General features: G+C 33.0%; 98 protein-coding genes and 1 riboswitch (2 of these 99 cut by a window edge). Of the genes, 89 read left to right on the top strand and 9 right to left on the bottom strand.

Annotated features, from left to right (window positions below; all coding sequences use genetic code 11):
* From carB to AB1J10_RS07845, 7 genes are all read left to right on the top strand, one after another.
* A protein-coding gene (gene carB / locus AB1J10_RS07875) for a carbamoyl-phosphate synthase large subunit (RefSeq protein WP_369003083.1) crosses the window boundary here: on the top strand, positions 1-3,005 show its 3' portion. 169 nt of this gene lie to the left of the window's left edge; only the last 3,005 of its 3,174 coding nucleotides appear in the window; the start codon falls outside the window, past its left edge; the stop codon is at positions 3,003-3,005.
* 208 nt (positions 3,006-3,213) lie between these two features.
* Complete coding sequence (gene pyrF, locus AB1J10_RS07870) at positions 3,214-3,918, top strand: orotidine-5'-phosphate decarboxylase (protein WP_070037935.1); 705 nt, start codon at positions 3,214-3,216, stop codon at positions 3,916-3,918.
* Positions 3,911-4,522 carry an orotate phosphoribosyltransferase gene (pyrE, locus tag AB1J10_RS07865; protein ID WP_070037932.1) on the top strand — a complete coding sequence of 204 codons (612 nt, stop codon included), beginning with the start codon at positions 3,911-3,913 and terminating at the stop codon, positions 4,520-4,522. Before pyrF ends, pyrE begins: the two co-directional genes overlap by 8 nt.
* A 22-nt stretch (positions 4,523-4,544) precedes the next feature.
* Entirely contained in the window at positions 4,545-4,730 is a 186-nt protein-coding gene (locus AB1J10_RS07860) for a hypothetical protein (protein WP_046208688.1), read from the top strand.
* 217 nt (positions 4,731-4,947) lie between these two features.
* Entirely contained in the window at positions 4,948-6,501 is a 1,554-nt protein-coding gene (locus AB1J10_RS07855; protein ID WP_070037929.1) for an MFS transporter, read from the top strand.
* A 627-nt stretch (positions 6,502-7,128) separates the two neighbouring features.
* Positions 7,129-7,983, top strand: coding sequence for a YitT family protein (locus AB1J10_RS07850; protein WP_046208686.1), 855 nt, complete (start codon positions 7,129-7,131; stop codon positions 7,981-7,983).
* A gap of 118 nt (positions 7,984-8,101) precedes the next feature.
* Positions 8,102-8,509, top strand: coding sequence for a VOC family protein (locus AB1J10_RS07845; protein WP_046208685.1), 408 nt, complete (start codon positions 8,102-8,104; stop codon positions 8,507-8,509).
* Between the two features lie 115 nt (positions 8,510-8,624).
* Here the strand turns inward: AB1J10_RS07845 and AB1J10_RS07840 are convergent, their stop codons facing one another.
* The gene (locus AB1J10_RS07840) at positions 8,625-10,322 is read right to left on the bottom strand and encodes an Rqc2 family fibronectin-binding protein (RefSeq protein WP_064209059.1); all 1,698 of its coding nucleotides are present in this window, start codon (positions 10,320-10,322) and stop codon (positions 8,625-8,627) included.
* A 159-nt stretch (positions 10,323-10,481) separates the two neighbouring features.
* Between AB1J10_RS07840 and gmk the strand changes: the two genes are divergently transcribed.
* From gmk to AB1J10_RS07765, 15 genes are all read left to right on the top strand, one after another.
* Positions 10,482-11,105: a guanylate kinase gene (gmk, locus tag AB1J10_RS07835; RefSeq protein WP_046208683.1), complete on the top strand. Its 624-nt coding sequence runs from the start codon at positions 10,482-10,484 to the stop codon at positions 11,103-11,105.
* Positions 11,105-11,305, top strand: coding sequence for a DNA-directed RNA polymerase subunit omega (gene rpoZ, locus AB1J10_RS07830; RefSeq protein ID WP_046208682.1), 201 nt, complete (start codon positions 11,105-11,107; stop codon positions 11,303-11,305). Before gmk ends, rpoZ begins: the two co-directional genes overlap by 1 nt.
* 369 nt (positions 11,306-11,674) lie before the next feature.
* Positions 11,675-12,877 carry a bifunctional phosphopantothenoylcysteine decarboxylase/phosphopantothenate--cysteine ligase CoaBC gene (gene coaBC / locus AB1J10_RS07825; protein ID WP_070037925.1) on the top strand — a complete coding sequence of 401 codons (1,203 nt, stop codon included), beginning with the start codon at positions 11,675-11,677 and terminating at the stop codon, positions 12,875-12,877.
* A gap of 1 nt (position 12,878) precedes the next feature.
* Positions 12,879-15,287, top strand: a complete 2,409-nt coding sequence (gene priA / locus AB1J10_RS07820; protein WP_070037916.1) for a primosomal protein N' — start codon at positions 12,879-12,881, stop codon at positions 15,285-15,287.
* Positions 15,288-15,456: 169 nt separating this feature from the next.
* On the top strand, positions 15,457-15,924 hold the full coding sequence (locus AB1J10_RS07815; RefSeq protein WP_046208679.1) for a GNAT family N-acetyltransferase: 468 nt from the start codon (positions 15,457-15,459) through the stop codon (positions 15,922-15,924).
* Between the two features lie 438 nt (positions 15,925-16,362).
* A complete protein-coding gene (locus AB1J10_RS07810) occupies positions 16,363-17,052 on the top strand; it encodes a GNAT family N-acetyltransferase (RefSeq protein ID WP_070037915.1) in 690 nt (229 codons plus the stop codon).
* Between the two features lie 200 nt (positions 17,053-17,252).
* A complete protein-coding gene (locus tag AB1J10_RS07805) occupies positions 17,253-17,741 on the top strand; it encodes a peptide deformylase (RefSeq protein ID WP_064209054.1) in 489 nt (162 codons plus the stop codon).
* A complete protein-coding gene (fmt, locus tag AB1J10_RS07800) occupies positions 17,734-18,666 on the top strand; it encodes a methionyl-tRNA formyltransferase (protein WP_369003095.1) in 933 nt (310 codons plus the stop codon). Before AB1J10_RS07805 ends, fmt begins: the two co-directional genes overlap by 8 nt.
* 2 nt (positions 18,667-18,668) lie before the next feature.
* Positions 18,669-19,976 carry a 16S rRNA (cytosine(967)-C(5))-methyltransferase RsmB gene (gene rsmB / locus AB1J10_RS07795; protein WP_239991595.1) on the top strand — a complete coding sequence of 436 codons (1,308 nt, stop codon included), beginning with the start codon at positions 18,669-18,671 and terminating at the stop codon, positions 19,974-19,976.
* A 3-nt stretch (positions 19,977-19,979) separates the two neighbouring features.
* Positions 19,980-21,074, top strand: coding sequence for a 23S rRNA (adenine(2503)-C(2))-methyltransferase RlmN (rlmN, locus tag AB1J10_RS07790; RefSeq protein WP_064209053.1), 1,095 nt, complete (start codon positions 19,980-19,982; stop codon positions 21,072-21,074).
* 4 nt (positions 21,075-21,078) lie between these two features.
* Entirely contained in the window at positions 21,079-21,822 is a 744-nt protein-coding gene (locus AB1J10_RS07785; RefSeq protein ID WP_046208674.1) for a Stp1/IreP family PP2C-type Ser/Thr phosphatase, read from the top strand.
* A complete protein-coding gene (gene pknB, locus AB1J10_RS07780; protein ID WP_070037913.1) occupies positions 21,819-23,864 on the top strand; it encodes a Stk1 family PASTA domain-containing Ser/Thr kinase in 2,046 nt (681 codons plus the stop codon). Before AB1J10_RS07785 ends, pknB begins: the two co-directional genes overlap by 4 nt.
* A gap of 229 nt (positions 23,865-24,093) precedes the next feature.
* On the top strand, positions 24,094-24,969 hold the full coding sequence (rsgA, locus tag AB1J10_RS07775; protein WP_064209051.1) for a ribosome small subunit-dependent GTPase A: 876 nt from the start codon (positions 24,094-24,096) through the stop codon (positions 24,967-24,969).
* Positions 24,970-25,614, top strand: a complete 645-nt coding sequence (gene rpe / locus AB1J10_RS07770) for a ribulose-phosphate 3-epimerase (RefSeq protein WP_046208671.1) — start codon at positions 24,970-24,972, stop codon at positions 25,612-25,614.
* 5 nt (positions 25,615-25,619) lie between these two features.
* Positions 25,620-26,255 (top strand): thiamine diphosphokinase, encoded by a 636-nt coding sequence (locus tag AB1J10_RS07765; protein ID WP_064209050.1) that lies wholly within the window; start codon positions 25,620-25,622, stop codon positions 26,253-26,255.
* An 81-nt stretch (positions 26,256-26,336) separates the two neighbouring features.
* Here the strand turns inward: AB1J10_RS07765 and rpmB are convergent, their stop codons facing one another.
* The gene (gene rpmB / locus AB1J10_RS07760) at positions 26,337-26,525 is read right to left on the bottom strand and encodes a 50S ribosomal protein L28 (protein WP_002483503.1); all 189 of its coding nucleotides are present in this window, start codon (positions 26,523-26,525) and stop codon (positions 26,337-26,339) included.
* Positions 26,526-26,765: 240 nt separating this feature from the next.
* On the opposite strand from rpmB, the gene AB1J10_RS07755 reads away from it, so the two are divergent.
* The 5 genes from AB1J10_RS07755 (at position 26,766) to recG (ending at position 32,768) form a co-directional block, all read left to right on the top strand.
* Positions 26,766-27,137, top strand: a complete 372-nt coding sequence (locus tag AB1J10_RS07755) for an Asp23/Gls24 family envelope stress response protein (protein ID WP_019467949.1) — start codon at positions 26,766-26,768, stop codon at positions 27,135-27,137.
* A gap of 14 nt (positions 27,138-27,151) precedes the next feature.
* Positions 27,152-28,813, top strand: a complete 1,662-nt coding sequence (gene fakA, locus AB1J10_RS07750) for a fatty acid kinase catalytic subunit FakA (RefSeq protein ID WP_070037910.1) — start codon at positions 27,152-27,154, stop codon at positions 28,811-28,813.
* 359 nt (positions 28,814-29,172) lie between these two features.
* Positions 29,173-29,838, top strand: a complete 666-nt coding sequence (sdaAB, locus tag AB1J10_RS07745; RefSeq protein ID WP_046208668.1) for an L-serine ammonia-lyase, iron-sulfur-dependent subunit beta — start codon at positions 29,173-29,175, stop codon at positions 29,836-29,838.
* 13 nt (positions 29,839-29,851) lie between these two features.
* Entirely contained in the window at positions 29,852-30,721 is an 870-nt protein-coding gene (sdaAA, locus tag AB1J10_RS07740; RefSeq protein ID WP_046208667.1) for an L-serine ammonia-lyase, iron-sulfur-dependent, subunit alpha, read from the top strand.
* 1 nt (position 30,722) lies between these two features.
* Entirely contained in the window at positions 30,723-32,768 is a 2,046-nt protein-coding gene (gene recG, locus AB1J10_RS07735; protein ID WP_070037905.1) for an ATP-dependent DNA helicase RecG, read from the top strand.
* A gap of 50 nt (positions 32,769-32,818) precedes the next feature.
* On the opposite strand, the gene AB1J10_RS07730 is transcribed toward recG, so the two are convergent.
* A complete protein-coding gene (locus AB1J10_RS07730) occupies positions 32,819-34,378 on the bottom strand; it encodes a M4 family metallopeptidase (RefSeq protein ID WP_070037902.1) in 1,560 nt (519 codons plus the stop codon).
* Positions 34,379-34,668: 290 nt separating this feature from the next.
* Between AB1J10_RS07730 and fapR the strand changes: the two genes are divergently transcribed.
* The 10 genes from fapR (at position 34,669) to ffh (ending at position 45,992) form a co-directional block, all read left to right on the top strand.
* Entirely contained in the window at positions 34,669-35,238 is a 570-nt protein-coding gene (fapR, locus tag AB1J10_RS07725) for a transcription factor FapR (RefSeq protein WP_046208664.1), read from the top strand.
* Positions 35,231-36,217: a phosphate acyltransferase PlsX gene (gene plsX, locus AB1J10_RS07720; RefSeq protein ID WP_046208663.1), complete on the top strand. Its 987-nt coding sequence runs from the start codon at positions 35,231-35,233 to the stop codon at positions 36,215-36,217. Before fapR ends, plsX begins: the two co-directional genes overlap by 8 nt.
* Entirely contained in the window at positions 36,210-37,136 is a 927-nt protein-coding gene (gene fabD, locus AB1J10_RS07715; protein ID WP_046208662.1) for an ACP S-malonyltransferase, read from the top strand. Before plsX ends, fabD begins: the two co-directional genes overlap by 8 nt.
* Positions 37,129-37,866 carry a 3-oxoacyl-[acyl-carrier-protein] reductase gene (gene fabG / locus AB1J10_RS07710; protein ID WP_070037898.1) on the top strand — a complete coding sequence of 246 codons (738 nt, stop codon included), beginning with the start codon at positions 37,129-37,131 and terminating at the stop codon, positions 37,864-37,866. Before fabD ends, fabG begins: the two co-directional genes overlap by 8 nt.
* 162 nt (positions 37,867-38,028) lie before the next feature.
* Positions 38,029-38,262 carry an acyl carrier protein gene (locus tag AB1J10_RS07705; RefSeq protein ID WP_019467939.1) on the top strand — a complete coding sequence of 78 codons (234 nt, stop codon included), beginning with the start codon at positions 38,029-38,031 and terminating at the stop codon, positions 38,260-38,262.
* Between the two features lie 249 nt (positions 38,263-38,511).
* Entirely contained in the window at positions 38,512-39,222 is a 711-nt protein-coding gene (rnc, locus tag AB1J10_RS07700) for a ribonuclease III (protein WP_371090939.1), read from the top strand.
* A gap of 255 nt (positions 39,223-39,477) precedes the next feature.
* Positions 39,478-43,047, top strand: a complete 3,570-nt coding sequence (gene smc / locus AB1J10_RS07695; RefSeq protein WP_070037897.1) for a chromosome segregation protein SMC — start codon at positions 39,478-39,480, stop codon at positions 43,045-43,047.
* On the top strand, positions 43,044-44,279 hold the full coding sequence (gene ftsY, locus AB1J10_RS07690; protein WP_070037893.1) for a signal recognition particle-docking protein FtsY: 1,236 nt from the start codon (positions 43,044-43,046) through the stop codon (positions 44,277-44,279). Before smc ends, ftsY begins: the two co-directional genes overlap by 4 nt.
* The gene (locus AB1J10_RS07685) at positions 44,266-44,598 is read left to right on the top strand and encodes a putative DNA-binding protein (RefSeq protein WP_046208657.1); all 333 of its coding nucleotides are present in this window, start codon (positions 44,266-44,268) and stop codon (positions 44,596-44,598) included. Before ftsY ends, AB1J10_RS07685 begins: the two co-directional genes overlap by 14 nt.
* Positions 44,599-44,624: 26 nt before the next feature.
* Positions 44,625-45,992 (top strand): signal recognition particle protein, encoded by a 1,368-nt coding sequence (gene ffh, locus AB1J10_RS07680; RefSeq protein ID WP_046208656.1) that lies wholly within the window; start codon positions 44,625-44,627, stop codon positions 45,990-45,992.
* A 254-nt stretch (positions 45,993-46,246) separates the two neighbouring features.
* Here the strand turns inward: ffh and AB1J10_RS07675 are convergent, their stop codons facing one another.
* Both AB1J10_RS07675 and AB1J10_RS07670 read right to left on the bottom strand, forming a co-directional pair.
* The gene (locus tag AB1J10_RS07675; RefSeq protein WP_070037891.1) at positions 46,247-47,557 is read right to left on the bottom strand and encodes an LLM class flavin-dependent oxidoreductase; all 1,311 of its coding nucleotides are present in this window, start codon (positions 47,555-47,557) and stop codon (positions 46,247-46,249) included.
* 19 nt (positions 47,558-47,576) lie between these two features.
* Positions 47,577-48,329, bottom strand: a complete 753-nt coding sequence (locus tag AB1J10_RS07670) for a 3-oxoacyl-ACP reductase (protein ID WP_046208654.1) — start codon at positions 48,327-48,329, stop codon at positions 47,577-47,579.
* 107 nt (positions 48,330-48,436) lie between these two features.
* A riboswitch (TPP riboswitch) is annotated at positions 48,437-48,536 on the bottom strand.
* A gap of 197 nt (positions 48,537-48,733) precedes the next feature.
* Between AB1J10_RS07670 and rpsP the strand changes: the two genes are divergently transcribed.
* From rpsP to rplS, 4 genes are all read left to right on the top strand, one after another.
* Positions 48,734-49,000, top strand: a complete 267-nt coding sequence (rpsP, locus tag AB1J10_RS07665; protein ID WP_019468468.1) for a 30S ribosomal protein S16 — start codon at positions 48,734-48,736, stop codon at positions 48,998-49,000.
* Between the two features lie 403 nt (positions 49,001-49,403).
* Positions 49,404-49,910 (top strand): ribosome maturation factor RimM, encoded by a 507-nt coding sequence (rimM, locus tag AB1J10_RS07660; protein WP_070037889.1) that lies wholly within the window; start codon positions 49,404-49,406, stop codon positions 49,908-49,910.
* Entirely contained in the window at positions 49,910-50,647 is a 738-nt protein-coding gene (trmD, locus tag AB1J10_RS07655) for a tRNA (guanosine(37)-N1)-methyltransferase TrmD (protein ID WP_070037885.1), read from the top strand. The genes rimM and trmD overlap by 1 nt, the downstream gene beginning before the upstream one ends.
* A gap of 105 nt (positions 50,648-50,752) precedes the next feature.
* Positions 50,753-51,103, top strand: a complete 351-nt coding sequence (gene rplS, locus AB1J10_RS07650; protein WP_019468465.1) for a 50S ribosomal protein L19 — start codon at positions 50,753-50,755, stop codon at positions 51,101-51,103.
* Positions 51,104-51,189: 86 nt separating this feature from the next.
* Here rplS and AB1J10_RS07645 read toward each other — a convergent pair whose 3' ends face one another.
* A complete protein-coding gene (locus AB1J10_RS07645; protein ID WP_081338772.1) occupies positions 51,190-53,808 on the bottom strand; it encodes a YfhO family protein in 2,619 nt (872 codons plus the stop codon).
* Positions 53,809-53,836: 28 nt separating this feature from the next.
* A complete protein-coding gene (locus AB1J10_RS07640) occupies positions 53,837-56,413 on the bottom strand; it encodes a YfhO family protein (protein ID WP_070037879.1) in 2,577 nt (858 codons plus the stop codon).
* A gap of 339 nt (positions 56,414-56,752) precedes the next feature.
* On the opposite strand from AB1J10_RS07640, the gene ylqF reads away from it, so the two are divergent.
* The 27 genes from ylqF (at position 56,753) to AB1J10_RS07505 (ending at position 88,574) form a co-directional block, all read left to right on the top strand.
* On the top strand, positions 56,753-57,613 hold the full coding sequence (gene ylqF, locus AB1J10_RS07635; protein WP_046208649.1) for a ribosome biogenesis GTPase YlqF: 861 nt from the start codon (positions 56,753-56,755) through the stop codon (positions 57,611-57,613).
* A gap of 9 nt (positions 57,614-57,622) precedes the next feature.
* Positions 57,623-58,393, top strand: coding sequence for a ribonuclease HII (locus tag AB1J10_RS07630; protein WP_064209036.1), 771 nt, complete (start codon positions 57,623-57,625; stop codon positions 58,391-58,393).
* A gap of 107 nt (positions 58,394-58,500) precedes the next feature.
* Entirely contained in the window at positions 58,501-59,667 is a 1,167-nt protein-coding gene (gene sucC / locus AB1J10_RS07625) for an ADP-forming succinate--CoA ligase subunit beta (RefSeq protein ID WP_046208647.1), read from the top strand.
* Between the two features lie 21 nt (positions 59,668-59,688).
* A complete protein-coding gene (gene sucD, locus AB1J10_RS07620) occupies positions 59,689-60,594 on the top strand; it encodes a succinate--CoA ligase subunit alpha (RefSeq protein ID WP_046208646.1) in 906 nt (301 codons plus the stop codon).
* A 226-nt stretch (positions 60,595-60,820) separates the two neighbouring features.
* Positions 60,821-61,693 carry a DNA-processing protein DprA gene (gene dprA / locus AB1J10_RS07615; protein ID WP_369003079.1) on the top strand — a complete coding sequence of 291 codons (873 nt, stop codon included), beginning with the start codon at positions 60,821-60,823 and terminating at the stop codon, positions 61,691-61,693.
* A 192-nt stretch (positions 61,694-61,885) separates the two neighbouring features.
* The gene (topA, locus tag AB1J10_RS07610) at positions 61,886-63,952 is read left to right on the top strand and encodes a type I DNA topoisomerase (protein WP_070037876.1); all 2,067 of its coding nucleotides are present in this window, start codon (positions 61,886-61,888) and stop codon (positions 63,950-63,952) included.
* A gap of 150 nt (positions 63,953-64,102) precedes the next feature.
* Positions 64,103-65,410, top strand: a complete 1,308-nt coding sequence (gene trmFO / locus AB1J10_RS07605; RefSeq protein ID WP_046208643.1) for an FADH(2)-oxidizing methylenetetrahydrofolate--tRNA-(uracil(54)-C(5))-methyltransferase TrmFO — start codon at positions 64,103-64,105, stop codon at positions 65,408-65,410.
* 119 nt (positions 65,411-65,529) lie between these two features.
* Entirely contained in the window at positions 65,530-66,420 is an 891-nt protein-coding gene (gene xerC / locus AB1J10_RS07600; RefSeq protein ID WP_046208642.1) for a tyrosine recombinase XerC, read from the top strand.
* Positions 66,421-66,423: 3 nt separating this feature from the next.
* Complete coding sequence (hslV, locus tag AB1J10_RS07595) at positions 66,424-66,966, top strand: ATP-dependent protease subunit HslV (RefSeq protein WP_046208641.1); 543 nt, start codon at positions 66,424-66,426, stop codon at positions 66,964-66,966.
* A gap of 112 nt (positions 66,967-67,078) precedes the next feature.
* A complete protein-coding gene (gene hslU / locus AB1J10_RS07590) occupies positions 67,079-68,491 on the top strand; it encodes an ATP-dependent protease ATPase subunit HslU (RefSeq protein WP_369003078.1) in 1,413 nt (470 codons plus the stop codon).
* Positions 68,492-68,514: 23 nt separating this feature from the next.
* Positions 68,515-69,288 carry a GTP-sensing pleiotropic transcriptional regulator CodY gene (gene codY, locus AB1J10_RS07585; protein WP_046208639.1) on the top strand — a complete coding sequence of 258 codons (774 nt, stop codon included), beginning with the start codon at positions 68,515-68,517 and terminating at the stop codon, positions 69,286-69,288.
* Positions 69,289-69,657: 369 nt separating this feature from the next.
* Positions 69,658-70,449 (top strand): 30S ribosomal protein S2, encoded by a 792-nt coding sequence (gene rpsB / locus AB1J10_RS07580; protein ID WP_040030607.1) that lies wholly within the window; start codon positions 69,658-69,660, stop codon positions 70,447-70,449.
* A gap of 93 nt (positions 70,450-70,542) precedes the next feature.
* A complete protein-coding gene (gene tsf, locus AB1J10_RS07575) occupies positions 70,543-71,421 on the top strand; it encodes a translation elongation factor Ts (RefSeq protein ID WP_046208638.1) in 879 nt (292 codons plus the stop codon).
* 134 nt (positions 71,422-71,555) lie between these two features.
* Positions 71,556-72,278 carry a UMP kinase gene (gene pyrH / locus AB1J10_RS07570; protein ID WP_019468449.1) on the top strand — a complete coding sequence of 241 codons (723 nt, stop codon included), beginning with the start codon at positions 71,556-71,558 and terminating at the stop codon, positions 72,276-72,278.
* Between the two features lie 16 nt (positions 72,279-72,294).
* Positions 72,295-72,849, top strand: coding sequence for a ribosome recycling factor (gene frr / locus AB1J10_RS07565; RefSeq protein WP_046208636.1), 555 nt, complete (start codon positions 72,295-72,297; stop codon positions 72,847-72,849).
* Between the two features lie 226 nt (positions 72,850-73,075).
* Positions 73,076-73,837 carry an isoprenyl transferase gene (locus AB1J10_RS07560; RefSeq protein ID WP_046208635.1) on the top strand — a complete coding sequence of 254 codons (762 nt, stop codon included), beginning with the start codon at positions 73,076-73,078 and terminating at the stop codon, positions 73,835-73,837.
* A gap of 17 nt (positions 73,838-73,854) precedes the next feature.
* Positions 73,855-74,631 carry a phosphatidate cytidylyltransferase gene (locus AB1J10_RS07555; RefSeq protein WP_064209034.1) on the top strand — a complete coding sequence of 259 codons (777 nt, stop codon included), beginning with the start codon at positions 73,855-73,857 and terminating at the stop codon, positions 74,629-74,631.
* Between the two features lie 310 nt (positions 74,632-74,941).
* Complete coding sequence (gene rseP / locus AB1J10_RS07550) at positions 74,942-76,228, top strand: RIP metalloprotease RseP (RefSeq protein WP_046208633.1); 1,287 nt, start codon at positions 74,942-74,944, stop codon at positions 76,226-76,228.
* A 15-nt stretch (positions 76,229-76,243) separates the two neighbouring features.
* On the top strand, positions 76,244-77,944 hold the full coding sequence (locus AB1J10_RS07545) for a proline--tRNA ligase (RefSeq protein WP_107365311.1): 1,701 nt from the start codon (positions 76,244-76,246) through the stop codon (positions 77,942-77,944).
* Positions 77,945-78,329: 385 nt separating this feature from the next.
* Entirely contained in the window at positions 78,330-82,646 is a 4,317-nt protein-coding gene (locus tag AB1J10_RS07540) for a PolC-type DNA polymerase III (RefSeq protein WP_369003077.1), read from the top strand.
* Positions 82,647-82,853: 207 nt separating this feature from the next.
* The gene (rimP, locus tag AB1J10_RS07535) at positions 82,854-83,321 is read left to right on the top strand and encodes a ribosome maturation factor RimP (RefSeq protein ID WP_046208630.1); all 468 of its coding nucleotides are present in this window, start codon (positions 82,854-82,856) and stop codon (positions 83,319-83,321) included.
* A 23-nt stretch (positions 83,322-83,344) separates the two neighbouring features.
* Positions 83,345-84,541 carry a transcription termination factor NusA gene (gene nusA, locus AB1J10_RS07530; protein WP_070037864.1) on the top strand — a complete coding sequence of 399 codons (1,197 nt, stop codon included), beginning with the start codon at positions 83,345-83,347 and terminating at the stop codon, positions 84,539-84,541.
* A gap of 16 nt (positions 84,542-84,557) precedes the next feature.
* Positions 84,558-84,842 (top strand): RNase P modulator RnpM, encoded by a 285-nt coding sequence (rnpM, locus tag AB1J10_RS07525; RefSeq protein WP_046208628.1) that lies wholly within the window; start codon positions 84,558-84,560, stop codon positions 84,840-84,842.
* Positions 84,839-85,156 carry a L7Ae/L30e/S12e/Gadd45 family ribosomal protein gene (locus AB1J10_RS07520; protein ID WP_046208627.1) on the top strand — a complete coding sequence of 106 codons (318 nt, stop codon included), beginning with the start codon at positions 84,839-84,841 and terminating at the stop codon, positions 85,154-85,156. The genes rnpM and AB1J10_RS07520 overlap by 4 nt, the downstream gene beginning before the upstream one ends.
* A 4-nt stretch (positions 85,157-85,160) precedes the next feature.
* Positions 85,161-87,263, top strand: a complete 2,103-nt coding sequence (gene infB, locus AB1J10_RS07515; protein WP_070037862.1) for a translation initiation factor IF-2 — start codon at positions 85,161-85,163, stop codon at positions 87,261-87,263.
* 316 nt (positions 87,264-87,579) lie between these two features.
* Entirely contained in the window at positions 87,580-87,936 is a 357-nt protein-coding gene (locus AB1J10_RS07510) for a hypothetical protein (protein ID WP_198645797.1), read from the top strand.
* Positions 87,937-88,136: 200 nt separating this feature from the next.
* Positions 88,137-88,574, top strand: a complete 438-nt coding sequence (locus AB1J10_RS07505; protein WP_261659920.1) for a hypothetical protein — start codon at positions 88,137-88,139, stop codon at positions 88,572-88,574.
* 67 nt (positions 88,575-88,641) lie between these two features.
* Here AB1J10_RS07505 and AB1J10_RS07500 read toward each other — a convergent pair whose 3' ends face one another.
* Entirely contained in the window at positions 88,642-89,514 is an 873-nt protein-coding gene (locus AB1J10_RS07500) for an HTH domain-containing protein (protein ID WP_064209030.1), read from the bottom strand.
* Between the two features lie 423 nt (positions 89,515-89,937).
* Between AB1J10_RS07500 and rbfA the strand changes: the two genes are divergently transcribed.
* The 17 genes from rbfA (at position 89,938) to rny (ending at position 110,271) form a co-directional block, all read left to right on the top strand.
* Positions 89,938-90,282: a 30S ribosome-binding factor RbfA gene (gene rbfA, locus AB1J10_RS07495; protein ID WP_019468695.1), complete on the top strand. Its 345-nt coding sequence runs from the start codon at positions 89,938-89,940 to the stop codon at positions 90,280-90,282.
* Between the two features lie 126 nt (positions 90,283-90,408).
* A complete protein-coding gene (gene truB, locus AB1J10_RS07490) occupies positions 90,409-91,326 on the top strand; it encodes a tRNA pseudouridine(55) synthase TruB (protein ID WP_070037860.1) in 918 nt (305 codons plus the stop codon).
* Positions 91,327-91,339: 13 nt separating this feature from the next.
* Entirely contained in the window at positions 91,340-92,311 is a 972-nt protein-coding gene (locus AB1J10_RS07485; RefSeq protein ID WP_046208622.1) for a bifunctional riboflavin kinase/FAD synthetase, read from the top strand.
* A gap of 107 nt (positions 92,312-92,418) precedes the next feature.
* The gene (rpsO, locus tag AB1J10_RS07480) at positions 92,419-92,688 is read left to right on the top strand and encodes a 30S ribosomal protein S15 (protein WP_019468698.1); all 270 of its coding nucleotides are present in this window, start codon (positions 92,419-92,421) and stop codon (positions 92,686-92,688) included.
* Positions 92,689-92,843: 155 nt separating this feature from the next.
* Positions 92,844-94,952 (top strand): polyribonucleotide nucleotidyltransferase, encoded by a 2,109-nt coding sequence (pnp, locus tag AB1J10_RS07475; RefSeq protein ID WP_070037856.1) that lies wholly within the window; start codon positions 92,844-92,846, stop codon positions 94,950-94,952.
* Positions 94,953-95,304: 352 nt separating this feature from the next.
* Positions 95,305-96,978, top strand: coding sequence for a ribonuclease J2 (gene rnjB, locus AB1J10_RS07470; protein ID WP_046208620.1), 1,674 nt, complete (start codon positions 95,305-95,307; stop codon positions 96,976-96,978).
* A gap of 280 nt (positions 96,979-97,258) precedes the next feature.
* Positions 97,259-99,691 (top strand): FtsK/SpoIIIE family DNA translocase, encoded by a 2,433-nt coding sequence (locus tag AB1J10_RS07465; protein WP_070038275.1) that lies wholly within the window; start codon positions 97,259-97,261, stop codon positions 99,689-99,691.
* A 2-nt stretch (positions 99,692-99,693) separates the two neighbouring features.
* Positions 99,694-100,407 carry a GntR family transcriptional regulator gene (locus AB1J10_RS07460; RefSeq protein ID WP_046208619.1) on the top strand — a complete coding sequence of 238 codons (714 nt, stop codon included), beginning with the start codon at positions 99,694-99,696 and terminating at the stop codon, positions 100,405-100,407.
* Positions 100,408-100,417: 10 nt separating this feature from the next.
* On the top strand, positions 100,418-101,707 hold the full coding sequence (gene yfmF, locus AB1J10_RS07455; RefSeq protein WP_070037853.1) for an EF-P 5-aminopentanol modification-associated protein YfmF: 1,290 nt from the start codon (positions 100,418-100,420) through the stop codon (positions 101,705-101,707).
* Entirely contained in the window at positions 101,707-102,993 is a 1,287-nt protein-coding gene (yfmH, locus tag AB1J10_RS07450) for an EF-P 5-aminopentanol modification-associated protein YfmH (protein WP_070037850.1), read from the top strand. The genes yfmF and yfmH overlap by 1 nt, the downstream gene beginning before the upstream one ends.
* A gap of 3 nt (positions 102,994-102,996) precedes the next feature.
* Complete coding sequence (ymfI, locus tag AB1J10_RS07445; protein WP_046208616.1) at positions 102,997-103,701, top strand: elongation factor P 5-aminopentanone reductase; 705 nt, start codon at positions 102,997-102,999, stop codon at positions 103,699-103,701.
* A 191-nt stretch (positions 103,702-103,892) separates the two neighbouring features.
* Positions 103,893-104,723: a DUF3388 domain-containing protein gene (locus AB1J10_RS07440; protein WP_046208615.1), complete on the top strand. Its 831-nt coding sequence runs from the start codon at positions 103,893-103,895 to the stop codon at positions 104,721-104,723.
* Between the two features lie 31 nt (positions 104,724-104,754).
* Positions 104,755-105,147 (top strand): helix-turn-helix domain-containing protein, encoded by a 393-nt coding sequence (locus AB1J10_RS07435; protein ID WP_080937823.1) that lies wholly within the window; start codon positions 104,755-104,757, stop codon positions 105,145-105,147.
* Positions 105,148-105,201: 54 nt separating this feature from the next.
* Positions 105,202-105,780 (top strand): CDP-diacylglycerol--glycerol-3-phosphate 3-phosphatidyltransferase, encoded by a 579-nt coding sequence (gene pgsA / locus AB1J10_RS07430; RefSeq protein ID WP_046208613.1) that lies wholly within the window; start codon positions 105,202-105,204, stop codon positions 105,778-105,780.
* A gap of 226 nt (positions 105,781-106,006) precedes the next feature.
* Positions 106,007-107,158: a CinA family nicotinamide mononucleotide deamidase-related protein gene (locus AB1J10_RS07425; RefSeq protein WP_070037847.1), complete on the top strand. Its 1,152-nt coding sequence runs from the start codon at positions 106,007-106,009 to the stop codon at positions 107,156-107,158.
* A gap of 166 nt (positions 107,159-107,324) precedes the next feature.
* The gene (recA, locus tag AB1J10_RS07420; RefSeq protein WP_070037844.1) at positions 107,325-108,380 is read left to right on the top strand and encodes a recombinase RecA; all 1,056 of its coding nucleotides are present in this window, start codon (positions 107,325-107,327) and stop codon (positions 108,378-108,380) included.
* Between the two features lie 331 nt (positions 108,381-108,711).
* Positions 108,712-110,271 (top strand): ribonuclease Y, encoded by a 1,560-nt coding sequence (gene rny, locus AB1J10_RS07415; RefSeq protein WP_070037839.1) that lies wholly within the window; start codon positions 108,712-108,714, stop codon positions 110,269-110,271.
* Between the two features lie 418 nt (positions 110,272-110,689).
* Here rny and AB1J10_RS07410 read toward each other — a convergent pair whose 3' ends face one another.
* Complete coding sequence (locus tag AB1J10_RS07410) at positions 110,690-110,905, bottom strand: hypothetical protein (RefSeq protein WP_046208610.1); 216 nt, start codon at positions 110,903-110,905, stop codon at positions 110,690-110,692.
* A 166-nt stretch (positions 110,906-111,071) separates the two neighbouring features.
* Here AB1J10_RS07410 and AB1J10_RS07405 point away from each other — a divergent pair, with 166 nt between their 5' ends.
* The 4 genes from AB1J10_RS07405 to AB1J10_RS07390 all read left to right on the top strand — a co-directional run.
* Positions 111,072-111,863: a TIGR00282 family metallophosphoesterase gene (locus AB1J10_RS07405; RefSeq protein ID WP_046208609.1), complete on the top strand. Its 792-nt coding sequence runs from the start codon at positions 111,072-111,074 to the stop codon at positions 111,861-111,863.
* A 110-nt stretch (positions 111,864-111,973) separates the two neighbouring features.
* The gene (locus tag AB1J10_RS07400) at positions 111,974-113,734 is read left to right on the top strand and encodes a 2-oxoacid:acceptor oxidoreductase subunit alpha (protein WP_369003076.1); all 1,761 of its coding nucleotides are present in this window, start codon (positions 111,974-111,976) and stop codon (positions 113,732-113,734) included.
* The gene (locus AB1J10_RS07395) at positions 113,735-114,601 is read left to right on the top strand and encodes a 2-oxoacid:ferredoxin oxidoreductase subunit beta (protein WP_070037836.1); all 867 of its coding nucleotides are present in this window, start codon (positions 113,735-113,737) and stop codon (positions 114,599-114,601) included.
* A gap of 144 nt (positions 114,602-114,745) precedes the next feature.
* Positions 114,746-115,343, top strand: partial view of a poly-gamma-glutamate hydrolase family protein gene (locus tag AB1J10_RS07390; protein WP_070037832.1) — the 5' portion only. 23 nt of this gene lie beyond the right edge of the window; only the first 598 of its 621 coding nucleotides appear in the window; it begins with the start codon at positions 114,746-114,748; the stop codon falls past the right edge of the window.

Here is a 115,343-nt window from a genome sequence, read left to right as displayed (position 1 = left end):
ATAATGAAATTGCTGACAAAGTCTACATTGAACCTTTAACGCATGACTTTATTGCACGTATTATTCGTAAAGAACAACCTGATGCGTTGTTACCAACATTAGGTGGTCAAACAGGGCTTAATATGGCGATTCAATTACATGATAGCGGTGTATTAGAAGCGAACAACGTACAATTACTAGGTACTAAATTGGCTTCTATTCAACAAGCGGAAGATAGAGAATTATTTAGAGACTTAATGAATGAGCTAGATGTTCCAGTTCCAGAAAGCGATATCGTCAATACTCTAGAACAGGCGTTTGAATTTAAAGAAGCGGTAGGGTATCCATTAATTGTGAGACCGGCTTTCACGATGGGCGGTACTGGTGGTGGTATTTGCCATAATGATGAAGAGTTTAAACAAGTAGTAACGAATGGCTTACATTACAGTCCGGCAACACAATGCTTAATTGAAAAATCAATCGCAGGTTTTAAAGAGATTGAATATGAAGTGATGCGAGATAAAAATGATAATGCCATCGTTGTATGTAACATGGAAAATATAGACCCAGTCGGCATACATACTGGCGATTCAATTGTAGTAGCACCTAGTCAAACTTTATCAGATGTTGAATATCAAATGTTACGTGATGTGTCGTTAAAAGTTATTCGTGCTTTAGGCATTGAAGGTGGTTGTAATGTACAACTGGCATTAGACCCACACTCAATGAAATATTATATAATTGAAGTGAACCCACGTGTGTCACGTTCATCAGCTTTAGCTTCTAAGGTTACAGGCTATCCGATTGCAAAATTAGCTGCAAAAATAGCGATAGGTTTATCATTAGATGAAATGTTGAATCCAATCACTAAAACCTCTTATGCTGCATTTGAACCGACGTTGGACTATGTTATTTCAAAAATCCCACGTTTTCCTTTCGATAAATTTGAAAAGGGTGAACGTGTGCTCGGTACACAAATGAAAGCAACTGGTGAGGTAATGGCGATTGGCCGAACATATGAAGAGTCTTTATTAAAAGCAATTCGCTCACTCGAATATGGCGTGCATCATTTGGGATTACCAAATGGTGAAATATACGATTTAGATTATATAAAAGCGCGTATACAAGACCAAGATGATGAGCGCTTATTCTTTATAGGAGAAGCGATAAGAAGAGGTACATCTTTAGAAGAAATACACGAAATGACTAAGATTGATTACTTCTTCTTAAATAAATTCTTGCACATCATTGATATAGAACATGACTTAAAAGTACACAAAGGAGATATAGATTATTTAAAATTTGCTAAGAGTTATGGGTTTAGTGATCGCGTTATTGCACATCGTTTTGATATGTCAGAATCAGAAGTTTATAACTTAAGAAAACAACATAATATTTCACCAGTATATAAAATGGTAGATACATGCGCAGCAGAATTTGAATCAGCTACACCATATTACTATGGTACGTATGAACAAGAAAATGAATCCATTATCACTGAAAAAGAAAAAATATTAGTCTTGGGATCAGGGCCAATAAGAATCGGTCAAGGTGTCGAATTTGATTATGCAACTGTGCATGCTGTGTGGGCTATTCAACAAGCTGGTTATGAAGCTATTATCGTCAATAATAACCCTGAAACAGTATCTACAGACTTTTCAATTTCAGACAAATTATATTTTGAGCCATTAACAGAAGAAGATGTCATGAATATTATAAATATTGAACAGCCAAAAGGTGTAGTAGTACAGTTTGGTGGTCAAACTGCGATTAATTTAGCAGATAAAATTGAAAAGTATGGTGTGAAAATTTTAGGAACGTCACTCGAAGATTTGAATCGTGCGGAAGATCGTAAAGAATTTGAGGCACTGTTACATAAAATTGATGTGCCTCAACCTAAAGGTAAGACAGCAACGTCAACTGATGAAGCGCTCAATAATGCACGTGCAATCGGTTATCCTGTAGTAGTTAGACCTTCGTATGTATTAGGTGGACGTGCAATGGAAATCGTGTATAACGATGAAGAGTTAACCAATTATATGAATCAAGCAGTGAAAGCGAGTCCGGATCATCCTGTATTAGTTGATAGATATCTCACAGGTAAAGAAATTGAAGTCGATGCTATTTCTGATGGTGAAACGGTAATTATTCCAGGGATTATGGAACATATTGAACGCGCTGGTGTCCATTCAGGTGATTCGATTGCGGTATATCCTCCACAATCTTTGACACCAAATGAACTTAAAACATTAGAAGATTATACAATTCGCTTAGCGAAAGGGCTAAATATCATAGGTCTAATCAATATACAATTTGTCATTGCACATGATGGTGTTTATGTTTTAGAAGTGAATCCTCGTGCGAGTCGTACGGTTCCTTTCTTAAGTAAAATTACGCATATTCAAATGGCACAGTTGGCCATGCGCGCTATTGTAGGTGAGAAACTTAAGGATTTAGGTTATAACGAGGGCGTTCAACCATATAGTGAAGGTGTCTTTGTTAAAGCTCCGGTATTTAGCTTTAACAAATTGAAAAATGTAGATATTACCTTAGGACCTGAAATGAAATCAACTGGGGAAGTCATGGGGAAAGATTTAACCATGGAAAAAGCATTATATAAAGGTTTGACAGCAAGTGGTATGGAAGTAAAAGATTATGGTACGGTATTGATGACCGTAAGTGATAAAGACAAAGATGAAATTGTGAATATCGCGGCTCGCTTAAATGAAGTCGGCTATAAAATATTAGCTACGGAAGGTACTGCTAAAAAATTAGAAAGTAACCATATCACTGCAGAAACTGTAGGTAAAATTGGTGGAGAAAACGATTTATTATCACGTATACAAACGAATGATGTTCAAATTGTGATCAATACGATGACAAAAGGGAAAGAAGTTGAACGTGATGGTTTTCAAATTAGACGTGCCTCTGTTGAAAATGGCGTACCATGTCTAACTTCATTAGATACTGCAGAAGCATTAACATCCGTTATAGAAAGCATGACTTTCACGATGAAAAATATGTAAAATATAATTAAAAAACTGAAATAATTTTTATGCTTTAATGCAAAGAAATGCTATTGGCAATAGACGGCTAGGATAAAAATATTTTTATGAAATTTTTCTCTTAGTCGTCCTTGTCAGTATGAAAAAAATTCCAAAATATTATTGCTGTCATATGTCCATACACGCTTGGCAAATATAATAAAATAGCTATAGATGAGAGGCGATATATATGCAAAATAATCTACCTATCATTGCTTTAGATTTTGAATCAGCAGAAGCGGTTACACAATTTTTAAATCAATTTGATGAACCTTTATTTGTCAAAGTTGGAATGGAACTTTTTTATCAAACTGGGCCTTCATTAATCACTGATATTAAGAAACGTGGTCATAGCATATTTTTAGATTTAAAATTGCATGATATTCCTAACACTGTTGGTAAAGCAATGGAAGGCTTAAGCAAATTAGATGTCGATTTAGTAAATGTACACGCAGCTGGTGGTTCAGAAATGATGAAACGTGCTGTAGAAGGTATTAGAAAATATAACAGTAATATTAAAATTATTGCGGTTACACAATTAACGTCGACTACAGAAACAATGTTGCGTGATGAACAAAATATCCAAAGTACAATGGATGAAGCAGTGTTGAATTATGCTCGTCTAGCTCAATTATCAGGATTAGATGGCGTTGTATGTTCACCACTTGAAGCAAATTTAGTAAAACAGGAATTAGGTGAATCTTTCTTGAAAGTGACACCAGGCATCAGACCAGAAAACACTTCTTCAGATGATCAACAACGTATTACGACACCAGAAAAAGCAAGTGTTTTAGGCGCTACAAACATTGTTGTAGGACGACCGATTACACAAAGTGAAAATCCGGTAACGAGTTATCAAAAAATTAAAGAAAGTTGGTTGAAATCACATGACTAAATCAATTGCACAAGCATTGTTAGATATAAAAGCTGTATCATTATCTCCCAATGATCCGTTTACTTGGAGTTCAGGTATTAAATCGCCAATATACTGTGATAATCGCATCACACTAGGTTTTCCTGATGTACGTACTCATATTAGAGATGGCCTGCAAGCATTGATTGAAACACATTTTAAAGATATTGAAGTTATATCAGGAACTGCAACAGCCGGGATTCCACATGCAGCATATGTCTCAGAAGTGATGAACTTACCGATGAATTACGTTAGATCAAAAAGCAAAAGTCATGGTAAACAGAATCAAATTGAAGGCGCATCAAGTGAAGGTAAAAATGTAGTAGTTATAGAAGATTTAATATCTACAGGTGGCTCTTCAATAACTGCAGTAGATGCACTAAAAGCTGCAGGTGCAAATGTATTAGGTGTAGTAGCAATCTTTACTTATGGTTTGAAAAAAGCAGATGACCAATTTACACGAGCTGATATACCCTTCTATACATTAAGCAATTATAATGAACTAATTGAGGTTGCTAGAGAAAATGGAGAAATTTCTGAAAATGATATTACTACATTAGTTGATTGGAGAGATAACTTGTCATAAAATGTTAGATGGAGGGGATGTTATGACAAAAGACTCAAATGTAGCTTATAATCATTTTGCTCATTTAAATAAATTCCTCAAAAAATCAGAAGACTATAGAGCACAAACAACTTCAGAAGATGAAAATAAATGGTTGTTTAACGCTACAGAATCAAATATTTATAAAAAATCAAAATTAAATCTAAAGCAAAAAGGACATATTAAATAAACGATATATGTAAATATATTATGTGAATTTGAGACAACATTAAAAATTTATTTAATTAAATTGGTTAAAAAATGCTTAAAAGACTTTTATATATTGATAAAAGGTCTTTTAGGCATTTTTTAATATATAAATATATTTTGTTCATATTTAGTTCACAAAATAGGTTTTAAATAATGAGTATCATATGAAATTCCAAGATAGAAAGGAATGAATGAACTTGAATCAAAAAAAATTTGATATTGTTGCACTATTTTTACTCATTGGTGTGTTTATGGCAGCTTTAGACAACGGCATTATTAGTGCAGCGTTAACCACAATAAATCAATCTTTTGAAATTTCAGCACAAATGGGATCATGGGGCATAACGATTTACACATTAGGTATGGCTGTAACTACACCTATAGCGGGTAAACTTGCTGATATGTATGGTCGTAAAAAAATATTTGTTATTGAAGTCATTTTATTTGGTTTAGGATCATTGTTAGTTGCTTTAAGTCCAAATTATACAATATTTATTATTGCACGATTAATTCAATCATTTGGTGGAGGCGGTTTATTTGTAATCGCTAGTTCACATATTATAGCTACTTACACCAAGGAAAAACAAGGTAGCATGCTTGGTGGGTTAGGTGCAATGAATGGTATTGCTTCGGTATTAGGTCCAAATATAGGAAGTTTATTAATTAACTTAAGTGGAACATGGCATTGGCTATTCCTAATCAATGTGCCAGTGGCAGTAATGATTGTTATTTTTATGATTCTTAAAATGCCAGAAACACAAGAAAAAGTTAAAACTAAAATTGATAAGTACGCCATCATTATATTTTCATTTTCAACGTTGCTGATGATGTTTGCGATTAATAATATACAAACGAATAACATTGCTAATAGTATACTTAGCTTTTCAGTGATTGGTTTATTTATATTGGCAATCATTGGTTATGGTATTTTGATTTTAGTAGAATATAAAAACGAAGCAACTGATATAGATGCATTCTTACCTTTCTATTTATTAAAAAAACCAGCTTTTTCAGTAGTATTGATTATGGGCGTTTTATCAGGGATGTTAATTGGTTCCATTATTTTCATTCCTTCCTTTGTTGAAAATGTATTGCATGTTAAAGCTGAGAACAGTGGCTATTGGATGACACCTTTAGCGTTAGCTTCAGGTATTGGCGCGTCAATGGGCGGGAAGATTGTTGATAAAAAAGGCCCGATATTTGCATTAGTGATTGCGAGTATCATTAGCATGATTGGGTATGGAGGCTTAGCCTTTTTAACTTATTCAAGTACGCCATTTTTAATATTTTCAATTATCGCAGGTTTAGGTTTTGGTTTTACTATTGGTGCACCAATGACTGTATTAGCAACTAGATCAGCACATTCAGATAAAAATAATAGTACTGTAATTGGAACATTATCCGTTTCTAGACAAGTCGGCATAACAATTGCACCGACTATGTTTACGACATTCATTCAATTCGGATATAGCCAAATGGGTAGTAAAATTAAAGAAAGTATAAATTCAGCCCATTTTGGTTTCAAAGATATACCCGTTTCGTTAATGAAAACGATGGAACATAATTCAGGCAATCTTACTAAAATATTAGAACAAGTGAATCAAATTTCTAATGATACATTAAGACATGCAATTACAAATGGCATTGAGGATGCTACACACCTTGCGTATATGCCTATATTTTTAACTGCAGTTATTGCAGCTTTTATTATTTTGCTACTTGTAACGCTCTTTAGTAAAGAATTTAAATAAAAATTTGATAAACTGGTGAAATCGTAAAGAAAGATTAAAAAAAGATTAATTGTAGAAAGTAACGTAAAAAACAGCAACGCAGTATGGTAGACAAGGTTTTAATGTCTACTTTACTGCGTGTTTTGTTTAATATAATACAAAAATGATTGAAATGATTAATGTTATTAAAATGATTAAAAAGTATCGTTATAAAGTTATGATATAAAATGGATTAACGAATCATAATTTTAATGATGATAAAGCCAATGAGTATCACTAAAGCGGCAATCAGTAATGGAATAATGTAATAAAACATGAAATACCTCCAATTATATTTGTATTTATTTTAACTATAAATATTTAAAAGTAAAGTGATTTTATGGTTTTAAGCCGTCAAAGCTTTCAATATTACACACTTTACAAATTAATGTTGCAAACTACATGAAGTGGTATATTGAAATGGGTTGTGTTACATTTGCAATTATACTATGTAACTGTAACAAATGTTATATTTTCATTTATTTTGGTTTTAAATAGATTTGTGAGTATAAAAAACAAATTTGTAAAATTAAAATGAGGCATGATTTGAATACACTTTTTTAGCTTACCTTATTTAATTTTATATTATCAAATGTAAGGGGATATGATATGAAACGTATGAAGCAACTTTTAAAAAACCATACTAAAAATATTATTGTATGCTTAATTGGCGCATTTGTAAGTGCGATTGCAGTAAATTCATTTATATTAGAGTCTAATTTAGGTGATGGGGGTACTGTGGGTATGTCATTAGCATTAAAATATGCCTTTGGTTTTTCACCAGCGATATCCTCGTTAATTATTAACACATTGGTCATTATTGTAGGCTGGCGTTTTTTAAGTACCAGAACAGCAGTATATACGTTTATTGCTAATACAGCGATTTCAATCTTTTTAGATTTAACTGAAAATTTTAAGACAGGTATTGATAATTTTGTAATAAATGCTTCGTTTGGTGGCGTTTTAGTAGGTGTAGGTATTGGATTAGTAATTGCTTCTGGTGGTGTGATAGGTGGGACATCAGTCATTGCTAAGATGCTAAATAAATACTTTGACATCAAAACATCGCAAGGCATTTTTGTTTTAGATGGATTAGTTGTCTTGTCTTTTTTATTTGTCTTACCTTTAGAAAACGTCTTATTTACTGTAATTATGATATTTATAACTGAACGTGCTACTGCATTCATTATAGAAGGGTTCCATCCTAAAAAAGCGGTGACTGTGATATCAAGTAGAAATGAGATTATAAGTGATGAAATCAATAGCTTTACAGGTAGAGGTTCAACACTTTTAAAGGGTAAAGGTGGTTATGGTAAACATGAAACAAGCATGTTGTATGTTGTAGTTCCACAATCACAAGTAACTAGAGTTAAAAAGCTTGTAAATGAGGTAGATGAAAATGCCTTTTTAGTCATTCATGATGTGAGAGATGTATTAGGTAATGGATTTATAAATTTATCTTAATGATAGATTGGCAAAGGAGCACTTCATGTGACGTGTTGTTAATTGCAAATTTTATTCGTTCGATTTTTTTAAGCATTTGTTTTATTCTAGAATTAAGATGTTTTAAGGAGGCAGTTAAATGGCAATTCCCAAAATAACGACATTTCTAATGTTCAATGGACAAGCAGAAGAAGCAATCAATTTATATGTAGATGCATTTGAAGATGCAGAAATATTAGCGATGGTCAAATATGAAGAAGATGATAAAGAACCCACTGGTGCCGTACAACATGCTATCTTTCGCTTAAAAGATCAAGTTTTTATGGCGATTGATAATATGAATGGTGTCGATGTAGACATGAATCCAGCAATGTCTTTATATGTCACTGTAGATAGTCCGTTAGAAATGGAAAGATTATTCAGTAAATTGAAAAGTGGTGGAGCAATTTTAATGCCTAAAACGGAAATGCCACCATTCAGAGAATTTACATGGATTGTAGATAGATTTGGCGTTAATTTTCAGCTTGCATTACCAGATAAAAAATAAATATTAAAAAGGCTAAGATAAAGTATCATGCACGTGTTACATGTGCTGCTTACTCATAATCTTAGCCTTTTTTAGATTGAAATATGTTACTAATGCTTTAAAGTATTTGGTGTTATCATGTCACCTTCATTTTTTGAATGTGATCGTAATCAGGTGTAGCATAGAGTGTTTTTTGGTGATCATATGTTACAAATCCTGGTTTTGCGCCAGAAGGTTTGTGAACGTGTCTAATTTCAGTGTAATCAACTGGTATTTGACCAGAATTACCAGCTTTTGAAAAATAACCGGCTAGCATAGCCGCTTCTTTAATAGTATTTTCACTTGGCGCATCATTTAAGATAACCACATGAGACCCTGGGATCTCTTTCGTATGAAACCAAAGATGCTGTTTGCTTGCTTTTTTATTCGTTAAATAATCATTTTGCTTATTATTTTTTCCTACAAGTATGGTATCTCCATCAGTTGAAACATACGATTGCAATTGAATGGTCGGTTTCTTTTTCTTATTTTTTTGCTTCCGCTGTTTCATATAACCTTGTTCAGCAAGCTCTTCTCTAATATCATCAATGTCATCCACAGATATGTGTGCGAGTTGTTGTTCTATATTTTCAAAATATGTGATGTTTTCTTTTGTTAAATCGATTTGTCGCGTTAATTCATGTGCACGTGTTTTCAATTTATTATATTTTTTATAATACATTTGAGCGTTTGTAGCTGGTGACTTTGTTGTATCTAAGGGAATGGTTACTTCCTGACCATCATAATAATTGGTAGTCGTCAGATACTTATCACCTTGTTTAATTCTATAAATATTTGCAGTGATTAATTCACCGTATAATTGTTGTATTTCTTTATCCTTAGTACCTTCTTGTTCGTCGATTAATTTACTGAGTTTATTTTGATATTTATGCAGTTGTTGCTGTACAAATTTGACTAAATCATTTGCACGTTGTTTAACGCGTTCTCTTTCTCCTCTAGCATCGTAATATCTATCTAATAAATCATGTAGAGAATCATATTCAACCATATCATCGTAAAATTGATTTAAGTGCATAAAATAGAAATCTTCTTTTCCTGTTTCATGATTCTTATGAAATACAGGAGTAGGTAATTCCATTGTCTCATTCATAACTGAATTAAATGCCTCTGGTAACGTGTCGGTCGTCATAAATTGTTTACGATTGACAATTTCATTCGTAATTAAAGGACTAAAGCCTTCAAATTGATTTAGCAGTTGCCTAGCGATTTTTCCACTATTGAAATCGATGAATTTTAAAACTTCTGTACCCGTAATACTATATGGATTAGTTTTATTTTGGGTAGGGGGCGCTTCATATTGAAACCCAGGCATAACTGTACGATATTGATTTGTATTTGGAGTTAAATGTTTAAAACCTTCAATAATCTTGCGTTGATCATCTACTAACATTAAATTACTGTGTTTACCCATTATTTCTAAAATAACTGTGCGGTATGTGGTATCACCGATTTCATCTTTACTGTGAATATCTATTTCTACACGTCTATCGTTTCCGATTTGTCTTATAGCTTTAATGAAACCACCCTCTAAATGTTTACGGAATACTCTTGCAAACATTGGTGGTTCAAATGGATTATCATATTTTTTATTCGTTAAATGCATTCTAGCAAAACTAGGATGGATCGAGAGTAGAAGTTGATGGTTTTTACGATTTTGACGTATTACCATGATGATTGTATCGTTTTCAGGTTGATTGATTTTATGAATCCTACCATCAACGAGAAATTGTAAAGATTCTACCATTTTTCGTGTAAATAAACCATCGTATGCCATTACTATCAGCCACCTTATTTTTAGTCATTCATCACATTGTAACATGGTGAAAAGATTTGGTCATGAGCAAAGTTTGTTTGAACGTATGCTATACAACCAAACGCTCATTATGGTATCATAGTTTAATAATAGAAGAATAGCTTAGAGAGGTAGTAAGGCATGGATAATGAGAAAGGTTTGTTGATTGTACTTTCTGGACCATCTGGTGTAGGAAAAGGTACAGTTAGAAAAAAAATATTTGATGACCCAACCACATCTTATAAATATTCTATCTCGATGACGACACGTAATATGCGTGAAGGTGAAGTCGATGGTGTAGATTATTTCTTCAAAACAAAGGCAGAGTTTGAAGCGCTAATTAAACAAGATCAATTTATAGAATATGCAGAATATGTGGGAAATTATTACGGTACACCAGTGCAATACGTAAAAGATACTATGGACCAAGGACATGATGTATTTTTAGAAATTGAAGTTGAAGGTGCCAAACAGGTTCGAAAGAAATTCCCTGATGCATTATTTATTTTTCTAGCTCCACCAAGTTTAGATCATTTACGTGAGCGCTTAGTAGGGCGTGGTACTGAGTCAGACGAAAAAATTCAAAGCAGAGTACTTGAAGCTCGTAAAGAAGTTGAAATGATGAATTTATACGATTATGTTGTCGTTAACGATGAAGTAGAATTAGCTAAGCAACGTATTCAATCCATTGTTGAAGCTGAGCATTTGAAAAGGGAAAGAATTGAAGCAAAATATAGAAAAATGATATTGGAGGCAAAAAAATAATGTTATATCCACCATTAAATGATTTAACATCTAAAATCACATCAAAATATTTAATCGCTACAACTGCAGCTAAACGTGCACGTGAGTTGGACGAGCATCCAAATAGTACACTATTAAACAAATATAATTCAGAAAAAGCAGTGGGAAAAGCTTTGGAAGAAATAGCTGGCGGCGAAGTTTATCCTGAAACTACAAAATAACACTTTCTAAGCGAATATTAAATCATATAATTTTATATTTTTGAAAAGTACACCAGGTTAATGATGTGCACTTCAAAAGTCAGACGCATGTGATGACTTTGAGGTTTCATCGCCAAGGTGTGCTTTTTTAATTTGGGCAATAATTTGTGTATAATAAGCAGTAATCATATTTATATTTAAAGTAATGAAGCTAAAATAAGATATTGCATAAAATAATTCATTGGCTGAGTAACATAAAATACATTGTGTAGTTATTTGTACGACCTTGATACAGAATTAAAACATTTGTTTATATTTAAAATTTCAAAATATAAACTACAAAGTTAAACAATTAATAGAAAGATATTAACGATTTGGAGGAAAACTACGATGAAAAATATTTTACTTGCTGTCACTGGTGGTATCGCTGCGTATAAAGCAATAGATTTAACGAGTAAACTCACACAGGCTGATTATAACGTGAGAGTGATGTTAACAGATCATGCACAAGAGTTTGTAACTCCTTTAGCTTTTCAGGCCATTGGTAGAAATCCCGTTTATACGAGTACTTTTAAAGAACACAATCCAGAAGAAATTCAACATGTTGCTTTAGGAGATTGGGCAGATGCGATTGTTGTAGCACCGGCAACTGCAAATACCATCGCTAAACTAGCAAATGGTATTGCTGATGACATGGTTACATCAACATTATTAGCTACAGAAACACCCAAATTTATCGCTCCTGCAATGAATGTACATATGTATGAGAACAAAAGAACGCAACATAACTTAGCAACATTAAGTTCGGACGGTTATTATTTCTTAGAACCTGGTGAAGGATTCCTAGCTTGTGGTTATGTAGCAAAAGGAAGAATGGAAGAGCCTTTACAAATTGTAGAAAGATTAAATCAGTATTTTAAAAACAACACGTCAACGACAAAAAATAGTAGATTTAACGGTATACAAGCATTGGTGACAGCGGGGCCAACCATAGAAGAGCTAGACCCTGTTCGTTATTTATCCAACCGCTCATCAGGTAAAATGGGATATGCACTCGCAGAATCTTTAGCTCAAAGAGGGGCGACCGTGACACTTATATCTGGTCCAACTCATCTAACACCACCTAAGAATGTAGAAGTCATTCAAGTAGAAAGTGCACAACAGATGTTTGAAGCGGTTAAAACGCGATTCGATAAGATGGATATTGTCTTTAAATCTGCAGCGGTATCAGATTATGCTCCAACTGAATTATTAGAACATAAACTTAAAAAACGACAAGGTGATTTGACTGTTACTTTTAAACGCACACCCGATATTTTAAAATACTTGGGTGAGCATAAAGATAAACAATTTTTAGTTGGTTTTGCAGCAGAAACACAAAATATTGAATCATATGCTCAAAAAAAACTAAAAAGTAAAAACGCAGATGTCATCATAGCGAATAATGTTGGCGATCGTACCATTGGGTTTAGCTCTGATGATAATGCATATACTATGTACTATAAAAACGGTGAAACAATATCATTAGGGAAACATAAAAAAGTCATATTAGCGGAGCATATATTAGACAGTTTAGAAACAAGGTGGAAATAAAATGATAGCAAAAGTAATCGTAGATATACCATCTAAAAGTGTTGACTTTACGTTTGATTATTTAATTCCACAAAAATTTCAAGCGATGGTTGAAGTTGGTATGCGCGTGATTGTACCTTTTGGACCGAGAACGATTCAAGGTTATGTTATGGACATCACTCAGCAAACCGACACTAGTATGGACATATCAAAATTAAAAGCAATAAAAGAAATACAAGATATTAAACCTGAATTAACGAAAGAATTAATACAACTTGCAGATTGGTATCATACGTATTTTGTTACAAAACGAATTTCTATGTTAGAGGTTATGCTTCCAAGCGCAATCAAAGCCAAATATACTAAAGTATTTGCAGTTAAAGATACTGAAGCCATACCAGAAAAATTGTTGAAACGATTTGATTCGGAAGGACATTATGCATACAAAGTAGCACAAAAAAATGAAGACTTAACGCTCATTGCACCATTTTTAAAGCAAGGTGCAATTCTTGAAGATACGATTTTGTCTCAAAGTTTAAAGAAAAAGAAACAACGCGCAGTGCGCATTGTCGAAGGCTTTAATGATGATACAGTATTAGAATCTTTGGAAAAATCAAAAAAGCAATATGAATTATATGCTTATTTAATTGATGAAAATCATCACGTAGTTTTTTTAAAACAGTTGGAAGAAATGGGTTTTTCAAAATCTAGCATTGAGACGTTAGTCCGTAAAGGCTTTATTGAGAAATATGATACAACTGTAGAGCGAGATCCTTTTGCAACACGGGTATTTGAACAAGATCAAAAGCAACAACTTACGCAAGAACAACAAGATGCATATGATGCGATACTCGAGACGATTAATAAAGGTGAACAACGTACATTTTTATTACATGGCGTAACGGGTTCTGGTAAGACGGAAGTTTACTTGCAAACTATAGAAAATGTACTCAATCAAGGTAAACAAGCGATGATGTTAGTGCCAGAAATTGCACTCACTCCTCAAATGGTATTAAGATTTAAACGAAGATTTGGAGACGAAGTAGCAGTTTTACACTCAGGATTATCTAAAGGGGAACGTTATGATGAATGGCAAAAAATTAGAGATGGAAAAGCGAGTGTGAGTGTAGGAGCTCGCTCAAGTGTATTTGCACCTTTCAAAGATTTAGGTATGATCATTATTGATGAAGAACATGAGTCTTCCTATAAACAAGAGGATTATCCTAGATACCATGCTAGAGATATTGCACAATGGCGCAGTCAATATCATCATTGCCCTTTAGTATTAGGCAGTGCTACACCAAGTTTAGAGACATATGCACGTGCAACTAAAGGTGTTTATGAACTATTATCATTACCTCATAGAGTGAATCAGCAAGCTTTGCCAGACGTGAATATCGTAGATATGCGTGCTGAACTTGCTTCTGGCAATCGTTCTATGTTTTCAGAAGATTTGCGTAGTGCGATTCAAGAGCGTTTAGATAAAAAAGAACAAGTTGTTTTATTTTTAAATAGACGTGGATATGCGTCATTTATGTTGTGTCGAGATTGTGGCCATGTCCCTCAATGTCCTAACTGTGATATTTCTCTCACATATCATAAGTCTACGGATCAATTGAAATGCCATTATTGTGGTCATCAAGAAGTACCACCTAATAAGTGTCCCAACTGTGAAAGTGAACATATCAGACAGGTAGGCACAGGTACACAAAGAGTTGAAGAACTATTACAAGAAAATTTTCAGGAAGCAAAAATTATTCGTATGGATGTTGATACCACTTCTCGAAAAGGTGCACACGAACAATTATTAGATGACTTTGGTTCAGGTAAAGGGGATATTTTACTGGGGACACAGATGATAGCGAAAGGTTTGGACTTTCCAAATATTACTTTGGTTGGGGTATTAAATGCTGATACGATGTTAAACTTGCCTGACTTTAGAGCTAGTGAGCGTACATATCAATTGTTGACGCAAGTTTCAGGACGTGCAGGCCGTCATGAAAAAGAGGGACAGGTGATTATACAAACTTATAATCCTGATCATTATGCTATTAAAGATGTTCAAGATAATGACTATCATTCCTTTTTCGAAAAAGAAATGAATTATAGAAAGTTAGGTAAATATCCACCATATTTCTTTTTAATTAATTTTACGATTGCGCATAATAATATGAAAAAAGTAATGGAAGCTTCTAAACATATACACAAAATATTGTTACAGCATTTATCAGATAAGGCATTAGTTCTAGGCCCTTCTCCAGCAGCTTTATCACGAATTAATAATGAATATCGCTTCCAAATATTAATAAAATATAAAAGCGAACCTTCATTGCACGAAGCATTAAAGTATTTAGATGATTTTTATCATGATCAGTATTTAAAAGACAAATTATCACTGAAGATAGACATTAATCCACAAATGATGATGTAGGTTGTTGTTGTAAATGGATTAATTGCAGTGTATAAAAGGGGAGTCTTAAAATCAGTATTTTATTGGTTTTAAGGCTCTCTTTTTATTGAATATTAAATATTAATGGTTGAATATGATTGATAGATATAGTAAATTTATTTGCTCATATTTTTTTAAAGGAGTACTAGATATGGAGATGAGAATTGCAAATAAAAATGATATTGAAACAATTATAAAATTAAGAAAAGAACAATTACTTGATCAAGGCATGCATGGTACTGAAGATATTGATGATAATATGAGAGCATATTTTAAAGATGTTTTCGATAAAGGAAACATCTACCAAGTATTTATGATAGATAATCATCAAGTTGTAGCAACAGGAGCTGTTGTCTTCCAACAGATACCACCTGCATATGATAATCATTATGGTGTAGAAGGTTATATTACTAATGTTTATACAACTAAATTATATAGAGGATTAGGTTTGAGTAAACAAATTCTAGAAGAGCTTTTATTAAAGTGTAAAACAGAACAGGTGAATATCGTTAATTTAAAAGCTTCTACTCAAGCAGAGCCATTATATTCTAAAATTGGTTTTATAAAAAATGTATCATCCATGACCATTGAGTTAGCAAATAGTGAAGCGAAACAGTAATAGATATAAAGCTAATTATTATTATATCGTTTATTTAGTTTAACGTTTTGTATGTTTCTAAATAAACTAAATTTTAATATAAGGTATAAATTTAAGGTTTATTTTATTGAAGAAATAATAAAGTAATGTCTTGCTATAGTTAAAATAAATATAAATATAAAATGAAAAAGTAGAAGTAAGAAGAATATCATTCAGCTAGTATTTATTTCTTTTTACTTCTACTTTTTAATTAATTCATATTATAAAATATTAAAAAGAATATAAACTGATTAATAAAAATGCTTTCGCATTATAAGTTACAATGATAACATAATATTAATTTATAAAAATTGGTATAGATGTATTATACGCAATTGCTAAACATTTTAATGATTAATATTTAGCGTGATAAATTATGCGATAAAGTTCTCTAGTCATTGATTAAAAGGGGGGATATAAATGGAATATAATCAGTTTGAACAACCTATCGGTAAGTCATTAATCGATTTCTCTCAACCCAAAACACCAACGGCTGATGTGTTAGAAGGGAAGTATTGTAGATTAGAAAAATTAGCTTCAAAACATATTAACCCTTTATTCACTCATTTTAAGGAGCAAGAAGATGCACCTAATTGGACGTATTTACCAGACGCGCAGCCTAAAAGTTATGATGATTTTGCAACCTATATAAAAAATAAAGTACAAACAAAGGATCCATATTTTTTTGCTATAATAGATCAATTTGATAATGATGTAGTAGGTATTTTATCATTACTTAGAATAAATGAACCAAATGCAACAATTGAAGTTGGTCATATTCATTATGCTAATAAAATGAAACGAACACGTATTGCTACAGAAACACACTACTTATTAGCAAAATATATCTTTGACACTTTGGGATATAGAAGGTATGAATGGAAATGTGATGCATTCAATGAGCCTTCTATAAAAGCAGCCAAACGACTTGGCTTTAAATATGAAGGTTTGTTTAAAAATCATACTATTTATAAACAAAGAAGTAGAGATACATACTGGCTCGCTATGTTAGATGATGAGTGGTCAGTATATAAAACTAAGTTTGAGAATTGGTTGAACGAATATAATTTTGATGAATCTGGCAATCAAATAAATAAGTTATCACTATGATATTACAACATTAACTGGATAATAAATATTTTGTAAACCGTAAGCTTGTATAGGGGGCTTACGGTTATATTTGTGATGACGGAATAAAATTAAAGTGAAAATATATGTGATTTCAGTTCGTGTATTTCATCAAAGCTTGGTGCAAATTTAACTAAAATAAGTTATAATGATGTGATGAATTTTTATGAGGAGTAATTTGTATGACAATAAAGCAACTTGTTACAGCAGAAAATCCAATTTTGCAAAAGCACGTGCCGGATGTATCACGATTTGACGAAAACTTAGCTCAATTATTGCTCGATTTAGAAGACACAATGTATGAAGTTGAGGCTTCTGCCATATGTGCCCCGCAAATTGGCATTTTACAAAAGGTAGCTATTATAGATATGGAAATAGATGGATTGTTACAACTTATTAATCCAAAAATCATTCGAGAATCTGACCAAAAAGTAACTGAGTTAGAGGGCTCTATTTCATTACCTGACATTTATGGTGAAGTTGAAAGAAGTAAAATGATTGTTGTTAAAAGTAACGATAAAAATGGAAACGAAGTAGAAATGACTGCATATGATGATATTGCACGCATGATATTGCATATGATTGATCATTTTGAAGGTAAAATTTTTACAGAACGTGCAGATAAAATTTTGACTGAAGCAGAAGTGGAGGCGTATTTTGAAAATGAGTAAAATTATTTTTATGGGGACACCAGATTTTTCAACAAAAGTGTTAGAAATGTTAATTGCAGAACATAACGTGATCGCAGTCGTTACTCAACCTGATCGACCAGTTGGCAGAAAACGAAAATTAACACCACCACCAGTGAAACAAGTTGCAATAGAACATGCGATTCCTGTATATCAGCCTGAAAAACTGTCAAAATCTGAAGAATTAGAGATGTTGATTGATTTAAACGCGGATTTAATTGTTACTGCGGCATTTGGCCAATTATTACCACAACGTTTATTGGATTCACCAAAGTTAGGTGCTATCAATGTACATGCATCATTATTACCTAAATATAGAGGTGGAGCCCCGATACATCAAGCGATTATAGATGGAGAAACACAAACTGGTATTTCTATCATGTATATGGCTAAGAAATTGGATGCTGGAAATATTATAGCTCAAAAAGCAATCGATATTGAACCACAAGATGACGTTGGTGTAATGCATGATAAATTAAGCTTTTTAGGTGCTGAATTATTAAAAGAAACGCTTCCTTCTATCATTAATGGTACGAATGAAAGCATTGTTCAAAATGAAGACGAAGCAACATTTGCATCTAACATTCGTCGAGAAGATGAAAAAATTGATTGGTCAGAACCTGCTGAAGTAGTTTATAACCATGTTAGAGGTCTATCTCCATGGCCGGTTGCCTACACAATTATGGATGGAGAAAACTTAAAAGTCTATGCTTCACGCATTGAAAAAGATAAAGACGGTGAGCCAGGTACAATAATAGAGACAACTAAGAAAACAATTATTGTGGCTACAGGTTCTAGTGATGCGATTGCATTAACAGAAATTCAAGTTGCTGGTAAAAAGAGAATGCCTACAGCTAATTACTTAAGTGGTGTACAATCAACACTCGTTGGGAAGGTATTAAAATGACAATTGAAACTAATGTAAGGTTATTAGCTTTTGAAACACTACAAGATATTATTAATGATAAAGCTTATAGTAATATTATTATTAATGAGGTATTAACAAATAATGAGTTAAATCGAGCTGATAAGAATTTATTAACCGAATTAGTATATGGTACGTTAAAAAGAAAATATACACTAGATTATTATTTGAAACCATTTGTACAAACTAAACTTAAAGGTTGGGTCAGACAGTTACTATGGATGAGTATCTATCAGTATATGTATTTGGATAAAGTTCCTGAACATGCGATTATTAATGAAGCTGTTAATATAGCAAAATATAAAGGCGGCCCATATAACGGTAATGTGGTTAATGGAATCTTGAGAACCCTTATGCGCAGTGAGTTACCAAATTTCAATGAAATTTCGGACGATAAGAAGCGAATTGCTATTCAGTATAGTTTGCCTAAATGGCTTGTTGATCACTGGGTGACACACTTTGGAATAGAAGAAACTGAAGCAATTGCACAATCATTTTTAACAAAAGTGACAACAACTGTAAGGGTTAATTTGACAAGAATTTCAGTTGAACATGTGATGCAACGTTTAGAAGAAGAAGGTTACACTGTAACGCAAGATAATGACATTACAATTTGTTTACATATTAGTGGTAAACCGATTATAGAGTCACGCGTATTTAAAGATGGTTTAGTATCTATCCAAGATAAAAGTTCTATGTTTGTAGCTGACGTGATGAATCTTCAAGATGGCGACCTTGTATTAGATGCTTGTAGTGCACCTGGCGGAAAAGCATGTCATATAGCAGAAAGGCTACATGGTACTGGACATGTAGATGCGACAGACATCCATGAACATAAAATTGATTTGATTGATTTTAACATTCGAAAATTACGATTATCTAACATTTCCGCTTTTAGTCACGATGCGACGGAAAATTATGATAAAGTGTATGATAAGATTTTAGTAGATGCACCTTGTAGTGGCTTAGGTGTACTTAGACATAAGCCAGAAATCAAATACGAACAAAGTCAGCAAAGTATTCAATCTTTAGTGAATATTCAACTAGAAATTTTAAATAATGTGAAACATCATTTACGTCCAGGAGGCACTTTAGTTTATTCAACTTGTACAATAGAACAGTTAGAAAATGAAAATGTAATATATACATTTTTAAAAGAAAATAAAGATTTTGAATTTGATTTATTTGAACATCCAATCAGTGGAGAAAAGGTAAAAACTTTACAAGTGTTACCTCAGCATTTTAATTCTGATGGCTTTTTCATTACTAGGATAAAAAGAAAGGACCAATAAATAATGATAACTGCAGAAAAGAAGAAAAAGAATAAATTTCTTCCCAATTTTGAAAAGCAATCTATATACTCTTTAAGATATGATGAAATGGAAAATTGGTTAAAGGATAATGGGCAACAAAAATTCAGAGCGAAACAAATCTTTGAATGGTTATATGAAAAACGAGTAGACAGCATTGATGAAATGACAAATTTGTCTAAAGAGTTAAGAGCACTATTGAAAGATCATTTTGCAATGACAGTGATGACGACAGTAGTTAAACAAGAAAGCAAAGATGGTACAATCAAATTCTTATTTGAATTACAAGATGGGTACACAATCGAAACAGTATTAATGAGACATGAATATGGTAATTCCGTATGTGTTACTACTCAAGTTGGTTGCCGTATAGGTTGTACATTCTGTGCATCTACACTAGGTGGCTTAAAGCGTAATTTAGAAGCGGGAGAAATTGTATCTCAAGTGCTTACTGTCCAAAAAGCATTAGATGAAACCGAAGAACGTGTATCTCAAATCGTCATCATGGGTATTGGTGAGCCATTTGAAAACTATGATGAAATGATGGACTTTTTGAAGATTGTTAATCATGACAATGGTTTAAATATAGGTGCGCGTCATATTACTGTTTCTACTTCTGGTATTATACCTAGAATTTATGATTTTGCTGACGAAGATATTCAAATCAATTTTGCAGTAAGCTTACATGGGGCTAATGACGAAATTCGTTCTCGATTAATGCCTATTAACCGAGCGTATAATGTTGAAAAATTAATGGAAGCCATTAAATATTATCAAGAAACAACAAATAGACGTGTTACATTTGAATATGGTCTATTTGGAGGCGTCAACGACCAAGTTGAGCATGCGAGAGAGTTAGCACATTTAATTCAAAAATTAAACTGTCATGTAAATTTAATACCTGTGAACCATGTACCAGAAAGAAATTACGTCAAGACGCCTAAAGAAGATATCTTTAAATTTGAAAAAGAATTAAAGAGACTAGGTATTAATGCAACTATAAGAAGAGAACAAGGTGCTGATATAGATGCAGCATGTGGGCAATTAAGAGCTAAGGAACGAAAAGTAGAAACGAGGTAATAGTATGCTAAAAGCACAATTTTTTACTGACACAGGTCAATATCGTGATAAGAACGAAGATGCAGGTGGTGTGTTCTATAATAAAACAGAACAACAATTACTTGTACTCTGTGATGGTATGGGTGGACATTTAGCAGGAGAAGTAGCAAGTCAATTTGTAACAGATGAATTGCAACGTCGTTTTGAAGAAGAAAATTTAATTGAACCTAACCAAGCCGAGGATTGGCTGAGAACTACACTAAAAGCGATTAATCGTGAATTATATCAACTCTCTGTTGATAATACAGACTATTATGGCATGGGAACAACTTGTGTTTGTGCGTTAGTATTTGATGATTATGTAGTGGTCGCAAATATTGGTGATTCAAGAGGATATTTGGTTAATAGTAGAGAGATTGAACAAATTACAAACGATCATTCTTTCGTTAATCATTTAGTGATGATTGGTCAAATTAGTGCTGAAGAAGCATTCAATCATCCGCAAAAAAATATTATTACAAAAGTTATGGGTACGGATAAGGTAGTAACACCAGATATTTTTGTAAAAAGAACTAATTTTTATGATTTTCTATTACTTAACTCGGATGGATTAACAGATTTTGCGAGAAATCATATGATTCAAGAAGAATTAATGCAAGAAAATGATTTAGAAACACACGGCCGGAATCTTATTGAATTAGCAATATCTCAAGAAACGAATGATAATGTGAGTATTGTTTTAGCAGAAATTGAAGGAGATAAGGTATGATTGGAAAATTAATAAGCGAACGTTATAAAGTGATAAAAAAGCTTGGCGGCGGTGGCATGAGCACGGTATATTTGGCTGATGACACAATTTTAAATCGCAATGTAGCAATTAAAGCTATTAGGATACCTTCTGGTGAAAAAGAAGAAACAATTAAGCGTTTTGAACGTGAAGTCCACAATTTAACACAACTTTCACATAAAAATATCGTTAATGTTTTTGATGTCACTGAAAATGATGAAAATTTCTTTTTAGTGATGGAGTACATAGAAGGTCCCACTTTATCAGAATATATTCAACAACATCGACCTCTAGACATCAAAACCGTAATCAAATTTACTGAACAAATTATTGAAGGAATAAAGCATGCACATGATACAAAGATTGTTCATCGTGATGTAAAACCTCAAAATATTTTGGTGAATCGTGATCAAACACTAAAAATATTAGATTTTGGTATTGCAAAAGCATTAAGCGAAACGACGATGACCCAAACAAATCATGTTTTAGGGACGGTTCAATACCTTTCTCCTGAACAAGCGCGCGGTGATGTAACAGATAACGGCACTGATATATATTCTATTGGTGTTGTACTGTATGAAATGTTAGTAGGACAACCTCCTTTTTCCGGTGAAACAGCAGTAAGCATCGCTATAAAACATATCCAAGATCCGATGCCTAATGTTTCTAACAAACGTTCTGAAGTACCACAATCATTGAGCAACGTCGTGCTTAAAGCGACTGAAAAAGATAAGAAAGATCGCTATCAATCGGTTCAGGAAATGCAAGATGACTTGTCTACTGTGCTGACAAAAGAACGTGAAAATGAATCACCATATCATTCTGTTGACGCTGACACTAAAACAGTGCCTATTGATAAAGCAGAGATTGCTAATCAGACTCGTGATGAAGATAAAGCAAAAAGCATGAATCAAACCATGCAAATTCCAATTGTTAATCAACAATATTTTCAATCAAATGAGGAACAATTATATACAATGCCTCCGAAAAAAAGATCGAAAAAGAAAAAGTTTTTCTATGGTTTAATCATTGTATTACTGTTGTTTGGATTATTTGGTTTTATGGCCATGGGAATGTTTGGTAATAAATATTTGGAAACACCTAATTTAATAGGTAAGACTGAAAAAGAAGCTGAAGGTATTTTAAAGGATAACAAACTAGAATTAGGCAAAACTACAAGAGCTTATAGTGATAAATATCCTGAGAATAAAATTATTAAAACATCACCTGGTAAAGGTGAACGTTTAGAACAACAAAGTAAAGTAGACATTGTATTATCAAAAGGACCTAAAACTGCAGAAATGCCAAATTTATATGGATTACCAAAAGCAGAAGCATTAAATAAATTAAAAAAATTAGGAATTGATGATGCAAAAGTAGATCAATCTTATACGAAACAAAATGTAGCTAAAGGCTTAATTGAAGCACAAAGTATATCGCCAGGTGATAGAGTGAAAATAAATGATAGTGACATTAAATTAACTGAATCATTAGGTGTTAAACAAGTTTATGTGGATGATTATGAGAAAAAATCATTCAAGACAGCTAAATCTGAACTAGAATCTAAAGGATTTAAAGTAGTTACTGTAGAAAAACGCTCTGATAAAACAGTTAAAAAGGGCAATGTCATTAGTCAATCACCTAAAGACGAAGAAGTAGATGAAGGTTCTACCGTAGAATTCGTAGTATCTACAGGTAAACCGAAAGCATCAGAGAAAAAAGAAGATAAAGATTCTGAGGAGCAAGAAGATAAGTCATCTAAAGAAGATGATAAACCTCAAACTAAAACATATACAGAAACCTATCAAGTTCCCTATACGGGTGATGATGATGAAAGCCAAGAAGTGAAAGTATATGTGAGAGACAAGGATGACAAAGGATCATCAGCTGCACAAAGCTTCAAAATTAAAGATGATAAAACCGTTACTATTCCAATGACGATTGAAAAAGGAGAGACGGCGGGTTATACGATTCGAGTTGATGGCAAGATTGTAGCTGATAAAGATATTCCTTATGATTTTTAGCGCAACTTAACGAACAAAGTGAAGGGAGTTTAGTTGCGCTTATGCAGAAGCCAAAGGCTTCTGCGAACTGCTTATAAAAAATGACTATAACAGAGTATTATTGCTATCATTCCATGTAGTAATAATGCTCTGTTATTTATTTTTAACTGAAATAGTCTCAAATCGTATTTAAATTAAAAAGCCTTTGCTATAATATAGTATGTAAAGCTTTTAAAAGAGGGGTGCCTAAGTGAAAACAGGACGCATCATAAAATCATTAAGTGGTGTATATCGCGTAGATGTAAATGGCGAAATGTACGACACAAAACCACGTGGATTATTTAGAAAAAATAAATTTTCACCTATTGTTGGTGATGTTGTAGATTTTGAAGTTGAAAATATTACAGAAGGTTATATTCACCATGTTCACGAACGAAAAAATGAATTAAAAAGACCACCAGTTAGCAATGTTGATCATCTAGTATTAGTGATGAGTGCGGTAGAACCTGAATTTTCAACTCAGTTATTGGATAGATTTTTAGTCATAGCACACTCGTATCATATGAGACCTCGCATATTAGTAACTAAACGTGATATTACTCCACCTAGCATGGAAAACAAAATATTACAGACACTAAAAGTTTATGAAGATATGGGATATTATACACAATTTATAAGTGTTGAAGATCATATCGATGAAGTTTTCATGCAATGGGGAGAAGGACTAGTAGTATTAAGCGGTCAATCAGGTGTTGGGAAATCTACGTTATTAAATCGATATTTTCCTGAATTGAATATTGAAACACAACATATATCTAGAGCGTTAAATAGAGGGAGACATACTACAAGGCATGTTGAATTATTTGAACGGAATAATGGCTTTATAGCTGACACACCTGGATTTAGCGCATTAGATTTTAATCATATTCAAAAAGATGAAGTGAAACATTATTTCATGGAAATCAATGAATATGGTGAACTTTGTAAATTTAGAGATTGCAACCATATAAACGAACCCAAGTGTAACGTTAAGCATGAAATAGAAAAAGGGAATATAGCTCACTTTAGATATGAACATTATTTACAATTATTTAATGAAATTGCAAACAGAAAGGAAAGATATTAAGTGGCAAAATTATATCCATCATTATTATCAGCTGATTTTTTACAATTACAAAAGGAATTAAAAGCATTAGAAGATGCAGGTGTTGATGGTGTGCACTTTGATGTGATGGACGGTCAATTTGTTCCAAATATTTCAATTGGATTGCCTATATTAGAAGCCGTTAGAAAGGGTACTGATTTACCAATAGATGTGCATTTAATGATAGAAGAACCAGAAAAATATGTGGAGCTTTTTGCAGCACAGGGTGCAGACATGATTTCAGTACATGTGGAAGCAACACCGCATATTCATAGAGTAATACAACAAATTAAAAATACTAATGTAAAAGCTGGTGTAGTCATTAACCCAGGTACATCGGTGAATACGATTATGCCAGTGCTAAAAATGGTGGATTATGTACTTGTCATGACAGTTAATCCTGGATTTGGCGGTCAAACATTCATTCAAGATAGCATTAGTAAATTGGACGAACTAGTTAAGATAAAAAAAGCATTAAACTTATCATTTGAAATCGAAGTTGATGGTGGCATTAACGATGAAACAGTTGCAACTGTTATCGAACATGGTGCCACTATGTTGGTAGCTGGTTCATATTTCTTTAAACAAAAAGATTATAAACAAGTGACGCAAACATTGAAAGGTTGAAGTCAATGAAAGTCAATTTATTATGTGGTGCAAGAAATTTACCAGAAAATATTTTACAAAATAAGGCAAATGAGTCATGGATAGGGATTGACCGAGGTGCATTAATTTTGATTGAATCAGGTATTATGCCTCAATTTGCAGTCGGTGATTTTGATTCAATAACTAAAGAAGAAAAGGATTATTTGGCTGAAAAACTAGCAATTAATCCATATCATTCTGAAAAAGATGACACTGATTTAGCATTGGGTATCGATCAAGCAATCCATTCAGGCTATAGTGAAATATGTGTTTATGGAGCAACCGGTGGGCGTTTAGACCATTTTATGGGTGCATTGCAAATTTTAGAGAAGCCAGAATATACAAAAAAGAAAATTAATATTAAAATCATTGATCAACAAAATGAAATTTCATATTTATCTGCTAAAGATCATTGTGTTGAAAGAGACTTCAATTATCCATATATATCATTCATCCCAATTACATATCCTACAGTTATTTCATTAGCCAATTTTAAATATGAATTGAAGCAAGCATCTTTACAGCTCGGTTCTACGCTGACAATATCTAATGAATTAATAAAACCACGAGGTACTGTTTCTATTTATTCAGGTAGCGTATTAATGATTAAAAGTAAAGATTGATAAATCGTAGCAAAATTAATTATAAACAAAAAAAGACCAATCCTCCACATAAGGACTGGTCTTTTTCGTGCATTATATTTATTAAACTCTAGTTACTTTACCAGATTTTAAAGCACGTGCAGAAACCCAAACTTTTTTAGGTTTTCCGTCTACAAGAATTCTAACTTTTTGAAGGTTAGCATTCCATCTTCTTTTAGAAGAATTTAAAGCGTGTGAACGATTGTTTCCAGTTGAAGCTTTGCGACCTGTTACGAAACATTGTTTGCCCATGAAAGTACCTCCTTTAATAAATATAAATACACATATCTACTACATACTTGAATAATGTACCACATAAAAAAAATAATGGCAATAAAATGAAAAAAATTTCTTTACATAGCTTCTACTTTTGTTACACTCATTTTATGATATAATTGTAAACTATGGATAATATTGTATTTTTTAATCTTAATATAAAGTTTTAAAGTATCAAAAATAAAGTGAGAACCATAAACTAGGAGGCCCAATAAAATGACATTAGAAATTACAAATGATTATGGTAGCATAGACATTTCAAACGAAGTAATAGCTTCAGTTGTGGGTAGTAAAGCGGTAGAATGTTATGGCATTGTAGGAATGGCTTCTAGACAACAAGTAAGAGATGGAATTGCTGAAATTTTAGGTTATGAAAATTATGCAAAAGGCATTGTTGTGAGAGAAGAAAATAGTGTGTTGGATGTTGATATGTATATCATTGTAAGTTACGGTACAAAGATATCAGAAGTTGCAAGCAATGTTCAATCAACTGTCAAATATACATTAGAACAAACATTAAAAGTTAAAGTAAATTCAATTAATATATTTGTACAAGGCGTACGAGTGGATAATGGCAAGAAAAACTAGGAGGACATAACGAGATGGTTAGTAAAATAAATGGTAAATTATTTGCCGAAATGATTATTCAAGGGGCACAAAATTTATCTAATCATTCAGATTTAGTAGATTCATTAAATGTATACCCGGTGCCAGATGGGGATACAGGGACAAATATGAACTTAACAATGACATCAGGCAGAGAAGCAGTAGAAGAGAATTTATCACAGCATATTGGCGAGTTAGGTAAAACATTTTCAAAAGGCTTATTAATGGGGGCACGTGGAAATTCTGGCGTTATCTTATCACAGCTTTTTAGAGGATTTAGCAAAAATTTAGAAAGTTTTAGCGAAATTAATGCAGAGCAATTAGCAGAAAGTTTTAAAGCTGGTGTTAACACTGCATATAAAGCAATTATGAAACCCGTAGAAGGCACAATTTTAACTGTTGCTAGAGATGCTGCGGATGCAGGTATACAAAAGGCACAAGAAACAGAAGATTGCATTGAACTTGTGACATATATTATAGAACAAGCCCAAATTTCTTTAGAGAATACGCCTAATTTATTACCTGTATTAAAAGAAGTTGGTGTAGTTGATAGTGGTGGTAAAGGATTAGTTATCGTTTATGAAGGTTTTCTAAAAGCTTTAAAAGGTGAAACTGTAACTGCAGAAACTCCAAAATTAGATACAGAAACTTTAGTGAATGAAGAACATGACTTCCACGGTGTGATTAATACTGAAGATATTGTTTATGGATATTGTACCGAAATGATGGTTCGTTTTGGGGTAAATAAAAAAGTATTCGATGAAGATACTTTTAGAGAAGAAATGAGTCAATTTGGGGATTCATTATTAGTTATTAATGATGATGAAATTGTAAAAGTTCATGTACATACAGAAAAACCTGGCGATGTTTTTAATTACGGACAACAATATGGTGAATTAATTAAATTAAAAGTTGAGAATATGCGAGAACAACATCGTGAAGTTGTAAAAAAAGAACAAAAAGGTACAAATACACAACAATCTAATCAAGAAACTTCAACAGTAGACACTGCTGTCATCGCTATTTCTATGGGAGAAGGCATATCAGAATTGTTTAAATCCATGGGTGCGACACATTTAATAAGTGGTGGCCAGACAATGAACCCTTCTACTGAAGATATTGTGAAAGTGATTGAACAATCCCAATGTAAACGTGCAATCATCTTGCCAAATAATAAAAATATTATGATGGCGAGTGAACAAGCTGCATCAATTGTAGATGCTGAAGCTATTGTGATTCCTTCGAAATCTATACCACAAGGAATAGCTGCATTATTTAATTATGATGAATCAGACGAATTAATTGATAATAAAGCACGCATGATTGAATCATTAGAAGTGATAACTTCTGGCTCTGTTACTTACGCTGTTAGAGATACCAAAGTCGATGGTGTAGAAATAAAAAAAGATGCATTTATGGGACTAGTCGAGGATAAAATTGTCACAAGCAATGAAGATGAATTTGAGACTGTTAAACAGTTATTGTCTCAAATGATTACGGACGAAAGTGAAATAATCACTATGATTATCGGTGAAGATGCCAATAGTGATATAACATCTAATATTGAATCCTGGATTGAAACAACGTATCCAGATATTGAAATAGATCAACATCAAGGTGATCAGCCTGTATATCAATATCTGTTTTCTGTAGAATAATGTTAGTTTGTTGATAACGACAAAAATTTCTATCAATATACGTAATTAGGTATGTGTCATATCTGGTTACGTATATTTATTTTGACGCAAAAAAATGGGTGAAGTTAATGTTTAAAGAAGTATATACTAAATAGATGTAAATATCGTAATAATATTCACGGTAAAGAATAATTATTTTCATTATGTTTATATGTGTATTCAATTCACAATAGTGTGCAATTTGTAATAATTTTGAATTAAAAGCAGTACAACTAAAATTAGTTTATAATGTTAACTTAAATTGTTATAATAATAAAGGTGCAAATAAAATGTAAGCGCAACACTTTAGAATGATTAAAAATAAGGGTGGGGTATCCATTATGAAATATAAAACAGTTTTCGATATAATTGGTCCAACAATGGTTGGTCCATCATCTTCACATACAGCAGGTGCAGTCAGAATTGGCTTAGTAGCTAAAGATTTATTTAATCAAATACCAAAACAAGTTGATATATATTTGTATGGGTCATTTATGGAAACATATAAGGGCCATGGTACAGATGTAGCACTTGTGGGTGGCTTATTAGGATATGATACAGACGATGATCGAATCCAAAAAAGTTTAGAGACTGCTGAAGAAATTGGCATGAAAGTGAATTTTATTGAAATGGCAGAAGAACGCTCTCACCCAAACACTGCAATTATTAATATGAGAGACGGAGAAAAAGAAATTTCTGTTGAAGGTGTGTCTATTGGTGGCGGTAAGATAGAAGTTGTTGCAATCAATGGTTTTAGTATTGCAATTAGTGGTAACTATCCAGCACTTTTAGTATTCCATAAAGATACATTTGGTACGATCGGCCGTGTAGCTAATATATTAGGTGATTCCAGTATTAATGTTGGCAGCATGCAAGTTTCAAGAAAAGAAAAAGGTGACCAAGCATTAATGACTTGTGAATTAGATGATGCTATCAATGATGAAATAATAGAAAAAATAAAAAACGTCGATGGTGTAGTGACAGTCTCACTCATGGGCGACGCCTAATGGAGGGATATCAATGTTTAAAAGTGTAAAAGAACTTATTGAAAAATGTGAGACAGAAGATAAAAAAATATATGAAGTGATGCTTGAGCAAGAAATGGAAGTTACTGGTTTATCAGAAGAAGAAGTATATGCACATATGGATAAAAATTTACAAACTATGGAAAATGCATTAGATGAAGGCTTAGAAGGCGTAACTTCAACGACTGGTCTAACAGGTGGAGATGCTGTTTTAATAAAAGAATATTTAAAAACAGGTAAATCTTTATCTGGTGCAACATTATTAGATGCTGTGAGCAAAGCAGTAGCAACAAATGAAGTAAATGCAGCAATGGGTAAAATTTGTGCTACACCAACGGCTGGTTCAGCTGGAGTCGTTCCTGGGGTTCTGTTTGGTTTGAAACCACGATTAGAACCTACACGTAAAGATATGTTGAATTTCTTATTAACTTCAGGCGCATTTGGATTTGTTGTAGCAAATAATGCATCGATATCTGGTGCAGCAGGTGGTTGTCAGGCAGAAGTTGGATCGGCCGCAGCTATGGCTGCAGGTGCGACAGTTGAGCTTGCAGGTGGTACACCACAACAATCTTCGGAAGCTTTTGCAATTTGTTTGAAAAATATGCTAGGTTTAGTATGTGACCCTGTAGCTGGATTAGTAGAAGTACCTTGTGTAAAAAGAAATGCAGCTGGGGCATCTAATGCAATCGTCTCAGCCGATATGGCATTAGCAGGTGTAACTTCCAGAATCCCGACAGACGAAGTAATAGAAGCAATGTATAAAATAGGGCAAACGATGCCTTCAGCGTTGCGTGAAACTGGTCGTGGAGGTTTAGCAGGCACACCGACAGGACAGCGTTTAAAACAAGAAATATTTGGTGATTAAAATGTCAAAAGTCAATTTAATAGAAAGCCCATTTCCATTATCACAAATCAAGGGTTTAGGTCCTAAGCGGTTAGCGGTATTAAATGAATTGAACATTTATACAGTAGAAGATTTAATCTTATATTTACCAACGCGTTATGAAGACAATACTGTAGTTGACTTGAATGAAGCAGAGGATCAAGCGATGGTGACTGTTGTTGGGGAAGTATACTCAACACCCACTGTCGCTTTTTTTGGTAGGAATAAATCTAAGTTGACAGTTCATTTAATGGTTAACAATATTGCAGTAAAATGTGTATTTTTTAATCAACCCTACTTGAAAAAGAAACTAGAACTACACCAAACGGTTACGATTAAAGGAAAATGGAATAGAAATAAGCAAGAAATTAACGGAAATCGAATGTTTTTTAATCAACCAGCAATGGAAGATGTACAATTTGAACCCATTTATCGAATTAAAGAAGGGATAAAGCAAAAACCATTACGTGATATGATTAGGCAAGTTTTAGAACATGTTACGATTCATGAATGGATATCAGATTCATTGAGAGAAAAATATAAATTAGAAACACTAGAAGATACAATCAAAACATTACACCTTGCACCGGACAAAACTTCATTGCTCAAAGCGAGAAGAACTTACGCATTTATTGAATTATTTATGTTTGAACTTAGAATGCAATGGCTAAATAGGTTGGAAAAAATATCAGATGACGCAATCGAAATTGATTATGATATTCAATTAGTAAGAAATTTTATATCATGTTTACCATTTGAATTAACTGAGGCACAAAAGCAAAGTGTAAACGAGATATTTAGAGATTTAAAAGCGCCTATTCGCATGCATAGATTGTTACAAGGTGATGTTGGATCAGGAAAAACAGTCGTAGCTGCAATTTGTATGTATGCATTAAAAACAGCAGGTTATCAATCTGCTTTAATGGTACCTACTGAAATACTTGCAGAACAGCATGCTGAAAGTCTTGCAGAAATCTTTGGTGACAGAATGAACATTGCTTTACTTACAGGTTCAGTAAAAGGGAAAAAACGTAAAATTTTGTTGGAACAGCTCGAGCAAAATGAGATAGATTGTATTATTGGTACACATGCGCTTATTCAAGATGATGTTGTCTTTAATAATGTGGGCCTTGTAATTACAGATGAACAGCATCGTTTTGGTGTCAATCAACGACAATTGCTGAGAGAAAAAGGCGCGATGACAAACGTTTTGTTTATGACAGCGACACCTATTCCACGCACATTAGCAATTTCTGTTTTTGGAGAAATGGATGTATCCTCAATCAAACAGTTACCAAAGGGTAGGAAACCTATTATAACCTCTTGGTCTAAACATGAATCATATGAAAGTGTATTACAACAAATGTCTGCTGAATTAAAAAAAGGTAGACAAGCATATGTGATTTGTCCATTGATAGAAAGTTCAGAGCATTTAGAAGATGTACAAAATGTAGTTGAATTGTTCGAATCTTTACAAGCCTATTATGGTAAAGGAAAAGTTGGACTACTTCATGGTAAATTAACCTCAGAAGAAAAAGATCAAGTGATGCAACAATTTAGTAATCATGAAATTGATATATTAGTGTCAACGACAGTGGTAGAAGTAGGAGTTAACGTCCCTAATGCAACATTTATGATGATATATGATGCGGATCGATTTGGATTATCGACTTTACATCAATTAAGAGGACGTGTTGGTAGAAGTGAACACCAAAGCTATTGTGTATTAATTGCTTCACCTAAAACTGAAACAGGGATAGAACGTATGAATGTAATGACACAAACAACAGATGGTTTTGAATTAAGTGAACGTGATTTAGAAATGAGAGGACCTGGTGATTTCTTTGGTGTGAAACAAAGTGGGTTACCTGACTTTTTAGTAGCGAATGTTGTTGAAGATTATAAAATGTTAGAAGTAGCGAGAGATGAGGCAGCAGAATTAATTCAATCCGGTGCATTTTTTGAAGATGAGTATCAAAGATTAAGAACATTTGTAGAAGATAATTTACTATATACTAGTTTTGATTAACAAAAACAGCAATTTAGCGTGTCATTTGCTAAACTGCTGTTTTTTAATATTTAAGAGCCTACACCTACTTTAGTCCATGCTTGTGCTACAGATTGTGATTCGTTACTATTATGGCCATATAATTCATCTGCTGCTTGTTTTAAGGCAATTTTGGCATCAGAAAATTCAGCATTGGACGTCAAATATTGAGTTAATGCGAGATAGTATATTTGCTCAGCTTTTTCTTTACCAATTGATTGTATCGTTAGATATGCAGCTTTGTTTGGAATACCACTATTAATATGGACACCACCATTATCTTCAGCGCCAGTATAAAATTGATCCATATGTGCTGGTTGATCGTATTTTTCTGGATCTTTTAAGCTTCTTAAAGCGTCACCATCTTGATTGGGAGTATATACATCTTCACCCATCATCCAGTTATCAGGGTCAATAAAATACCCAAATACATCTGAGAAAGATTCGTTGAGTGCACCCGATTGATTTACATATTCTAAATTAGCAGTTCTTTCAGTTACCGCATGTGTTAATTCATGAGCAACAATATCTTTAGCGCCTGATAAGGGATTAAATGTTTGACCATCACCGTCACCGTAAACCATATATTGTCCGGTCCATGCTGCATTATTATAGTTCTTATCAAAATGGACAACTGAATTAATATCAGCAGCATTATCGTCGTAACTATTTCTATCGTGTGTATTTAAATAATAATCATAAACTGCTTTTGCGTAATAGTGTGCATCGACGCCAGGACGTTGTTGTTTTTTATCAAAATATTTTGAATCATTTATGATAGGAGAAAATTGATCAGTGGTTCCATTGGCACTTTCAGTATTAATATGTGCATCTGTCGTTGTATCATTTAAAGTATATTGTCCATTGTTGCTAGATATATTAAGTGGTGATTTTTTATCACCATTCACTCCGATACCAGAGCCTTTTTCTAAAGCGTGTTCAATCACATTTTGTTTTTTTAATATCTCCCCAGTGCTAGCATCAACTTGTATTTGCCAATGTGCAGGCTTAGGAGATATGTAATTTAATTCTATATTATATATATATCTTTCTTTTTTACTATTAACATCTAGTTTGTTTTTAGACACTACTTTAAAGCCATCAATGTTTGTAACGTCATTGCTTTTTTTACCAATTGCTTTAAAGGCTAATTTTTCTGCTTGGGAAGAAGATAGTTTCACCGTATTATTAACGTCGATATGTTGTCTGTGTATATGACCATTGATAAGTGATACGTTCCCATCAGAGTTCACATGGACTTTAATTGTGCTATCATTAGCTAAAATATGATTGATTTTTGGTTTTAATTCATAATGTTTAACACCAGTTGAATCAACACTGCTATTGATTACTTTGTATTGTTTAAATGCATTTTTATTAATAGATTCTGTTTTAGTTTTATTTGTATTGAGCACAGATGTAGCGTTGTTTTGTAGGAAATGTTCTACATCTATTTTATTGGAAATTTTTGTTTCAGTTGAAGTTTCTAAGTTTTCAGGAACGATACTATTGATTTCTTTTGCGTTACTCTGAGTGGAAAAAGCTGCAAAAAATGTTGCAGATAGCAATGCATTGGTCACTACTTTTTTCAATGTTTACAACCCCTTTGAATTGGAATGAATAATCTATGTATTTCTGAAAATTTTTTAATAGTTAAGTGTTTTAAAAACGATAAATTTTATTTTTATATAATTTAACATATTATTATTAAAAGTTATATATTAACTTTTAAAACTTTTTTGCTTTGGTTATAAAAGTGTTCAGCTTTAACTCAATATAATGGAGAAAGTCTTATGTTTTTAGTTGAGCAATTGAAATAGAAAGTGTTATGATATGTTAGGAATGTTTAAGACTTGGTACTAAAATTAGGGAGTAGTAAACTATGAAGTTAAAAAAACAAGAACGTCGTGAAGCGATAAAAAAAGAAATAGAAAAAAATCCCTTTATTACTGATCTTGATTTAAGCAGTCTTTTTTCAGTCAGTATCCAAACAATAAGGTTGGATCGTACACACTTAAATATTCCTGAATTGAGAAAAAGAATAAAATCCGTTGCGAGAAAAAATCACGAAAGTATTCGATCTATTGATGGAAGTGAAATCATAGGTGATGTGATTAACGTTGAACCAGATCATCAAGCAACATCTCTGATTAATATTGATGAAGATTCAGTATTTACAAGAAATAAGATTGCCAGAGGTCATGTGTTGTTTGCACAGGCCAATTCATTATGTGTGGCACTTATACATAAACCAGTCGTTTTAACTAAAGAAAGTAATGTTTCATTTTTAAAACAAGTTAAATTAAACGATACAGTACGTGCTGAAGCACAAGCTGTCGAAATAACGAATAAATATTTTAAGATAAAAGTAAATTCGTATGTCAAAGATACTTTAGTATTTAGAGGTACATTCAAAATGTATTATACAAGTGAGGATGAACAAAATGGTTAAAATAGCTATCGACATGATGGGTGGCGATGACGCACCTGGCATCGTTTTAGAAGCTGTTGAAAAAGCGGTCAATGATTTTAAAGATTTAGAAATTATATTATTTGGAGACCAAAATAAATGTAATATTAATCACGAAAGAGTGGAAGTACGTCACTGTACAGAAGCGATAACGATGGAAGATGAACCTGTAAGAGCAATTAAACGAAAAAAAAATAGTTCGATGGTGCGCATGGCTGAAGCAGTAAAATCTGGTGAAGCGGATGGATGTGTATCAGCCGGTAATACAGGTGCATTAATGTCTGCAGGACTATTTATTGTTGGTAGAATTAAAGGTGTAGAAAGACCAGCATTAGTGCTTACTTTACCTACTGTATCAGGTAAAGGTTTTGTATTTATGGATGTCGGTGCAAATGCGGATGCTAAAGCAGAACACTTATTGCAATATGCACAATTAGGCAATATTTACGCACAAAAAATACGTAATATTGAACAACCTTCTGTAGCATTGCTTAATATAGGAACTGAAGCAGCTAAAGGAAATACATTAACTAAAAAAGCGTTTAATTTAATGGATGAACAACAAGAATTTCATTTTGCTGGTAATGTAGAAGCGAAAGTATTAATGGATGATGCTGCAGATGTCGTTGTCACAGATGGCTATACTGGTAACATGATCCTAAAAAATCTAGAAGGTGTAGCAAAATCTATAGGAAAAATGTTGAAATCTACACTTTTAAGTAGTTTAAAAAATAAATTAGCAGCGTTAGTCTTACGCAAAGATTTAAATGAGTTAACTACAAAAATGGACTATGCAGAATATGGTGGTTCAGTTTTACTAGGATTGAATGGTATCGTTGTAAAAGCACATGGTAGTTCTAATGCCAAGGCATTTTATTCAGCAATTCGTCAAGCTAAGGTTGCTGGAGAATTAAATATAGTAGATACAATGAGAGAAACGGTGGGGTCAAAAAATGGGTAAAACAGCGATTATTTTTCCTGGACAAGGGTCACAAAAAGTAGGCATGGCTAGTGATTTGTTTAATGAAAGTGATGCCGCAACATCAATTTTAAATGAAGCACAAGCACAATTGGATTTTGATATCTTAGAAACAATGTTTGAAGATGCCGAAGGTAAATTAGGCCAAACTGAAAATACACAACCAGCATTACTTACACATAGTACCGCTTTATTAATGGCATTAAAACAAATTGATGCAGATTATACAATGGGTCATAGCTTAGGTGAGTACGCGAGTCTAGTAGCGAGTGGCGTATTAAAGTTTGAGGACGCGGTAAAAATAGTTCGTAAACGTGGACAATTGATGGCAGCAGCTTTTCCTGATGGTGTTGGTAGCATGGCAGCTGTCCTAGGTTTAAATTACAGTGAAGTTGATGACATTTGCAAACAACTTTCAACAGAAGACGAAGTCATAGAACCTGCTAATATCAATGCACCTGGACAAATTGTGGTTTCAGGGCATAAAACATTAATAGATCAACTTGTTGCTGAAGGAAAATCTTTGGGTGCTAAACGCGTCATGCCTTTAGCCGTTTCTGGTCCTTTCCATTCATCCATGATGCAAGTTATTGAATCGGACTTTGCAAATTATATCGAACAATTTGAATGGAACGACGCCAATTATCCAGTGGTACAAAATGTAAATGCTAAAGGTGAAACAGATGCTAAAGAAATTAAAGAGAATATGATTAAACAATTATACTCTCCGGTTCAATTTATAGATTCTGTGACATGGCTACTTGATCAAGGTGTCGACCATTTTATTGAAATTGGACCAGGTAAAGTACTTTCAGGATTAATAAAAAAAATAAATAGGGATGTTAAGCTTACTTCAATTCAAACATTAGAAGACGTAAAAGGGTGGAATGAAAATGACTAAAAATGCATTAGTAACTGGAGCATCTAGAGGTATTGGTCGTAGTATAACAATTCAGTTAGCTGAAGAAGGTTATAACGTAGCAGTAAACTATGCAGGTAATAGAGAAAAAGCAGAGGCTGTAGTAGAAGAAGTGAAAGCTAAAGGTGTAGAAAGCTTAGCAATTCAAGCTAATGTTGCCAATGGCGATGAAGTAAAAGCAATGATTAAAGAAGTAGTAAACCAATTTGGTACAGTCGATGTATTAGTCAATAATGCAGGTATTACTAGAGATAATTTATTGATGCGTATGAAAGAAAGTGAATGGGATGACGTTATCGACACTAATTTAAAAGGTGTGTTTAACTGTATTCAAAAGGTTACACCACAAATGTTAAGACAAAAAAGTGGGTCAATCATCAATTTATCTAGTGTAGTTGGTGCAGTAGGAAATCCAGGCCAAGCTAATTATGTTGCAACAAAAGCAGGCGTTATTGGATTGACTAAATCTGCTGCGAAAGAATTAGCTTCAAGAAATATCACAGTTAATGCCGTTGCACCAGGATTTATTGTATCTGACATGACAGATGCATTATCAGATGATTTAAAAGATCAAATGTTGCAACAAATTCCATTAGCAAGATTCGGAGAAGACACTGATATTGCAAATACAGTAGCATTTTTAGCTTCAGACAAAGCAAAATATATTACTGGTCAAACAATACATGTCAATGGTGGTATGTTTATGGAATAGTGTAACTGTACGGACATACCATTTTGAACATGACTTGATATGACTTATGGATGTATGTCATGCTCTAAGTATGTAATTCATTGAAATACTACTTGTATTTCAATCGATAAAATGGGAAAATATAAAAGTCTATCATAGGCTTTTAAAAGGAGGTGAATCGACGTGGAAAACTTCGACAAAGTAAAAGATATCATCGTTGACCGTTTAGGTGTTGACGCTGAAAAAGTAACTCAAGATGCATCTTTCAAAGATGATTTAGGCGCTGACTCACTTGATATTGCTGAATTAGTTATGGAATTAGAAGACGAATTTGGTACTGAAATTCCAGATGAAGAAGCTGAAAAAATCAACACTGTTGGTGATGCAGTTAACTTTATCAATAGTATGGAAAAATAATAAACAAATATCTGAGTCGTGGATTTTACGGCTCAGATTTTTTCTATTAAAAAGCAGTTAACTTTAGTAATCATATCAATAGTAATCGTTAAAGAGGATTAATGTACTATAAATGATAAAATGAATGTATGATTAGCAGTTTTCCCTTTAGTTTTATAATAAATTCACGTAAAATATAAAGGCATAAGTATATAAAAAATTACTTTAAATTGAGGTGGAAAAGTATTGACGAATCATAAAAAAAAGGAAATGGTTAATGCATTCCAAGAAAAGTTTTCAAAAAAAATGCAAGAATTAAATTTGAATTTTAATAAAGTGAATTTATATCAACAAGCATTTTCACATTCGAGCTTTATCAATGATTTCAATATGGATAGATTAGATCATAATGAACGTTTAGAATTTTTAGGAGATGCGGTATTAGAATTGACGGTTTCACGCTATTTGTTTGACAAATATCCAGAGTTACCAGAAGGTAATTTAACGAAAATGCGTGCGACAATTGTTTGTGAGCCTTCACTTGTAATATTCGCGAATAAAATTGCATTACACGAACTTATCTTGTTAGGTAAAGGAGAAGAAAAAACAGGTGGTAGAACAAGACCCTCACTTGTATCAGATGCATTTGAAGCTTTTGTAGGTGCACTGTATTTGGACCAAGGCCTAACCGCTGTTTGGAAATTTGCTGAAAATGTGATTTTTCCATTTGTGGAAGACGATAAACTGGATGGTGTCGTCGACTTTAAAACACAGTTTCAAGAATATGTGCATCAGCAAAACAAAGGTGACGTTACTTATCGTTTAATCAATGAAGAAGGTCCTGCACATCATCGTTTATTTACGTCGGAAGTGATTTTAGAAAACAAGCCGGTTGCGATAGGCAAAGGCAAAACGAAAAAAGAATCAGAGCAACAAGCAGCAGAAAGTGCTTATAAACTCTTGAAAAATAAAGAGGTTTAATGTCAGTTCCATCGTATATTGTGGTGTAGCTTACAGACGATTTAGCGCATGTTGGACGAAAATGTAAATAATTTAAGATGCGTTAATGAATGATGTCAAAGCATTTCTAATAGATGAGTTAATAAAGCATGTAATCATTGCAAGTCGCTGTGACAAATTTATTGATGCACTAATCATATAGAAGCGAGAGCATGAACGTATTTGCATTACGTTGTTTTTATCTCGCATCTGAGAAACACTTTAAAGGAGAATAGCATGGTATATTTGAAATCTATTGATGCCTTTGGATTTAAATCATTTGCTGAACATACAAATGTACAGTTTGATGAAGGTGTCACGGCAATAGTAGGACCTAATGGTAGTGGTAAGAGTAATATTACAGATGCAATTAAGTGGGTTTTGGGTGAACAATCTGCTAAATCATTACGTGGCGCAAAAATGGAAGATATTATTTTTTCTGGTGCAGAACATAGAAAAGCTCAAAATTTTGCTGAAGTAAAATTAAAATTAGATAATAGTTCAGGTAAATTAAATGTTGATACAGAAGAACTCGTAGTCACACGTCGTTTATATAGAAGCGGGGAAAGTGAATATTATTTAAATAATGACCGATCACGACTTAAAGATATTATAGAACTATTTTTAGATTCAGGATTAGGAAAAGAAGCATTCAGTATAATATCTCAAGGTCGCGTAGATGAAATTCTTAATGCAAAGCCAATTGATAGAAGGCAAATATTGGAAGAATCTGCAGGTGTACTAAAATATAAAAAAAGAAAGGCAACTTCTGTGCAAAAATTAGATCAAACAGAAGATAACCTGACGCGTGTAGAAGATATCTTATTTGATTTAGAAGGTCGAGTCGAACCATTACGTGAAGAAGCTGCAATAGCAAAAGAATATAAACATCTGTCTAGTGAAATGGAAAAAAGTGATGTGTTGGTCACTGTTTATGATATTGGACAATATAATCAAAATATTTATGAACTAGACGAAAATCTCAATCGCTTAAAAAGTCAACAAGCTTCAAAAGATGCGGAAAAGGCACAGCATACACAATCATTAAATCAATATAAATCTGAACGGCAACGATTAGATGAAACGATAGAATCTTTAAATTTTAAACTTGTTAAAGCGACTGAAGAAGTTGAAAAATTTGCTGGACAATTGAATGTGTTGGAAGAACGTAAGAAGAATCAATCGCAAACCAATGCACGATTTGAAGAGGAACAAGAAAGCATAGAGACACAAGTGACAAATTTAAAGCAAGAGCAATCAGAAGTAAAAGAACAAATCAAACAGTTAAAAACGAAACAAAATGATCTAAATGAAGAGATACAACAATATGAATCACAACTTTATGTGTCCGATGAACAACATGATGAAAAGTTAGAATCAATAAAAGATGAATACTATCAACTCATGTCAGAACAATCAGATGTCAATAATGATATACGCTTTTTAGAGCATACAATTCAAGAAAATGAAACAAAGCAATCACGTTTAGATTCACGCTTGCTTGATGCCTATAAGGAATTAAAAAATATTCAAACTCAAATCACTGAAACAGAGAAACAAAGTTCAATCGCAAAAAAAGAGTTGAAAAAAGCAGAAAGTGATTTAGCATCTTATGAAAAAAAACTAACGCAACTTAAAAATCAACAAAATGAATACGAAGAGAAATTACATCAAGCATACAGATTTAATGAAAAATTAAAATCACGTATTGATAGTTTAGCAACACAACAAGAAGAATATAGTTATTTTTTCAATGGTGTAAAACACATATTGAAAATGAAAGATAATAAACTTTCTGGCATCCGTGGTGCAGTAGCAGAAGTTATCCAAGTACCTTCGAATTTAACGAAAGCGATTGAAACTGCATTAGGTGCTTCGCTACAACATATCATCGTGGATTCTGAAAAAGATGGTCGTCAAGCAATACAATATTTAAAACAAAATGGTCTAGGAAGAGCTACATTTTTACCATTAAACGTCATTCAACCTCGTAATATTGCCAGCGATATTTTGAAGATAGCTAATAGTTCAATTGGTTTTGTGAACGTTGCTTCAAGTGCGATACAAGTTGAAAATGATTATAAACATGTGATTCAAAATTTATTAGGCAATACAATAATTGTAGACAACTTAAAAAATGCTAACGAATTAGCTAGAAAAATTCGGTATCGAACACGTATCGTAACGTTAGAGGGAGATATTGTAAATCCAGGAGGTTCCATGACTGGTGGTGGTGATCGCAAAACTAAGAGCATTTTATCTCAAAAAGATGAGCTCTCAACAATGCGTGCGCAATTAGAAGATTATCAGCAACAAACTGCTTCATTTGAAAAACAATTTCAAGCAATTAAAGAAGAAGCCGATGCGTTAAGTAATACTTATTTCGATACGAGTCAAAGTTATAATACGATAAAACAAAACGTACATAAATTTGACTTAGAATTAGATAGATTACGTAAACAAGAAACACATTTAAAAAATGAGCATGAAGAATTTGAATTTGAGAAAAATGATGGTTACCAAAGTGAAACAAGTAAGCAAACCTTAAATGAAAAAAAAGCGCAATTGGCAACAATCCAAACGCAATTGCAAAAATTAGAAGAAGATATTAATATCTATACAAAATTATCAAAAGAAGGTAAAGAGAGTACAACGTTAATACAACAAAAATTACATCAAAAACAATCTGATTTAGCAGTAGTTAAAGAAAGATTAAGTACTCAAAAGCAAACGGAAACAAGGTTAACGCATCAACTTAAACAATTAAAAGAGCAAAAACAAAAATTGAGTGAGCAAATTGAATTATTTAATTCGGATGAGATAACTGGTGAAAAAGCTTTCGAAACGATTCAAAATAATATTGAACAAAGTAAAAGTAATAAAGCGCAATTAACAGAAGACTTGGCTACTATTAAATCACAACGCCAAACTTTGAATGATACAATTGAGACAACAGAGCGTAAGTTGGAAGAAGCAAATCAAGATATTTTATCGATTGAAAATCGTTACCAAGATATTAAAGCAGAACAATCTCGTTTAGATGTGCTAATCAATCATGCGATAGACCATTTGAGCGAGCAGTATCATCTTACTTATGAACGGGCAAGTGAATTATATACACTAGAAGAGGATATTGACAGTTTACGAAAAAAAGTAAAATTAACCAAAATGTCTATAGAAGAATTAGGCCCCGTAAATTTAAATGCAATTGAACAATTTGAAGAAATCAACGAACGCTATACATTCTTGAATGAACAACGTGCTGATTTAAGAGCAGCCAAAGCGACCTTAGAACAATTAATAGAAGAAATGGATAATGAAGTGAAAGAACGATTTAAAGAAACTTTTCACGCTGTACAAGGTCATTTTTCTGAAGTATTTAAATCACTATTCGGTGGAGGACAAGCAGAGTTGCGCTTGACAGATGATGATTATTTATCAGCAGGGGTAGATATTATTGTTCAACCACCAGGTAAGAAACTGCAAAACTTATCACTATTAAGTGGTGGGGAACGTGCTTTGAGTGCAATTGCTTTGTTGTTCGCTATTTTAAAAGTGAGATCGGCACCATTTGTCATTTTAGATGAAGTAGAAGCAGCTTTAGACGAAGCCAATGTTATACGTTATGCACAATATTTAAAAGCGTTATCAAACCAAACTCAATTTATTGTCATTACACATCGTAAGGGTACAATGGAATTTTCTGATCGCTTATACGGTGTAACGATGCAAGAGTCAGGTGTATCAAAATTAGTAAGTGTCAATTTAAATACGATTGATGAAGTCATTAAGGAGGAACAAGTATGAGCTTTTTCAAACGACTAAAAGATAAATTCACAACGTCTGCAGAAAATCAAAAACCAGACGAATTAGAACAAGAACAACAATCTGAATTAGATGTAGATCAACCTCAATCATCCGAAGCGCCTAAGGAAAAAACAAAGCAGCCAAAAAAATTAAAAGAAGCTGATTTTGATGACGACGGATTAATTTCAATTGAGGACTTTGAAGAAATTGAAGCGCAACAACTTGGTGCAAAATTTAGAGCTGGATTAGAAAAGTCGCGTGAAAATTTCCAAGAACAGTTAAACAATTTAATTGCACGTTATCGTAAAGTTGATGAAGATTTCTTTGAAGCACTGGAAGAAATGTTAATAACTGCAGATGTTGGTTTTAACACAGTGATGGAACTCGTAGAAGAATTACGTACCGAAGCACAACGTCGTAATATTTCAGAAACTGAAGATTTGCGAGAAGTTATCGTAGAAAAAATTGTAGAAATCTATCATCAAGACGATGAACACTCAGAAATTATGAACATTGAAAATGAAGGATTAAATGTCATCTTAATGGTAGGCGTCAATGGTGTGGGCAAAACGACAACAATTGGTAAATTAGCACATCGCTACCAAGCTGAAGGTAAGAAAGTGATGCTAGCAGCTGGTGATACTTTTAGAGCTGGTGCTATTGAACAACTCAAAATTTGGGGAGAGCGTGTTGGCGTAGAAGTAATGAGTCAAAAAGAAGGTTCGGATCCTGCAGCGGTTATGTATGATGCCATTAATGCAGCTAAAAGTAAGGGTGTAGATATTTTAATATGTGATACTGCTGGGCGTTTACAAAACAAATCTAATTTGATGAATGAACTAGAAAAAGTAAAACGTGTGATAGGTAGAGCAGTACCTGAAGCGCCTCATGAAGTCCTACTTTGTTTAGATGCTACTACTGGACAAAATGCCTTGTCCCAAGCTAAATCATTCAAAGAAGTTACGAATGTGACTGGTATTGTATTAACTAAACTGGATGGTACTGCAAAAGGCGGTATCGTTTTAGCGATACGTAATGAATTAAAAATACCAGTTAAATATGTTGGTTTAGGTGAAAAATTAGATGATTTACAACCATTTAATCCAGAAAGCTATGTATATGGACTGTTTGCTGATATGATTGAACAAAATGTTGATGATTCAAATGCAGCGGATGATCATACAGATAGCACGGATGTACAGAATGAAGGCCATACAGATGACACAAAATGATTTAATTAAGACTATACGTATGAATTATTTATTTGATTTTTATCAATCATTATTAACGGAAAAACAACGTAACTATCTAGAACTATTTTATCTACAGGATTATTCTTTAAGTGAGATTGCAGATACGTTTGATGTGAGCCGCCAAGCAGTGTATGATAACATAAGAAGAACTGGTGATTTAGTAGAAGATTATGAAATGAAACTAGGCCTTTATCAAAATTTTGAAAAACGACAAAACATATATGAAGCGATCAAAAAGCATATTGATGAGCCAGAAATAATTAAACAGTATCTTCAAACGCTTGAAGATTTGGAATAATTGAGAGTATAAAGGAGGGTAATGATATGGCATTTGAAGGATTATCCGATCGTCTTCAAGGGACGATGCAAAAGATCCGTGGCAAAGGAAAAGTTACTGAAGCAGATATTAAATTAATGATGCGAGAAGTTCGACTAGCATTACTTGAAGCAGACGTTAACTTTAAAGTCGTAAAGGATTTTGTCAAAACCGTATCAGAACGAGCTTTAGGTTCAGATGTAATGAAGTCATTAACACCTGGACAACAAGTCATTAAGATAGTACAAGAAGAACTTACGCAACTGATGGGTGGCGAAAATGCAACCATCAAGATGGCCAATAAACCGCCAACAGTTGTGATGATGGTTGGTTTACAAGGTGCAGGTAAAACTACAACTGCAGGTAAATTAGCATTACTCATGCGTAAAAAATACAACAAAAAACCATTATTAGTAGCAGCCGATATTTATAGACCAGCTGCGATTGATCAATTACAAACTGTTGGTAAGCAAATTGATATTCCTGTTTACAGTGAAGGGGACCAAGTAAAACCTCAACAAATTGTAGAAAATGCAATTAAACACGCAAAGGAAGAACATTTAGATTTTGTTATTATTGATACGGCAGGTCGTTTGCACGTTGATGAAGCATTAATGGAAGAATTAAGTGATGTAAAAGAAATTACTAAACCAGATGAGATTATGCTTGTTGTTGATGCGATGACTGGTCAAGACGCAGTAAATGTAGCGCAATCGTTTGATGAACAGCTAGAAGTTTCAGGTGTAACCTTGACTAAACTAGATGGTGATACACGTGGTGGTGCTGCTTTATCAATTAGATCAGTGACACAAAAGCCAATTAAATTTGTTGGTATGAGTGAAAAATTAGATGGTTTAGAACCATTTCATCCAGAACGTATGGCTTCTCGAATATTAGGTATGGGTGATGTGTTAAGTTTAATAGAAAAAGCACAACAAGATGTAGATGAAGATAAAGCGAAAGATTTAGAAAAGAAAATGCGTACGTCATCATTTACTTTGGAAGATTTCTTAGAACAATTAGATCAAGTTAAAAACCTTGGCCCATTAGATGACATTATGAAAATGATTCCTGGTATGAACAAAATGAAAGGGATGAATAATCTTAATATGGATGATAAACAAATTGACCATATTAAAGCTATTATTCAATCTATGACACCTAATGAACGAAATAATCCAGAAACATTAAATGTATCACGTAAAAAACGTATAGCTAAGGGTTCAGGACGTACTGTTCAAGAAGTTAACAGATTGATGAAACAATTTAATGAAATGAAGAAAATGATGAAGCAATTTTCTGGTGGCGGCAAAGGTAAAAAAGGTAAACGTAAGCAAATGGAGAATATGTTAAATGGTATGAATTTACCATTTTAACAATTTTGTCTATAAAATAGTTGTAAAAGTAGTGAGTAGAACATAAGGCATATTACAAAGTAAAGGACCAATCCGTATGAAAATGGATTGGTCCTTTTTATATGAATCATAAGTGATTTTGCTCGTGCATGCTTGCCTGGGGATATGGCTCGAGCCAGTAGTCTCTCGCTCATATCATAACCCTAGGCGTCAGCGCGTTACAAAATCATGGAAAATATTAAGTGATGAAATTTTATGTGTAGGTGGGAAGTTATTTAATTTGATTTAGGTAAATTCATATTTTCCCTAAATGTCTTACCCTCATATTGTATTCTAAAAAGTTTTCTTTTTTGTAATTCAGGAATGATGTAATCTACAAAATCTTCTAAGCTATTTGGTAAAGTTGGTGGCATTAAATTAAATCCATCAGCTACCCCTGCATTGAACCAACGTTCCATTTCGTCAACAATCTGTTCAGGCGTTCCGATGAGTGTCAAGTGTCCACCACCTGCACTGAGATAGCCTAACAATTGTCGTAAAGTTGGGTTTTTATCTTTTATAATTTCCAATACAGTTTGGTAACGACCTTTAGGGCCATTAAAAGATTCCAATGGTGGTAAAGGTGGGACCGGTTCATCCAAATCCCAATTATGACAATCTTGATGAATGAAAAATTCTAATTGATTTAATGCTGTTTCAGTTGCTAAATGTGTGTCTAGTTTTTGCTTTTTAGCATAAGCTTCTTCGTATGTTGGTGCGACATATGTGACTAGTCCTGGAAAGACTTTTAAACTGTTCTTTGATTTACCTGCTAATTCCAGTTGATGATTTAATCTTTTTCTAAATGTAGTAGCTTGTTGTATATTCCAAGCTACTGCATAAACGGCATCTGCGTATTTCGTAGCTAGTGCAATACCAGGGTCGGATGCACCAGCTTGCATAGCAACAGGTTTTCCTTGTAGGCTACTTGGTGTTGTTAAAGGTCCTTGTACTTTAAAGTGTTCTCCAGTATGACTAATGGCATGGATATGATTTGCATTGATTAGAATATCTTGTGTCTTGTCATGTACAAAATCTTCTAAGCTCCAAGATGTTAATAGTTGATTCATAACACATGCAAATTCATCTGCTTTTTTGTAGCGTTCGTGATGTGCGGGTAAACTAGACATGCTATGATTTGCAGCTTCTAAATCCGTCATAGATGTTACTAAATTCCAACCTGCACGTCCTTGGCTCATATGATCAAGACTCAATAATTGTCTTGCAGCAGTAAAAGGATTCGAAAATGTACTTGAGATAGTCGCAACAAGACCTATATGATGAGTTACTTGCGCAATTGCTGCTAAATTCATTAAAGGGTCAAACCAAAAAGCAGGCATGTCATTATCCGTTTTTGCAGGGAAAGATTGATTATCAGCAAAAAATATAGCATCTAGCAAGCCTCGTTCTGATAGTCGAGCTAACGATTGATAATAATTGATATCACCGATTCGCTCAATACTAGAATCTTGCATACGCCATGCAGCTTGGTGATGGCCACAACCGTAAATTAATACACCTATATTGAGATGTTGATCGTGCGTCATAATTGATGCCCTCCATATTTTAGTTCATTGTTAAACCGCCATCTACGGTAATATTTTGACCAGTGATACCATTAGCTTGATCGCTAACTAGAAATGCCACCATATTTGCTACATCTTGTGGTGTTGTTACTTTATGTAATGGTGTAGTCTGTTCAATTAAATCAAATACTTCATCTGAAGTGGCAGCACTGGCGTCTGTAGTTTTTAATAAACCACCAGAAACGACATTAGCTTTGATGCCATATTGACCAAGTTCAGCAGCAATATTTCTTGTAAAACCGATTAAACTTGATTTGGCGGTAGTATATTCATGATAGGGAACGACAGGATTTTGGTATAAATTCGTTCCGATAGATATAATAGTACCTGATTTATGCTCAATAAATTGGTCGATAACACTTTGGGTTACATTAAAAGCGCCTTTTAGAGTGCCGTCAATTTGTTGTTGGTAATCTGACCAATTTAAGTCTTTAAATGATTTTTGGCGAGAAGGATCAAATTTAAACCCTATAAGCGCATTATTCACAACAGCATCTATTTTTCCAAAATGATTGGTGGCTTCTGCAATTAATTGATCTACTTGTGCTCTGTCTGTGACATCAGCACGTATTGCAATTGCTTGTTCGTGACCAATTTCATCTACAACCTTTTCTGCTAACGCCTTATTCTGAAAATAATTGATAATTACATGATGTCCTTGGCGACCTAAAGTTTTTGCTATGGATGCTCCTAATCCTCTACTGCTACCAGTTATAAGTATTGTTTTACTCATCATTTCACTCCTAGAATCATTTATTAAATAAAAAAATACACAACCTCCATAAGAGAAGTTGTGTACTAAAAATCTACAATCTATAGTTAATATGCTGATATAGCTTTGTTATTTTTGTAACACTTCCCTCCGCTAGTATGGACTAGATCAGGTTCAAAGGGTTTGAGTAAATCTCATCTCAGTTAAAAAACACCCCTAGTGCATTTAATATTTAATTTATTTTCAATTTATAGTGTTTAATAGTTAATGTCAAGTTTACGATGATATCGAAAATAATATTGGTACAATGAAGTGATTAAAAGTATAAAATGGTAAAGAATAAACTCTTTACAAACTTCTAGATAACTGTTAATATTATTTCTTGTAGAAAATAAAAATTAGAACAATCAAAGGAGAGAATATAAATGGCAGTTAAATTACGTTTAACACGTTTAGGCTCAAAAAGAAATCCATTCTATCGTATCGTAGCAGCAGATGCTCGTGCGCCACGTGATGGTCGTAACATCGAACAAATCGGAACTTATAATCCAAATAATGTAAATGCTCCAGAAGTTAAAATTGACGAAGAGTTAGCATTAAAATGGTTGAAAAATGGTGCTAAACCAACAGATACTGTACACAACATCTTATCAAGAGAAGGTATCTTGAAAAAATTTGACGATCAAAAATAATCGTCATTATTAGCACATAAAAATTTAAAAAAAGAGAGAGTCGTGGAAATCGTAGTCATTTAAAATGATTTCGACGACTCATCTCGGTATGGATGACTATGGTTGAATGTTAACCATTGTGCATGCCAATATAATCATAAAAGGCTGAGACAATTCGTTTGTCCCAGCCTTTTAAATTAGCATACCGGTAATCATTTATATAAAGCAACATCAACAATTTAGTAGGCTTATACGAGTGAATACATTGATCAAGAATGACTTAAGATGATTTATACAATATTTTAGCTCATAACATATAGAGAAGGTTTAAAATAATACTAACAATTCATGTTATAATTATTTTAGTCGAAAAATAAAAAATAACGAATTTCAATGATACATATACATTATCGGAGGAGCTTATATGAAAGTAGAAATAGGCAAAATTATCAATACACATGGTATAAAAGGCGAAATTAAAGTCCAATCTCACTCAGATTTTTCAGATATACGCTTTCAACCAGGTGAAACTGTGATGATAGAACGTCAAAACGAACCAACATTAGAATTGAAAATTGCGACATATCGTATGCATAAAGGGTTGCACATGTTGACCTTTGAAGGTATCAACAATATTAATGATATTGAGCACTTAAAAGGTGAAATCCTTTTACAAGATAGAGACCACGAAGAAATTGAATTAGGGGAGCATGAATACTATTACTCAGATATTATTGGCTGTACCGTATTCGATGATAATGAAACACCTATTGGAAGAGTGATAGAAATTTTTGAAACGGGTGCCAATGATGTTTGGGTTGTCAAAGGTGATAAAGAATATCTTATACCATATATAGAAGATGTTGTTAAACATATAGATATTGAAGGTAGACGAATTGATATTACGCCTATGGAAGGACTGTTGGAGTAATGAAGATAGATTATTTAACTTTGTTCCCTCAAATGTTTGACGGTGTATTAAATCAATCGATTTTAAAAAGAGCGCAAGATAAGGAAATGCTACAAATTAATACTGTCGATTTTAGAGATTTTGCTGAAAATAAGCATAATCAAGTAGATGATTATCCATTCGGTGGAGGGCAAGGTATGGTGCTTAAACCAGAACCTATATTTAATGCAATGAAAGACATTGACAAAACAGAAAATACACGTGTGATTTTAATGTGTCCACAAGGTCGACCATTTAATCAAGAAATTGCACAGGAACTCAGTCATTCCGAGCATTTAGTTTTTATTTGTGGGCATTATGAAGGATATGATGAACGTATCCGTCAGCATTTAGTTACGGATGAAATTTCTATGGGAGATTATGTTTTAACAGGTGGAGAATTACCTGCGATGGTAATGACCGATGCAATAGTAAGATTAATTCCAGGTGTTTTAGGTAATCAACAATCACATGAAGATGATTCTTTTCAGGATGGATTATTAGAATTTCCACAATATACTAGACCACGTTCATATCAAGATATGAACGTACCAGAGGTATTATTGTCAGGAAATCATGCACATATTGATCTATGGCGTCATGAGCAAAAACTGATACGTACATGGGAAAAGCGTCCAGATTTATTAGAAAATTATCCACTTACGGATAAAGACAAAGATATTTTAGAAAGATACAAAAAGCAATTGAAAAATGAATAACAGTGTGCTAACATAATTTAAGTGTGCGACACACACGAAAATCACTATGATCCGCTGCTATATATTTGTCTAGGCAAGAACATAGGTTGAAGGAGAGAAAAAATAATGAGTAATCACAAATTAATCGAAGCAGTAACACAATCACAATTACGCACAGACTTACCTTCATTCCGTCCAGGTGACACTTTAAGAGTTCACGTACGTATTATTGAAGGTACTCGCGAACGTATCCAAGTATTCGAAGGTGTTGTAATCAAACGTCGCGGTGGAGGTATTTCAGAAACTTTCACAGTACGTAAGATTTCTTCAGGTGTAGGTGTGGAACGTACATTCCCATTACACACTCCAAAAATCGAAAAAATTGAAGTTAAACGTCGCGGTAAAGTACGTCGTGCTAAATTATATTACTTACGTGAATTACGTGGTAAAGCTGCTAGAATTAAAGAAATTCGTTAATCAGCATAAAAGTCATAAAAAAGAAGCGGTTCCTAATCGGAACTGCTTCTTTTTTATATTTTGTAATCAATTTGAAGATGATATTATCATTTTTTTATATAAATCCATTTTGTATAAACGAAACTTAAAATGATTCCAATAATACTTATTATTACTAATAACCATGTATGGGGCGGTGTATATTTAAGTGTAATTGTCTTTTGTCCTTGCTCTACAGGAATTACTGTCATGATACCATTACCTTTTTTAACTGGTAATGTTTTGCCTTTGTCTGTATAAGCTTTCATTCCATCTCTATAAGGCATTGGCAATACGAGGTAGCCTTCATCATTTTTATTTTTTTTAATTGTATAATGACGTGAATTTTGTGAAACTTTCACAGAATGTAGTTGTTTATGTGCTTTCTTTAATACATCGTAGTTTTCTCCATAAATTCCTTTAACATTAAAGCGATAATTACCTTTAGATAATTTTATATTCAAGTCTTGCACAGATTTTACTCGCATCGTTACTGGAGTGACAAAACGTCTATATTTATAAGATAGGTTATTACGATGTTGATTATATTCATTCACACCAACATTGTGAGCCTTGTCTGGCCCTAACAATTCAACATCCATCTCTACATAGAGATCTTCATACTGATTTGCAATAGATGCTGGTAACTGATAATGGACACCTCCACCATCCTTAGAAACGGTTAATTTATTTTTTTGCGTACGCTTTGCATTAATTAAATTGGTAGAAGTTTCTGATAGTAAGTTTTTATTTGGTGTGAACTGTTGATTTGTAGAATATTCATCTGCTTGATCAAAAACTACCCCCTGTAACATAGCTTGTTCTTTATCCATAGGCGATTTGAGATCTTTTTTATCGAATACTTTATTTGTAATGTGCGCACTTGGATAATTGGCTTTATTTGTTGAATGTATAAAGGATTCCTCATCAGAATGTTTGATTGTACTATGCTTAGAAAAGCCATAGGGGATATTCTTGTCTTCTGGGCGACGTATACGATCATTGACATCCCAAAGTGCCATCAAATTTGCTCTATTTGAAAGTAGACGATAAGTGCTGTTTTTATCCGTATGCATATTGATTTGTAATGTTTTATCATAATACTTTAAAATGTCGCCATCGAAAATGCTTGAATATAATGCAATACCGTTAAAATGATATATCATTGGTGAATTCAAGCCGTATTGTGACATGTAATCAATTCTACTGAATGGATCGTCTTGATGCTGTTTAATTTTATCTATTTTATTCGCTAGTGCAGGACTTTTATATTTTGAATCATGCATTGATGAAACAGTTGATTCGTATTTTTGAACATTATTGAAATGGTCGTTATCTAAAATAATCGCTTGTTGAATAATGAATAATATGATTAGCACAATAGACGGCCATTTTAATTTGAATAGTGATTTTTTATAAAGCAATATGCCGATAAAAATCATAATTACGAGACAGATGCCCATCCATGTCATTTTCTGGACTTTAACGATCATTTGCATGATTCCCATAATCATTAATACTGGAAGGGAAGCGAATATATACGACTTCAAAGATAATTCAGATAAATAATGAATGAACAATGCTATTAATCCAGCAGTAGTAAGTGCAAATATATAAACCCAACGGCGTTCAGGCGTTGAGAACCCATTAAACATACTATCGAAAAGAGGGGTTAGTGACCCTATAAGCATGATCCAAGTTGCAATCGCAAAAAGTTTATAATAATAATGTCGATATAGTTTAAAAGATAGTAAGGCAATGAGTGCGATGATAGTCACAGTGATATAAAATCCGTTTGTAAAAAAATGTTTTTGTCGTGCGAAATCTGTAATGACACCAAAATTAAAATTAGGATTACTTACTCTATCATTGTTTAAAAAAGAAGAAACGCCAGTATAAAAGCCCCAAATAGCAATTAAAGAACTTAATATAACAGCTGTAGGAATCATCCAAAGTTGTTGTTTCCTAGTAACAATATCTTTTGCATGAGGAAATACACATCTATAGATAAAGTAACTCAAAATTACAATGGCTTCGTAATAACTAAAATAAAAATTAGAAAATAATGTTAAAGCAATAGAAAAAATAAATAATCCTATTTTTCTTTCTTTGTAAAACCGTTCAATACCGAGCAAAGATAGGGGAAGAAAAATTAATAAATCTCCATAATATGACCAAGTAAAATTAAAATAAATAACGGTTGTTGAAGCTGCATATAACATTGAAGCCAAAAATACTATGTGTTTTTTGAGCTTGATATAATTAAAGAAATAGAACGCAACGATATATGTAGCGATGCATTTGAAAAAAGCTACTATTAATTGATTGCTTGCCCAATACGTGATGTCGCTAGGGTTGCTATTAAATATTACTTCAGATAACCATACGAATAAAAAATTAATTAGTACAAAAGGTGAGGTTGCGTAGTAATAGGATAAATCTTTAACATAATCTCCACCTAAACCAAAAGAATGGTCATAAAAACTTTTGAATTGGCTAAGGTGTTCGTAAAGATACATTTGGAAAGGCATCATTTGCCTAAAACCATCACCATGACCACTAAATACAGTACCGTCAGTTAAATAGCGATAAATATAAGGTGTGAACGTTAATAAAGCTACGCCGACGCCCATTAAAAGAATTGTTAAAAATCTTGTTAGTTTTTGGGACCAAATTCTATGAAACACGGTCATACCTCATCTCAGATAAACTCCTTTATTTAAGTTTAGATTTTTTCTTTAGACACCAAAAAATACTTATTAAGATACTTATAACTGAAATTATAATCATCGTAAACCAATATTTAGGGCGGTATTTAATGATAATTTCACTATCTTGTTTAGTGACTGGTACGCCAGTCATCATATAATTTACTTTTTTAGGTTTTACTTTTTTATGATCTACATAAGCCACCATACCGTCACGATATGGAATGTTAATCATTGCGATTCCCTTTGTATGTGGTGCTAACTTCACTTTTACTCCATTTTTAATATCATTATAATAATGATCTTGTTTCTTATTATAGGCTTTTTTGAGTTTGCTATAATTTTCACCATGAAGACTTTGAATATCAAAATAATAACTACCTCTAGGGTTAATAGCTATGTTAATATTACCATCTTTGTCTGGTTGTGTCCTATATAGTTGGTTTTCAACACCAGTTTTATAGGTCGAATTGTTATACAACCGGTGGTTAGCATAATTATTTATATTAATTGTATAATTACTGTCGGGTTGACCACGTCGAACTTTTAAATTTAAATAAAAGTCTGAATAACGTTTTCTTATGTGATTTGGGACGTGAATTTTAATCTGACCTTGGTTTTTGGTCAGATAGATTTGTTGATTATTTTTCACTTTTATATTTTGGTAAGATATTTTAGTCGCATCGATAAGGTTTTGTGCGTTATCCGTGTAAGGTTTACCTGAATTTTTTATAACAACACCATCCAACATCGCATGTTCTCGATCGATAGGCGTTTTTAAAGTGTCGGAATTATATATTTGATTAGTCACTTTTACAGTAGGCAAGTTTAAAGTATTCTCATAAATGTGGTATTGTCCCTCACTTTTTACATTTTTAAAATAACTAGGCACATTGTTTTCGTAATCTTTTAACATTAAATATTTCATTGAAAATAAACTGCTAATATTTTGTCGTCCATTAGTACTTTGGTATCTACTCACTGATTCAGATTGAAGGTTAATTTTCAAATCATCATAGTAATAGTCTAAAATGTTATGATGAAAAATACTTGAATATAAACTTGAACCTTTAAAGAATTGATACATCGGTGTGTTATCTTGTTCATTAACACGCCAATCGATACGTTCGTCTTCCGTTTTTGAATGATTCATTTCAGAGACTAATTGTCTTTGTAACGGTGTGTTAAATAGACTTGCATTGACATAATAGCGATTTGCTCGTTCAACATGGTCTTCAAAATAAATTTGATTGCGTATAAAAACGGCTACTACAAGTGTCGCTAATATCAATATGGCAGTATAATAAAAATAAATGAAACGTTTACGATAAGCTGAAGTTTTAAGACATAGTACTAGCAAACCTATCAAACAAACAATAGGTGTAAACCAGAGCCATGCAACAAAATCATCATAAATCCATGCACTCACATAAATAAAACTTAAACTGATGATTGAAGAAAAAATATAGTTTTTAATTGTTAACGTGCTAAAGTATTTTACATATAACCCAATGAGTAATGCAGCGTTAAAAGCAATTAGGTAATGCCATCTTTTTTGGGGAGCAGAAAAACCATTAAAGAGCTGGTCGACAAATGGCAAATAATTAGCACCTATAGTAAGTATCATAAAAATTGCAAATAACTTAAAATAAAAATGCTTGTATAGTTTAAATGATAACAGTGCTTGTATTACTATAAATAAAATGACTATTAAGTAATTGTCATAAAATACATTCGTGTTTTGGTTGAAAGGTTCTAAAAAATCTACGTCTCCATTAAAAGGTATACGTCTGTTATTGGTATAAGCACGTAAACCGTGATAAAAAAAGAAAAGACTGCAACCAAATGCTAAAATTGCAGCAATGAAGATGGTATATATTGCTTTAAACCTAGGTACGATATCATGTCTATGTTTAAATATTAGTCTAACTGTAAAATAGATTAGACCTACGATGAGTTGATAATACGCAAAATAAAAGTTATTTATTAAGGAAACTGTGACTACGATGATAAACATGGCTTTTTTTTCTTTTTGTAAAAATAATTCAATAGACCATAAGAGTAGCGGTAATAATATAAAAATATCACTGAAAAATGGCCAATATACAGTAAATCTAAAATAGAGTGGTGATATGACAAAAAGATATGACGTTAGTACTGCGATGCTTTTATTTTGAGTAATATAGCGTACAAAACCAAAAGTTGCTAACATCGCTAATGTTGATTTAAAAATGGACAATACAATAGCATTTGTCATCCAAAACATAATGTCTTGCGTGTCCCAATCAATCGCTAACTTTATGAGAAAGATGAAAATTACATTAAGTATAAACAAAATATTGGTTGAAAAATAGTAACTTAGGTCAGTGAAAAAATCTCCACCTAATCCGAAATCAGTGGCGTAAAACCATTGACCTTGACTCCATTTATCATACAAATACATTTGCATCGGTATCATTTGTTCCATGCCATCATTGGGCCCCGTAAATAAAACACCCTCATTTATAAATCTATAGATAACATAGCCATGTCCAATGATTGCTAATATAAAGCATAATAATATGTAAAAAAGCATCCTTTTCATGAGTAGTCTCCTGTAATCGAATTATTATTAATTCTATTGTAACGATTTTTTAGATTAATTGATAAAAATTACCATTATTTAATTTAAGAAAATTAATTTAAATATTATACTTATTTTGAAATTTAGTATTGATAAGATACTCAGTTGGTTAGTTTCACTACAATTCTAGACAATTTGGTAATTATTATAGGAAAATAGTGTGAATGAGTTTTTTTAATAAAGTAAATACAAATTTTTATTTATAACTATTCACCCCTCATGTTATGATTTTAAGGTCAATGAATGGTATGAGTAAAATATATAATTTTGAAACATAAACGTATGAGAAAGGTGATGTACATGGTAATTCAATGGTATCCAGGGCATATGGCGAAAGCAAAACGAGAAGTTGCAGAACAATTAAAGAAAGTAGATGTTGTTTTTGAACTAGTAGATGCTCGTATTCCTTATAGTTCAAGAAACCCAATGATTGATGATGTTATACAGCAAAAACCGAGAGTAGTGATTCTGAATAAAAAAGACATGGCGAATTTAAAAGAATTAGAAAAATGGGAGTCTTATTTTAAAGAAAAAGGCTATTATCCTGTGGCGATTGATGCTAAACATGGAAAAGGACTAAAATTAGTAGAACAAGCAGCTATTAAAGCAACACAAGAAAAATTTGATCGTGAAAAGAAAAAAGGATTAAAACCACGTGCGATTCGTGCGATGATCGTCGGCATTCCTAATGTTGGGAAATCTACACTTATTAATAAGTTAGCCCACAAATCTATTGCTAAAACTGGAAATACACCTGGTGTTACAAAGCAACAACAATGGATCAAAGTTGGCAATTCGCTCCAATTATTAGATACACCAGGTATACTTTGGCCCAAATTTGAAGACCAACTCGTAGGAAAAAAACTAAGTATTACAGGTGCGATTAAAGATAGTATCGTTCATTTAGATGAAGTTGCCATTTACGGTCTTGAATTTTTAAAAACGCATGATTATGAAGGATTGAAAAATCATTATAAAATAGATGTACCGATAGAAGCAGAAAATATAGAATGGTTTGATGCTATTGGACGTCGTAGAGGATTGTTGCGTAGTGGTAATGAAGTTGACTATGAAGCGGTCATTGAATTAATCATACATGAAATTAGAAATGCGAAAATAGGAACATATACGTTTGATGTTATTAAAGAAATGGAAGTGTAACGTGAATTTATGAAGCAAACGATAAAAGATATTAAAGACCACTTAGCCACCTTACACTCAGTTAATGAAATCCAGCTTCAACCATTTTATAAAGATGACCGTAAAGGTGTCCAAAAAGCCATAGCAACACGAATCAAGCAACTAGATAAGGAACAACAATTATTAAATCAATATCAAGCTATGACTTTTTATGAAAATCAAATATTAGCAAATGATGGAAATGCGATGATTTGTGGTATCGATGAAGTAGGCAGAGGCCCACTCGCAGGACCAGTTGTTGCATGTGCGGTGATATTAAATCATGATCATCACTTTACAGGCCTCAATGATTCGAAGCAACTGACCGCCAAAAAAAGAAAAGTATTAGAGTGCCAATTATTAGATGAATTACATGCTTATGCATTCGGCTATGCCACTGTAGAAGAAATTGATGAAATCAACATTTATGAAGCAACAAAATTAGCTATGAAACGTGCGATCAACGGATTGCCTGTTCAGCCAACCCATTTACTCATTGATGCGATGACACTAGAAACAGATATCGATCAAACATCACTTGTGAAAGGTGATGCTAAAAGTGTATCAATTGCTGCAGCAAGTGTCCTAGCTAAAGAAAATAGGGACAGATATATGACACAGCTTGCACAAAAGTTTCCGGAGTATGGGTTTGAAAAAAACGTTGGTTACGGAACGCAACAACATTTAGATGCAATTAAAAATCACGGCATTTTAAATGCCCACAGAAAAACATTTCAACCAATTAAATCGCTTTATAAATAATCTAAAAATTAAAAGAATTGAAATAAGTAGTTTAAATCAGTTTACAATAGCGCTTTCATTTCCTATAATTAAATATGAACTTAACCTAAGAAACAGGAGGATGGAGAATGAATATCCACGAGTATCAAGGTAAAGCAATATTTCGTTCAATGGGCGTTGCTGTCCCAGAAGGACGTGTAGCATTTACTGTTGAAGAAGCAGTTGAAAAGGCAAAAGAATTAGATTCAAATGTATATGTTGTAAAAGCGCAAATTCACGCCGGGGGTAGAGGTAATGCAGGCGGCGTTAAAATTGCAAAATCACTCTCTGAAGTGGAAACATATGCGAAAGAATTATTAGGTAAAACATTAGTAACACATCAAACAGGGCCAGAAGGTAAAGAAATTAAGCGCCTTTACATAGAAGAAGGCTGCGACATTCAAAAAGAATATTATGTTGGATTTGTAATCGATCGTGCAACTGACAGAGTAACTTTGATGGCATCAGAAGAAGGCGGTACTGAAATCGAAAAGGTTGCTGCTGAGACACCTGAAAAAATCTTCAAAGAAACAATCGATCCAGTTGTTGGATTAGCGCCTTATCAAGCAAGAAGAATTGCTTTCAATATTAATATTCCTAAAGAATCAATTAATAAAGCAGCTAAATTTTTAGTATCACTTTATAATGTATTTATTGAAAAAGATTGTTCAATTGTTGAAATCAACCCACTTGTAACTACAGGTGATGGACAAGTACTTGCATTAGATGCAAAACTTAATTTTGATGATAATGCGTTATTTAAACATAAAGATATCCAAGAATTACGCGATTTAGAAGAAGAAGATCCAAAAGAAATCGAAGCTTCTAAATATGATTTATCATACATTGCATTAGATGGCGACATTGGTTGTATGGTAAATGGTGCTGGTCTTGCAATGGCGACAATGGATACAATTAATCACTTTGGTGGTAATCCAGCGAACTTCCTTGACGTAGGGGGCGGCGCAACGAAAGAAAAAGTTACTGAAGCGTTTAAAATCATATTAGGTGATGAAAACGTAAAAGGTATCTTTGTTAATATCTTTGGTGGTATTATGAAATGCGATATCATTGCTGAAGGTATTGTTGCTGCAGTTAAAGAAGTTGAACTAACTTTACCGTTAGTTGTACGTTTAGAAGGTACAAATGTTGAAAGAGGTAAAGAAATTCTGAATGAATCAGGATTAGCTATTGAACCAGCTGCAACAATGGCAGAAGGCGCACAAAAAATCGTAAAACTTGTAAAAGAAGCGTAAGGAAAGGATGGGAACGCTAAGATGAGCGTAATGATAGATAAAAATACAAAAGTAATTGTACAAGGTATCACAGGGTCTACTGCACTTTTCCATACAAAACAAATGCTTGAATATGGTACGCAAATTGTTGCAGGGGTAACTCCAGGTAAAGGTGGACAAGTAGTAGAAGGCGTACCAGTTTTCAATACTGTTGAAGAAGCTAAAGAAGAAACTGGTGCAACTGTTTCAGTAATCTATGTACCTGCTCCATTTGCAGCAGATGCTATTTTAGAATGTATTGAAGCTGAGTTAGATTTAGCTATATGTATCACGGAGCATATTCCAGTTATCGATATGGTTAAAGTAAAACGTTATTCAGAAGGCAAGAAAACACGTGTGATTGGACCAAACTGTCCAGGTGTTATTACTGCAGATGAATGTAAGATTGGTATCATGCCTGGTTATATACACAAAAAAGGCCATGTGGGCGTCGTTTCACGTTCAGGTACATTAACTTATGAAGCTGTACATCAGTTGACTGAAGAAGGCATTGGTCAAACTACTGCAGTAGGTATCGGAGGAGATCCAGTTAACGGTACTAACTTTATTGATGTATTAAAACAATTTAATGAAGATGATGAAACGAAAGCAGTTGTTATGATTGGTGAAATCGGTGGTACTGCTGAAGAAGAAGCTGCCGAATGGATTAAAGCTAACATGAATAAACCTGTTGTAGGTTTCGTTGGTGGACAAACAGCTCCTCCAGGAAAACGTATGGGTCATGCTGGCGCAATTGTTTCTGGCGGTAAAGGTACAGCAGAAGAGAAAATTAAAACACTAAACAGTTGTGGTGTGAAAACTGCTGATACACCATCAGAAATTGGCACAACATTAATTGATGCTGCAAAAGAAGCTGGTATCTATGAACAGTTACTTACTATTAAATAAAGCAATTTAATAATAGAATAGCTTAAAAATGAGCACAAACTCCTAAAATATGTTGGAGTTTGTGCTATTTTCAGTGTTTGAATTTTGTATGGTGTTGAAGTAGTGTGGGGTACGTATTTAAATTTCTTCTTAAAACTAGATTACAAATACAGTCTAAATGAATTTAATTTGTAAACAAACTTTATATCGTTTTACTTTATAATTATTTTATAAAGGAGTACGATATATGAACATAGATTATTTATTTTTAAAATTGCGTTTCTCAGGATTGTCCACACATCAAATACATCGATTGCTGAAATATAAGAATGATTTTATGTTTTACAATAAACACGAGCAGCAAGCAATATTACAACTATATTTATCAACAATTAAATCTAAAAAGAAAGATCAAATATATCAAGATTTTGTAAACAATCCCATTGATGCCATTCTTATTCAATTACATAAATGGAACAATAATTTTATTGGTATTAACCATCCATCATATCCGAAATTGCTTCGCGAAATACATGATCCTCCACTTATACTTTTTTATAAAGGAGATATCACGTTAACAACGCGTGATCAAACCCTTGCAATCGTTGGATCTAGACATGCTACTCGATATACAGGGGATGCATTGAAATTCCTTTTCCCTTCATTTAAAAAGAAAGATCTAACCATAGTCTCTGGATTAGCAGAAGGTGCAGACCAAGCAGCACATCAACATGCATTAGACAATCAAATGTCAGCGATTGCGGTGTTAGGATTTGGCCATCTTAATCATTATCCCAAATCAACGCAAAATATTAGAAATCAACTTGAGCGCACTGGCTTAGTCATAAGTGAATATTTACCATATCAAAAGCCGCTTAAACATCATTTTCCAGAAAGAAATAGATTAATTAGTGGTTTATCAAAAGGGGTTTTGATTACAGAATCTACAATTAAAAGTGGTACTTCTATTACGACTAATTGTGCATTAGAACAAAATAGAGAAGTATATGTTTTGCCAGGTTCGATGTTCAATGATATGACAATGGGGAACTTAATAAGTGCGCAAGAAGGGGCGAAAATTGTTATATCTGCGAAAGACATCATAGATGATTTTAACTAAAATTTAGATCAATGTATTTATTTGAACAATTGTTTTATAGTTGAAAAAGATGTGTATAAACAGTGTCTTTTCCTTTATTTAATTCTAAATACACCTTTGATTAAATAAATTTAAAATTAAAAACATTGACAAAAACAAAATAGACCGTTTATCATTTATCTTTGTAATTAGAAATGCAAGGGGGTAACTACTTTGGCAGAAAATTTAGTCATAGTTGAATCGCCTGCAAAAGCTAAAACCATTGAAAAATATTTAGGTAAAAAATATAAAGTTATCGCATCTATGGGGCATGTTAGAGATTTGCCAAGAAGCCAAATGGGCGTAGATGTAGAAAATGACTATGAACCCAAATATATTACTATACGCGGTAAGGGCCCTGTTGTTAAGGAATTAAAAAAACATGCTAAGAAAGCAAAAAATATATTCTTAGCAAGTGACCCCGACCGTGAAGGTGAGGCAATTGCTTGGCATTTAGCGAATATATTGAATTTAGAAGACGCTACTGAAAATAGAGTAGTATTTAATGAAATAACCAAAGATGCAGTGAAACAAAGTTTTAAACATCCTAGAGGCATAGAAATGGAACTTGTGGATGCACAACAGGCTAGAAGAATTTTAGACCGTTTAGTTGGTTATAATATTTCTCCTGTTTTATGGAAGAAAGTTAAAAAAGGACTTTCTGCTGGTCGCGTTCAATCTGTCGCATTAAGATTAGTCATTGATCGTGAAAATGAAATTAGAAATTTCAAACCAGAAGAATATTGGAAAATAGAAGGAGAATTTAGATATAAAAAATCTAAATTTAGTGCTAAATTCTTACATTATAAAAACAAGCCATACAAATTAACTAATAAAAATGATGTTGAGACGATTACGTCACAGCTTGATGGGAATCAATTTGAAGTTACAAAGGTAACAAAAAAAGAAAAGACGCGTTATCCTGCCAATCCATTTACGACTTCAACACTTCAACAAGAAGCTGCAAGAAAATTGAATTTCAAAGCGCGTAAAACAATGATGCTTGCCCAACAATTATATGAAGGTATTGACTTGAAAAGACAAGGTACAGTTGGTTTAATCACTTATATGCGTACAGATTCTACTAGAATTTCTGAACAAGCTAAAAGTGAAGCCAAGGATTATATTAAAGACACTTATGGTAATGAATATACTTCGAATCGTAAATCTAAAGGTCAAGGAGATCAAGATGCACACGAAGCTATAAGACCATCAAGTACTTTACGTACACCTAGCGAAATGAAAAATTATTTAACTAGAGATCAACATAGACTGTATAAATTAATTTGGGAGCGTTTTGTAGCAAGTCAAATGGCACCTGCTATTTTAGATACAGTAGCATTAGATTTAACACAAAATGATTTGAAATTCAGAGCAAATGGGCAAACAATTAAATTCAAAGGTTTTATGACTTTATACGTTGAAACAAAAGATGATGGAGATGAAGGTAAAGAAAATAAATTACCTAATATCAATGAAGGTGAAATGGTTACAGCAACCAATATTGAACCTTCACAACATTTCACTCAACCTCCACCACGTTATACAGAAGCAAGATTGGTAAAAACTTTAGAAGAAATGAAAATTGGTCGTCCTTCAACTTATGCACCGACAATTGATACTATACAAAAAAGGAACTATGTTAAAAATGAAAGTAAACGGTTTGTTCCTACCGAATTAGGCGAAATTGTTCATGAACAAGTAAAAGAATATTTCCCAGAAATTATAGATGTAGATTTTACAGTTAATATGGAGACATTACTCGATAAAGTTGCAGAAGGTGAAATTGCTTGGAAAAAAGTTATTTCAGATTTCTATAATAGTTTTAAGCAAGATGTTGAACGTGCAGAGGAAGAAATGGAAAAAATAGAAATTAAAGATGAACCTGCAGGAGAAGATTGTGAAGTTTGCGGTGCACCAATGGTTATAAAAATGGGTCGATATGGTAAATTTATGGCATGTTCAAACTTCCCTGATTGTAGAAACACTAAAGCAATCGTCAAAACAATTGGTGTGACTTGCCCTAAATGTAAAGAGGGCGATGTCGTTGAACGTAAGTCTAAGAAAAATCGTATCTTCTATGGTTGTTCTAAATATCCCGAATGTGATTTTGTAACTTGGGATAAACCTATTGGACGTGATTGTCCAAAATGTGAACATTATTTAGTTGAGAAAAAACAAGGACGTAAAAGTCAGGTTGTTTGCTCAAATTGTGATTACAAAGAAGAAGAACAAAAATAACAAATATATAAATTGATTATTAGAAAAGGAAACTGTATTTTTTAATAATATTTAGCAACTTACGATTCATATTTATAATGTAGAGATATGTTATTTAGCTTATAAAATAGTGTCGTAGTTGCTATTTTTTTTGTATAGGAGGATATATATATGACTCAAATTGTCAATGTTGTAGGGGCTGGCTTAGCTGGCTCAGAAGCCGCTTATCAATTAGCGCAAAGAGGCATTCATGTAAATTTAATTGAAATGAGGCCAGTTAAACAAACGCCGGCACATCATACAGATAAATTTGCTGAATTAGTTTGTTCCAATTCATTACGTGGCAATGCGCTTACGAATGCCGTGGGTGTATTGAAAGAAGAAATGCGTCGAATGGATTCATTGGTTATAACTGCAGCAGACAAAGCGCGTGTTCCTGCTGGTGGTGCGTTAGCTGTAGATAGACATGATTTTGCAGGGTATATTACTGAAACATTGAAAAACCATCCGAATGTAACTGTAATTAATGAAGAAATTAACACTATACCTGATGGATATACAATCATTGCTACTGGTCCATTAACAACAGATCAATTAGCTCAAGAAATTGTTGACGCAACAGGTAAAGATCAACTATATTTTTATGATGCTGCAGCACCGATTATTGAAAAAGATAGTATTGATATGAATAAAGTTTATTTAAAGTCACGTTATGATAAAGGTGAAGCTGCTTATTTAAATTGTCCGATGACGGAAAAAGAGTTTAACAGATTTTATGATGCTTTATTAGAAGCAGAGGTCGCACCAGTGAATGAATTTGAAAAAGAAAAATATTTCGAAGGTTGTATGCCATTTGAAGTAATGGCAGCACGTGGACGTAAAACGTTATTGTTTGGTCCGATGAAACCAGTTGGCTTAGAAGATCCCAAGACTGGCGAAATACCATATGCAGTTGTACAGTTACGTCAAGACGATGCTGCTGGTACTTTGTATAATTTAGTAGGGTTTCAAACACATCTAAAGTGGGGTGCACAAAAAGAAGTACTTAGATTGATACCAGGTTTAGAGAATGTTGAAATTGTTCGATATGGTGTCATGCATAGAAACACATTTATTAACTCCCCTGATGTACTCACTGAAACTTATGAATTAAAAGGAAGAGAATCTCTTCATTTTGCTGGTCAAATGACTGGTGTAGAAGGTTATGTAGAAAGTGCAGCAAGCGGCTTGATTGCTGGTATCAACGTAGCTCATAAAGTTGAAAATAAAGGAAGGGTTATTTTCCCTAGAGAAACGATGCTGGGTAGCATGGCTTATTATATTGCTCATGCGAAAAATGAAAAAAACTTCCAGCCGATGAATGCCAATTTTGGTTTGCTACCGGATTTAGATGAAAAAATTAAAGATAAAAAAATAAGATATGAACAACTTGCTCATAGAGCTTTGACATATTTGGACAACTTTAAAGAAACATTATGATGTTAATATAGTGAAATATTGATTCAGAAAATTAAAAAAAGTTTTTCTCAATTTAATAGTTATGTTTCGCAGTTCCCTCTATCGATATGCTACAATTTATATCGATGGAGGGGTTTTTATTGGAAGAAATCCAACAAGCTTATTTATACATGCTTAAAGTAGAACGACATTTTTCTGAACATACATTGAAATCATATCATGATGATTTAGAGCAATTTAATGATTTTTTAAATCAAGAGCATTTAAGCTTAGCTAATTTTGAATATAAAGATGCTAGAAATTACCTAAGTTTTTTATATTCAAAAAACTTGAAAAGAACATCGGTTTCTCGTAAAATTTCTACGCTGAGAAGTTTTTATGAGTATTGGATGGTACAAGACGAAAGTGTCATAAATCCATTTATACAATTAGTTCATCCGAAAAAAGAACAATATTTACCGCACTTTTTTTATGAAGAAGAAATGGAAGCATTATTTAAAACAGTAGATAAAGATTTAAAAAAAGGATTAAGAGATCGTGTTATTTTGGAGCTTTTATATGCTACTGGTATCAGGGTATCAGAGTTAGTAAATATCAAAGAGCAAGATTTGGATATGAATTTACCAGGTGTTAAAGTTTTAGGTAAGGGTGGTAAAGAAAGGTTTATCCCTTTCGGTGAATTTTGTAAACAAAGCATTGAACATTACTTAGAAGCATTTAGTCCTAAAAAAGGTACTGAACACGACTATTTGTTAGTTAACATGAACGGTGCGCCTATCACTGAGCGTGGCATTCGTTATGTGTTAAATGATGTAGTGAAACGAACTGCTGGTGTAACAGATATACATCCGCATAAATTAAGACATACATTTGCTACACATATGTTAAATCAGGGTGCTGACTTAAGAACAGTGCAATCATTACTAGGACATGTCAATTTATCGACGACAGGTCGTTATACACATGTTACGAATGATCAATTAAAAAAAGTATATTTAAATGCACATCCTCGTGCAAAAAAGGAGAATTAAAATATGAGTACATCTATTCATGCGACAACTATTTACGCAGTACAACATAATGGACATTCGGCAATGGCTGGTGACGGACAAGTAACACTTGGCGAACAAGTTATTATGAAAAAAACCGCTAGAAAAGTTCGACGCTTATATAATGATAAAGTGTTAGCTGGATTCGCAGGTAGTGTGGCAGATGCTTTTACACTATTTGAAAAGTTCGAGACAAAATTACAACAGTTTAGCGGTAATTTAGAAAGAGCCGCTGTTGAGTTAGCGCAAGAATGGAGAGGCGATAAACAGTTAAGACAGCTAGAAGCGATGCTTATTGTGATGGATAAAGATTCAATACTAGTCGTAAGTGGTACTGGAGAAGTGATTGCGCCAGATGATGATTTAATTGCAATTGGATCCGGTGGCAATTATGCCTTAAGTGCAGGTAGAGCATTAAAACGTCATGCTACTGATTTAAGTGCGCGTGAGATGGCATATGAAAGTTTAAAGGTTGCCTCTGATATTTGCGTGTTTACGAATGACCAAATCGTTGTGGAAGAACTTTAAAAAACTTATATTTTAAAATATGTTGTAATAACAAAAAGTAAAAATTTATGAAATAAATGTATAATAAATAATGGATTTTTGAAGAAAATAAAGTAACGGAGGTATTTCTCATATGGAGTCGAATGGTATTAAATTAACGCCAAAAGATATCGTTTCAAAACTTAACGAATATATAGTTGGTCAAGATGACGCTAAACGCAAGGTAGCAGTAGCATTAAGAAATAGATATAGACGAAGCCTACTTTCTGACGAAGAGAAACAAGAAATTGCACCGAAAAACATTTTAATGATTGGACCAACTGGCGTAGGGAAAACTGAAATTGCGCGACGCATGGCTAAAGTGGTTGGTGCGCCTTTTATTAAAGTAGAAGCTACGAAATTCACCGAAGTAGGATACGTTGGGCGTGACGTTGAAAGTATGGTTAGAGACTTAGTTGATATTGCTGTTAGATTGGTAAAAGAGCAAAAGAAAGCGTTAGTTGAAGATGAAGCACGAAGTAAAGCAAACGAAAAATTAGTTAAACTTTTAGTTCCAAGCATGAAAAAGAAAGCAAATAGCACTAACAGCAACAACCCTTTAGAGTCTCTTTTTGGCGGAGCAATACCTAATTTTGGTCAAAATAATGAGGACGATGATGAAGAAACGCCAACTGAAGAAATCAAAACAAAGCGTTCTGAAATCAAACAACAATTATTAAATGGTTCACTTGAAGAAGAAAAAGTGAGATTAAAAGTCGAACAGGACCCAGGTGCTTTAGGTATGTTAGGTACAAATCAAAACCAACAAATGCAAGATATGATGAACCAACTAATGCCTAAGAAAAAAGTGGAAAGAGAAGTCCCTGTCAAAACTGCTCGAAATATTTTGACTGATGAATATGCGGATGAACTGATTGACCAAGAAACTGCCAATCAAGAGGCTATTGAGCTAGCCGAACAAATGGGAATTATTTTTATTGACGAAATAGATAAAGTGGCTACTAACAATCAAAATTCAGGTCAAGATGTTTCACGACAAGGTGTACAAAGAGATATTTTACCTATACTTGAAGGTAGCATGGTTCAAACTAAATATGGTACTGTTAATACTGAACATATGCTATTCATTGGTGCTGGTGCATTCCATGTTTCAAAACCAAGTGATTTAATACCTGAATTACAAGGTCGTTTCCCAATTCGTGTTGAATTAGAAAGCCTGTCTGTGGAAGACTTTGTAAGCATTTTAACTGAACCCAAATTATCATTGATTAAACAGTATGAAGCGCTACTCCAAACGGAACAAGTAACGGTGAATTTCACCGAAGAAGCGATTAAACGTTTGGCAGAGATTGCCTTTCAAGTTAACCAAGATACAGATAATATTGGTGCGCGTAGATTGCATACAATATTTGAAAAAATGTTAGAAGATTTATCGTTCGAAGCACCGAGCATGCCACATGCCGTTGTAGATATCACACCTCAATATGTTGATGATAAGTTGAAATCAATTTCAACAAATAAAGATTTAAGTGCATTTATTTTATAATATAAACAAAAAGGAGAAGTAATATGAGCTTATTATCAAAAACAAGAGAATTAAATACACTTTTGCAAAAGCACAAAGGAATCGCTGTAGACTTTAAAGACGTCGCACAAACGATAAGTAGTGTAACAGTGACAAATGTTTTCATTGTGTCAAGAAAAGGTAAAATTTTAGGATCAAGTTTAAATGAATTGTTAAAAAATGAACGTATTATTCAAATGCTAGAAAATAGACACATACCTGTGGAATATACAGATAAGTTAATGGATGTAAAAGAAACAGAATCCAATATTGGAATCGAAAGTGATCTTTCAGTTTTTCCACCTGAAAACGAAGATGTATTTAAAGATAGTAAGTCAACTATCTTTCCAATATTAGGTGGCGGAGAAAGACTAGGTACGTTAGTGCTAGGACGTGTACAAGACGACTTTTCTGAAAATGATCTTGTTTTAGGTGAGTATGCGGCTACAGTTATTGGCATGGAAATTCTGCGTGAAAAACATAATGAAGTTGAACAAGAAGCTAGAGATAAAGCTGCGATTAATATGGCAATCAATTCATTATCATACTCAGAAAGTGAAGCGATTGAACATATTTTTGAAGAATTAGGTGGTAAAGAAGGCTTGTTGATTGCTTCTAAAGTAGCTGACAGGGTTGGAATTACACGTTCTGTGATTGTTAATGCATTGCGTAAGTTAGAAAGCGCAGGAGTTATTGAATCACGTTCATTAGGTATGAAAGGTACGTTTATTAAAGTTAAAAAAGAAAAATTCTTAGATGAATTAGATAGAATAAAATAAAATGTAGAATCACTTTTAAATGTGATTGCTATATACGCTTTCATATCATTTAGTATATCCATGCGTTATGCGTTTATTTAGTGAATATGTAAAAAATAAATACAATATCATTTTATAATGGAAACTGCTTACTATATAAAGTGTTACAGTGATATTTGAATTGATAAAAATATGACTTGAATCTTCACTATTATAAATGAGAAATTATAAGCTGAACTATTGCTTTATATGTATGAATATGATATATTTATTCACGGCTATTAAGCCAATACGCACATAGAGAGCGGAAGTATAAAGGGTGCGATAAATTGTTATCGTGTTTATATGAGCTTTTTATGGAGGTAAAAAACCAATAGGAGGATTTTATTTATGGCAGTAATTTCAATGAAACAATTACTAGAAGCAGGTGTTCACTTCGGTCACCAAACACGCCGTTGGAACCCAAAAATGAAAAGATACATCTTCACTGAAAGAAACGGTATCTACATTATCGACTTACAAAAAACAGTGAAGAAAGTAGAAGAAGCTTACAACTTTATAAAACAAATTTCAGAAGATGGCGGAAAAGTTTTATTTGTTGGTACGAAAAAACAAGCACAAGAATCAGTGAAAGCTGAAGCTGAACGTGCTGGTCAATTCTACGTTAACCAAAGATGGTTAGGTGGTATTTTAACTAACTATAAAACAATTTCAAAACGTATCAAACGTATTTCTGAAATTGAAAAAATGGAAGAAGATGGCTTATTCGAAGTATTACCTAAAAAAGAAGTAGTAGAACTAAGAAAAGAATATGACCGTTTAATTAAATTCTTAGGCGGAATTCGTGATATGAAATCTATGCCTCAAGCATTATTTGTAGTTGACCCTCGTAAAGAGCGCAACGCAATTGCTGAAGCACGTAAATTACACATCCCAATCGTTGGTATTGTGGATACTAACTGTGATCCAGATGAGATCGATTATGTTATCCCTGCAAACGATGATGCTATCCGTGCCGTTAAGTTATTAACAGGTAAAATGGCAGATGCAATCTTAGAAGGTCAACAAGGTGTATCAAATGAAGAAGTAGCGGCTGAACAAAACATTGATTTAAATGAATCAAAAGAAGAAGCTACTGAAGCAGAAACAACTGAAGAAAACACTTCTGTTGAATCAAACTAAGAATAATGTAAAATGGGTGATAAGATATTTAAGCTTATCACCTTTTTTTAAAATAAATATATTAAAATTCATTAAATAATGGAGGAATATGAAATGGCAATTTCAGCTAAACTTGTAAAAGAATTACGTGAAAAAACTGGCGCTGGTATGATGGACTGTAAAAAAGCGTTGACAGAAACTGATGGTGATATTGATAAAGCTATTGATTACCTACGTGAAAAAGGTATTGCGAAAGCAGCTAAAAAAGCTGACCGTATCGCTGCAGAAGGACTAGTACATGTAGAAGAAAAAGGAAATGAAGCGGCAATCGTAGAAATTAATTCAGAAACTGACTTCGTAGCACGTAACGAAGGTTTCCAAGAATTAGTGAAAGAAATTGCTACACAAGTGTTAGAGAGTAAAGCTGATACTGTTGAAGCTTTATTAGAATCTGAATTAGCTGACGGTAAAACTGTAGACCAACGCATGAAAGAAGCAATCTCTACAATCGGAGAAAAATTAAGTATCCGTCGTTTTGCTGTTAGAACAAAATCAGATAATGATGCATTTGGTTCATATTTACACATGGGTGGACGTATCGGTGTATTAACAGTTGTTGAAGGTACTACTGATAGCGATGCTGCTAAAGATGTAGCTATGCATATTGCTGCGATTAACCCTAAATATGTTTCATCTGAACAAGTAAGTGAAGATGAAATTGCTCATGAAAAAGAAGTATTGAAACAACAAGCTTTAAACGAAGGCAAACCAGAAAAAATTGTTGAAAAAATGGTTGAAGGTCGTTTACGTAAATATTTACAAGAAATTTGTGCAGTTGACCAAAACTTTGTTAAAGATCCTGATCAAACAGTTGAAGCTTTCTTAAAATCAAAAGGTGGAAAACTAGTTGACTTCGTACGTTATGAAGTAGGCGAAGGTATGGAAAAACGTGAAGAAAACTTTGCTGACGAAGTAAAAGGACAAATGAAATAATATTTCATAGTTTGAACAAGAAAGAAGACACCTTTTTGTGCTCCGTATGAAAGACTTACTTTTATATTGGAAGTTCTACTGTGTCTTCTTTACTTGTATCAAATACATATTTTCACAATAGAGAGGATAAGACAATGGCTCAAACTTCTAAATATAAACGTGTCGTTTTAAAATTAAGTGGTGAAGCACTAGCAGGTGAAGATGGATTCGGGATAAATCCCATAATTATTAAAAGTGTTGCTCAACAAGTAGCTGAGGTAGCAAAAATGGATTGTGAAATTGCAGTGATTGTTGGCGGAGGTAATATCTGGAGAGGTAAAACTGGTAGTGATCTAGGTATGGATCGTGGTACAGCAGATTATATGGGCATGCTAGCTACTGTTATGAATGCTTTAGCACTACAAGACAGTTTGGAACAATTAGAGTGTGATACACGTGTATTAACTTCTATAGAGATGAAACAAGTTGCAGAACCTTATATTCGTCGTCGCGCAATTAGACACTTAGAGAAAAAGCGTGTTGTTATATTTGCTGCTGGCATAGGTAATCCATACTTCTCAACTGACACAACTGCAGCTTTACGTGCTGCTGAAGTTGAAGCAGATGTTATCTTAATGGGCAAAAATAATGTTGATGGTGTCTATTCTGCAGATCCTAAAAAAGATGAAAATGCGGTTAAATATGAACATTTAACACATATTCAAATGTTACAAGAAGGCTTACAAGTCATGGACTCAACAGCATCTTCTTTCTGTATGGATAACAATATCCCGTTGAATGTATTCTCTATCACAGAAGAAGGAAATATTAAACGCGCTGTTATGGGTGAAAAAATAGGAACATTAATTACAAAATAATTTAGAGGTGTATAAAATGAGTGACATAATTAATGACACGAAAACAAAGATGAAAAAATCAATTGATAGTCTTTCAAGAGAGTTAGCTAATATTAGTGCTGGTAGAGCAAATTCAAACCTTTTAAACGGTGTTACTGTTGATTATTATGGAGCACCAACACCTATTCAACAATTAGCGAGTATCAATGTACCAGAAGCTCGTCTTTTAGTCATTTCACCATACGACAAAACATCAGTGGCTAATATTGAAAAAGCAATTAATGCAGCAAACTTAGGCGTAAACCCATCTAGTGATGGTGAGGTCATTCGTATAAGTGTGCCTGCATTAACAGAAGAACGTCGTAAAGAGCTTGTAAAAGAAGTTAAAAAAATTGGTGAAGATTCTAAAGTTGCAGTTAGAAACGTACGCCGTGATTCGAATGACGAACTTAAAAAGCAAGAGAAAAACGGTGACATCACTGAAGATGACTTAAGAACTCAAACGAATGAAGTACAAAAAATAACTGACGATTCTATAAATGACATTGATAAATTATTAGAAGAAAAAGAACAAGATATTATGTCAGTATAAACATGGTAATTATGATATGTTTTTTGTGAGTAAATACTCAACATTAAGTTGTTTGGTATTGAAAATGAAGCATATTATAAATTTATCTGAACTGTATCAAATCAGACTTTGGTACAGTTTTTTTATTTGTTTATTCATTGCGCTTATCTAGTATGATAAAATGATAGATAATTGCATTTAGAAGCTAATTTAATAAGCAGAGATGATAACGCTCGGAGGAAATACCATGTTTAAAAAGCTAAACAAGAAAAAAAACCAGCCTAATGCATCCAACAATGAGTTGGATCTACATAATGTACCTAATCATATAGCAATTATTATGGATGGCAATGGACGCTGGGCTAAACAAAGAAAATTGCCTAGAATCAAAGGCCATTATGAAGGTATGCAAACGATTAAAAAAATAACTAAAGAAGCTAGTGATTTAGGTATTAAATATTTAACGTTGTATGCATTTTCAACTGAAAATTGGACAAGACCTAAAAATGAAGTCAATTATATCATGAATTTGCCGGTTAACTTTTTAAAAACCTTTTTACCTGAATTAATAGAAAATAATGTTAAAGTAGAAACGATTGGTTTTTTAAATGATTTACCAACTGCAACACTTGAAGCGATTAATAAGGCAAAAGAACAGACCAAAGCAAACACAGGATTAAAATTAATTTTTGCAATTAACTATGGTGGACGTGCTGAAATTGTCCATAGTGTAAAATCAATTTATGAAAAATTATCTTCAGAAGGCTTATCCAGTGATCATATTACAGAGCAATTGATTAACGAACATTTAATGACCCACGATTATCCTGATCCAGACCTTTTAATTAGAACCTCAGGTGAGCAACGAATTAGTAACTTTCTTATCTGGCAAGTGTCTTACAGTGAATTTATATTCAATGAAAAATTTTGGCCAGATTTTGACAAAGAAGAATTAATAAACTGTATTAAAATTTATCAATCTCGTCAAAGACGTTTTGGGGGATTATAAATAGTTAGGAGAATAGTATGAAAGTTAGAACTTTAACAGCAATAATAGCACTTATTGTTTTTCTACCTGTATTGTTAAAGGGTGGCCTTGTACTAATGCTTTTTTCTTATTTATTAGCATTTATAGGTCTCAAAGAATTGTTGAATATGAATATGATAAAGTTCCTATCCATCCCAGGAATTATAAGTGCATTAGGAATATTAATTATTATGATACCGCAAGAAGCAGGTACATGGGTAAACGATTTACAATTAAAATCTTTAATAGCAATGAGTTTTATTTTACTCAGTTATACAGTACTTTCTAAAAATAGATTTAGTTTTATGGATGCTGCCTTTTGTTTAATGTCTATAGCTTATGTAGGGATAGGCTTCATGTATCTATATGAAACTAGATCAGAAGGATTACATTACATACTTTTAGCTTTCTTAATTGTGTGGTCTACAGATACTGGCGCGTATATTTTTGGTAGATTAATGGGTAAACATAAATTATGGCCTGTCATCAGTCCCAATAAAACAATTGAAGGATTTATTGGCGGTATTATTTGTAGTTTGATAGTTCCGCTTGTAATGATGATGTTTATAGATTTTGATATTGCAATATGGTTACTACTGTTATGTACGGTTATTTTAAGTATGTTTGGTCAGTTAGGAGACTTAGTAGAGTCAGGCTTTAAACGTCATTTTGGTGTGAAGGATTCTGGACGCATTTTACCTGGTCACGGTGGTATATTAGATCGATTTGATAGTTTTATGTTTGTCTTACCATTATTAAACATATTCTTAATATAAGTGATTTTAAGGTAAACGAAGTGCCAATAAAATTGTATAATTGAACAATAAAAGGAGTTATGAATTTAAATGTCGATGAGAAATCAAATGAAACATTTAAGTTTTTAACTCCTTTTCATAAGTTTTTAAAATATGTTACAGAGATATTAAGTGTTAAGTCATGATAATTTTTTCTACTGCATAAAGTTACGTGTATCAGCTAGTATTGTTATGTTATAATTTTATAATCAAAAGCATTAAAATAGCTTATATATTATAGCAATATAAAAAATAATGGAACAATCTTACGGAAAATATGAGGTGTATCAATTTGAGTTTTCTAGTGACAATTATTTCTTTTATAATCGTATTTGGTGTTCTTGTAACAGTTCATGAATACGGTCATATGTTTTTTGCAAAAAGAGCTGGCATTATGTGTCCAGAATTTGCAATTGGAATGGGGCCAAAAATTTTTAGTTTCAGAAAAAATGAAACTTTATATACCATTCGTTTATTGCCTGTTGGAGGATATGTAAGAATGGCAGGTGACGGGTTGGAGGAACCACCCGTTCAACCAGGTATGCATGTAAAGATAAAATTAAATGATAAAGATGAAATCACACATATCATTTTAGATGATCAACATAAGTTCCAACAAATTGAAGCAATGGAAGTTAAACAATGTGATTTTAAAGAAGATTTATACATTGAAGGTGTAACTGCATATGATCAGCAAAGACATCATTATCAAATTGCTGACAAAGCCTATTTTGTTGAGAATGGTAGTTTAATTCAAATAGCTCCCAAAAACCGACAATTCACACACAAAAAGCCTTATCAAAAATTCTTAACACTGTTTGCTGGCCCATTATTTAACTTTTTACTTACATTAGTATTATTTATTGGCTTAGCTTATTATCAAGGTACACCAACAAATACAGTTGATAAAGTGGCGCAAGATAGCCCAGCAGCACACGCAGGCTTAAAAACAGGTGATACTATCGTGAAAATTGCTGACAAATCTATCAATAGTAAATCTGATATAGATCAAGCAATATCACAGGTTAAAGACAAAAAGACACAAATTAAAGTAGAACGAGATGGTAAAACAGAAACCTTGCAAGTAAAACCAAAAAAATATGAACAAAAAGTAACTAAAACACATTCAGAAACTAAATATTTGTTAGGTTATACTGCTTCTACTGAACATACGGTATTTAAACCGATTACTGAAGGCGTAAAGCAAACAATTGTAGCTGGAAAACTGATATTTACCGCGATTTTAAGCATGATTGCGAGCATTTTCACCGGTCAATTTTCATTTGATATGTTAAATGGTCCAGTCGGTATCTATCATACAGTTGACTCTGTTGTTAAAACAGGTATTATTAATTTGATTTCTTGGACAGCTTTACTAAGCGTCAATTTAGGTTTAATGAATTTATTACCAGTCCCAGCACTTGATGGCGGACGAATCTTATTTGTAATATATGAAGCGATTTTTAGAAAACCATTAAACAAAAAAGCAGAAACGACAATTATTGCAATTGGTGCAGTATTTGTATTAATTGTAATGGTCTTAGTGACGTGGAATGACATTCAACGTTATTTCTTATAAAAGGAGAGCATGTAAATGAAACAATCTAAAGTATTTATACCAACGATGAAAGAGGTACCTGCAGCAGCTGAAGCTTTGAGTCATAGACTTTTGTTAAAAGCAGGATTAATCAAACAAAGTACGAGTGGTATTTATAGCTATTTACCGTTAGCTGCTAAAGTTTTGAATAATATTGAAAGTATTGTAAGACAAGAAATGGAACGTATCGACGCTGTGGAAATTTTAATGCCAGCGTTACAAAAAGCAGAACTATGGGAAGAATCCGGTCGTTGGAGTGCATATGGTCCAGAATTGATGCGTTTGAAAGACAGACATGGTCGTGAGTTTGCACTTGGACCAACACATGAAGAACTTATAACATCTGTAATCAGAGATGAACTTAAATCATATAAACAATTACCACTTACTTTATTCCAAATACAATCTAAATTTAGAGATGAAAAACGCCCGCGCTTTGGATTGTTACGTGGTCGTGAATTTATTATGAAAGATGCATATTCATTTCATGCTGATGAGGCTTCATTAGATGAAACATACCAAGATATGTATCACGCATATGATCGCATATTTAAACGTGTCGGAATAAATGCGCGACCAGTAGTTGCAGATTCAGGTGCTATTGGTGGCAGTCATACACATGAATTTATGGCTTTAAGTGAAATTGGTGAAGACACAATAGTTTATAGTGAAAATAGTGATTATGCAGCTAATATTGAAAAAGCTGAGGTTGTATATCATCCCAATGAAAAGCATGATGAGATAGCGTCATTAACAAAAATAGAAACACCTCAAGTACACACAGCACAAGCATTAGCAACATTTTTAGAAAAACCACTGGATGAAATTACAAAATCCATGGTATTTAATGTTGATGGTGAATTTATTATGGTACTTGTACGTGGTCACCATGAAATTAATGATGTGAAATTAAAAGCATTCTTTGGTACGGATCACATCGAATTAGCTACAGAAGATGAAATTAAAAATTTATTAGGTGCATCTCCTGGTTCACTTGGTCCTATTTTCGATAAAAACATCAAAGTATATGCTGATAATTTTATAAAAGATTTAAATAATATTGTTGTAGGTGCTAATGAAGATGGTTACCATTTATTGAATGCAAACGTAGGGCGTGACTTTGAAATCGAAGCTTATGGAGACTTTAGATTTATTTTAGAAGGAGAGCCTTTAGCTGATGGATCAGGTGATGCTAAATTTGCCGAAGGAATTGAAGTTGGGCAAGTATTTAAACTTGGTACTAAATATTCTGAAGCAATGAATGCAACATTCCTGGATAATCAAGGTAAAGCTAAACCTTTATTAATGGGATGTTATGGTATAGGTATTTCTAGGACTTTAAGTGCGATTGTTGAGCAAAATAATGATGAAAATGGTATTATATGGCCTAAATCAGTAACGCCATTTGATTTACATTTAATTACAATCAATCCTAAAAAAGAAGAACAACGTGAATTGGCTGACCAATTATATAAACAATTAAAAGAAACATATGATGTACTTTATGATGACCGTAAAGAACGTGCAGGTGTTAAATTTAATGATGCCGATTTAATAGGATTACCAATTAGAGTAGTAGTTGGTAAAAATGCTGCTGAAGGTATCGTAGAAGTTAAACGACGTGATACAGGTGAAAGTGAAGATGTTCAAATTGATAACTTAAATAGTTATATTAATGATTTATACCTAAGTATATAAGTCAACAGTCAACTTTAACAAAATGATTGCTCTCATATACGTTGCTAAAATTAAGATGTAAGTTAAAACATTAATACGCATATACTTTATATAAATGCATATCATTGCTAAAAGTATTAGATGAAACTTTTAGTTTAACCTGTACTTTAATGTTTGATCATCCTTAATTAGTGAGCGGGAAAGCGAAATCGAATGGATCATGTTTGATTTCATTCCCGCTCTTATTTATGATAAGAAACCATAATGTAAAAATAGTAAAGTTTAAGTATTAGAAATTAAAGGTTTTACGTTATAAGATAGATAATGTACAAAATACAAACGCGACAGTTAAAGAAATTATATGAAATAGTAACGTAGTGTAATTAACAGTAAGGTGGTTATCGTCATGTCAATGACAAATCAAGAAAAATTCAAGATTTTAGCTGATCAAATTAAAATTGCAGATCATTTGGATCCAGAAATTTTAGCACAAAGTGAATTAACACGTGTAGATGTTAAAACAACGGATCGTACCTGGGTATTTCAGATAACATTTCCATATTTTTTACCAATTGAAGATTATCTGTTATTTATGAATGCAATTACTGAAGAATTTAAAACAATCGCTAAAGTCGATTGTAATTTTACAATCACAAATAAAGCGAATCAAGATGAATATGCATTGAAATACTTTAGTTATTGCATTGACCAAACTAAATTATCACCTAAAGTAAAAGGTCAGCTTAAGCAAAAGCGCTTAATTATGTCAGGGGATGTGCTCAAAGTCATGTGTCAGAATGATATAGAGCGAGATCATTTTGACAAAGCGTGCAATGGAAGTTTGATTAAAGCATTTCAACAATGTGGTTTTGCAATCAGCAGTATCATTTTTGAAACAGACCAAACATCTAATGGAGACGACTTGGCATCGTTAGAAGCACACATTCAACAAGAAGATGAGCAAAGTGCTCGTGAAGCCACTGAAAAGTTAGAAAAGATGCGTGCTGAAAAAGCTAAACAACAAGATAATAATGAAAGTACTGTAGCTAAATGTCAAATTGGAAAACCAATTCAAATAGAAAATGTAAAACCAATTGAATCGATTATTGAAGAGGAATTTAAAGTTGCAGTTGAAGGTGTTATCTTTGATATTAATTTAAAAGAATTGAAAAGTGGACGCCATATTGTAGAACTAAAAGTTACAGATTATACAGACTCCTTAGTATTGAAAATGTTCACTAGAAAAAATAAAGATGATTTAGCTCATTTTAAAGCTCTCAGTGTCGGTAAATGGGTTCGAGCACAAGGCAGAATAGAAGAAGATACATTCGTACGTGATTTAGTCATGATGATGTCTGATATAGAAGAAATAAAAAAAGCAGTTAAACAAGATAAAGCAGACGAAAAACGCGTAGAATTTCACTTGCATTCGTCCATGAGTCAGATGGACGGCATTCCGAATATAAGTGCATATGTAGAACAAGCAGCTAAATGGGGCCACAAAGCTATTGCAATTACTGATCATAATGTGGTTCAAGCATTTCCAGATGCGCATGCTGCAGCAGAAAAAAATGATATTAAAATGATTTATGGCATGGAAGGCATGTTGGTCGATGATGGTGTGCCCATAGCGTATAAGCCTCAAGACATTGATTTAAAAACTGCAACATATGTTGTTTTTGACGTTGAAACAACAGGTCTATCTAATCAGTATGATAAAATTATCGAACTCGCAGCTGTAAAAGTACAAGAAGGAGAAATTATTGATAAGTTTGAACGTTTTAGTAATCCACACGAACGTTTATCTGAAACAATCAAGAATTTAACGCATATCACAGACGATATGCTCGTCAATGCACCTGAAATTGAAACTGTTTTAACCGAGTTTAAAGCGTGGGTCGGTGACGCGATATTTGTAGCACATAATGCATCATTTGATATGGGGTTCATTGATACCGGTTATGAAAAAACTGGCCTAGGCGCATCAACTAACGGTGTGATAGATACACTTGAACTTTCTAGAACCATCAACACTGAATATGGAAAACATGGTCTGAACTTTTTAGCTAAAAAATATGGTGTAGATTTAACACAACATCACAGAGCGATTTATGATACTGAAGCAACAGCTTATATTTTTATAAAGATGTTAAAACAATTAGAAGAAGCAGAAGTTTATAATCATCAAGATATTAATAAGTCTTTATCAAATGAAGACGCTTATAAACGTGCTCGCCCAAATCACGTAACACTTATTGTGCAAAATCAACAGGGCTTAAAGAACTTATTTAAAATAGTAAGCGCATCTTTAGTTAAATATTATTATAGAACACCTAGAATTCCACGTTCACTTTTAGATGAATATCGAGAAGGTATTCTTGTTGGTTCCGCATGTGATGAAGGTGAAGTATTTACTGCAGTAATGCAAAAAGACCAATCTCAAGTGGAAAGAATAGCAAAATACTATGATTTTATTGAAGTACAACCACCTGCATTATACCAAGATTTAATAGATAGAGAATTGGTGAGAGATAATGAAACATTACATGAAATTTATCAACGTCTCATCCAAGCTGGAGATGTGAATGATATACCTGTTATTGCAACAGGAAACGCGCATTATCTAAATGAACATGATGGTATTGCACGTAAAATTTTAATAGCATCACAGCCAGGTAACCCGTTAAATCGTAGTACTTTACCTGAGGCGCACTTTAGAACTACGGATGAAATGTTAGATGAATTACATTTCTTAGGTGATGCAAAAGCACATGAATTAGTTGTGAAAAATACAAATGACTTAGCAGACCGTATCGAACGCGTAGTTCCGATAAAGGATGAATTGTATACGCCCCGCATGGAAGGTGCTAATGATGAAATACGAGATATGAGTTATGCTAACGCCAGAGCATTGTATGGTGAAGATTTACCACAAATTGTAATTGACCGATTAGAGAAAGAGCTTGAAAGTATCATTGGGAATGGTTTTTCTGTGATATATTTAATTTCACAAAGACTGGTTAAAAAATCATTAGATGACGGTTATCTAGTTGGATCACGTGGCTCTGTAGGTTCGAGTTTTGTAGCGACAATGACTGAAATTACAGAAGTTAACCCATTACCTCCACATTATATTTGTCCAGAATGTAAAGAAAGTGAGTTCTTTAACGATGGATCCGTTGGTTCTGGTTTTGATTTACCAGATAAAAAATGTGCCACATGTGGATGTGATTTAATTAAAGAAGGCCAGGATATTCCTTTTGAAACTTTCTTAGGTTTTAAAGGTGATAAGGTTCCTGATATCGACTTGAACTTTAGTGGTGAATATCAACCACAAGCTCATAATTATACAAAAGAATTATTTGGTGAAGATAAAGTCTTTCGTGCAGGTACAATTGGTACGGTGGCTGAAAAAACAGCTTTCGGTTTTGTGAAAGGATTTTTAAATGATCAAGGTATTCACAAAAGAGGCGCTGAAGTTGATAGACTCGTAAAAGGTTGTACTGGTGTAAAACGTACAACAGGACAACACCCTGGAGGCATCATCGTTGTACCAGATTATATGGATATCTACGATTTTACACCTGTTCAATTTCCGGCAGATGATCAATCATCGGCTTGGATGACGACTCATTTTGATTTCCATTCAATACATGATAACGTTTTGAAACTGGATATATTAGGACATGATGATCCGACGATGATTCGTATGCTGCAGGATTTATCAGGTATTGATCCTAAAACGATACCTGTCGATGATAATGAAACTATGGGCATTTTTAGTTCGCCAGAACCTTTAGGTGTAACTTCAGAACAAATTTTATGTAAAACTGGAACATTTGGTGTGCCAGAATTTGGTACAGGATTTGTGCGCCAAATGTTAGAAGATACCAAGCCAACTACATTTTCAGAGTTAGTTAGAATATCTGGATTATCACATGGTACGGATGTTTGGCTAGGTAACGCACAAGATTTAATACGCTCAGGAACTTGTGATTTATCAAGTGTTATTTGTTGTCGTGATGATATTATGGTTTATTTAATGTATAACGGTTTAGAGCCTTCACTCGCCTTCAAGACAATGGAATTTGTACGTAAAGGTAAAGGGCTAACTGACGATATGGTTGAAGCAATGGTAGACAATGAAGTGCCAGATTGGTATTTAGATTCATGTAGAAAAATTAAATACATGTTCCCTAAAGCCCATGCGGCAGCATATGTATTGATGGCAGTACGTATTGCGTATTTCAAAGTTCATTATCCACTTTATTATTATGCAAGTTACTTTACGGTACGTGCATCTGATTTTGATTTAATTTCAATGATTAAGGATAAAGAAAGTATTCGAAATACAGTAAACGATATGTATTCACGTTATATGGATTTAGCCAAAAAAGAAAAAGATACTTTAACAGTATTAGAAATCATGAACGAAATGGCGCAACGCGGTTATCGTATGCAACCAATTAGTTTAGAGAAAAGTAAAGCATTTGATTTTATCATTGAAGATGATAGTTTGATTCCGCCATTTATTGCTGTTCCTGGATTAGGCGAAAACGTTGCACAACGTATCGTTGAAGCACGTGAAGAAGGACCGTTTTTATCAAAAGAAGATTTAAATAAAAAAGCTGGATTGTCACAAAAAGTCATCGAGTATTTAGATGAACTTGGTTCATTACCTAACTTGCCAGATAAAGCACAATTATCAATATTTGATATGTAATCGAGCAATTTATTAGTAGGTATGGAATAAAAAATGTTAAATGTATAAAATTTTGATATTAGTTATTGTCATACTATATGAAAATATATAGTTGTTTGTATAGGAAATGAACATATGGTATAATAATATTGCTTAAAAAATTAGACTCAGGCAGGAAGAGTGGGCGTTATACCCGCTCTTTTCTATTTGCCAAAAAAGGAGGTCAGTATGAGTAAAGTAACTGAGCAAGTTGAATCAATTATTCAACCCGTCCTTAACGACTTAAATTTTGAATTAGTTGAAGTCGAATACACAAAAGAAGGAAAAGATTACTTCTTAAGAGTATCCATTGATAAAGAAGGTGGCGTCGATTTAAACGATTGTGCCTTAGCTTCTGAAAAGATTAGTGAAATTATGGATGAAGAAGATCCTATTCAAGAAATGTATTATTTAGATGTAGCTTCTCCAGGTGCTGAAAGACCTATAAAAAAAGAAAAAGATTTCCAAAATGCTGTTACAAAACCAATATACGTTTCTTTATATGCGCCAATTGAAGGTGGAAAAGAATGGTTAGGTATCTTAAAAGAAGTAACAAGTGAAACGATTATTATGGAAGTAAAAGAAAAGTCAAAGAAGAAACAAGTTGAAATTCCAAGAAATAAAATCGCTAAAGCACGTCATGCTGTAATGCTTTAATGTGATGAGGAGGATGATAAGTCGTGTCAAGTAATGAATTATTATTAGCAACTGAATATTTAGAAAAAGAAAAAAAGATTCCAAGAGAAGTATTAATTGATGCAATTGAAGCAGCGCTAATTACTGCATATAAAAAGAACTATGACAGTGCAAGAAGTGTACGCGTTGAGTTAAACATGGATGAAGGTACATTTCATGTAATTGCTCGTAAACAAGTTGTAGAAGAAGTAATGGATAATAGAGAAGAAATTGACTTAAGTACAGCGCTAGTTAAAAACCCAGCATATGAAGTTGGTGATATATACGAAGAAGATGTAACACCAAGTGACTTTGGGCGTGTAGGTGCACAAGCTGCGAAACAAGCAGTAATGCAGCGTTTACGTGATGCTGAACGTGAAATATTATATGATGAATTTATCGATAAAGAAGATGATATTGTTAATGGTCTTATTGATAGAGTAGATCACCGCTATGTTTATGTTAATTTAGGACGTACAGAAGCTGTATTATCTGAGGCTGAAAGAAGCCCTAATGATAGTTATATTCCTAATGAAAGAATTAGAGTGTATGTCAATAAAGTAGAGCAAACGACAAAAGGACCGCAAATTTACGTTTCTCGTAGCCATCCAGGATTACTCAAACGTTTATTTGAACAAGAAGTACCAGAGATTTTTGACGGTACAGTCATTGTAAAATCTGTGGCACGTGAAGCAGGAGACCGCTCTAAAATCAGTGTTCATTCAGATAACCCAGATATCGATGCAGTAGGTGCATGTGTGGGTGCTAAAGGTTCTCGTGTTGAAGCGGTTGTAGAAGAATTAGGTGGCGAAAAAATTGACATTGTTCAATGGAATGAAGATCCGAAGGTCTTTGTTAAAAATGCTTTAAGTCCATCTCAAGTACTACAAGTGATTGTTGATGAAGCAAACCAATCAACTATTGTAGTTGTGCCTGATTATCAATTATCGTTAGCGATTGGTAAGCGTGGACAAAACGCACGTTTAGCTGCGAAATTAACTGGTTGGAAAATTGATATTAAATCAGAAAGTGATGCTAGAGCTGAAGGTGTTTATCCGATAGACGAAGCACTAGAAATAGAAGAAGATGAAAATATTGAACAGGATACAAACATTGATTTGGAAGATGTGAATATTGAAACGCATGACTTAAAAACGGATGATGAAACAGATAGCATAGATGAAGATGACGCTGAAAAATAATTTGGAGTGAGCTTTTATGAAAAAGAAAAAAATTCCAATGCGTAAATGTATACTTTCAAATGAAATGCATCCAAAAAAAGATATGATTCGAGTTGTTATTAATAAAGAAGGCGAAATTTTTGCCGATGCTACAGGAAAACAACAAGGTCGTGGTGCATATGTATCAAAAGATGTTAAATTAGTAGAAGATGCACAAAAACAAGGTGTATTAGAAAAATACTTTAAAGTTGATGCAGAAACTCTAGATCCTGTATACAAGGAAATTATACGTCTTATTTATCGCGAAGAGATACCTAAATGACTATAGAGAAAATCGTAAATTTTTTAGGTTTAGCAATGCGTGCTGGAAAAGTAAAAACAGGTGAATCGGTCATTTTAAATGACATTAAGAAAAATAGGTTAAAGCTCGTAATTATTGCAACTGATGCTTCTGAAAATACAAAGACAAAGTTTCAGAGCAAGTGTGAAAGTTACCATATATCATTTCGCATATTTGGAACAAGAGCTGAATTAGGACAAGCTTTAGGTAAAGCAGAACGAGTTAACATTGGAATCACTGATCAAGGCTTTGCTAAAAAGTTAGTGTCAATGATAGATGAATATCGTAAGGAGTGACTATATGAGTAAAATAAGAATTTACGAATACGCCAAAGATTTAAAATTAAAAAGTAAAGATATTATAGATGAGTTAAAGAAAATGGACGTTGAGGTAACGAGCCATATGCAAACGTTAGAAGATGACCAAATCAAGGCATTAGATAAGGTTTATAAACCAGAGAAATCGGATGCATCAGAAAATAAACAACAAGGTCAAAATCAACAAAAACCATCAAATAACAAGTCTAATGCTAATAAAAAAGATAATAATCAAAACAACAAAAATAACCACAAAAATAACAACAAAAATAAGAAAAACAGCAAAAATAACAACAAAAATAAACAAACTAAACAAGAAGAACCAAAAGAAATACCTTCACACATCACTTATCAAGAAGGTATCACAGTCGGAGAACTTGCTGAAAAAATCAATGTTGATTCTTCAGAAATAATTAAAAAGTTATTCTTATTAGGCATCATGGCTAACATTAATCAAGCATTAGATGATGAAACTTTAGAATTAATTGCTGATGATTATGGTGTTGAAGTTGAAAAAGAAGTTGTTGTTGATGAAGAAGATTTATCAATTTACTTTGATGATGAATCTGAAGATGAAGATGCAGTAGAAAGACCAGCAGTTGTTACTATTATGGGACACGTTGATCATGGTAAAACAACGTTATTGGATTCTATCCGTCACACACAAGTAACAGCAGGTGAAGCTGGTGGTATTACACAACATATCGGTGCTTATCAAATTGAAAATGATGGCAAAAAAATCACTTTCCTTGATACACCAGGACATGCTGCATTCACAACAATGCGTGCACGTGGTGCGCAAGTAACTGATATTACAATTTTAGTTGTAGCAGCAGATGATGGTGTAATGCCTCAAACGATAGAAGCAATCAACCATGCCAAAGAAGCGAATGTACCAACGATTGTAGCAGTTAATAAAGTTGATAAACCGACTGCTAACCCTGATCGAGTAATGCAAGAATTGACAGAATACGGTTTAATTCCAGAAGACTGGGGTGGCGATACAATTTTCGTACCGCTTTCTGCTTTAAGTGGCGATGGTATAGAAGATTTAATAGAAATGATTGTGCTTACATCTGAAATTCAAGAACTAAAAGCAAATCCTGCTAAAAAAGCAGTAGGTACAGTGATAGAAGCAGAATTAGATAAGTCACGTGGTCCATCTGCATCACTTCTAGTGCAAAATGGTACACTGCATGTTGGAGATGCTTTGGTTGTTGGTAATACGTATGGTAGAATTCGTGCAATGGTTAATGACTTAGGACAAAGAATTAAATCTGCAGAACCGTCTACGCCTGTTGAAATCACAGGTATTCATGATGTACCACAAGCTGGGGATCGTTTTGTTGTGTTTAAAGATGAGAAACAAGCAAGACGTATTGGTGAAGCACGTCATGAAGCTAATGTTTTACAACAGCGTCAAGAAAGTAAGAGCGTTTCACTAGATAATTTATTTGAACAAATGAAACAAGGTGAAATGAAAGATTTAAATGTCATCATTAAAGGTGATGTTCAAGGTTCTGTCGAAGCACTTGCAGCTTCACTAATGAAAATTGAAGTAGAAGGCGTTAATGTTCGCATAATTCATACTGCAGTAGGTGCGATTAATGAATCTGATGTAACTTTAGCGAATGCGTCAAATGGTATCATCATTGGCTTTAACGTAAGACCGGATACTGGTGCCAAACGTGCAGCCGAAACAGAAGGTGTAGATATGAGATTACACCGTGTTATTTATAGTGTTATTGAAGAAATAGAAGCTGCAATGAAAGGCTTACTAGATCCAGAATATGAAGAACAAGTGATTGGCCAAGCAGAAGTGCGTCAAACATTTAAAGTTTCAAAAGTGGGTACAATAGCTGGTAGTTATGTTACAGATGGTAAGATTACGAGAAATGCGGGTGTCCGTGTTATCAGAGATGGTATCGTCCAATTTGAAGGTGAACTGGACACATTAAAACGTTATAAAGACGATGCAAAAGAAGTAGCTCAAGGCTATGAATGTGGTATCACGATTGAAAAATATAACGACCTAAAAGAAGGCGACATAATAGAAGCTTTCGAAATGGTTGAAATTAAAAGATAAAGACAGTTATCTTAAGAAAATACAAAAATTTTAAACCGTAGGCTAATTTATCATGTTAGCTTACGGTTTTTTTCTTTTAAATATGTTATCTTTTGGGTAAGAGAAGGTGTGGCTTTGAAGCATTTGAAAAAAATGTTTATTTTTATAATTTAATATAATGTTTTGTTTTAAGTGCATAGTTACTCATAAAATTAGCTATTTATTAAGCATTGTAAACCAGTTAAAAAATTTTTAGTAAAATTGCTTGTTATTTTAATATGGACACTAACTGTCTATGTACTTAATTAAACTTAGCATAAATAGGAGGTTATAAGTGATGAGTGAATATTTAAAAGAAATAAATGAATTTTGGCAAGAATATTTGGATCAATATAACTCTATTTATGACTTAGAAACTTTAAATGAAATAAGAGAAAGACATGACATGACTGCTTTTCTACACCCTCAAGATTTAGCATATTTAAAAAGAAATTTTGGTGAAGATTTTAGTAACATACCAAGATTTAAAAAGTTGATTGATTTTGCAAATGGAAAAGTAAAAATCAATAAGCATAGACAACGAATTGTCCAAAATGAAGCAGAATTAAGTCCAGCCATAGCAAGACCGTATTTTGGAAATCCTGAAAGAGCAGATATTGTAATATTGAAAAAAAGGCGGAAAATGATTTTATAATTAATGATCCTACCTTACCAGATGATATGGTGGTACATTATCGTAATAGAATATTGCAAGACATACAAGGTAAATTGAATTTAAACGGTCATAAGGTATTTATTCCTTATATAGATCATCATTGTTGGTTTAAGAAATATATATATAGTAACGGATCCATTTTGAAGCAATTCAATATTAATCCCAATAGAGTGATGGTTATGAATTTCTTTCCATATCAAACTGGTCATACAGCAGGTATACCAAAAGATTTTTTAACATTTAACCATTATCTACCGTCACAAGTTATGAATTTTGAACTCTTACTAAAAATTATAAATGATGATAAGCGTCGAATTTATATTGTTAGTGAAGAAGAACTCTTTATTTCAATCTTTAAAAATTTTACTAATAGTGATTTACATCAATATCTTGTTGACAATTTGTTTGTGCTTTCATCTAAACAGAATAGACATATTACAGCATGTAATGTATTGAGTTATAAAGAGCATATTAGACGTTTAAAAAAGAAAGAGTCATTGAATAAAATAGATTATTATAAGTGGAATCAGCAACAAAAGAAAGAGCGAGAGCTAGGGAATTCAGATTTTATAAGAAAGCTTAAAGCTATTCAATATAAAGAAGCATTACCGCGTTAGTAAAATTGAACTGACTAAAAAGGTAACTTTCATTTCAAATGATATGAAAGTTACCTTTAATATGTAGTTAAATATGATAATGCTTGAATAATGATTTGATTTGATTTTTAAAATCTTCTACATAATGATCTGGTTTTAATAAAATGATTTCTTGTGGATATTCATATGCTAAATTTAGGCATTCGTTTTTTGAGATTATGAGTTCTGCTTCAATAAATGCTTCATTATTTTGTGAATTTAGTACTATAAATTGCCGTTGAATTTGTTCCCATATGGAAGGGAGAAATTTCATAATGACTGTTGGAACTTGCAGAAAGATATTTTCATCAAATGCTTCATCATATTGCTCGATATCATGTATTGAATTTAAATCTTGTGTAAAAATTTCGTGTTGATATATATAAGTAATCCAATATTTATTTTTGAAATATCTTGTGTATACCGGTACGACTTTATACGTTTGATTGTCAACATCATTTAGCAATATAATCTGTTTGTTTTGTATAGCAAGTTGAATTTTATAAATAAGTGTGGATTCTGTTAATTCGTGATTGATTGTAAATTGATTAAGTAATGTATTAGATAAAAATTTTTCAGCTAGATTCGAATTACTGTTTAGCCCTCTAATTAAATTGTAGGTATCGATATGAATGTGAGGTGTGAAATTTTTCATCCTAAATAGCAAGTTAAGTAACCGATTATTTTTAAATTTATAGCGATCTATACTAATGCGATGTCGGCCTATATTATTTTCATAAACAATCCTTGCATTTAGCCCTTCCCATTCATGGTCTTCATATAAAAAGTTATTTATATCACTAAAATCTCGTTGTATGGACCTTACATTAACGTTTAATTGTTGTGCAAGTTCTTCTTTGCTTAATTTTTTTCCGTTAAATAGACGAGTGAAAATATAAAGTAGTCTTTCTGATTTATCCAAGTATACACGCTCCTTATCATTTCAATAGAAAAATTCATTTTTTATTAGTTTGAATTATAGCATGATACTTTCTATAATGTGTAAAACATTATAAAATTAATTAAAAACTTAAATGATATTAAAGTAGTGATTTTTTATAAAATTAAACTTAGTTTTTCATAAATGATCATTGTATTTAAAAAACAAAAATGTAATAAAGTTTCATTTTATAACACTTTGGAAATATAATTGTGCCTAACTGTTATGAAATCATGTTTAATTGTTTCAGAGCTATTACCTTTTTGAGTTATAATGAATTTGTAATTAAATTTTTAAACGTAAAAAAGAAGGAAGTTTGTTTGACGTTGTGAAATGAACTGTCATATAATCTTTAAGTAAGATAAATATACATGTATGAATGATATTTGTGAGGTGAAATATAATATGAATATGAGAGCTGAACGTGTTGGCGAACAAATGAAACAAGAAATTATGGATATTGTTAATAATAAAGTCAAGGACCCTAGAATTGGTTTCCTAACAATAACAGAAGTTCAATTGACGAATGATTTATCTATTGCAACAATTTATTTAACTGTACTTGGAAATGATAAACAAATTGATGATACGTTTAAAGGTTTAGAGAAAGCGAAAGGTTTTATAAAATCTGAAATTGGTTCAAGAATGCGCTTAAGAATTGTTCCAGATTTAAAATTTGAATACGATGAATCGATAGACTACGGTAATAAAATTGAAAAGATGATTCAAGATTTACACAAAAATGATTAATTTTAAAAGCTGAAACAAATACCTATTGAGATATTTGTTTCAGCTTTTTTATAACCATTTATTTATTGAGACGTGTTAATATAAATAAGGAATGATATTAAAAGGACGATTGAAGGTGACATTAAAATGTATAACGGTATTTTACCTGTTTATAAAGAACGTGGTTTAACAAGCCATGATGTTGTATTTAAATTAAGGAAGATTTTAAAAACAAAAAAGGTTGGACACACTGGTACATTAGATCCTGAAGTATCAGGTGTATTACCCATATGTATAGGTTCAGCAACAAAGGTAAGCGATTATATTATGGAAATGGGAAAGACTTATTTTGCAACTGTATATTTAGGGTTTAGTACAACTACAGAAGATCAGACAGGTGAAATTTTAGAAAAAAAGCACATTGAGGAAAATACACTTATAGAGGCGCAGATTGATAGCGCAATAGCACGTTTTGAAGGTGTCATTACGCAAATTCCTCCAATGTATTCATCAGTAAAGGTGAATGGTAAAAAGCTTTATGAATATGCAAGGAAAAATGAAACAGTCGAAAGGCCTTCAAGAGAAGTTGAGATTTACGATATTAAACGAGCGTCTGATTTAAGATTTGAAAATCGAGGTTGTCAATTTGATATCAGAGTAAAGTGTGGTAAGGGTACTTATATTAGAACGTTGGCAACAGATATAGGAAAGATGCTTGATATACCAGCACATATGTCAAAGTTAACAAGAATACAAAGCGGTGGGTTTGATATTGAAGATAGTCTTTCAATCGAACATGTACAATCACTACATGAGCACGAAACATTACAAGAAAATCTTTTTCCGATAGAATATGGTTTGAGAGGTTTGAAAAAAGTCAATATTTCAAACGAAAATCAGAAAAATAAAATATTGAATGGTCAAAAGTTTAGTAAGAATGAATTTGATCATTCTATTAACACGTTGGTTGTGATGTTTGACACAAAAGAAAATAAGGCATTAGCAATTTACACACCACATCCTGATAAACCATATGAAATAAAACCAAAGAAGGTATTTAACTAAAGGAGAAATAACCATGAAAGTAATTGAAGTAACTCACCCGATTCAAGAAAATCAGTATATATCAGAAGATGTAGCAATGGCTTTTGGTTTTTTTGATGGCATGCATAAGGGACATGCAGAGGTATTTGATACTTTAGAAAAAAAGGCAGAGGCATCGAATTTAAAGAAAGCTGTAATGACATTTGATCCACATCCTTCTGTTGTTTTAAACCCTGAACTTAAACGTACAGATTACTTAACACCGATTCAAGATAAAATAGAAATATTAGAATCATATGGTATTGATTATTGTATCGTTATTAATTTTTCATCTAAATTCGCCAATGTAAGTGCCGAAGAATTTATACGAGAATATATCATTAATAATCATGTAAAAGAAGTGGTTGCAGGATTTGACTTCACTTTCGGCAAATTTGGAAAAGGAAACATGATGATTTTAGATGAAATGACGGAATTTAATACGACTATCGTGAGTAAACAAGAGCTCGAATCGGAAAAAATTTCTACAACAGATATTAGAAAATCACTCAAAACAGGAGACTTACAAAAAGCTAACGATGAACTTGGATATCGATATCGAATTAAAGGTATGGTTGTACAAGGCGAAAAACGTGGGAGAACAATTGGCTTTCCCACTGCGAATGTAGAGCCAAGTGGAGATTACGTTTTGCCTAAAAATGGTGTTTATGCTGTGAGTATGAAAATAGGTGCAGATGATAAAGTTTATCGTGGAGCTGCCAATGTTGGCGTCAAACCCACATTTCATGATCCGTCTAAAGCGCAAGTTGTAATAGAAGTTAACCTGTTTGACTTTCATGAAAACATATATGGTGAGCGTGTTATCGTTTATTGGCATCATTATTTAAGACCAGAAGTTAAATTTGATGGTATAGATCCTTTGGTTGAACAAATGAATAAAGATAAAGAAAAAGCGAAATATTTACTTTCTGTTGATTTTGGTGACGAAATATCATATAATATTTAAGTCTGATGTGTTAAACACACATACTAGGCACCTTTATCTTGGCAGTTCGAGACTCCGACGTTTTGCTCGGATAAAGGCGCATAAAAATAAAAAGGAGGAAATTGACTATGGCAATTTCACAAGAACGTAAAAATGAATTAATTAAAGAATATCGCACACACGAAGCGGACACTGGTTCTCCAGAAGTACAAATCGCTGTGTTAACTGCAGAAATCACTGCATTAAACACTCACTTACGTGAACACACGAAAGACCACCATTCACGTCGTGGATTATTGAAAATGGTAGGTCGTCGTAGACACCTATTAAACTACTTACGTAGCAAAGATATTCAACGTTACCGTGAATTAATTAAATCATTAGGTATCCGTCGTTAATCTTTAGACGTATATTTATCGGGAAAGAACCTTTGGGGTCTTTCCCTTTTTTATAATTTTTGCATTTATAATTATACATTAAACTATATACTAATATAAATCTTTATTAATAAATGATATGATAGGATTAACAGATAAATGAGAGGAGATTCGTAATGTCTCAAGAAAAAAAAGTTTTCAAAACCGAGTGGGCAAATAGATCTTTAACGATTGAAACGGGACAATTAGCCAAACAAGCAAACGGTGCAGTACTTGTTAGATATGGTGATACAGTCGTTTTATCTACTGCAGTAGCATCAAAAGAACCACGAGATGGTGACTTTTTCCCATTAATGGTTAACTATGAAGAAAAAATGTATGCTGCAGGTAAAATACCTGGTGGCTTTAAAAAACGCGAAGGACGTCCAAGTGATGAAGCCACGTTAACTGCACGTTTAATTGATAGACCCATTCGACCACTGTTCCCTAAAGGTTACAGATATGACGTTCAAATTATGAATACAGTATTGAGTGCTGATCCAGATTGCTCTCCTGAAATGGCAGCAATGATAGGTTCGTCAATGGCATTAAGTGTTTCTGACATACCTTTTCAAGGTCCAATAGCAGGTGTAAACGTTGGTTATATAGATGGTGAATATGTGATTAATCCTACCGTTGCACAAAAAAAAGTATCTAGACTCGATTTAGAAGTAGCTGGTCATAAAGATGCGGTGAATATGGTAGAAGCTGGTGCAAGTGAAATTACAGAAAATGAAATGCTTGAAGCGATTTTCTTTGGACATCAAGAAATTCAACGTCTAGTTAGCTTCCAAGAAGAAATTATCGACCATATTCAACCAGAGAAAAAAGCGTTTATTCCTGTTGAAAAAGATGAATCACTGGTTGCCAATGTAAAATCATTAACTGAATCATATGGTTTGAAAGAGGCCGTATTAACATTTGACAAGCAACAAAGAGATATTAATTTAGATGAACTTAAAGAGAAGGTTGCATCAGAATTTGTTGATGAAAATGATGACGAAAATGAAGCATTAATCAAAGAGGTCTACAGTATATTAGATGACTTGGTTAAAGAAGAAGTTAGACGTCTCATTGCAGAAGAAAAAATTAGACCAGATGGTCGTAAAACAGATGAAATTCGTCCATTAGAATCTGAAGTAGGTATTTTACCAAGAGCACATGGTTCAGGTTTATTCACAAGAGGACAAACTCAAGCACTTTCAGTATTAACATTAGGGTCAATGAGTGAATACCAAATCTTAGATGGTCTTGGTGAAGAAGAACAAAAACGTTTTATGCATCACTATAATTTCCCAAATTATTCAGTTGGTGAAACTGGTCCAGTTCGTTCACCTGGTCGACGTGAAATTGGACATGGTGCGTTGGGAGAACGTGCGCTAAGCCACATCATTCCAGACGTTAAAGATTTCCCATATACTGTGAGAATAGTGAGTGAAGTATTAGAATCAAACGGTTCATCATCACAAGCTTCTATTTGCGGGTCCACACTAGCGTTGATGGACGCAGGTGTTCCAATCAAAGCCCCAGTTGCGGGTATTGCCATGGGATTAGTGACACGTGACGATAGTTATACGATTTTAACAGATATACAGGGCATGGAAGATGCGCTTGGAGACATGGACTTTAAAGTAGCAGGTACATCGGAAGGTATTACAGCTATACAAATGGATATCAAAATTGATGGTTTAACTAAAGAAATTATTAAAGAAGCGCTTGAACAGGCTCGAGAAGGTCGTTTAGCCATATTAGATCATATGTTAAAAACAATTGATACGCCACGTAGTGAACTTAGTGCTTTTGCACCTAAGGTTGTTACGATGTCTATTAAACCTGAAAAAATTAGAGATGTCATTGGTCCTGGTGGTAAAAAAATCAATGAAATCATTGATGAAACGGGTGTTAAATTAGATATCGAACAAGATGGAACGATATTTATTGGTGCAGTAGATAAAGATGCGATTGAAAAAGCACGTAGTATCATAGACGAAATCACACGAGAAGCGGTAGTTGGAGAGGTATACAATGGTACAGTTAAACGTATTGAAAAATATGGTGCCTTTGTTGAATTATTCCCAGGTAAAGACGCACTTGTACACATTTCGCAAATTGCTAATGAGCGCATTGATAAAGTAGAAGATGTGTTGAAAGTAGGAGACACATTTAAAATTAAAGTTACAGAAATTGATAAACAAGGTAGAGTAAATGCTTCGCATAAAGCATTACTATCTAATCATTCTAAATAATGTTTATTGCTAGAGACTGGTAAAATGATGAGAACTGCTTACAATAGAATTACTTTAATTCTATTGTAGAAAAGTTCAAGTCAGTTCACTGGTTTCTTTTTTTAATGTTTGAGCTAGTCTAATAAAAAATATTAAGTCAAAAGTTAAATACATATTTGAAAATGCACATTAAAAAGTGCGATTAATACGACATTACGCTCCTGAGAAAAATTTTTGCATAAATACAAATCCTCCAATGATATATTTTAAAACAACTAAAGAACTACTTTAATAGTGTACATAAGGCCTATTTTCACTTATAATAAACTATGAGTTTATATATGGACGGGTAATTTAAATAGGAGGTAACATTTTGAGTTTAATTAAGAAAAAAAATAAAAATATTCGTATTATCCCTCTCGGAGGCGTTGGGGAAATTGCGAAAAATATGTATATCGTTGAAGTAGACGATGAAATGTTTATGTTAGATGCGGGACTGATGTTTCCAGAAGATGAAATGTTAGGTGTAGATATTGTTATTCCTGATATTCAATATGTGATAGAAAATAAAGAAAGATTAAAAGGTATATTCCTAACGCACGGGCATGAGCATGCGATAGGAGCTGTAACTTATGTGCTTGAACAAGTTGATGCGCCTGTTTATGGATCGAAATTAACAATTGCATTAATCAAGGAAAATATGAAGGCGCGCAATGTTAATAAGAAAGTTAGATATTATACTGTTAATAATGAATCAATTATGCGCTTTAAGGGTGTTAATGTCACATTCTTTAATACTACTCATAGTATTCCAGATAGTTTAGGTGTTTGTATACACACTTCATATGGTGCGATTGTTTACACTGGAGAATTCAAATTCGATCAAAGTTTACAAGGTCATTATGCACCAGATTTGAAAAAGATGACTGAAATTGGACAAGATGGTGTGTTTGCGTTAATCAGTGATTCTACTGAAGCAGAAAAACCAGGTTATAATACACCTGAAAACGTGATAGAATCTCATATGTATGATGCGTTTACAAAGGTGAAAGGTAGATTAATCGTTTCATGTTATGCATCTAATTTTATTCGTATTCAACAAGTTTTAAACATTGCACAAAGGTTAAATAGAAAAGTGTCTTTTCTAGGTCGTTCGTTAGAAAGTTCGTTTAATATCGCTAGAAAGCTTGGCTATTTTGATATTTCTAAGGATCTACTAATACCAATTAATGAAGTGGAAAATTATCCCAAAAACGAAGTGATTATCATTGCTACTGGTATGCAAGGAGAACCTGTTGAAGCTTTAAGTCAAATGGCTCAAAAGAAACATAAAATCATGAATATTGAAGAAGGAGATTCCGTCTTCTTAGCAATTACTGCATCTGCTAATATGGAAGTGATTGTTGGAAATACGTTAAATGAACTCGTTCGAGCAGGCGCAGAAATCATTCCAAACAGTAAAAAAATTCATACATCAAGTCATGGTTGTATGGAAGAGTTAAAAATGATGATTAATATCATGAAACCTGAGTATTTCATCCCAGTAAATGGTGAATTTAAAATGCAAATTGCCCATGCCAAGTTAGCTAATGAGGCAGGCGTCCAACCAGAAAAAATATTCTTAGTGGAAAAAGGCGATGTAGTAAACTACGATGGCGAAGAAATGATTTTAAATGAGAAAGTTAATTCTGGCAATGTGCTCATTGATGGTATAGGTGTAGGTGATGTTGGTAACATCGTATTACGTGACCGTCATTTACTTGCTGAAGATGGTATTTTTATCGCAGTCGTAACGCTAGACCCTAAGAATCGTAGAATTGCTGCTGGTCCAGAAATTCAATCACGTGGTTTTGTTTACGTAAGGGAAAGTGAGGCTTTATTAAATGAAGCTGAAGAAAAAGTACGTGAAATCGTTGAATTAGGTTTACAAGAAAAACGTATTGAATGGTCAGAAATCAAGCAAAATATGCGTGATCAAGTAAGCAAACTACTTTTTGAAAATACAAAACGCCGTCCGATGATTATTCCGGTAATTTCTGAAATTTAATAATTTCTATTCTAAAATAAAGAGGTTAAGACAGACGCTTTGGTAAAGTTATTTAAAAGTACATTGTATATATGTTATATCTAAACAAATTATATACAACCTTTAAATATACTGGAGCGAATAATGTCTTACCTCTTTTATGTTATTATAAGTATGTAATAAAATGATTTTATAGTATTTAAAAGCATATTTATTATGTGTATTTTCACTTGTAATTAAAATACACATTTATGGTTCATATACATATTGAAAAAACAGAGTTGAAAAGAAGGTGTGAATGTTGGCACAAACAAGAAAGAGCTCAACAACAAAGAAAAAAACATCGAATACGAAAAAGAAAACCGCAAATAATAAAAAGAAGAAAAGTGATAGTCCTTTAAGATATATTATTGCGATAGTGATTTTTATTGCTATCATCCTTGGTGTTTTTCAATTGGGTATTATAGGCACCATGATAGATAGTTTCTTCAATTACTTATTTGGTACAAGTAGGTATTTAACTTATATATTAATCTTGATTAGTACTGTATTCATTACTTATTATAAAGCGTTACCAAAGACAAGACGTACCACTGGCGCATTTGTTTTACAAATTGCATTGTTACTTGTGACTCAAATAGTATACTATTTCATGCATAGAGCACAATCGCTCAGAGAGCCTGTGCTATCATATGTTTATAAATCTTATGAACATACGACATTTCCAAATTTTGGTGGAGGCTTATTTGGACATTACTTATTGGCATTATTGATACCTCTTATTTCAATTGTCGGAGTTATTATTGTAACGATATTATTAATCGCTTCTAGTTTTATCTTATTGACAAAACAAAGACATAGAGATGTATCTAAAGTTGCTTTTGAAAAAATGAAAATAAAAAGTCAGGATGCTTCTGCAAATCTTAAAGAGCGTCGCAAAGAAAATAAAATTAAGAAAGATGCTAAAGCACGTATAAAAGCAGAAAGAAAAGCTGAAAAAGCAGCTGAGCAATCACAATCTCAAAATAACGTTAAAGATGTCACTGATTTACCTGAGATTAGCAGCAACACGACTGAGCAACAATCAATTCCGATTTATGGTCATAACGATTATAAAGATGAAGATATTCAACAAGCACAACCTCAAAATAAAAGGTCTAAACGCGTTTTTGATCAAAATAATCAAAGTGCGGCGCAGCAAATGAATCAAGAAGATAATGGAATTACAGAGCAACCTTTAAACGAATTAGAAGAAAGTGAAGCATATGATGAAGATGCGGCTTCAAATTCTATATCTGAGGCAGGAGAAGTAGAAAACGAAACCTATAAAATACCGCCATTAACGTTATTGAAACAGCCAGCTAAACAGAAATCAACTTCTAAAGCTGAAGTGCAGAAAAAAGGGCAGTTGTTAGAAAACACTTTAAAAAACTTTGGTGTAGATGCTAAAGTCACTCAAATTAAAATAGGTCCAGCAGTGACACAATATGAAATACAACCCGCTCAAGGTGTTAAAGTAAGTAAGATTGTTAATCTTCATAATGATATTGCGTTAGCATTAGCAGCTAAGGACATACGTATCGAAGCACCAATACCTGGCCGATCTGCTGTTGGTATAGAAGTACCAAATGATAAGATTTCACTTGTTTCTTTAAAAGAAGTGTTAGATGAAAAATTTCCAGCTTCGAATAAATTAGAAGTAGGACTAGGTAGAGATATTTCAGGTGACCCAATCACAGTAGAACTTAACAAAATGCCTCATTTACTTGTAGCAGGTTCTACAGGAAGCGGGAAATCTGTTTGTATCAATGGTATTATTACAAGTATCCTATTAAATGCAAAGCCACATGAAGTTAAACTTATGTTAATTGATCCGAAAATGGTAGAATTAAACGTATACAATGGCATCCCTCATTTGCTCATACCTGTTGTAACCAATCCTCATAAAGCATCACAAGCTTTGGAAAAAGTAGTTGCAGAAATGGAAAGAAGGTATGACTTGTTTCAACATTCTTCTACTAGAAATATTGAAGGTTATAATGAAGCGATTAGAAAACAAAATGAAGCGTTAGATGAAAAGCAATCAGAATTACCATACATTGTCGTGATTGTAGATGAGTTAGCAGATTTAATGATGGTTGCTGGTAAAGAAGTGGAAAACGCAATTCAAAGAATTACACAAATGGCACGTGCTGCTGGTATTCACTTAATAATCGCAACACAACGTCCATCCGTTGATGTAATTACTGGTTTAATCAAAAATAATATTCCGTCTAGAATTGCCTTTGCTGTGAGTTCACAAACTGATTCTAGAACAATCATTGATAGTGGCGGAGCAGATAAATTACTTGGTAAAGGTGATATGCTTTATGTAGCTAATGGTGGATCAACTAGAACAAGAGTTCAAGGTGCGTTTTTAAGTGACCAAGAGGTTCAAGACATCGTAAATTATGTCGTAGAGCAACAAAAAGCGAATTATGTAAAAGAAATGGAACCTGATGCCCCAGTTGAAAAATCAGAAATGAAGAGTGAAGATGCCTTATATGATGAAGCGTATTTATTTGTAATTGAACAACAAAAGGCAAGTACATCGTTATTGCAAAGACAATTTAGAATTGGTTACAACCGTGCTTCTAGATTGATGGATGATTTAGAACGTAATCAAGTGATTGGACCACAAAAAGGTAGTAAACCTAGACAAATACTTGTGGATTTAGATAGTGATGAGGTGTAAATATGGAATTAACTTCTGTTTATAAAGTAAAAGAATGGCTGATTCAAGAGATAAGTACGAGAGGATTGAAACCGGGAGATGCTTTACCTAGTAATCTTGCGGTTGCTAGAAAATTAAATGTTAAAACAGATGATGTATACGATGCAGTTGATGAACTAATTACTGAGCAAGTGCTATCTAATAATTTAGAAGAAGGTGCAAGTGTTAAAAAGCTGCACCCATTCTTCTATCCATTAGATGAGTTGGTTAGTATTAGTAAAATGATAGAAGATCAAGGGTATCATGCGAGTACAGAATTTATAAATTTAGACGAAAAACCTGCGACCTCTTTAGATGCTAAAAGATTAAATCTTCCTGAAAAGGCGTTGGTGACAATTATTGAGCGTGTGAGAATGGCTGACCGCATGCCAGTTGTTTATTGTTTGGATAAGCTACCAGCTGAAGATTTAACATGTGCAGAGTATCAAAATAGTGATGAATCTTTGTTAAATGCTTTGGAATATTATGCTTCGAAAAAAGTGGCATATGCAGAAACTGAGATTGAAGCTATTGGTTATGAACCACATATTTCGGATGTTTTAGATGCTTCGCCGCATGAAGGGCTTATGTTATTGAAATTAATTCATTATGATAAAAATGATCAACCAATACTTTATTCTTTTAATTATTTCAAAAGTAGTTTAGTAAAATTTAAAACGGTTAGAAATAGTATATAATAACAAAATTATGAAAGTGAGGTTTGACAATTTGAAAATTAATGAACAACAAAATAATTTGCATATTAATGTGTTACCAACAACAAAGTTCAAAACGACCACAATTACTTTAAAATTTATGGCACCATTAGATAGTGAAACCATGACAGCTCGATCAATTCTCAGTAAGTTACTCGTGCGTGCTACAAAAAAATGGCCAACAGACAAGGCTTTTAACCGTCATCTTTCAGAATTGTATGGCGCGTATGTTAATAGCTTTGTCTCAAAATTTAAAGACAAACATGTCATCACAATATCATTGGAATTAGTGAATGAACGCTATCTTACTGATCAAACCCCATTATTTGAAAAAGGTTTAGATTTGTTGAGAGAAATGATTTGGAATCCTTTAGTTGTTAATGATCGTTTTGACGAAAACTTCGTTTCACAGGAAAAAGCTTTATTAACTAAAAAATTAGAAGCAATGGTTGATAATAAATCTCAAATATCTTTTTTAAATTTATTGAAATATATGTTTGGTGAACAACCATATCGTCACCTAGCTTCAGGACAAGTAGATTACATAGCAGATATTTCACCTGAAAATTTATATCATACATATCAATCTATGCTACACAACGACTATTGTGCTGTTTATGTCGTGGGTAATGTAGATGAACAAGAAGTAAAATCTCAAATCAAAACTTATTTTGATATAAAACCATTCCAATTCAAACAATCTCATGCGACGCCAGTACCACAAGCAGATAAAGTGCCACAAGAAATTGTTGAAACAGATGAAGTGGATCAAGCTAAATTAAATATTGGATTTAAATTGCCTGTACAATTTGGAGATAAACAATATTTTGCCAGTGTTGTTTTTAATACTATGTTTGGCGGAGATCCATCTTCCGTTTTGTTTAACGAAGTACGAGAAAAACAAAGTTTAGCATATTCAATTCATTCCCAAATAGATGCAAAAAATGGTTTTATGTTTGTTCTTAGTGGTGTTTCATCTGACAAATATGAAGTAGCGAAAGATACAATTATTGCGGAATTTGAAAAGTTCCAGCAAGGTCAATTTAGCGAAGAAAAATTAGAACTTGCTAAAAAGATTATTATTTCACAGCGTCAAGAGTCATATGACCGTCCTAAACGTATCATAGAGATATTAAATAATAATATTCTATTAGAACATGATATATCAGAGGAAGCGTACATTAAACACATTCAAGATGTGGATCATGCTGAAATCATAGATTTAGCAAAAAATATAGAACTCAATACAATCTATGTTTTAACGAAAGGGGGTAATTATTAATGCAAAGCACATACTATAAGCAAATAGATGAAAATGTATTTGAAGCTGAGTTAAACAATGGATTGAAATTATTTGTTATACCTAAAACTGGCTTTCAGAAAACATTTGTTACATATACAACTCAATTTGGTTCCTTAGACCGTAAATTTAAACCACATGGCAGTGAAGATTTTGTTACTGTACCAGATGGTGTAGCGCACTTTTTAGAACATAAACTATTTGAAAATGAGGAAGAAGACTTGTTTACTGCATTTGCAGAAGATAATGCACAAGTAAATGCTTTTACTAGTTTTGACCGAACAAGTTATTTGTTTAGTGCAACAGATAATATTGAAAGCAATATAAAACGCTTGTTAACCATGGTTGAAACACCATACTTTACCGAAGCATCTGTAGATAAAGAAAAAGGTATTATTGCTGAAGAAATAAAAATGTATCAAGAGCAACCTGGATATAAATTAATGTTTAATACATTAAGAGCTATGTATGAATCACATCCAATTCGTGTAGATATAGCTGGTAGTGTAGAAAGTATTTATGAAATAACTAAAGAAGATTTATACCTATGCTATGAAACATTCTATCATCCTTCTAATATGGTTTTATTTGTTGTTGGAGATGTAGATGTAGACCATATTTACAATGTTGTTGCTGACCATGAAAATCAAAGAGATAAAACGAATCAACCTCGAATAGTTAGGGATTCTTTAAAAGAACAGGATAGTGTAAAAGAAAAAGTAGTCACTGAAAAGATGAAATTGCAATCACCTCGAATTATGCTTGGCTTTAAAAATATGCCATTAACTGATGTGCCAGATAGATTATTGGTAAAAAAAGATTTAGAAATGACTTTGTTTTTTGAATTACTATTTGGTGAAGAAACTGACTTTTATCAAATGTTACTTAATGAAGAGTTGATAGATGAAACATTTGGGTATCAATTTGTATTAGAGCCTACATATAGTTTTTCCATGATTACCAGTGCGACTCAACAACCAGATAAGTTAAAAAAATTATTGTTGGATGAACTCGAAGCAAAACAGGGCAATTTAACTGATACAGAAGCATTTAATTTATTGAAAAAGCAATTTATTGGTGAGTTTATATCTGGTTTGAATTCGCCTGAATATATTGCGAACCAATATACAAAACTTTATTTTGAAGGTGTAAGTTTATTTGATCTATTAGATATTGTTGAAAGTATTACATTGGAAAGCGTGAATGAAACGGCACAATCGAGTTTGAATTTATCCCAAATTGTAGATAGTCGTTTGGAGATGAAATAAACAATGAAAGCTTTAGTTATAGGTGGCTCAGGGTCAATTGGTTCTGCAATCGTTAATCGCTTATTATCTGATGGGTATGAAGTCATCGTTCATTATAATAATACAGATATCAATAAATTAAAGTTTCAGTTCAACCATAGTTCAGTGCAATTGGTACAATGTGATTTGCGCAACGTAGATGATTTTAACCAATATTTTCATTTTATAAAAAATTTAGATTGTCTTATTTATGCGAGTGGCACTGCATTGTATGGTCAGTTGCAAGATATGACGGATGCAATGATTGATGAGCATTATCAAATTCACGTACGCCAATTCATTAGAATGTGTAGATATTTTGTAGATCAGTTACGACAAAGTCAAAATGGGCGGATTATAGTTATTTCATCAATATGGGGAGAAACAGGGGCGAGTATGGAAACAGTCTACTCGGCGATGAAGTCAGCTCAAATTGGCTTCGTAAAAGCACTGAGTCAAGAATTATCATTGACTTCAGTCACTGTGAACGCGATTGCACCTGGTTTTGTAAGTGGTAATATGTTAAAAGCTTGGGGAGAAAATGATCTTGAAACTTTATCTCAAGATTTACCACAACAAAGATTTATTGAACCAGAAGAAGTTGCCCATACTTGTAGTTATCTTTGTAATCCTTTAGCCAAAAGTGTCACTGGTACAATACAAAAAGTGAATGGTGCTTGGTATTTATAATTTTTGATATAATAGAAAAAATAAACCACCTGTGAATCATTCAATGATATAATATCAATATCATTCATTACATTACTTTTTAAATTATTTATGTGGTACTATGCTTTTTTCATTAAATAAATAACTGAAAATGTGATAGATTTTAGTCAAAGCGCATTGTTGCGATTTATAAACTAAGGGGTGTATATGCCATGACAGTTGCTACAAAAAAAGAATGGTATTTAGAATATGAAATTACAATGAACAGAGCTGGATTATTAGGTGACGTTTCCAGTTTATTAGGTATGATGGGTATTAGTATTGTTACAATAAATGGCATTGACGAAGGCAGAAGAGGTCTATTAATTAAATCAGATAACCTTGAAAAAGTTAGTAGATTTGAAAATATCGTTAGTGAAATTGATGACATCTCTATTACTAAATTGCGTAAACCAGAATTACGAGATCGATTGGCTGTACGACATGGTAGATACATAGAACAAGATGCTGCTGATAAAAAAACATTTCGTTTTGAAAGAGAAGATTTAGGTTTATTAGTAGATTTTATGGCCGAATTATTTAAAGAAAAAGGGCATAAATTAATCGGTATTAGAGGTATGCCTAGAGTAGGTAAAACTGAATCGATTGTTGCTGGTAGTGTCTGTGCCCATAAGCGTTGGCTATTTATTAGTTCTACGCTAATTAAACAAACTGTTCGTAGTTCGCTCATCAAAGGTGAGTATGATTCTGATCATGTCTATATTATTGATGGTGCGGTTACAGCCAGAGAATCTAACCAAAAACATCAAGAATTAGTGAAAGAAGTTATGAGCTTACCAGCGATTAAAGTTGTAGAACATCCAGATTTATTTGTGGAAACTAGTGATTATGAGATGAGTGATTTTGATTATATCATTGAGCTAAGAGAAAATAAAAATCAAGAAATCCATTATGAAGAAATGAAAAAACATACCGTAAAAAGTAAAAATAATCTTGATTTCGGTGACGATGTTTTCGGTGGTGGTTTTGGATTTTTTGAATAGTAAAAGATAATGGATGAGGAGGACTAACATCGTGAGTTTAGTTGGTCAAACTTTAAAAGGACGTCGCGAAAGATTAGGTATGACATTAACAGAATTAGAAAACCGAACAGAAATCAAACGCCAAGCTTTAACACTCATTGAAAATAATGATTTTGAGTCCCTTAAAAATGCAGATTATGTAGAAGGTTTTATTCGCAAATATGCAAAGGCTGTAAATATTGATGCTGAACAGCTTATTCATGCACATAGAGATGAAATTCCTAATCATGATAACAATTTGAAAGAAACGATTGATGCTTTTTCTTCAGATCATCAACCTACTTATCGTAGTAAAAACAAAGAACCTCTGCAGTTAGCAGTAGTAATAAGTCTAGTGATTATTATCACTGCCATACTGTGGATATTAGCGGTATTATTTTTATAAAAAATGTTATTGTAGTTTTGTTGTAAGTTATATATATAGAAATGAGGATTTGAAATGAATATTCCGAATTGGATAACTGTCTTTAGAGTTATATTAATTCCAGTATTTCTATTATTCGCTTTAGTAGATTTTGGTTTTGGTAATGTAACTTTTATTGGTGGATATGAAATTAGAATTGAATTATTGATTAGTGGTATTATCTTTATTGTTGCTTCGTTAAGTGACTTTGCAGATGGTTACTTAGCAAGAAAATGGCAGCTTGTTACAAATATGGGTAAATTTTTAGACCCATTAGCAGATAAATTACTCGTTTCAAGTGCTTTGATTGCTCTTGTTGAAATTGGGTTAACAAACTCATGGGTTGCGATTATTATTATTGCACGTGAATTTGCGGTTACAGGGTTACGTTTATTACAAATCGAACAAGGTTTTGTAAGCGCAGCAGGCCAATTAGGTAAAATTAAAACGGCGGTTACGATGATTGCGTTAGTATGGATTTTACTAGGCGACCCATTAGCTACATGGATTGGTTTTCCAATAGGTCAGGTGCTATTATACATAGGGGTATTCTTTACGATTCTATCTGGTATTGAATACTTTTATAAAGGTAGAGATGTATTTAAGGCTAAATAATATGAGTTTGGTTCTGACAAACATGAATTCAACTGGAAAGTGTTTTTAAGCACCTTTCCAGTTTTTTTGTTAAAACAGTATATCTTGATACAGAATCGTTATTAATTAAGACAGAATAATCTTCAAACGAAATTTTAGTTTTTAAATAGAATTGGATTTATAATATAAATAATAAGTTTAACAAATTAAATAGCGAAATTTTTCTTTCGGACAAGGAGGGGAAAGTGTGAATATATCAATTATAGCAGTTGGATCTGAATTATTGCTGGGTCAAATTGCAAATACCAATGGTCAATATCTATCAAAATTATTTAATGATATAGGACATAGTGTTGTAGAACACACTGTAGTAGGAGATAATCCTAATAGACTTGAAAGAGCAATACATTCATCATTGGAACAATATGATGCTGTTATTCTTACTGGTGGATTAGGACCTACTAAAGATGATTTAACAAAGCATACGGTAGCTCAAATATTAGATCGCAATTTAGTAACGGATGAAAAGTCATTGATGTATATTGAGCATTATTTTAAAGATCAAAATGTTGAAATGACTCCGAACAATAAACAACAAGCACTAGTCATTGAAGGCGCAACAGTTTTAGAAAATAAAGTAGGTATGGCACCAGGTATGCTGATTGAATATAACGATAAACACATCGCTCTATTGCCTGGTCCACCTAAAGAAATGCAACCGATGGCAAAAGATGGCTTATTACCATATTTTTTAACTGGAGAAGGTATTATTTTTTCAGAATTATTGCGTTTTGCAGGGATAGGTGAATCTAAAGTTGAAACTATTTTAATTGATTTGATAGATAATCAAACAAATCCTACTATTGCACCATTAGCTGGTACGCATGAAGTTAATATAAGACTGACGGCGAATGGTAACTCTAAACAAGAGTGTGAAGCACTAATAGCACCAGTAAAAAAAGAAATCCTGTCACGTATAGGTAAATATTATTACGGGTCAGATGATAATTCCATCGAATCATCCTTTTTAGCACATATGAGACAATCATTTGCAATCTATGATGGTGTAACAGATGGCGAATTATATTCTAGAATGAAAGATCATGATTATTCAAATAAGCTATTTGGTATGTTACCCCATCACCAACAGTTTATAAATTCTAAAGAGGATATGGAGCATCAATTACTAATTTCATGCCGTATCGTCAAAGATTTGTATAATGCTGAAATTGGTATTTCATTAATACATGAAAATGGTACAGTATACTTAGGTATTTTAGAAAACGAATACCTAACCATTAAATCATTTAAAATGACGAAGAATAGAAATTTAATAAAAAAAAGATCACAAAACTATTCATTGATTAGATTATTAAACTACTTTAGAGAAAAAAATTAATAATTCAAAACAAACAATGATTAGTACGTACGTTCCCTTTTTGTGAAGAATTGTTCTATTAGTAGCGAACAAATATTCGCAAAATGCTTGCAGAATACTTTAAATCAATGTATAGTATGGTTAAGATACTTTTCAGAGATAAATCTCATTTAGGAGGTCCAGTGTTTTGGATAATGATCGTCAAAAAGCTTTAGATACAGTAATTAAAAATATGGAAAAATCATTTGGTAAAGGTGCAGTAATGAAACTTGGTGATAATGAAGCACGTAAAGTTTCTAGTGTATCAAGTGGTTCGGTAACACTAGATAACGCATTAGGAGTTGGTGGTTACCCTAAAGGTAGAATCATAGAAATATATGGGCCAGAAAGTTCTGGTAAAACAACAGTTGCATTACATGCCATAGCCGAGGTACAAAAAAATGGTGGTATCGCTGCATTTATTGATGCTGAACATGCTTTAGACCCTGTTTATGCAGAAGCATTAGGTGTTGATATTCAAAACTTATACTTATCTCAACCAGATCATGGTGAGCAAGGTTTAGAAATCGCTGAAGCATTTGTTAGAAGTGGTGCGGTTGATATCGTCGTTGTCGACTCAGTAGCTGCGTTAACACCGAAGGCTGAAATTGAAGGCGAAATGGGCGATACACATGTCGGTTTACAAGCACGTTTAATGTCACAAGCATTACGTAAATTGTCTGGTGCTATTTCTAAATCAAATACAACTGCTGTATTTATAAACCAAATTCGTGAAAAAGTTGGCGTTATGTTTGGTAATCCTGAAACGACACCAGGTGGACGTGCATTAAAATTCTATAGTTCTGTACGTTTAGAAGTTCGTCGTGCTGAACAGTTGAAACAAGGTCAAGAAATTGTTGGTAACAGAACAAAAATCAAAGTGGTAAAAAACAAAGTAGCACCTCCATTTAGAGTGGCTGAAGTTGATATGATGTACGGAAAAGGTATCTCTAAAGAAGGAGAGCTCATAGACCTTGGTGTAGAAAATGAAATCGTTAATAAATCGGGTGCTTGGTATTCATATAATGGTGAGCGTATGGGTCAAGGTAAAGAAAACGTTAAATTATATTTAAAAGAAAATCCAAAAGTTAAACAAGAAATCGATCAGAAATTGCGAGAAAAACTTGGTATTTTTGATGGTGACGTAGATGAAAAAGAGGAAGAAGATGCACCAACTACACTTTTTGATGAAAAAGATGAGTAACTTATAATTTAAATTAAAATATAATAGTTTTCCTTATAAAATAAGTATGTATTTATAAATACATACTTATTTTTTTGTGATTGCATATAGGTTCAAAATTATTAAATAAAAATTTTTTATGATGAAAAAACAACAAGAAATAAGCAATAGCAGTAACTGTAACTATTTTAATGTAAAAGAAGCTATTCAAATATTTAATTAATGTAGTTGCACACCTTGACACTTCTTAGTTTGAAACCGTACAATTACATTGTATGATTCTTATATAACTTCATATAATCATATTGAATTTGATATACAGAGCAAAATCCTAGAAAAAGGGGGTGTTTGTGTGAATTTATTAAACCTCCTACTCATTTTGCTAGGTATTATTCTCGGAGTTGTTGTAGGGTATATTATTGCCCGAAATATATTGCATCAAAAGCAATTACAAGCAAGACAAACTGCAGAAGATATTATCGAACATGGTAATAAAGAAGCAGAGAATATTAAGAAGGAAAAGCTCCTTGAAGCTAAAGAAGAGAATCAAATCTTAAAAGAGCAAAGTGAAAATGAACTTCGTGAAAGACGCGGTGATCTTCAAAGGCAAGAAGCACGACTTCTTCAAAAAGAAGAAAACTTAGAGCGAAAATCTGATCTTTTAGATAAAAAGGATGATATTTTAGAGCAAAAAGAGTCTAAACTTGAAGAACGACAACAACAAGTAGATGCAAAAGAGAGTAGTGTTCAGTCATTAATAAATAAGCATGAACAAGAATTAGAACGCATCTCTGGTCTCACTCAAGAAGAAGCTGCTAACGAACAACTTCAAAGAGTCGAGGAAGAATTGTCACATGATATTGCAATACTTGTTAAGGAAAAAGAGAAAGAAGCAAAAGAAGCAGTCGATAAAAATGCAAAAGAATTATTAGCAACTACTGTACAACGGTTAGCTGCAGAGCATACTTCAGAATCTACAGTATCAGTTGTTAATTTACCAAATGACGAAATGAAAGGTCGAATTATTGGTAGAGAAGGTAGAAATATAAGAACGTTAGAAACGTTAACTGGTATTGATTTAATTATAGATGATACACCAGAAGCAGTTATTCTATCAGGTTTTGACCCAATTAGACGCGAAATTGCAAGAACTGCATTAGTAAATCTTGTTTCAGATGGACGTATCCATCCTGGAAGAATTGAAGATATGGTTGAAAAAGCTCGAAAAGAAGTTGACGATATTATAAGAGATGCTGGTGAACAAGCAACATTTGAAATTAATGTGCATAATATGCATCCAGATTTAGTTAAAATTCTAGGTCGTTTACAATATCGTACTAGCTATGGTCAAAATGTGTTAAAACATTCTATAGAGGTTGCCCATTTAAGCGGCATGTTAGCGGCTGAATTAGGAGAAGATGTTACATTAGCCAAACGTGCTGGACTACTTCATGATGTTGGTAAAGCTATCGACCATGAAGTTGAAGGCAGTCACGTTGAAATTGGTGTAGAATTAGCTAAAAAATATGCTGAAAGTGAAACAGTATTAAATGCTATACATTCACATCACGGTGATGTAGAACCAACTTCTATTATTTCTATATTAGTTGCAGCAGCAGATGCACTATCAGCTGCAAGACCAGGTGCTCGTAAAGAGACCCTAGAAAATTATATTAGAAGGTTAGAAAGACTAGAAACACTCTCAGAAAGTTATGATGGTGTTGAAAAAGCATTTGCAATCCAAGCTGGTAGAGAAATTCGAGTTATCGTATCACCAGAAACTATCGACGACTTAAAGTCACACCGCTTAGCAAGAGATATTAAGAGTCAGATTGAAGATGAACTTCAATATCCTGGCCATATAAAAGTGACAGTTGTTCGTGAGACTAGAGCAATTGAATACGCAAAATAATAAATAAGAACTTAATTAAGTTACGGAATAACTGCTAGTAGAGATGTAAAATTTTACTAGCAGTTATTTTTAGTTTGTAAAACCGATATTATTAAGAAGTATAGTTAAAGTAAAAATACATTGTGGTTAACTTCACACTTTTTCGATTTAACTTATTTTACTTGTAACAGCTGACACTTGGATTGGATAGAATGATTTGTGAGAGCCATTGCAGGCTCGGATTATGTAAACTATATCTCTAGAATCTCTTGACATGTACAACACAATCACACTCGTACATGCTTTAATTCAAAAGACTAGGTTAGAAATCTGGAAAAAATAAAGGAGTCTAGGATGAACAATAATGTTCCCCAGACTCCTTTGTTTTGAAACTAAACACTATACTTCAGTCTCTTTTATTACTGTGAATTACGTTAAGTTATTTTAATTCTAAATCTACTTTACTTAATTCTTTAATTACTTCGGCAGTGTCATAACAATTCGTGGAGATATTGGCATATCTTTCAGCAAGTCTATAAGCATTGATATATAACTCCAAGCTATCTTTAGCAATCTCCTCCGGATTGTCACTATTTGAAGGGTTTGCAGAAACAACTAAATCAGCAAAATGTTGTGGATCAATATTAATTGACATATCTTACATACAACTCCTATTTTTTTGAAATGATACATAACTATAATATAAATATTACCACCAATCATAAATTTAAAACAAAGTAATGTTTATGAATATTTATTAAAGAGCCTTTTCATCATCGCTAATTTCAATTAAACTAACAGTAAGAGAGGATGACACGTAAATGAGAATTTTATTTATTGGGGATATTGTTGGTAAAATAGGTAGAGAAGCTATTTCAAACTATTTGCCCAAGTTGAAACAAACTTATAAACCTACGGTTACAATCGTAAATGCAGAAAATGCAGCACATGGTAAAGGTTTGACTGAAAAAATATACAAATCTTTATTAAGAGAAGGCGTTGATTTTATGACAATGGGTAATCATACATATGGTCAACGACAAATTTATGATTTTATAGAAAATGCCAATCGCATGGTTCGCCCTGCCAATTTTCCAGATGAAGCACCTGGTGTTGGTATGCGCTACATTCAAATTAACGAAATCAAATTGGCTATCATTAATTTACAGGGACGAGCATTTATGCAAGATATTGATGATCCATTTAAAAAAGCTGATGCGTTAGTAACTGAAGCAAAAAAAGAAACAGATTATATCTTTGTTGACTTTCATGCTGAGACGACTTCAGAAAAAAATGCAATGGGATGGTATTTAGATAATAGAGTTAGTGCTGTTGTCGGCACGCATACACATATCCAAACTTCAGATGAAAGAATATTACCTGGAGGCACAGGATATATTACAGATGTAGGTATGACAGGATACTATGATGGTATTCTTGGTATTAATCGTGAAGAGGTGATTACGCGTTTTATCACAAGCTTACCACAAAGACATGTTGTTCCTGACGAAGGTCGTAGTGTATTATCAGGTGTGATTATAGATTTAAATAAAGATGGTAAAACAAAACGTATCGAACGTATTCTTATCAATGATGACCATCCTTTTAAATAATCGTCCATTAGTATGAATTTTAAAATAAACCGCTCTTTTCATAGTAAAAGCGTGGTTTGTTTTGGTATGATGAAATATGAATTATTATAACCACTAGGAGGCTAGATGATATGAAATCTCAAGTATCATGGAAAGTGGGCGGACAACAAGGGGAAGGTATCGAATCAACAGGTGAAATCTTTGCCACTGCTATGAACCGTAAAGGATATTACTTATATGGGTATCGTCATTTTTCAAGTAGAATCAAAGGCGGTCATACAAATAATAAAATTAGAGTATCAACATCACCAGTACATGCAATTAGTGATGATTTAGATATATTAATCGCATTTGATCAAGAAACAATTGAAGTGAACCATCATGAGATGCGTAAAGACAGTGTGATTATTGCTGATAGTAAAGCTAAACCAGAAAAACCTGAACATTGTGACGCACAATTGGTTGCGCTACCTTTTACTGCCACTGCGAAAGAATTAGGCACTACTTTAATGAAAAATATGGTCGCTGTTGGAGCGACATGTGCAGTAATGAACTTAGACATTTCAGATTTTGAGACACTTATCACCAATATGTTTACTAAAAAAGGTGATAAAGTTGTAGAAATGAATATTGAAGCATTGAATGAAGGTTACCGTTTAATGAACGAACAATTAAGTCATATTGATGGTGATTTTGTTTTAGAAAAAACAGAAGGTACACCACATCTATATATGATTGGCAATGATGCCATAGGTCTAGGTGCGTTGTCAGCTGGTTCTCGATTTATGGCAGCTTATCCTATTACACCAGCATCTGAAATCATGGAATATATGATTGAAAATTTACCCAAAGTTGGGGGTACTGTTGTACAAACTGAAGATGAAATCGCTGCGGCAAATATGGCAATAGGCTCTAACTATGCTGGTGTACGTGCATTTACAGCGAGCGCTGGACCTGGTCTTTCACTCATGATGGAAGCAATTGGCCTTTCTGGTATGACGGAAACGCCATTTGTTGTAATCAATACACAACGCGGCGGTCCGTCCACTGGATTGCCTACCAAGCAAGAACAATCAGACCTTATGCAAATGATCTACGGTATGCATGGCGATATACCTAAAATAGTTGTAGCACCAACAGATGCTGAAGATGCATTTTACCTTACGATAGAAGCTTTCAATCTTGCTGAAATGTATCAATGCCCGGTCATTATTTTAAGTGATTTACAATTGTCATTAGGTAAACAAACTGTAGAATCATTAGATTATAATAAAATTGAAATAAACCGAGGAGAAACGATTCAATCGGATATAGAAAGAGATGAAGATGATAAAACATACTTCAAACGATATGCGTTGACTGAAAGTGGGGTCTCTCCAAGACCAATCCCTGGAGTTAAAGGGGGCATCCACCATGTCACAGGTGTGGAACATAATGAAGAAGGTAAGACAAGTGAAGCAGCTGATAACAGACAACAGCAAATGGATAAACGGATGCGAAAAACAGAACATCTATTGATCAATCAACCTGTAGAAAATAATGCAGTCCATGATGAAGCAGACATACTTTATTTAGGTTTCATCTCTACTAAAGGTGCGATTCAAGAAGGTAAAGAAAGGTTAGAGCAACAAGGATTGAAGGTTAATCATTTACAAATCAGACAACTACATCCTTTCCCAAGCAAAACGATACAAGAAGCGGTTGATAAAGCTTCAAAAGTTGTCGTTGTGGAACATAACTATCAAGGACAACTTTCCAATATATTAAAAATGAATGTGAACGTTGGAGATAAATTAATTAATCAAACGAAATATGATGGTACGCCATTCTTACCAAATGAAATAGAAGCCAAAGGATTAGAAATTGCCAAAAATTTAAAGGAGTTGGTATAAGTGGCAACATTTAAAGATTTTAGAAATAATGTGAAGCCCAATTGGTGCCCAGGTTGTGGAGATTTCTCTGTTCAAGCAGCTATTCAAAAAGCAGCTGCAAATGTTGGGCTAGAACCTGAAGAAGTTGCAATTATAACAGGTATCGGGTGTTCAGGCCGCTTATCAGGTTATGTTAATTCATACGGTGTACATGGGATCCATGGTCGTTCATTACCATTAGCACAAGGCGTGAAAATGGCTAATAAAGACTTGACCGTAATTGCCTCTGGTGGTGATGGTGATGGGTATGCGATTGGTATGGGACATACGATCCATGCGTTGCGTAGAAATATGAACATGACATATATAGTGATGGATAATCAAATCTATGGTTTAACTAAAGGACAAACATCACCTTCATCAGCACAAGGGTTTGTGACTAAATCTACGCCTAAAGGTAATATTGAGAAAAATGTTGCGCCATTAGAACTTGCGTTGTCTTCAGGTGCTACATTTGTTGCACAAGGTTTTTCTAGTGATATTAAAGGATTAACTAAAATGTTGGAAGATGCAATTAACCATGACGGTTTTTCATTCGTTAACGTATTCTCTCCATGTGTAACATATAATAAAGTCAACACTTATGATTGGTTTAAAGAAAATCTTACAAGTATTGATGAAATTGAAGATTTTGATACGACCGACAAACAAAAAGCTACTCAAAAGGTTTTAGAGTATAATTCATTACTTAAAGGCATTGTATATCAAGACACGGAAACACCTTCTTATGAATCTCAAATTGAAGAAATAGAAGGTACAGCATTAGCCAAAAAAGATATTCACCTTGATGAACAACAATTTAAAGACTTAACAAAGCAGTTTGTATAAGTGTTTATCTACTTAAATAAGAATCAATAGCGTAAAATAACTAGCTGATCACAAAAGATGATTTTCATAGAAAAAATCATTGTTTTATATTTGTGAATCAGCTAGTTTTATATTTATATACGAAAAATGGAAGGTTAGAGAGATATGGTTGATTACTTTGAAACAATGACGGAATTATTAACTTACACAAATGAAGATAAAGATTGGGAAATTCAAACGTGTGAAAGAGATTCACCAGTACTTATTACTGCTGTCCATGGCGGTGCTATAGAAAGAGGAACTACTGAAGTTGCACAACATTTAAGTGAAACAGGTAATTATAGTTTTTATAGTTTTAAAGGTGTAAGAAAAAATAAAAACAATGAACTTCATGTAACTTCAATTCATTTTGATGAGCCAAAATTACAAAAGATTGTGACTGAACATGCTCAAGTTATATCTATACATGGTTGCATGGGTAAGAAAAATGAAGTGTATATCGGTGGTAGAGATAAAGCACTAATTACGCAGATAAAACAAACGTTAAATGAAACAGGAATCGTTACAAAGGATGCACCTTCTCATATTTCTGGTAAACAACAGGATAACTTTGTGAATTGTGGTCAAAAAGGTATGGGGGTACAGTTAGAATTGACTGTTAACTTTAGGAAGCATTGTTTTGTTAATAAAAAATTTAATTTAAATGACCGAGAAAATCGTTCGAACTGGTCAACCTATTTAGAAGCGTTTTCAAAAGCAATGA

Origin of the sequence: Staphylococcus cohnii species complex 1663, assembly GCF_041008415.1 — a bacterium.
GTDB classification, from domain to species: Bacteria; Bacillota; Bacilli; order Staphylococcales; family Staphylococcaceae; genus Staphylococcus; species Staphylococcus ureilyticus.
The sequence above is the reverse complement of the archived record's forward strand: the minus strand, read 5'-3'. Positions and strand labels throughout refer to the sequence as shown.

Bases quoted from the DNA above. Each gene is read 5' to 3' on its own strand.
- pyrF (WP_070037935.1), top strand. From the start codon at position 3,214: ATGCAAAATAATCTACCTATCATTGCTTTAGATTTTGAATCAGCAGAA.
- pyrE (WP_070037932.1), top strand. From the start codon at position 3,911: ATGACTAAATCAATTGCACAAGCATTGTTAGATATAAAAGCTGTATCA.
- AB1J10_RS07860 (WP_046208688.1), top strand. From the start codon at position 4,545: ATGACAAAAGACTCAAATGTAGCTTATAATCATTTTGCTCATTTAAAT.
- AB1J10_RS07850 (WP_046208686.1), top strand. From the start codon at position 7,129: ATGAAACGTATGAAGCAACTTTTAAAAAACCATACTAAAAATATTATT.
- AB1J10_RS07845 (WP_046208685.1), top strand. From the start codon at position 8,102: ATGGCAATTCCCAAAATAACGACATTTCTAATGTTCAATGGACAAGCA.
- AB1J10_RS07840 (WP_064209059.1), bottom strand. From the start codon at position 10,322: ATGGCATACGATGGTTTATTTACACGAAAAATGGTAGAATCTTTACAA.
- gmk (WP_046208683.1), top strand. From the start codon at position 10,482: ATGGATAATGAGAAAGGTTTGTTGATTGTACTTTCTGGACCATCTGGT.
- rpoZ (WP_046208682.1), top strand. From the start codon at position 11,105: ATGTTATATCCACCATTAAATGATTTAACATCTAAAATCACATCAAAA.
- coaBC (WP_070037925.1), top strand. From the start codon at position 11,675: ATGAAAAATATTTTACTTGCTGTCACTGGTGGTATCGCTGCGTATAAA.
- priA (WP_070037916.1), top strand. From the start codon at position 12,879: ATGATAGCAAAAGTAATCGTAGATATACCATCTAAAAGTGTTGACTTT.
- AB1J10_RS07815 (WP_046208679.1), top strand. From the start codon at position 15,457: ATGGAGATGAGAATTGCAAATAAAAATGATATTGAAACAATTATAAAA.
- AB1J10_RS07810 (WP_070037915.1), top strand. From the start codon at position 16,363: ATGGAATATAATCAGTTTGAACAACCTATCGGTAAGTCATTAATCGAT.
- AB1J10_RS07805 (WP_064209054.1), top strand. From the start codon at position 17,253: ATGACAATAAAGCAACTTGTTACAGCAGAAAATCCAATTTTGCAAAAG.
- fmt (WP_369003095.1), top strand. From the start codon at position 17,734: ATGAGTAAAATTATTTTTATGGGGACACCAGATTTTTCAACAAAAGTG.
- rlmN (WP_064209053.1), top strand. From the start codon at position 19,980: ATGATAACTGCAGAAAAGAAGAAAAAGAATAAATTTCTTCCCAATTTT.
- AB1J10_RS07785 (WP_046208674.1), top strand. From the start codon at position 21,079: ATGCTAAAAGCACAATTTTTTACTGACACAGGTCAATATCGTGATAAG.
- pknB (WP_070037913.1), top strand. From the start codon at position 21,819: ATGATTGGAAAATTAATAAGCGAACGTTATAAAGTGATAAAAAAGCTT.
- AB1J10_RS07765 (WP_064209050.1), top strand. From the start codon at position 25,620: ATGAAAGTCAATTTATTATGTGGTGCAAGAAATTTACCAGAAAATATT.
- rpmB (WP_002483503.1), bottom strand. From the start codon at position 26,525: ATGGGCAAACAATGTTTCGTAACAGGTCGCAAAGCTTCAACTGGAAAC.
- AB1J10_RS07755 (WP_019467949.1), top strand. From the start codon at position 26,766: ATGACATTAGAAATTACAAATGATTATGGTAGCATAGACATTTCAAAC.
- fakA (WP_070037910.1), top strand. From the start codon at position 27,152: ATGGTTAGTAAAATAAATGGTAAATTATTTGCCGAAATGATTATTCAA.
- sdaAB (WP_046208668.1), top strand. From the start codon at position 29,173: ATGAAATATAAAACAGTTTTCGATATAATTGGTCCAACAATGGTTGGT.
- sdaAA (WP_046208667.1), top strand. From the start codon at position 29,852: ATGTTTAAAAGTGTAAAAGAACTTATTGAAAAATGTGAGACAGAAGAT.
- recG (WP_070037905.1), top strand. From the start codon at position 30,723: ATGTCAAAAGTCAATTTAATAGAAAGCCCATTTCCATTATCACAAATC.
- fapR (WP_046208664.1), top strand. From the start codon at position 34,669: ATGAAGTTAAAAAAACAAGAACGTCGTGAAGCGATAAAAAAAGAAATA.
- plsX (WP_046208663.1), top strand. From the start codon at position 35,231: ATGGTTAAAATAGCTATCGACATGATGGGTGGCGATGACGCACCTGGC.
- fabD (WP_046208662.1), top strand. From the start codon at position 36,210: ATGGGTAAAACAGCGATTATTTTTCCTGGACAAGGGTCACAAAAAGTA.
- fabG (WP_070037898.1), top strand. From the start codon at position 37,129: ATGACTAAAAATGCATTAGTAACTGGAGCATCTAGAGGTATTGGTCGT.
- rnc (WP_371090939.1), top strand. From the start codon at position 38,512: ATGGTTAATGCATTCCAAGAAAAGTTTTCAAAAAAAATGCAAGAATTA.
- smc (WP_070037897.1), top strand. From the start codon at position 39,478: ATGGTATATTTGAAATCTATTGATGCCTTTGGATTTAAATCATTTGCT.
- ftsY (WP_070037893.1), top strand. From the start codon at position 43,044: ATGAGCTTTTTCAAACGACTAAAAGATAAATTCACAACGTCTGCAGAA.
- AB1J10_RS07685 (WP_046208657.1), top strand. From the start codon at position 44,266: ATGACACAAAATGATTTAATTAAGACTATACGTATGAATTATTTATTT.
- ffh (WP_046208656.1), top strand. From the start codon at position 44,625: ATGGCATTTGAAGGATTATCCGATCGTCTTCAAGGGACGATGCAAAAG.
- AB1J10_RS07675 (WP_070037891.1), bottom strand. From the start codon at position 47,557: ATGACGCACGATCAACATCTCAATATAGGTGTATTAATTTACGGTTGT.
- AB1J10_RS07670 (WP_046208654.1), bottom strand. From the start codon at position 48,329: ATGAGTAAAACAATACTTATAACTGGTAGCAGTAGAGGATTAGGAGCA.
- rpsP (WP_019468468.1), top strand. From the start codon at position 48,734: ATGGCAGTTAAATTACGTTTAACACGTTTAGGCTCAAAAAGAAATCCA.
- rimM (WP_070037889.1), top strand. From the start codon at position 49,404: ATGAAAGTAGAAATAGGCAAAATTATCAATACACATGGTATAAAAGGC.
- trmD (WP_070037885.1), top strand. From the start codon at position 49,910: ATGAAGATAGATTATTTAACTTTGTTCCCTCAAATGTTTGACGGTGTA.
- rplS (WP_019468465.1), top strand. From the start codon at position 50,753: ATGAGTAATCACAAATTAATCGAAGCAGTAACACAATCACAATTACGC.
- AB1J10_RS07640 (WP_070037879.1), bottom strand. From the start codon at position 56,413: ATGAAAAGGATGCTTTTTTACATATTATTATGCTTTATATTAGCAATC.
- ylqF (WP_046208649.1), top strand. From the start codon at position 56,753: ATGGTAATTCAATGGTATCCAGGGCATATGGCGAAAGCAAAACGAGAA.
- AB1J10_RS07630 (WP_064209036.1), top strand. From the start codon at position 57,623: ATGAAGCAAACGATAAAAGATATTAAAGACCACTTAGCCACCTTACAC.
- sucC (WP_046208647.1), top strand. From the start codon at position 58,501: ATGAATATCCACGAGTATCAAGGTAAAGCAATATTTCGTTCAATGGGC.
- sucD (WP_046208646.1), top strand. From the start codon at position 59,689: ATGAGCGTAATGATAGATAAAAATACAAAAGTAATTGTACAAGGTATC.
- dprA (WP_369003079.1), top strand. From the start codon at position 60,821: ATGAACATAGATTATTTATTTTTAAAATTGCGTTTCTCAGGATTGTCC.
- trmFO (WP_046208643.1), top strand. From the start codon at position 64,103: ATGACTCAAATTGTCAATGTTGTAGGGGCTGGCTTAGCTGGCTCAGAA.
- hslV (WP_046208641.1), top strand. From the start codon at position 66,424: ATGAGTACATCTATTCATGCGACAACTATTTACGCAGTACAACATAAT.
- hslU (WP_369003078.1), top strand. From the start codon at position 67,079: ATGGAGTCGAATGGTATTAAATTAACGCCAAAAGATATCGTTTCAAAA.
- codY (WP_046208639.1), top strand. From the start codon at position 68,515: ATGAGCTTATTATCAAAAACAAGAGAATTAAATACACTTTTGCAAAAG.
- rpsB (WP_040030607.1), top strand. From the start codon at position 69,658: ATGGCAGTAATTTCAATGAAACAATTACTAGAAGCAGGTGTTCACTTC.
- tsf (WP_046208638.1), top strand. From the start codon at position 70,543: ATGGCAATTTCAGCTAAACTTGTAAAAGAATTACGTGAAAAAACTGGC.
- pyrH (WP_019468449.1), top strand. From the start codon at position 71,556: ATGGCTCAAACTTCTAAATATAAACGTGTCGTTTTAAAATTAAGTGGT.
- frr (WP_046208636.1), top strand. From the start codon at position 72,295: ATGAGTGACATAATTAATGACACGAAAACAAAGATGAAAAAATCAATT.
- AB1J10_RS07560 (WP_046208635.1), top strand. From the start codon at position 73,076: ATGTTTAAAAAGCTAAACAAGAAAAAAAACCAGCCTAATGCATCCAAC.
- AB1J10_RS07555 (WP_064209034.1), top strand. From the start codon at position 73,855: ATGAAAGTTAGAACTTTAACAGCAATAATAGCACTTATTGTTTTTCTA.
- AB1J10_RS07545 (WP_107365311.1), top strand. From the start codon at position 76,244: ATGAAACAATCTAAAGTATTTATACCAACGATGAAAGAGGTACCTGCA.
- AB1J10_RS07540 (WP_369003077.1), top strand. From the start codon at position 78,330: ATGTCAATGACAAATCAAGAAAAATTCAAGATTTTAGCTGATCAAATT.
- rimP (WP_046208630.1), top strand. From the start codon at position 82,854: ATGAGTAAAGTAACTGAGCAAGTTGAATCAATTATTCAACCCGTCCTT.
- rnpM (WP_046208628.1), top strand. From the start codon at position 84,558: ATGAAAAAGAAAAAAATTCCAATGCGTAAATGTATACTTTCAAATGAA.
- AB1J10_RS07520 (WP_046208627.1), top strand. From the start codon at position 84,839: ATGACTATAGAGAAAATCGTAAATTTTTTAGGTTTAGCAATGCGTGCT.
- infB (WP_070037862.1), top strand. From the start codon at position 85,161: ATGAGTAAAATAAGAATTTACGAATACGCCAAAGATTTAAAATTAAAA.
- AB1J10_RS07510 (WP_198645797.1), top strand. From the start codon at position 87,580: ATGAGTGAATATTTAAAAGAAATAAATGAATTTTGGCAAGAATATTTG.
- AB1J10_RS07505 (WP_261659920.1), top strand. From the start codon at position 88,137: ATGAATTTCTTTCCATATCAAACTGGTCATACAGCAGGTATACCAAAA.
- rbfA (WP_019468695.1), top strand. From the start codon at position 89,938: ATGAATATGAGAGCTGAACGTGTTGGCGAACAAATGAAACAAGAAATT.
- truB (WP_070037860.1), top strand. From the start codon at position 90,409: ATGTATAACGGTATTTTACCTGTTTATAAAGAACGTGGTTTAACAAGC.
- AB1J10_RS07485 (WP_046208622.1), top strand. From the start codon at position 91,340: ATGAAAGTAATTGAAGTAACTCACCCGATTCAAGAAAATCAGTATATA.
- rpsO (WP_019468698.1), top strand. From the start codon at position 92,419: ATGGCAATTTCACAAGAACGTAAAAATGAATTAATTAAAGAATATCGC.
- pnp (WP_070037856.1), top strand. From the start codon at position 92,844: ATGTCTCAAGAAAAAAAAGTTTTCAAAACCGAGTGGGCAAATAGATCT.
- AB1J10_RS07460 (WP_046208619.1), top strand. From the start codon at position 99,694: ATGGAATTAACTTCTGTTTATAAAGTAAAAGAATGGCTGATTCAAGAG.
- yfmF (WP_070037853.1), top strand. From the start codon at position 100,418: ATGAAAGTGAGGTTTGACAATTTGAAAATTAATGAACAACAAAATAAT.
- yfmH (WP_070037850.1), top strand. From the start codon at position 101,707: ATGCAAAGCACATACTATAAGCAAATAGATGAAAATGTATTTGAAGCT.
- ymfI (WP_046208616.1), top strand. From the start codon at position 102,997: ATGAAAGCTTTAGTTATAGGTGGCTCAGGGTCAATTGGTTCTGCAATC.
- AB1J10_RS07440 (WP_046208615.1), top strand. From the start codon at position 103,893: ATGACAGTTGCTACAAAAAAAGAATGGTATTTAGAATATGAAATTACA.
- pgsA (WP_046208613.1), top strand. From the start codon at position 105,202: ATGAATATTCCGAATTGGATAACTGTCTTTAGAGTTATATTAATTCCA.
- AB1J10_RS07410 (WP_046208610.1), bottom strand. From the start codon at position 110,905: ATGTCAATTAATATTGATCCACAACATTTTGCTGATTTAGTTGTTTCT.
- AB1J10_RS07405 (WP_046208609.1), top strand. From the start codon at position 111,072: ATGAGAATTTTATTTATTGGGGATATTGTTGGTAAAATAGGTAGAGAA.
- AB1J10_RS07400 (WP_369003076.1), top strand. From the start codon at position 111,974: ATGAAATCTCAAGTATCATGGAAAGTGGGCGGACAACAAGGGGAAGGT.